The sequence below is a fragment of the Pseudoalteromonas sp. JC28 genome (assembly GCF_013319255.1).
In the GTDB taxonomy this organism is placed as follows: Bacteria; Pseudomonadota; Gammaproteobacteria; order Enterobacterales; family Alteromonadaceae; genus Pseudoalteromonas.
This window is the reverse complement of the sequence record NZ_QOKX01000001.1, coordinates 864,719-980,061: the sequence shown is the minus strand read 5'-3', so window position 1 is coordinate 980,061 and position 115,343 is coordinate 864,719. Positions and strand designations below refer to the sequence as shown.

Below are 115,343 nucleotides of genomic sequence, written 5' to 3'. Positions count from 1 at the left end.
ACACGGTGCAAACCGTCTAGGTGGTAACTCACTGCTTGACCTTGTCGTATTCGGTCGTGCGGCGGGTAACTTCCTTGGTACTTACTTGAAAGATGCTGAAATCGCCAAAGAAGCAAGCAACGATAACGTAGACGCAGCACTTGCGCGTACTAACCGTTGGGAAACTTCTGCGAAAGGTCAGGGTGAAGATCCTGTACAAATCAAGAAAGATCTACAACGTTGTATGCAGCTTAACTTCTCGGTATTCCGTGAAGGTGATGCAATGGCTGAAGGTCTTAAAGAACTTAAAGAGATTCGTGAGCGTCTACAGTACGCACGTCTTGACGATAAGTCTGCTGAATTCAACACGCAACGTATCGAGTGTCTAGAGTTAGATAACTTGATGGAAACAGCGTATTCGACAGCGGTTGCTGCGAACTTCCGTACGGAAAGTCGTGGTGCACACTCTCGCTTCGATTACCCAGAGCGTGATGATGAAAACTGGTTGTGTCACTCGATTTACAACCCAGAGTCTGAGTCTATGAGTAAGCGTGAAGTTAACTACGCGCCTAAGACTCGTGAAGCATTCCCACCGAAAGCACGTACATACTAGGAGCTAAGCGATGGCAACTTTAGAATTATCTGTTTATCGTTATAATCCTGATGAAGATGCGGCGCCACGCATGCAAGACTATTCTCTAGAAGTAGAGGAAGGTCGTGACATGATGGTGTTAGATGCTCTTATGCAGTTAAAAGAGCAAGACCCATCTTTATCTTTCCGTCGTTCATGCCGTGAAGGGGTATGTGGTTCTGACGGTATTAATATGAATGGTAAAAATGGTCTTGCATGTATTACTCCAATTTCTGCTTTGCAGAGCGGTGGTAAAGGCAAGGTCGTCATTCGTCCATTACCAGGTCTTCCGGTGATCCGTGACTTAGTAATCGACATGAGCCAGTTCTATACGCAATACGAGAAGGTTAAGCCATTCTTGATCAACGACAAGCCAACTGGTGGTGAAGAACGTCTTCAGTCTATTGAAGAACGTGAAAAGCTAGATGGCCTGTACGAATGTATTCTTTGTGCATGTTGTTCAACGTCTTGTCCTTCTTTCTGGTGGAACCCAGACAAGTTCATCGGTCCTGCGGGTCTTCTACATGCTTATCGTTTCTTGGCTGATAGCCGTGATACAGCGACAGAAGAACGTCTTGCTGGTCTTGATGACGCGTTCAGCGTATTCCGCTGTCACAGTATTATGAACTGTGTTAGCGTATGTCCAAAAGGCCTTAATCCAACTAAGGCAATTGGACAAATTAAATCAATGTTGTTAAACCGTTCGGTATAACACATACTACTAGCTAAGATGGCAAGCAAAAGCTTGCCATCTTGTTTTCGTTTGAGTTTCTGCGCTAGATAAAAGGGCTAATAGATGCACGAAGGTGTGATGAAGGCATGGCTAGAATCTTCGCATTTGTACGGCGGTAACGTTGCGTACGTAGAAGATCTATATGAGGCGTATCTAGATGATGCAGCTTCAGTGCCAGAAGAGTGGCGAGAGGTGTTTGATCAACTACCTAAAGTTGATGGAGTGGATGTTGACACTAAACATTCAGAAGTAAGAGCGCAATTTGCGGAGCTTGCTAAAAACAAACACAGAGAAGTCGTGGTTTCCGCAGAGGGTTCTGCTGATGCCAAGCAAGTTAAAGTTCTGCAGTTAATTAATGCATTCCGTTTCAGAGGTCATCAGAACGCAAACCTAGATCCTTTAGGGATTTGGGATAGAGAACGTGTTCGCGATCTTGACCCTGCTTTTCATGATTTAACTGATGCAGACTTAGATAAAGAATTTAACGTTGGCTCTTTTGCTTGTGGCAAAGAGACAATGAAACTCAAAGACTTGTACGCTGCGCTTAAAGCGACATACTGTGGCTCTATCGGTGCAGAGTACATGCACATCACCTCTACCGAAGAAAAACGTTGGTTACAACAGCGTTTGGAATCGTCCTTCTCGAAGCCACAATTCGACAAAGAAACCAAACTAAGAATCTACAAAGGTCTAACTGCTGCAGACGGCTTAGAAAAGTACTTGGGCGCAAAATTCCCAGGCGCTAAGCGTTTCTCTCTAGAAGGCGGTGACTCACTTGTGCCTATGCTGAAAGAGCTTATTCACCGTGCTGGTGAAAGCGGTCAGCAAGAAGTCGTAATTGGCATGGCCCACCGAGGTCGTCTAAATGTACTAGTGAATGTATTGGGTAAAAACCCTCAAGAACTATTTGACGAGTTCGCAGGTAAATATGGCGAGCACGCAGGTTCTGGTGATGTTAAATACCACATGGGTTTCTCTTCTGACTTCGGTACGAAGGGCGGCAATGTTCATATGGCATTGGCATTTAACCCATCTCACCTTGAAATCGTAAACCCAGTAGTAATGGGTTCGGTACGTGCTCGTCTTGACCGTTTGAATTGCCAAAGTGGTTCTAAAGCATTACCAATCACAATTCACGGTGACTCTGCAATCGCAGGTCAAGGTGTCGTTCAAGAAACGTTTAACTTATCGCAAACACGTGCATACGGAGTTGGCGGTTCGATCCGTATCGTAGTTAATAACCAAGTTGGTTTCACTACGTCAAAACGCGAAGATACTCGTTCGACTGAATACTGTACTGATATCGCTAAAATGGTTCAGGCACCTATCTTCCACGTGAACGCAGACGATCCTGAAGCTGTTGCTTTTGTTACACAAGTTGCACTTGATTTCCGTAACAAGTTTAAACGCGATGTGGTAATTGACTTAGTATGTTACCGTCGCCACGGCCACAACGAAGCGGATGAGCCAAATGCGACGCAACCGCTGATGTATCAGAAGATCAAAAAGCACCCAGTACCTCGCCAATTGTATGCTGATCAACTTGTACGCGAAGGTGTGATTTCTGAAGACGATGCGAAACAAATTGCTGACGAGTACCGAAATGGTCTTGATAAAGGCGTTTGTGTCGTTGAAGAAATTCAAAAAGAAACCAAACACTCATCAGATTGGTCTAAGTATGTTGGTCACGATTGGGATACGCCGTATGAGCCAAAGGTTGCGCTAGATAAACTCAAAGCGCTTGGCGAAAAGATTGCGAGCTACCCAGAGGCTCATAAAGCACAATCACGCGTTAAAAAGATTTACGATGATCGTAAACTTATGGCGCAAGGCGAGAAAATGCTTGATTGGGGTATGGCTGAGACATTGGCTTACGCGACCTTGGTTGATGAGGGCACTGATATTCGTCTTACTGGTCAGGATTCTGGTCGTGGTACATTCTTCCACCGTCATGCCGTAGTTCATAACCAAAAAGACGCGTCGACTTATCTTCCGCTGCAAAACATTCGTGAAGGTCAAGGCCTGTTCGAAGTGTACGATTCAGTACTATCGGAAGAAGCGGTACTTGCGTTCGAATATGGTTACGCGACAGCAGAGCCAACGTCATTGGTACTATGGGAAGCGCAATTTGGTGACTTCGCCAACGGTGCTCAAGTCGTATTCGACCAATTCCTAAGTTCAGGTGAGCAGAAGTGGGGTCGTTTATGTGGTCTAACACTACTACTTCCTCATGGCTATGAAGGTCAAGGTCCAGAGCACAGTTCTTCGCGTTTAGAGCGTTATTTACAGCTTTGTGCTGACCACAATATGCAAGTATGTGTGCCGTCAACACCAGCGCAAGTTTATGCAATGCTACGTCGTCAATCGGTTCGTCCACTACGTCGTCCTCTGATTGTAATGACGCCTAAGTCGCTATTACGCCACCCATTAGCTGTTTCTAGCCTAGAAGAGCTATCCGAAGGCGTATTCAATAACATGATCGATGAGATTGATGATATCAATCCTGAAAACGTTGAGCGTGTTGTGTTCTGTAGCGGTAAGGTTTATTACGAACTACTGCAAGAACGTCGTAAGCAAGAGCTTAACAACGTGGCAATCGTTCGTGTTGAACAGCTATATCCATTCCCTCACAAAGAGATGGATGAGATCATGGCTCGCTACCAGCACGTAAAAGATTTTGTTTGGTGTCAAGAAGAGCCACAAAACCAAGGTGCTTGGTACTGTTCACAGCATCATTTCTGGGAAGCTATCCCAGCTGGCGCAAATCTGACTTATGCAGGCCGTAAGGCTTCAGCTGCACCAGCATGTGGATACATGTCTACACATACTAAAGAACAAAACGCGTTAATTGCTGACGCTTTAACAATTAAGAAATAAGGAATAAGAGATGACAACCGAAATTAAGGTTCCTGTTCTTCCTGAGTCTGTTGCCGATGCAACGGTTGCTACATGGCATGTAAGCGTTGGCGATAAAGTGACTCGTGATCAAAACTTAGTTGACATCGAAACGGATAAGGTCGTTTTAGAAGTTGTAGCGCCAGAAGATGGTGTTATCGTTACAATTTCTGAAGAGGAAGGCGCAACCGTTCTTGGCGAACAAGTTATTGCACAACTAGGTGCTGCTGATGAAGCAGCAGCGCCTGCTCAATCAAATGAAAAACCAGCAGCGTCAGAATCGGCGCCAGCAGCAGAAGGTAAAGAAGTGGACATTAAAGTACCTGTACTTCCTGAGTCAGTAGCAGACGCTACTATCGCAACTTGGCACGTTCAACCAGGTGAAGCGGTTAGCCGCGACCAGAATCTAGTTGATATTGAAACAGATAAAGTGGTTCTTGAAGTTGTTGCACCTGAAGACGGTGTGATGGGTGAGCACATCCACGCTGAAGGTGAGACAGTACTAGGTGATCAAGTTATCGGTAAAATCGTTGCCGGTGGCGCACCAGCTGCATCATCAAGTGCGAAGAAAGAAGAAGCACCAGCTGCTGCTTCTGACGAAAACTCAGATGTACTAACACCATCTGTTCGTCGTCTTATCGCAGAGAAAGGCCTTGATGCTGCTAAGATCAAAGGGTCTGGTAAAGGTGGTCGCATTACTAAAGAAGACGTGGACGCTTTCCTTAAAGCACCAGCAAAATCAGAGTCTAAGCCTGCAGCTTCAGCACCAGCTGCCCCGGTAGGTGAGCGTACTCAGAAACGTGTACCAATGACTCGTCTACGTAAGACAATCGCTAACCGCTTATTAGAAGCGAAGAACTCAACAGCAATGCTGACAACGTTCAACGAAGTAAACATGAAGCCAATCATGGATCTTCGTAAGCAGTACCAAGAGGTATTTGAGAAGCGCCACGGTATTCGTTTAGGTTTCATGTCTTTCTACGTGAAAGCGGTAACTGAAGCACTTAAGCGTTTCCCTGAAGTTAACGCGTCAATCGACGGTGACGATATCGTTTACCACAACTACTTTGACATCAGCATCGCGGTATCAACACCTCGTGGTCTAGTGACTCCAGTACTACGTGATTGCGATAAGCTTTCTGTTGCTGAAATCGAGAAGAATATTCGCGAATTGGCTATCAAAGGTCGTGATGGCAAACTAACTGTTGACGATATGACTGGCGGTAACTTCACTATTACCAACGGTGGTGTATTCGGCTCACTACTATCTACGCCTATCATCAACTTGCCACAGTCTTCAATCTTGGGCATGCACAAAATCCAAGAGCGCCCTATGGCAGTAAACGGTAAAGTTGAAATTTTACCTATGATGTACCTAGCACTATCTTATGACCACCGTCAAATCGATGGTAAAGAGTCAGTTGGTTTCCTAGTAACAATTAAAGAGTTACTTGAAGATCCAACACGTCTACTACTAGACGTATAATATTTGTTTAAAGAATAAGCTGTATGCTCGCATACAGCTTTTTTTTTGCGCCTTTGGTCTAAGTGGGGTTTTCATCAGAAGCCTTGGGATCTATACTATGTGCGCAATTTGGGATAGCTGACTATTTGCATAAATATTCAGCTTTTTTAGTATAAAAAATTGGATAAAGCATCATGAATTTGCATGAGTATCAGGCAAAACAACTTTTTGCCGAATATGGTTTACCTGTATCAGAAGGCTTTGCTTGTGATACACCTCAAGAAGCAGTTGAAGCTGCTGGTAAAATCGGTGGAGACAAGTGGGTTGTTAAGTGTCAAGTACACGCTGGCGGCCGTGGTAAAGCTGGCGGTGTTAAACTTGCAGACAGCAAAGACGAAATCCGCGCATTCGCTGAAAACTGGTTAGGTAAAAACCTAGTTACTTACCAAACAGACGAGAAAGGTCAGCCTGTTGCTAAAATCTTAGTAGAAAGCTGCACTGATATTGCAAATGAACTATACCTAGGTGCTGTTGTTGACCGTGGTTCACGTAAAATCGTGTTCATGGCATCAACTGAAGGTGGTGTAGAAATTGAACAAGTTGCAGAAGAAACGCCTGAACTAATTCATAAAGCTGAGATCGACCCACTAGTAGGTCCTCAAGCTTACCAAGGTCGTGAGCTAGCGTTCAAACTAGGTTTGAACCCAACTCAAGTTAAGCAATTCACTAAGATCTTCATGGGTCTAGCGCAAATGTTTATCAACCACGACTTTGCTCTACTAGAAATCAACCCTCTAGTGATCACAGACGCTGGTAACCTACACTGCCTAGACGGCAAAATCGGTGTAGACGGCAACGCATTGTTCCGCCAGCCTAAGATCCGCGAATTCCACGATCCTTCACAAGAAGACGCACGTGAAGCACACGCAGCAAGCTTTGAGCTTAACTACGTAGCACTAGACGGTAACGTTGGTTGTATGGTTAACGGTGCAGGCCTTGCGATGGGTACTATGGACATCGTAAACCTACACGGCGGCAAGCCAGCTAACTTCCTAGACGTTGGTGGCGGCGCGACTAAAGAGCGTGTATCTGAAGCATTCAAGATCATCCTTTCTGACGACAATGTTAAAGCAGTACTAGTTAACATTTTCGGTGGTATCGTACGTTGTGACATGATCGCTGAAGGTATTATCGGTGCGGTTAAAGAAGTTGGCGTAAACGTACCAGTAGTTGTACGTCTTGAAGGTACTAACGCTGAAGCTGGTCGTGAAGTACTAGCTAACTCTGGCCTTGACATCATTGCAGCTGAGTCACTAACTGACGCTGCTGAGAAAGTAGTTGCTGCTGCGGAGGGCAAATAATGTCTGTACTAATTAACAAAGATACTAAAGTAATCTGTCAAGGTTTCACTGGTGGTCAGGGTACTTTCCACTCTGAGCAAGCTATCCAGTACGGTACGCAAATGGTTGGCGGTGTTTCTCCTGGTAAAGGCGGCACAACTCACTTAGGTCTACCTGTATTTAACACAGTACGTGAAGCGGTAGAGTCAACTGGTGCAACTGCATCTGTTATCTACGTACCAGCTGCGTTCTGTAAAGACGCTATCCTTGAAGCGATCAGCGCAGGTATCGAACTAATCGTATGTATCACTGAAGGCATCCCTACACTAGATATGGTTGATGTTAAAGTGAAGCTAGAAGAAACTGGCGTTCGCATGATTGGTCCTAACTGCCCAGGTGTTATCACACCAGGTGAAACTAAGATCGGTATCATGCCAGGTCACATCCACTTACCTGGTAAAGTAGGTATCGTGTCACGTTCTGGTACTTTGACTTACGAAGCAGTTAAGCAAACAACAGACGCTGGCTTCGGTCAATCTACTTGTGTTGGTATCGGTGGTGATCCAATCCCAGGCACTAACTTCATCGACGTACTAGAGATGTTCCAAAACGATCCGCAAACTGAAGCTATCGTCATGATCGGTGAGATCGGCGGTACAGCTGAAGAAGAAGCGGCTGAGTACATCAAGCACAACGTAACTAAGCCTGTTGTTTCTTACATCGCAGGTGTTACAGCTCCTCCAGGTAAGCGTATGGGTCACGCTGGTGCAATTATCGCAGGCGGTAAAGGTACAGCTGACGAGAAATTCGCAGCACTTGAAGCAGCGGGTGTTAAAACAGTTCGCTCTCTTGCAGAAATCGGTTCTGCACTAAAAGAGAAAGCGGGTTGGTAAGTTAATACCACACGTTAAAAAGGCTCCTCAAGGAGCCTTTTTTGATCTCGCTATACCAATTGCATGAGGGGATTATGCCTTTTCATAAACTCGGTCAGCTTTGTGAAGCCACAAAAAATGAATTATTAACACTTACTCAGCAAAACCCAACGTTCGACACTAAGCGCTGCAGCCGCAATGAAATATTATTGCAACAAGGGCAAGTGCAACGTCATGGCTTTTTTATCCGCTCTGGTAAGCTTGTATCATCGGTTGTAAATGAAACAGGGGAGCTAAGACATAAGGAGTTCTATTTTGCTGGTGAACTTTGTATTTTATTTGCTGAATGGATCCAAAAATCTCCTAGCTTCTATCAAATCTCTGCGCTGGATGATGTGGAGTTGGTACTCGTTCCGCTAGCCGAATTAGAACAAGATAATCTTCGCGCACTTAAATTAAAATTATTAGAACAGCAGTTGCTATTTAAAGAAGCAAAAGAAGCTTTTCTACTACTAAATACGCTGGAGCAAAGATATTGTTTTTTGCGTGACAAACGTCCGCATTGGGTTAATGGTTTAGCAAATTATGATCTGGCTAATTATTTGAGCGTAACGCCTCAAGGGCTATCACGGTTAAAGTCGCGAGTGAACAAAGCGCAAGCGACAACAACTAAGCGTTAGCTCAAAGACTATATTCACGCTCTACCTTGGCGATACGAGTTGTATAGCTTTGATACCATTTTTTATTGCCGTTTTTTTGCGCCTCAATATGCTCAGCATTGGCTTTCCATGCTTTGATTGACTCAAGGTCTCGCCAATAAGAAACGGTGATCCCAACCTCCTCACGCGCAGATTCTAATCCTAAAAAACCGGGTTGAAGCTGTGCAAGCTCGACCATTCTCGACGCGGTTTGGGCGTAACCCTCGTCGTCTTCATTTTTTATATTGGTAAGAATTACGGCGTAATAGGGTGGTGGTGGAGTAGTTGCAATCATAAGTTGTAGCGCAGTAAATTGTAGATGCTATGTTTATACCAATTAAGCTGTGCTCTAATCAATCACGATAAATGATGAGTTCCTCATCAGAGCAACTCATCATTTATTTCTAATATCACTTAACCCCAAAAGGATTGTCTATGCTGTGCGCAGGCTCAGTAAACCAACGTGGACCATCGTCGGTCATATAGAAATGGTCTTCCAAGCGAATGCCAAATTCATCAGGAATAACCAGCATCGGTTCATTTGAAAAACACATTCCAGCTGCAAGCGGTTCTGGGTTGTCTTTGACTAAATAAGGCCATTCGTGGATATCTAAGCCGATACCGTGCCCAGTGCGATGTGGGCAACCTGGTAGTTGATAATCAGGACCGAGCCCATTGCTGGCAATATACTCTCTCGCGGCTTTATCAACAGCGCCACAGGGCGCACCAATTTTGGCTACATTAAATGCTGCAATTTGCGCTTGCTTCTCGATTTGCCAAACGGACTTTTGCTTTTCACTGGGGTCGCCAAAAACATAAGTACGGGTGATATCGCTGAGATAGCCGTGTAACTTACAACCAGTGTCGACGAGAACCACATCGCCTTTTTTCAGCGTTTGTGGATTTTTTACACCATGTGGGAATGACGACGCCACACCAAATAGCACAATACAAAAATAATTGCCCGGTGCCCCCACTTTTTTGTGCGCTTCATTAATAAAGGCTTCAACTTCGGTTGTGGTGATCCCTTCATACAGCATAGATGCCGTTGCTTTATGTACGGCAAGTGTCATGTCCATTGCACGTTGAATAAGGGCAATTTCATTGGCCGATTTATGCATTCTACAATGCGCGGTTACTGCCTTTGCATTGATAAGCGAAAGCTCAGGTGCCGCGAGTCTGATCCCATCAGCAACAAAAAACGCAGTGCTTTCGTCAATGGCGAGTGTGCCTGTGCTATCAATATTGAGTGTGTTAAGTACGTTTGCAACGAGCTCGTAAGGAGATTCTTCTTCTTGCCAAGCATGAATAGGGCCTTCAATCAGCCAATAATCCTTAATAGAGCCAATTTCAAAAAACGGGACGATAAACTGAACTTGTCCATTGGCGGGTAAAATAGCACCGACCAAACGCTCACTGGCGTACCATTGCAAACCAGTAAAGTATTTTAAATTTGTACCAGCATTTAAATAGAGTGCATCAATGTTGTTTTGCTGCATATATTGTTGAGCTTTTTCTATTCTTGCTAAATACTCGCTTTCGGCAATTGGCGCTACACCTTTGGTCATATTTTCTAAGTTATCTAGCGCTTGCTGCACGCTCTGGTATGCAATACCTTTCATTTATTGTGATCCTTAGCTAATTAAATCGAGCAATACTAAAGGGAGTAAGATCGATGTCGTTGGGCTTATTGTCAATAAGATCTGCGATACATTCACTTGAAATTGCGGCTTGGGTCAGTCCTAAGTGCTGATGACCCAGTGCAAAATATAGGTTGTGATGATTTGGCGCTTGTCCGATGACAGGTAAATAATCTGGGAGTGAGGGGCGGCAGCCAACCCAAAGCGCCTCACTGTGTTGTGGCAGAGTTTGCCTTAATAGAATGCTTGCGTGATGTAATAATGCACGAGCACGGCTGTAGTTGGGTTTACTATCCAGTGTGGCAAATTCTACCGTGCCGGCCAGTCGTAAACCTTGTGACATGGGCGTCATGATAAACCCTCGCTCATTTGATGCAACAGGTCGTGTAAGCGTATTCTTCACTGCCAACATGTTGTGATAACCACGCTCGGCAATCATGGGCAGTGAGTAACCTAAAGACGCACAGAGTGTTTTACTTGCCGCTCCTGTTGCTACAACTACTTTGTTAAAGGTCATCTTGTGGCTTTTGGAGTGAAGTGTATAGCCATGCTCTGTGTGGATAATATTGTCGATTGAGGCTTGTTTGAATGCTCCCCCTAGCTGCATAAACTGCTCATATAAAGTCAAACAAAGGGCGTAGGGATCTGTGCTATGCGCGACTTTATCAAAATACAGTGCTGAGGTAATGGTACTTGATAGGCTCGACTCCATTTCTCGGGCTTGATCACCTGTAAGTAAGCTCACTGAGATGTCTTGTTCGGTGTATTTGTTATAACTTTTACGGGCAGAGCTTTCGTCACCTTCAAATACCAGTAAACTGCCGTTGCTAGATATAAGTGTATGATACTTATCACCAAGTAAACGCTGATATGCGGGTAGTGCGCGTTCATTTAAACTTCTAAGTGCGATTGTACCTTTGTGGAAACAGCTACTTTTCATTTGCTTTAAGAATCGTACAAACCAAGGAATATTTTTGAGCAAAGAGGTGGTCTCAATTCGCAAAGGCCCCACCGGATTGACTAACATGCCAGGCACTTTTGTTAGTAAAGCTGCATCTGCCATAGGGAATACCTGCTCTGTGGCAAAATGCCCCGCATTACCCTTAGAGCATCCCTCTGCGGGCTGATTTTTATCGAGCAAGGTAACAGCGTGGCCTCGTCGAGCTAATTGCAGCGCGGTGGTGATCCCAATGATCCCTGCGCCTATCACTGCAATTTTATTATTACTTTCCACAATTTACCTCACCATCCTAAATTGTATTTCCACATAGACATCAATCAGGCCTCGTTTAAATACCAAAAAGAAAAAATTTACCACTTATAAATCATAATATTACAGACATTTAGGCTAGTCATTTTAGTTGATGGCTAAAAAATCTGCTTTTTGAATATTGATTATTGTATACAATATACCTATGATGGCAAGCACAATAACTAAACAACCAAATGAAAGGCGAGAACCATGAACGTAAATTGGCAGGGTGTATATCCAGCAGTAACCACTCAATTCCATGATGATGAAAGCATCAACTTTGATACTACCAAAGAGATGATAGATAACCTGATTAACGAAGGGGTTCATGGCATCATAGTATTAGGCACCGTCGGTGAAAATTGCTCACTCACGGCTGACGAGAAACGCCAAGTGTTAAAAGCGGCAACAGAAGTGGTAGGTGAAAGAGTACCACTACTTAGTGGTGTGGCTGAAACCACAACTGCGCTTGCTGTCGAGTTTGCCAAGGATGCAGAAGCACTTGGCATAGATGGACTAATGGTATTGCCAGGGATGGTCTACCGCTCAACCGAGCGCGAAGCTATTCATCATTACCAACAGGTAGCGCGAAGCACAGCATTACCTATTATGATTTACAACAATCCGGTGACCTACGGTGTCGACGTGTCAATCGAAGGCATGAAAACCTTAGCTGAAGAGTCCAATATTGTTTCTGTAAAAGAAGCAACGGAAGATACCCGCCGTATTAGCGAGCTGTTTAGCGCATTTGGCGATCGTTACGTGGTATTTGGTGGTGTTGATGATATCGCACTGGAAAGTCTGATGCTTGGTGCGACGGGTTGGATCTCGGGATTGACCAATGTATTCCCACGCGAGTCAGTGGCTATTTATAAACTTGCTGAACAAGGTCGCTATGAGGAAGCGCGCGCGCTGTGGCGTTGGTTTTTACCTTTGCTACGCTTAGATACTATTCCCACACTAGTGCAGTGCATCAAATATGCAGAACATTTGGCTGGACGTGGTAGTGAGGTAACTCGTTCTCCAAGATTGCCACTCACCCAAGAGCAAAAAGCTTACGTGAGTCGTTTGTACGATGAAGCGATGGCAAATCGAATTGACTTAAGCCAATATAACTTGGACTAAGCGTATGATTTTAGGCACCTACTATTGTATAGATGGCCACACCTGTGGCAATCCCGTGCGCTTGGTCACGAGTGGTCATCCACCGCTTTTGGGCGAGAGCATGAGTGAAAAGCGCCAACATTTTTTACGCGACTACGATTGGATAAGGCGCGCACTGATGTTTGAGCCCAGGGGCCATGACATGATGTCGGGTGCCTTTTTATATCCACCGACCACTGCTGATGGGGATGTGGCAATCCTATTTATCGAAACTTCTGGGTGCTTGCCGATGTGTGGGCACGGCACTATCGGGACAGTCACTTTTGGCCTTGAAAGCGGCCTTATAACTCCAAAGGAACATGGTGTACTCAAGCTTGACACCCCTGCGGGGCGCGTGAATGCCTATTATGAGATGAAAGCAGGTAAAGTGACTTGGGTAAGGCTCTACAATGTGCCGGCATTTTTGGCTTACAAAGCGGTGCCTGTCCATGTTGATGGGCTAGGGGAGCTCATCGTTGATATTGCCTATGGCGGTAACTTTTACATTATTGTTGAGCCTCAAAGTCTATTTGCTGGTGTGGATCAAAGTTGCGCCGCCGAATTACTGGCGTGGAGCCCCAAAGTGCGCGCGGCAGTTAATGCGCAAATAAATCCAATTCATCCTGAAGACTCTACCGTGTGTGGTGCCTCCCACGTGTTGTGGACAGGCGCGCCACAACATCCAGATAGTCATGCGGCCAACGCGGTATTTTATGGCGATAAAGCGATTGATAGGTCGCCTTGTGGTACCGGCACAAGTGCACGCATGGCACAGCTGTTTGCAAAAGGACTGCTAAAAGATGGCGACACTTTTGTTCACGAGAGCATCATAGGCAGCCAATTTATCGGTAAGGTCGAAGGCACAACTGAAGTTGCGGGAAAAGCCGCAATTCTGCCAAGTATTCAAGGTTGGGCACGTCAAACGGGGAGTAATTGTATCACTGTAGATGACGAAGATCCGTATGTATTTGGTTTTCAGGTGCTCTAGGGCCTGTTGACCTTTGCTGCAAAAACAAACTAGAAAGATCAACAGGCCCTAGCCATTAAGATTGAAAGAAAACAGGAGCTAACAATGAATTTATCAGGAAAGAGCTACATTAACGGTGCGTGGCAAGCCGCACAAACGGTAACAACGTTTTACGCGTTTTGCCCAGCAACCAATGAGCCGCTGACGCAAGCATTTTTTAACGCTAGTGAAGTACAAGTAGAGGAAGCTGTTAATGCGGCAGAGCAGGCTTTTAAGGCTTATCGTAAAACGTCGATGACTGCTCGAGCAGAGTTTTTAGAAACCATAGCCCAAGAAATTCTTGCCTTAGGTGATGGGCTAATAACCACAACAATGGCAGAAACTAACCTGCCAAGGGCAAGACTCGAGGGCGAGCGTGGCCGCACGGTAAACCAATTAAACGCATTTGCTGCAGCGCTGAGAGATAACCTAGCTGAGCTTTGCCTTGCTAAGGAAGAGCAAGCGGACCCAAATCGCACGCCGCTGCCTAAGCCAAAAACACAGCTTAAGCATATTCCTATTGGCGTTGTTGCGGTGTTTGGTGCATCAAACTTCCCTTACGCTTTCTCAACGCTTGGAGGCGATACCGCAGCTGCGTTAGCCGCTGGTTGCCCCGTGGTGTATAAAGGTCACCCAGCACATCCGGCAACGTGTGAGCTAATGACCAAGGCCATTGCTGCAGCAATAAGCAAATGTGATATGCCAAGCGGGGTGTTTTCAATGTTGCAAGCGAAAGCGTACGATGTCGCGCATTGGCTGGTTAAAGCTGAGCCTATCAAAGCGGTTGGATTTACGGGCTCCTTTGGCGTCGCAAAAGCATTGCAGGGCACTATAGCGAAGCGCCATGAACCTATCCCGCTTTACGGTGAGCTTGGCAGCGTAAACCCGCAAATTGTCTTACCTGAAAAAATACAGTCGCAAGGCGCAGAGCTTGGTACACAATTTGTCCAGTCTTTACTTATGGGCAATGGTCAATTTTGTACTAGCCCCGGTATTTGGTTGGTGCCAAGCAATCATTCACAAACATTTATCGAGACAGCTAAGCAAAACATTAGCGCAGCACCTTCCGATACCCTATTAACCCCTGGCATTTTAAAAGCTTATCAAAACAGCACTGCTGCGCTAAAAGCACACCCTCAAGTAACGTTGTTGAGCGCTGGTGAGCAAGCACAGCCGTTTCACGCCAACGCGCACTTGTTTTCAACGGATAGCAAAAGTTTAGTATCTGACGAGAGGCTTAAAGAAGAAGTCTTTGGGCCAAGTGCTTTAGTGGTGAGCTATGACGACTTAGCGCAGCTTGAGGACTTAATCGCAGACTTAGATGGGCAGCTCACCGCCAGTATTCATGGCACTGATTCTGACTTACATCAAGCCGAAGACATCATAGAGGCGTTACAATACCGCGTAGGTCGATTGATTTATGGGCAAATGCCAACGGGCGTAGAAGTGTGTGCCACCATGAACCATGGCGGGCCGTTCCCGTCATCAACTGATGTACGTTCAACGTCGGTAGGGTTAGAAGCGCTAAAACGATTCGTAAGACCAATTTGTATACAAAGTTAAGCAAACCAAGCCCATAGCATTGCTATGGGCTTTTCTAATGTATTGAACTTAAGGTGGTTTTAGTGCTTATGGCGAGGTTGCATCGTAGGTAGATACTTAGGAGGTTTTCGCTTGAGCAGATATGTGTAGAGTGATAAGTTACCGCTTTTCATAACAATAATCGGAAAAGTGATAGCATTCATGGTTTATAAAAACACAGATAAAAAGCCTAATTCACTAATTAACTCAAACAAGCACAAGTTCAAACTAGCGCTGGCTTTAGGAGTCATAGCGCTAGTCGGTATGGTTATATTTTTTGCCCTGACCAGTAATTTTATGGCGGTTGACAATTGTTTAGATGCTGGGGGAAGCTTCGATTACGCACTAGAGACTTGTGTTCATTCATAAAGTCACCGTTATATGTGTCGCTCCTCATACAATGTTAACCGGTGCGATTTAATAACGAGGAACAAATATGTCTCTTCATCTACGAGTAAACTATAAAACGAAACTCAGTACAATAAACATAAATCTAGGTTTGCTCAGCTGTTGGTAACTCAACACTTGACTCTGTAATTAATTAAGACAAACATGCAATTTGAACTCAGATGCGTTTATAATGAGTTCATAAAACAATAATTACTAAATACTATGGCGATTGTACATAAAACTCGAACTCAATTAGTTGCTGAAGCAATTCGTGAAAAAATCCTCACAGGCGAAATCAAAGCGGGCGAGCCGCTGAGGCAAGCCGCGCTGGCAGATGAGTTAAATGTAAGTCGTATTCCCGTTAGAGAAGCACTGCTGCAACTAGAAGCCGAAGGCTTAGTTAACTTTGAAGCGCACAAAGGCGCGACGGTCACACGTTTAAGCGCTGAGCAAATCGACGAAATTTTTGACCTACGCGCATTGTTGGAAGCCGAGCTTTTATGCCATTCAATCGATAGGTTAACGGCGCGCGACTTGCTAGAAGCTGAAGCCATCTTAGCCGAGCTTGAAGAAGCAATGGCTGCTGGCGATACACAACTGGCAACTGGCAAGCTTAACGCCGAATTTCACAGCAAACTCTACAGCAAAGCACAGCGCCCACAGACTCGTGAGCTGGTGGATGTGTACAGTAAAAATTCCGAGCGTTATGTGCGCATGCATATCCTACTTGCAGGTGGCATTAAAACCGCACCAGATGAACACCGCCAGCTATTGGAACTGTGCCGCGATAAAAATACCAAAGGGGCATGTGACTTTTTGAAAAAACATATTACTGGCGCAAAAGATGATATCAAAGCGCTGCTGCTAAAGCTTGAAAGCGAGCAGTAGGTAAACTTGGTGGGGTAGGCTTCGGCGGATCTCTGAACAATCGTCACGTATATTTCAATGGCGGCTCGATTGTTCAGGGTGCTGTGATTATATTTGCTTGCAAGAGCAAGTGCTCATTTAAGGTTATCTTTTAACTTATGCTAACTCTTTTGAGTAAAGGCGGCACATACTGCAACTCCAAGGCTACACCCAAAAGCCGCACCTATTGCCACACTAAAAGCTAGTATGTTAAACGCTACGCCAACCATAACACCTATTGTAGTTCCAATAACTGCGCCAACTGCAATACTTTTTCCAAGAAACTGATTGTTTAGCTTTTTAGGGGGAGACATAGAAATAATCCTTTATTTTTTAAATAACTTTGAGCGTGCAGAGCAAACTAACAGTAAACAGTAACACCTGCAATCGCCTCATTCTGCTTCGTATTAGTACCAGATTAATCAAACATCCACCAACTTTCTTTGTTAAAAAGTAGGGCAATTTATTCGTAGCGAGTAGATGACTCCCAAAGGCACTTTCTTAACTCTAAAAGAAAGTAAGCTTAACTTTGGAAATGTACATTAGCTAAGCTATTGTATCCCCCATACAAACCATAATCGTATCTAACGCCCCCAACCTTGATCTATATCATCCTCGCAAGACTAAAGTCTCATCAAAACTTGGCGATTTTTTATCTATCTTTACTAAGTTCCAGCGAAACTGAGTAACTTAATATGACAACAACAACAAGCTATCAACAGGCATACCACACATTTTCCCAAGACCCAGAGGCGTTTTGGCTTAAAGAAGCGACACGGCTTGATTGGCACACGCCACCAAAAATCGGACATAGCCAAGACCAAGAGGGGTTGAGTCATTGGTTTAGCGATGGTTTGATGAATACCAGTTATGTGGCACTCGACCATCATGTACACCAAGGGAGAGGAGAGCAAACAGCATTAATTTATGACTCGCCGGTGACGAATACCAAACGCAAAATTAGCTATCGCGAGTTGCTCTCTCAAGTGAGCCATTTTGCGGCAGGCTTAAATCAGCTTGATGTGAGCGTAGGGGATAGGGTCGTAATTTATATGCCCATGGTGCCTGAGGCGGTCGTTGCTATGCTTGCTTGCGCGCGCGTGGGTGCTATTCATTCAGTGGTGTTTGGCGGTTTTGCGCCCCATGAGCTTGCGGTGAGAATAGATGATGCTAAACCAAAGCTAGTGATCAGTGCTTCTTGCGGAATTGAAATAGGCCGCACTATTGAATACAAGCCTATTCTGGATGAGGCTTTGTCGCTGGCAAAGCATCAAGTTGAACATTGCATTGTGTTACAGCGTGAAGCATACCAAGCGCAGATGTCATCGCCAAGAGACTTAGACTGGGCGGTGGTGGCAAACACGCCAGAATCCTTTGATGCCGTGCCGTTACCAAGCACGCATCCGCTTTATATTTTGTATACCTCTGGCACCACAGGTACACCCAAAGGTGTAGTGCGAGAGCAGGGCGGTCATGCTGTGGCATTAAACTACAGTATGAAAACCGTTTACGGCATGGCGCCCGGCGAAGTATTTTGGGCAGCATCTGACATTGGTTGGGTTGTGGGACATTCTTATATTGTTTATGGCCCACTGATTTATGGTTGCACTAGCGTATTATACGAAGGTAAACCGATTAAAACCCCAGATCCAGGTGCGTTTTGGCGAGTGGTAGAAGAATACCAAGTGGCTGCACTTTTTAGTGCACCTACGGCATTTCGTGCCATTAAAAAAGAAGATCCGAGCGCTGCGCTCTTGGCTAACTACAACACCAGCAGTCTAAAAGCGCTATTTTTAGCTGGTGAACGACTTGACCCTGCTACCTACGACTGGCTACAGTCCACCACAAAGCTGCCGGTAATTGACCACTGGTGGCAAACCGAAACGGGTTGGGCAATTGCATCTAACCCAGTTGGAATTGAATTGATGCCAACAAAGGCGGGCAGTGCCACTGTTCCCACACCGGGCTATCAAGTCGAGATCCTTGATGTGGACGGCAGTCCTTGCGAGGCCAATCAACAAGGTGTTGTTGCGGTGAAATTACCACTCCCTCCCGGTTGTTTAACCACTATTTGGAATAACACGGCGCGCTTTAAAGGCAGTTACTTATCACAATACCCCGGCTATTACCTCTCTGGCGATGGCGGGTATTTTGATGAAGACGGCTACCTGTTTATTATGGGCCGCACCGATGACGTAATAAACGTAGCCGGGCATAGACTGTCAACCGGTGAAATGGAAGAGATCGTCGCAGGCCACAATGCAATTGCAGAATGCGCTGTGTTTGCCGGTAAAGACGAGCTAAAAGGCCAAGTGCCTATTGCCATGGTGGTACTGAAAGATAGCGTAAACACCACAGAAACGGCCATTGCAGAGGAAATAAGAAGCCTGATCCGCGAAAAAATCGGTGCGATTGCCTGTCTTAAAACCATTAAAGTGGTTGAGCGTTTACCCAAAACCCGTTCAGGTAAAATACTCAGAAAGAACTTACGCCAGCTGGTGGACGGTGAAGACATCATCGTGCCATCTACCATTGACGACCCCACCATTATTGAAGAGTTACAGCTAATGTGGAATACATGCCAACACCATAATAGATGAGAGAATTATACCAATTGGCCTTAATACTTGCTCAATTTGAAGAAGCAAACCTGACGCTAACGGTGTTAAAGCTTTCTTATTTAGAACACTAAATAACCTGAGCTTCGGATAATTAATGCCTTTCTAGCAGCCTGTTTTAGCGCTAACTGCGTTAAATTCACTTCCAATAGCCCAGCTATTGGGCCGTAAATTTGCCTTGCCTACAAGGATGTAGGTACCAGTGCGGTAGCAGGACGCGAGATCGGAGTTATCCCCCAAAACTCTCTGGCTAGGTAAGAAGATAGTTTAAGGTGATTAAAAAAACAGTGAGTCAGTTCATTCCTTATCCAAACCTCAGGTTAAATAGGATTTTTTCCTGATTATCGACAAGATTTTTTCGCCTCAAAATAGGTAGCTTAATTAAGCGAATTGGTATTAATGCAATATAAACTCTTCATTGCTTAGAGGGGTTATTTCAACACAAGCAGAACGAATATTTTGCCAATGCAAATTATATTAGTAAGCCGCACTGCTGTTTATCGACGAAGTCAGCATTTCATATTAGCGCCAAGCGGTGCGGGCTATTACGGCATTAACTACAAACTTTGAGCGTAATGATAAAGCGCTTTTAAGATCTGCATATTGTGCTCATTACCTTCATTCTCTGCGACTAAATTTTCAAGCTCTAGCATAAAATCTTCGGCTGAAATTGAAGGGTTATCTTCATTATGCATCAACTTGTTTTGGCAGTATTTACGCCATTTATCAAGCTCTACAGGTGAGAGCGTCTGCGGCCAGTTTCTTGCTCGATAGCGAAACAGCAACGTGTTAAATTTACTGTCTTCAAAATCCAGTTTAATGGTTGCCAACTCTTCAGGCGATGCATTGCGAATGATTGCAAATTTGGCTTTATCAGCCTTACTGGTGAAACCGTCGTAGAGTTGATAATCTGGATTACTTGGTTTCTCGAATCCCTTTTCATCGCTAAAGACTTCCGCAACCTTATCCCTTAGTTCTGGACGCGCTTTAAGATACTTTAAATTTTCAAGGCATTGCTCGCGGTCAATTCCAAGCCTCGCTGCGTTTTCGGGCAAGAGGGTTTTAGCGGGCGCAACCAACGGGCATTTATTGATATGTACTAGTTTTAATCCAACTGGTAACTCATCATCAGCCAATTCGCTGCGTTTTGTATAAAGCCGTTGTTTGAGCGCCTCAACGTCAAGGTCATTCAATACCTCTGGCGACTGTGTTAAGTCAAAGCAGATCACGGCATTGCTATTGACCGGGTGAAAACTCATCGGCGCAATCCAAGTGGTGCAACCTTGTTGTGCCGGAAACATAGAAGAAACGTGTACCAAAGGCTGCATATTGAAAACGTCGATTAGGCTCGATACCGCTTTTTTATGTCTGTGATTAAAGTAGAACTCATACAGTTTTGGCTGTTTGGTTTTAATCAGTTTAGCCAGCGCGATCGTTGCGGTAACATCACTCAATGCATCGTGCGCGGCGCCGTGCTCAATGCCATTGGCGACGGTTAAGTGTTCCAGTTTAAAACTCGGATTGCCATCTTCTCTGGTCGGCCATTCTATTCCTTCTGGGCGAAGCGCATAACAGGCTCTTACCAGATCTATGATGTCCCAACGGCTATTGCCATTTTGCCATTCACGCTCATAGGGGTCATAAAAGTTACGATAAAGGCTATAACGGGTTAGCTCATCGTCAAACCGAATACTGTTATATCCAGCAACGCAGGTTTGTGGCTTTGCAAATTCAGTGTGGATCCTTGCCATAAACTCAGCCTCGGTCAGGCCTTTTTTTAGTGCTAACTGTGGTGTGATCCCAGTGACTAAACAGGCTTGAGGATGCGGGAGATAATCAGGCGCTGGTTGACAATACTCAATCAGTGGCTCACCAATAATATTGAGGTCCAGATCCGTTCTGATCCCAGCAAATTGGCTTGGCCTGTCTTTTTGCGGCGTCGCACCCCAGCTCTCGTAGTCGTGCCAGAAAATAGTTGGGATGTTCTGGGCATTATTCGGTGTATCTGATTGGTTTGTATTTGTCATAAAGTCAAAAAGTTATTCTACTGTTTTTGTTTGTTTTGGTTAATTATATTTGTCGTGATGGTATGACAACTGTGTATATCATCACGACAAATATGATTAACGATAGGCACGCATTATCGCATAGAGGCGCGCTTAGAGTAAGGCATAACCATGGCGGATTGTCTTATTAAAACAAATCAGAGCGGTAATTGGGGAAGTTACGTCACTTATTGACAATCAAACTGCCCAATTACCTATTGTTCAATCACTAAATCGCGATTAAAAGCGCTTTCTTTGAAAGTTTCTCCACATAGCAACTGTTATAACTATTAATAGAGCTGAAACTACAATCAAGACATTAAAATTAAGTGTGTGGTTTTCGCGGGGCGTGACTAGCAAACTTGCAATAGTGCCACCAGAGGCTATCGCAAAGTGCTGTATCGCATTTTGCAGACTGATAAAGGTACTGCGCTCTTCTGCGTGAAGTGAGGTTATAAGTTCTGTCACTAAGATCATAGAGCGGGTAGCGCTTGCAATCACAAACAGGGTAAAAAGTCCGGCTGCAAAAATAACTGAACTTATCGTAAAACCAAACAAGGCTGCCAATATCATCAAGCCACTAAGAAAGTATATTAAGTATGAGGTTGTGTGATTGTTTAGCTTACTTCGAGCGTATAGCTGAACTGCAACAAACGAACACACACCACTAAATAAGTAGCTCGCGCTTAGCATCGAGCTTGAGATGTTTAAGTTGGTAATTAGCATCACCGGAAATTGAGTTGAAACTGCAAATGTACTTAGCACCACAAAAAATGCGATGAATAGCGCGTATTTAAGAGTTTTGGTCGGGTTAAAGGCGTTGCTTGGCATTGGGTTGCTATCGATGCTTTGCGAAGCTTGCTTTATGTTTAAGAGAAATATAAATGTAAATAATAGCACTGTAATGGCTAAGCCACTTCCCAGTATCATGAACCCCAACTGCCAGCCTTGATTTGCTGTGATAAATAATAGCGCAGGGATCCCAATTGCCAAGGCGAGTGGAAAAGCACTCAACAGTATCGCGGTGTCCTTTTTCTTGTCGTTTTCATGGCTTAGCTGGATCACTAAGTTGAGATTGAGTACTACCAGTGCGCCGCCACCAATACCAGTCAATGCACGTACGAAAAGCAGGGTATAAAAACTCTCGAGTGCTGAAGTAAGCAAGGTTAACAATGTGGTTGCTGACAGAAAAATAAAGACTTTGTATTTCTCCTTTGAAAGGTTGCCTGTACCGCGCACACATAAACAAGTGAAAGCAGCGGCAATTGCATACGCTGAAACGAGTAGTCCCGAATTTGATGGGTTGGTACCTGAGCTTAGCGCCATATCCGCGCTAAAGGGTACAATGATTAATGCATCTAACGCGACTAAAAAGTGGATGACAAAACATAACCCAAATTTTGCTTTTGGGCTTGCTAAGGTGGTCATTGAAGCTGAAAACATAGACATCCTTAATTGATATAAACAAAGAAGCCTTGATTGTATTAGCCTTAATTAGGTAATAAAGTGTCTATTATTGAATTGATAAACCCATATGTTGGGCTAATAAAATGATTGATCAGATTGACCCTCAGTGGCTTAACAGTTTCCACTGTGTTTATGAATGCTTAAGCTTCAAACAAGCGGCAGAGTTTCTGGATATACCAACCTCCAACGTAAGTCGTCATATTGCACTACTTGAAGAAAAGCTTGATGCAAGATTGTTGGAACGAACGACAAGGCGGATCTCAGTGACAGAAGCGGGTGAGCAGCTTTATGTGAGTACAAAGCCGTTAATCGATTCGCTGTCGGATGCGTTGCAAGAAGTAAATAAACATGCCTCTACGCCAATGGGGCATTTGCGTATAGTGATGCCCGACATCCCCATTCTTGGTCAAGCAGTGGTAACCTTTTGCGCTGCACATCCATTAATTTCAATAAGTTGTGATACCAGCCTGAGTCCAAGAGAAAATCTCTTAGATGGCTTTGATGTCGTGCTTTACTTTCATCGTGGCAAGCTTGAGGATAGCAATTGGGTGGTTAAAGAGCTGGCTCGATTACCAAGCGTCGTAGTGGCAGCTCCCAGCTTGCTAGAAAAGCATACTTCGCCGTATAGATTAGCAGATTTACAATCTCTACCTTGTATTTCAACCCTTACCGCAGTAAACGGTACACCTTGGATATTTACTAACAATGAAAGAAGATTAACGACGGTGAATGTTAAATCAAACTTTAGGGTAAACAGTGGGTTTATAGCTAAGTCTGCCGCGCTTTCAGGGGTTGGATTTGCTATCTTGCCACTGAACTCCTGTAAAGCAGAAATTGAGTCAGGCGCGCTGGTACCACTTAAATTAGAGCAGCAGCCGGAAGACCTTATACTTTATGCGTTCTATGCTGGCCGTAAACATCTGGCCAAAAAAATATCAGCGTTTTTGGCACATTTAGAACGCGCGCTACAATGACTATCTTTTGATTTCTACTTTAGGTCAAATCACCATTGATCGAATCTAGTAACTCAATAAGTGCTCGTGCTTTTTGCTCGTCGATACTTGGAAATTTACAGCGGATCTGCTCAGGAATTGTGGCAGCTTGATGTTGCAGATCTTGACCCCTACTTTGTAGTTTTACCACTCGTTTGCGCTTATCTTTTTCGTCTTTAACGATTGAAAGCAGGGCTTTGTCAGTCATTTTCTTTAATATTTGTGTCATAGCACCGCCATCGATGGCGGTTTTCTCTAGTAACTCAGCAATGCTGATTTCATCTTTCTCCCAAAGTGCCATCATCACCACATATTGAGGGTAGGTTAAGTCGAGTTTTTGTAAAGATGCTCGGTAAGCACGGGCAATACCATTGGAAGCCATGTAGAGGCGGTGGCAGATTTGAGCGTCTAGTTTTAATTGTGGGTAGTTCATCACATATTCCTACAAAGTAGCTAAGCTACATTTTAATTTGCACACAAAGTATTTGCAATTCTAAAAAATTGAATCTATTATTTTGCATGCAAAATAAATGTTTAATTGATTTTACTTCATCTAGAGTAAAGCCTCGCTGCGTTAGGGTGTAGGTGAGTACTCTACAAGCACAAACTTAGGAGAACGAAATGAAAGAACTACAAAGTATTGCATATACGGCGAAAGCCACTGCCACAGGTGGCCGAGAAGGTGTGGCAAAGTCTGACGATGGTCGTCTTGATGTTGCGCTTTCGACACCAAAAGGCTTAGGTGGGGATGACGGCCAAGGGACTAATCCGGAGCAATTGTTTGCAGCAGGTTATGCGGCGTGTTTTATTGGCGCATTAAAATTGGTGGCAGGCAAAGCAAAAGTCAAGTTGCCAGAAGACACACATATTAACTCTGAAGTGTCTATAGGGCCAATTGAAGGTGGCTTCGGGATAGCGGTGAAATTGGCGGTATCAGTTGGTGACTTAGACAAAGACACGGCGCAGTCACTCGTTGAAAAAGCTCACGAAGTTTGCCCATATTCAAATGCTACTCGTGGCAACATTGCGGTTGAGCTTTCAGTTATTTAACTAACCTGAGGTTTGGGTAAGGAATGAACTAACTAACTGTTTTTTAATCACCTTAAACTATCTTCTTACCTAGCCAGAAAGTTTTGAGGATAACACCGCTTCCGCGTCCTGCTCTCGCTAAGGTACCTACTTCCTGTAGGCAAGGCGAATTTACGTACCAATAGCTAGCTATTGGAAGTGAATTCAACGCAGTTAGCGTTAAAACTGGCTGCTAGAAAGGCATTAATTATCCGAAGCTCAGGTTAACTCACTTAAGTGAGTTAGAGCCAGCGTATTTTGACGCTGGCTTATATGTTTTCTAAGGAGTCGGTAATTTTAAAGCAATGAATATCGCCACCTGTTCTAAAATCAATTCGTTTAACTTGCTCAACGATTTCCACCGTATTATAGCCATTGAGTAAACCAAACATTGCCGCTTGTTGGCCTGAGCCGATGGCATAAGATTGCGCTAAGGGTTCAGATTTACAGGTGCCCCTTTTTACACAACCATACCATACGCCTTTTTTGGGGTGGTATTTAATGAATTCCAAACTCTCAATCGTATCAAATTGATTATTTGAAAAATTGTGCTGCAAATTGTGTATATCGCATGTCTGGCCGGTGCAAAACACTCTCCAACCATGATAATCAAACCACTTTTGGGCGTTATCGGTAACGATGATCTTATCGGTAGTGGTTCTACTATCACAGGCTATTTCTGATGTTTTAGCGTTATAGACGATGGTTGTCATTCCTTTTGACTCCTATGAAATTACATTCGATGAAACCATGCAACTAGTGCAGGTAAAAATGCTGATGGTATAAAGACTTGAATGCTAATTGAATGTTGCACGAGAAGAAGTTTACCGGAGGTGAATGTCTGCTTTCAGGCTAAGATTATAAGAATTTCACTATGTTACTCAATTGTAACTTAAATGAACTTTATTCAATTATCTGGTCATATAAAATGGGGCGAAATTGACCGTTAACTCAAAATAGTATTTATCACTTCATAAAGCTTTTTCATATCTATCGGTTTTGCTACGCAATTATCAAATCCAAGTTGCTGATAGTTTTCTAAATCTCCCGACATCACGTTGGCTGTAACGGCAATAAGTGGGGTTGTCTTATCTTGTTCTCTGACTTCTGAACATACTTTTAGGCCATCTTTTTTTGGCATCTGAATATCTACAAAAAAGATATCAGGTTTCAATTCGTGATAAAGCTCAATCGCCTCTTCACCATCCTGAGCTATGACAAGATTCGCTTCAGTTGGTTTAATCATGGCGCTAAATATTTTTTGATTAAGTGGATTATCTTCAGCAAGTAGCAGGTTTTTATCCCTCAAAGCGGGTATAGCTTGCAAATCTTGCATGACAGATTGTTCTGGTGCATCGCAGATATCGAGTACGAGTTCAACTGTAAACTCACTGCCAATACCTTCTTTACTTGTCACCGTAACACGGCCGTCCATTAACTCGGCAAGTTGTTTTACAATTGCAAGTCCAAGACCGGTTCCTCCATACTTTCTGGTGGTCGACGAGTCTGCCTGTTGAAATCGATTAAATAACTTCTTTAGCGCGACTTCGGAAATACCGGCGCCCGTATCTATTACACGGATGGAGAGATGTTTACCGCCATCTTGGAGTATAACGGTTACAGAGCCGTCACTGGTAAACTTAACGGCATTGGATATTAAATTCCTTAGTATCTGCTTCAAACGCAGCGAATCACCGAGTCGATAAGGATTTGCAAGCTCCTCAGTATGAATAATAAGGTCAATTTGTTTAGCATTGGCAGTATGGACAAACTCTTGTTTTACTTCACTGACAATACTTCTGACATCCACCGTCGCTGATTCCATTTTAAGTTCACCAGCTTCAATTTTAGAGAAATCAAGTAAGTCATTGAGTAAGCTAAGTAATGTTTCTGTGGACGTCATGCCCTGTGCAATAAGCTCTTTGGAATCTGCTGCATTTCTATGGTGCTTCATTAATTGGAATACACCATAAATACCGTTAAGTGGCGTCCTTAATTCATGGCTCATATTTGCCAAAAAGTGACTTTTTGCCCGCTCTGAACTTTGTGCCTTCACTTTTTCACTTTCAAGAGAACCTATCTGCTCCTTAATTTGTTTCGCAAGTTGGTTGAGGGTCACTTGGAGCGTTCTTAGCTCTCTAAATTCAAAATCGCTTGTTGCAGAAACATAATGTCCCTGTTTAAGTCGTTCGCAATGACGCTCAAGTGCGCGCATCGGATTGGTCAAGCGTTTTGCTAATCGGCGTAAATACCAGGTGAGTAATACCACTAGCATCAAGCCGATAAGTACAATGTATAACACCGCGCTTAAAATATCGTTACTGTATACTTCCGCTTCTCGTTGTAGCTGTAAATCAAGTTCAACAAAATCGTCTTTTTGTGAATAAATAGGACTGTGATATACACCTTCAGTGGCATCTGAGGGATGTGTTCCCGCAAGCACAAGGTCTTGACTGGTGATCCAGATAGAGCCTTTTTCCTGATTGGAACCTAAAAATGGTTCAAGATCGACTTCGAGGAATAGTACACCCGTATATTTATAAGGACGCATTAACGACGATAATTTTTGTCTAAGGGGAATGGCGAGAAACAATTTGGCCTGATCAGACGGTTTTTTTTCAATGCTTTCAACTGGGACAACTAGTTTGTCGATTTTTAATGTGCGTCGCTGTTGCGCGAGGACCTTGTGAGCATGCTCGCTAAATACAGAATTGTTCCAACGTAGGGTATTAAAAGGATATCCCTCTACGGTAAACACGGAGCCATCGTTGATAAACGCAGATTTTACCATGTCGGTATTGTCGACTAAGTTAGTTAGCGCCTTAACCGCGTATTGAGTAAACAGTAGATCGCTCGGTAAGGTAGATAAAATATGGTCTTCACTTAATGGTGCAACTTGATAGATAAGCTCATTGATTTGCGCTTTAAAATCGCTGATAAGACTTGCGCCAGTGCGTTTAACGTCTTCTTGCTCTAGGGTTGCTTTTTGTTGCATTAAGGAAAAGCCAACCATCGCAACCAGTACAACCAGGAAGAGAGAGAATAATGCCGTAATTTTTCTTTTTATTTCATCAACGATGCTGCGATTTGCTTTCATTCTGTCCCGACTTTGTGACGATAAATTGCATATATTGCGTCGTTTCTTCGACACTATACACACCACCTAAATAGCGTGTTAGCCCCTTTAACATGGCTTCCCAAATATAGGCCATAATAGGTTCATTCGGTTGTGGATAGGTTTCATGCAGAGATGCGATCAGTTGAGACAGTGCTTTGTCGTCGCGTTTTATAAGTTCAGCTAAGCTGTCACCGTTTGCAGGCAGCGCATTGAGCTCATCCCATAGTTTATCTTGTACCTTCTGGCTTTGCATAAAGTCAACAAGCTGCTTTAGATGCGGACTTTTTTTAGATTCTATGCCATTGGCAGGAAAAGCCAGTACATGAGACGATGCGAGAGACATCAGCTGATAATTACCCCATCTCGGTAAAGGTGCGATGGCTAGGTCGTCTTTAAGCTTGTCTTTAAGTTGACGATATGCCCAAATTCCATTCACAAAATAATCGAGCTTGCCGGTCTTAAAACGATTCATTAAGCATTGGTAAACACAATCAGCGTCTATGATGCCGCTGTTGAGAAGTGATTGATAATTGGAAATTGCGAGGCGCATCGCTTTGGTGTCAAGCTGTGGCACGCCTGCCTGAATGAGATTAGGCTGAAGGGCGTTCGCAAACGTCACAAACCAATACATTTCATAAAAATTCCAGCCGAGTGTAGGTTTGTCTGCAACAGTTTGTTGTGCGTAGGTTTGTAAGTCGGTAATAGGGTGTGGCACAAGTGCACGGTTGTAATAGAGTACAAGATGGTTGCCATACATAATTGGTACGCCCTTAAGCTCACCATTGACCTTACTATTCTCAATGACTTTTTGTGTGAGCTTTTTGCTTAACCAAGACTCTGGCACCTGAGAAAATTGCAGTTCTGACAACCCCATATAATCGCTGGGAATAATCACGGCATCCGGTAACTGTAGGGCATCTGCATACAACAATAACTCGCTTTTCAACTGATTGTTGTTAAAAGCAAGAATATTAACTTTAATACCCGTTTTTGCACTAAACTCTTCAAATAATGGCTGAAAATCAAAGTTTTCAAGTCCTACCGCGACATCTATCTCTGGCGGTTCACTTGCACGGGCATTTACTGGGTTATAAACCAAAAGAAGTAACATGAACACCAAATAGAGCATTTTACGCGGCATATCAATACGCTTCCTTTACGGGCCTAAAAGGCATGTTAATGTTGCTCAGCATTGGGCGTTTCTTATATAAAATTAATCGGATGTGCTTGTTATTGTAGACCAAATTTTTATGTTTTAAATTATTTTCAGAATGACAAATTCAATTTATTAGACAATTCAATTCTATTTCAGTCGTGAATAATTCACTAAAACACGATAAAATAACAGCCAAATAAGAATGATGAGTACGTCCTTGCTATGAAAAAAGGGTTTATGCTGGTCTGCGATGGCAGCAATGGCGCTGGAAAAACAACGGTTATTACCGGATTGGAAGCGCATTTAAAACAACGCGGTATTGAAGTTGTGATGACTCGTGAACCCGGTGGAACAGAGATCTCAGAGAAGATAAGAGAAATCATTCTAGATCCCTCAACCCCCGAAATGGCAGACATGACGGAGCTTATGTTGTTTGGGGCTGCGCGTGCTCAGCACGTTCGTGAAAAAATTATGCCAGCACTTGAGCAAGGCAAAGTCGTTATTTCTGATCGATTTGACGCTGCAACATTTAGTTTTCAACATTATGCAAGAGGGCTAGATCTTGCCACCATCACAACCATTAATCAGCTTGCGCTCGGCGGCTTTCGTCCAGACATGAATTTGATTTTGGACTTGGATCCTGAAGAGGGCTTAAAGCGAGTCAAATCGCGAGGTGAGGGGCTAGATAGACTCGAGGATGAAAAGCAACAATTTTTGCAGCGCGCACGTGAGGGTTATCTCGTTCAAGCGAAAAATGACCCTGAACGATTTACTGTGATTGATGCCAGTCAAAGTAAAGCACAAGTACTTGAGCAAAGTATTGAACTGCTTGATAGCTTGATAGCCACACACCTTACAGTGGATGGCAATGAATAATTTGCTTCCAAGTTGGCACAGCAGCGCTCTAAGTTATCTTGCTCGAGCACAGCAAAACGGTCGTTTGCACCATGCTCAGCTGTTATCGGGTAAAAAAGGCGTGGGAAAGTCTCTGCTTGCGGCGCACTTGGCAGATGCACTGTTATGCTTACACCCACAAAATCTCACTGCCTGTGGGCAATGTAAGCCGTGTAACTTGAACTTAGCTGGTAATCACCCAGATAGACTGAGTGTCGTGCCTGAGGGAAAATCAATCGGGGTGGATGAAATTCGAGAGATCACGCATTTCTTGAACCATTCAGCGCAGCAAGGTGGCAATAAAGTCGCGTTGATTGAGCACGCGCATTTGATGACCCATTCAGCCGCAAATGCGCTGTTAAAAACACTTGAGGAGCCAAATGCTAATCGTTATTTGGTCGTAACCAGCGATGATGACAGTAAGTTACCTGCCACCATTTTGAGCCGTTGTAATAAAGTGGCGATCCACTCGCCCAATCAAGCAGAGGCCGCGCAGTGGCTGGCTGCTAAAAATGTCGCTTGTGATTTCCCTTGGTTTGATGAATTTTCTCTACAGCCATTTATAATCGAAGCGTGGCAACAAGAAGGTGCACTTGACGATGTGACTGCGCTTTATCACGCGGCGAATCAATTAACAGTAGAGAGTGCACAAACGGTTGAAAAAATTCTGTTAAAGCACAGCGCAATGAGTGATGTATTTGCCCGTTTTTTGCTCAACCGTTTAAAAGGGGCGATGACACAAGGGAATGGTTTGAGTTTTAACCAGTATCAAGACTTAGTGAGCTTAGTACATCGGTTTATGTACGAACAGAAAAATGTGTTAGGGTTAAATCAAAACCTTAGCATTTCTAATTTACTTTTTGCCTTACAAAAACAGCTATAAAGAGGTGGCGCATGCAAGAGTTACTTGCGGATTTTGAAGATTTAGATGAGCTATATCGTTGTTATATGCCATTTCTGAAATCCGGTGGCATATTTATCAAGTCCAATGCCCATTTTGATATGGGGCAAGAATTAAAGCTCAGAGTCACCTTGCCTGACGCTCTAGAGGCGGACGAAGTCAACGCTGTGGTTGCTTGGTTAACACCGCAAGGTGCACAAAATTCTAATCCTTCGGGTGTTGGTGTTGCGTTTGTAGACGCACCAGCTCTGAACGATAAAATAAATAAGCTTTTGGGTGCGACTTTGCATTCAGATAAACCAACTTACACCATGTAGAGCCAGTATGATTGTAGACTCTCACTGTCATTTAGATAGACTCGATTTTGAAAAGTTAGGCCTAAGCCTTGAAGAAGTACTCAGCAACGCGAGACAAAAACAAGTAGAACACTTTTTATGCGTTAGCGTGACGCTAGACCAATTTCCATCCATGTTAGAAAAAATAGCTCATTTTGATGATGTTTCTGCATCTTGTGGGGTACATCCACTAGATCAAAAAGATAAATTGGATGTTGAAAGGCTAATACAACTGGCGAGTAATGATAAAGTCGTTGCTATTGGTGAAACTGGATTAGATTATTATTATTCAAAAGATACGCATCAGGTACAGCAAGAAAGCTTTGCTGGACACATAGATGTGGCTAATCAGCTACAAAAACCACTGATCATTCATACTCGCGATGCAAAAGCGGACACGATAGACATCATGCGTGCCCACAATGCGCAAAATTGCGGTGGCGTGTTGCACTGTTTCACTGAAGATTGGCCGATGGCAAAACAGGCACTAGACCTTGGTTTTTACATTTCAATCTCAGGTATTGTGACGTTTAAAAATGCGACGGCGCTTCAGGAAGTCGTTAAGCAAATCCCTATGGACCGATTGCTGATTGAAACCGACTCACCTTATCTTGCACCGGTACCGCATCGTGGTAAAACTAACCAGCCTGCTTATGTACAAGACGTTGCATATTATATTGCTGACTTAAAAGGAGTGAGCTACAAAACGCTTGCAGAGCAAACCACGAATAACTTTTACTCTTTATTTAATTTGGTGAAACGCCAAGATGGTAGCACAACTTAATCAGCTACCTCAGGTGTTGATGGGCCCGCTGGTTCGCCGAGCTGAGCAGAATAAAATTTGTATTCAGGTTGTTACTTGTGAAGCCGTGGACATTTCGGCTTCGCTGTTGGCCCATCAAAGTCGATGTGAGGTTGAGACGTTTCAGCTCGGTGCAGCCTGCTTTTTGCATTTTTTGATGATATGCAGCGAGAAGGCTCTGCCAACAGCGCAGCTGCTCGAGTATCAAGTGCTTATTAACGGTGCCGCGTATAAGCCAGATTATCTGCGTTATGGAGAAGAGCTTAGCTTTGCGATACCTGCTTTGCTCAAGCAAATATTACATGGCTCATGCCGTAACCCGCATCACCACGCAAAAGACAGTCTACATACTGCAGATCAGTGGCAAGAGCAGCAACGCGAACTCGGTGAGCTAGGCGCTGACTTGTGTATTTTTTCTGGCGATCAGATCTATGCAGATGATGTTGCCGGCGCCATGTTGTTGGCTATTCACCAACTTATAGCGCGATTGGGTTTGTTTAAAGAAACGAAATTGCCAATGCACCTACCAGCTGATCAACAAGCTCAGCTTTACCATCGTCACTTATATTTACCAAAGACGCCATGGCAGGAGCGCTCAAAGTTTTCACCCGGCTATTGGTTTCGAAAGGATGAACCGCACTTTTCTAGTGTTAAGGCCTTTAATCACCTAATTTTCTTCGAAGAGTTTGTCGCCTGTTACCTGTTAAACTTCTCTCATCTTGCTTGGCAGTTAGTTAACTTTGATGCGCTTCATTATGATGGTGGTAACGACAAAGTTAGGCGAATATTTGAGTCCGAACTTGACGCCTTAAAAGGCTTTGTTGAAACGTTGCCTAGCGCTGAGCGGTTGTGTGCGAACGTGCCTGTACTAATGATGTTTGACGACCATGATGTGACCGATGATTGGAACTTGACGGCTAAATGGGAACAGGCAATTGCGAACCATAAAGTGAGTCGACGCATTATCAGTAATGGCATCATTAGCTATTGGCTGTTTCAAGGCATTGGTAATGATGCGTTTGAGTATAGCGGGGCGCTGACATCAGCTTTTAATTCAAGCCTGATTGACAGCGAATGGCACTTTTCGGCGTTTGACAAACAAGTTCGTCGATTCACACACTGGCATTATTGTTTAGATACGTTTCCAAAAGTGGTGGTGCTAGATACTCGTACACATCGGTGGCGTAATGAACAGGATTTCAATGAACCAAGTGGTTTACTCGACTGGGAAATGTTGATGGAGCTGCAAGACACGCTTATTGACCACAGTGCAGTATTGATGGTCAGTCCTGCGCCAGTATTTGGGGTAAAGGCAATCGAAACCATACAAGCCATATTTAACACCTGTGGTGAACCGTTGGTGGTGGATGTGGAAAATTGGATGGCACATGAAGGGGCTGCGAAAAAGCTAATTGAAATTTTTAAGCGTCCAGATACACCTAAAGAAACCATTATACTCTCCGGCGATGTACATTATTCGTTTTGCTTTTCGGTTCAGGCTCGTTTTGGTCGTCATGATAACCGCATTTGGCAGCTAACCGCATCAGGGATAAAAAACGAATTTCCAAAGCCGCTTATCAATATTTTAGATAAGATGGACACGATTTTGTATGCCAAATATAGTCCTCTGAATCTCTTTACGAAACGCTGGCAGCTATCGGTAAGTAAGCATCCTTCATCGCTAAAAAAACATGGCTATTTGGTGTCAGACTCTGCGATTAGTTTAGTAACGCTTGAAAACGGCTTGCTAGAGAAGTATGAGCTACTGCACGGCACGGGGATCCACAGTCATTTTGAGTTATAAGCCTTGGTAATAGATTTTAGAATTGAATAAACCTATTTTAGCTATTTGTAGCTTAGCTTGGCTGTACGAGTGAGCTTGCGTGATGCGCTAAACCCATCAAAAAATACATGCTCTTTTTCGCTTTTGCTATAGTTAATATAACGCGGGCTAACATCTCGACTATATGACTCTACTCAAGCGCATGTCTCTGTTCGTTGTACCATACAGCACACTGAAATGGTTTTGTGTGTTGCTGCTGTTGTTATTACCGAGTTTTCCTTGTGCCGCCAGTTTTCCCGAATTTAGCGATACGGCGCAGGTTATGCGACGCTATGACTATAATTCAGGCCTCAGTCAGGTCACTATCACGGCCATTACGCAAGATCAACTCGGGTACATTTGGGTTGGCACACAGTCCGGTCTAAATCGTTTTGATGGTCATGATTTTGTTCAATTTGAAGTAAAGCAGAACTCCAAACATCATCTCTCCGGTGGCTTTATTACCTCACTATGCCACAGTGGCAAATATATCTGGGTTGGAACAAGTACTGGGCTTAGCATTTACGATACTGAAGCGGGGACCTTTCGCTCTATTTTAGCGGCGCAGAATGAGGCGGTTAGCTCAGATAGAGTGAAAAAAGTGGCCTGTTATGGTGAATCAGTGACAGTATCAACAGAAGAGGGCGATGCTTACCGAGTTAACTACCAAACCTTAATGCCTGAAAAACTTTATTTAACTGGTAAATTTGTTCGTGAAGTCCAAGAAACAAGGGATGCATTTGTTTACCTCAATGCAGATGGCCTAGTCAGTCAGCCAAAAGACAAAGTAGGTGCGAACGTTCTGTTGGAAGGTGAGTTTAAAACACTGTCGCTTTCCCACGGAAGGATATTCGTGGTTGACGCGGATGATAAAATCATTAGTTTCGACACTCAGTTCAATAAAGTGCAATGGCAAAAGTCGGTCAGTGCGAAAGTAAACCTCAGCATTCACCAAATTAAAGTAAGGGCGAATGAGATACTCGTTGCTTCCAATACAGGAGTGTTTATTTTAGATCTGCAAGGTAGTATCAAGCGGCATTGGTATCGCCGTGCAGAACAATATGATGGTCTACAAGATAACAATGTACTTAGTGTTCAACGAGATAGAAACGGCGATTTATGGATAGGGACGGAGTCACAGGGGCTGCACTTTTTTAGTCAGCTGAGCGAATCGTTTGGTCACGTTGGTGAACAAAACTTTCCGCATGCTCCTTTGGGGCATCCTGATGTTAGAAATTTCGCACTAGACAGTAGCGAGCGTTTTTGGATAGGTACGTCATCGGGTTTATATATTTATCAAAAATCGAGCTTTATCGAAGCACATCGAATTTTCCCGAGTTTGTCTGCAATCAAAGGAAGCTTTATCACGCAAGTAAAGATCTATGATGATACCTTGTGGGTAACAACAAGAGGTGATGGCGTTGTTAGGTATGCTTTAACCCAAGGGGAATACAGTCATTTGATGCCTAACTCGAATAATGGTCCTGAGCTTAGCTTTAATGATGTTATCGAATACCAATCACAGATTTTGGTAAGTTCCAGGACGCTAGGCCTAATGAGATACGACGTGGAGTCTAAAACCCTAGTGCAGTTTTTCGAAAATCGTTCAGATGCACCTTCACATGTATCTTCATTTAAAGTTGTTGGGCAAGATTTATGGTTTGGCACTATAGGTGAGGGGTTGTTCAAGTTTAGTAAAGGCCAGCTCCATAATCTGACTACGCAGGATGGCTTAAAGTCGAATTTAGTTTTTATGATAGATGAAGACCCGTGGCAACGTATCTGGGTTGCAAGTGAAGCGGGCATTAGTTTAGTTGATAAGCAAATGAAAGTTGTCCGAACCATAGGAGAGCAAGAAGGACTAGGAAACCAAGCCGTGTGGGGGCTGGTTTATGATGACTATGAATATATGTGGCTTGGCACCAGTGGTGGACTGTCGCGCATTAATGTAATGGATTTTGCCATTGATAATTTTCTTCCAATTGACGGCGTACAAGCGCACGAATTCAACTACAATGCCGCATGGAAAGCCCCTGACGGCCGAATTTTTATGGGTGGAGCCAAAGGATTTAATCAGTTCTTCCCCCAGAATGTATCAATTTCAAATACCGCGCGGCCTATTTTAGTTTCCACAATCGAATTACTGGGCGAGCCTTTACAGCCAAGTCTTGATGGGATCCTCTCTGTTGCGCCAGAGCTTGCGGGCTCATTACGATTACGCTATGACCAAAATATCATATCGTTGCAATATTCAAGTCTAGACTTTGGCTCTGAGAAGCTGAGCTTTTATTACCGTATTAAAGGACTAAGCGACAAGTGGCTGAAACTTGCAAATGGAGCAAGGCAAATAAATTTACTCCAGCTTGAGCCTGGCACCTATCGAGTAGAAACCTATACCGTTAATCGCTTTAATATGCAGTCGCCCGTTCACGAGTTTAGCATTTATATCGCTGCACCAATTTGGTGGAACGCTTACTCGAAGACCCTTTATACCCTAGTCATTGTGCTTATCATTGCAGCATTTGTTCGAGCGAGACAACGGCGTTATCAGCGAGTGCTGCGGGATAATCAGAAAATGTCAGCGTTACAAGAGCGGTTAGAGTTGTCATTGTGGGCAAGTGGTGATGAACTTTGGGATTGGCATGTTGAGTCGGGTAAAATTTATCGTTACAGCGTAAATCCAAGGATCGATTTTAGTGATCTCCAAGATAAACTCATCCTCGATGAACTTGACCAGTTTGTACACCCTAAAGATTGTGTGTTACTTGAGGAGCGCCTGCAATCTTGTGTGGACGGCCGTGAAGACGTATATGAATTGTCTATTCGAGTTAAAGATCAACAGGGAGAGTGGATCTGGGTATTAGATAGAGGAAAGGTAGTTGCACGAGATGATAATGGTAGAGCAACGCGGATAGCGGGGGCACTGAAAGATATTGCTGATTTGAAAGCACATCAACAAGCCTTGCAGTCGTTAAACGAGCAACTTGAGATAAAAGTTGCGATGCGCACCGATGAGCTATATAAAAAGAATCAAAAACTTGAGCAAGCAATGTTTGAGTTAAAGCAAACGCAAGAAGACTTGATTGAAAGTGAAAAAATGGCTTCTTTAGGTGTTGTGGTTGCGGGGGTTGCGCATGAGATCAATACACCTTTGGGTATTGCTATCACAGCGCTTTCTCATAACGAAGATTGTTTATCTGAGTTGGTAGAAAAGCTTGAGAATAAAACCCTTAAGCAAAAAGATTTGGTTTCCTCCATCGATGCACAGCAAGAAGGCTATCTGCTGATCAGTCGCAATCTGCAAAGAGCAGAAAGCCTTATTAGTAACTTTAAGCAAGTTGCAGTAGATCAATCCAGTGAGACGGAGCGTGATATTAACCTGCTTGAATATATCAATGATGTATTCGATTCACTCAAACCATTGGCTAAAAATAAAGAAGTATATTTGTCTATAGATGGGAATGCTGATGTAAATCTCTCCACCTATCCAGGCGCGGTTTATCAAATAATGGCAAACCTATTTAACAATTCCGTTATCCATGGTTTTGAGGGGAGTGCCTCTGGCACAGTCAGCGTGTTAGTCGAGGCGACAGATAGCCACTGGACTATTGTATACCGCGATAATGGTGTCGGCATGGACGAAGCAATGCAAAAGACCTTGTTTGAGCCATTTGTAACCACAAAACGTAATCAAGGCGGATGCGGATTAGGCATGCATATTGTTTATAATTTGGTTACGCAACTTTTAAAAGGCGAGATCCGCTGTAAAACGGCGAAATTACAAGGTGTCGAAATTACGATAAAAGTACCGTTTAGGAAAATAGCGGTCGAAAATTAACTTAGGTGAATTACAGCAAGCTAACTGCCTGTGACAATGCTTCTTTTAGGAGTTTGTCATGTTCTTATTATCTCAAGTTTTGGTTACCCTTGCTGTTTTACTCGATCTCGCCTCATTTCAATTTATGAAACGCCAGCAGGTGTTATTGGCACTAAGCTTGTCGACTGCACTCACTGCAATTCACTTCTATCTACTTGATGCTATGGCTGGTGCTTTGCTTATGGCGGTTGCTAGCCTCAGATATCTGGTGTTTATCAAGTCGCAGTCAAAGCGCTTGCTTATCGGGTTTCTACTACTCAATACAGTGCCACCTTTAGTACAATTAAATGCAAATTACGAACTTTATGCTGTTATTGGTAGTATTTTATTGACATTTGGTGCATTTATTCGCAAGCAAGTGGTATTTCGGTGTGTGATGATGTTAGGTACGGTGTGTTGGCTGATACATAATTGTTATATCGGCTCTCCCATGGCGATTGTGTTAGAAAGTACTTTTTTGGTGAGTAATTTGATTGGGTTATGGCGAATTTATATGAAGCGTAAAGCGAGTAAGTTAAAGGCTGGGTTGAAGTAGATTCAATTTTACTGGAATGGGCACTAATAAAATAGGTTGAGTTTTAAATGTGTTATATTTCAGTTGGTTAAGTTATTTTCTATCTACTTTTTCAGATAATAACGCTGAGTACAAGTGGTATAGGAAACAGACTGAAATAAAAGTTATATAAATAATCTTTATCTAAATCATAGTGTTATCACTTTTATCAATATTAATTGCATAATTAATATTGTATACAATATATCAATTGTGTATTGTTTGTTCGTTACCAAAAAACACTCAAATCAATGGGAACAAAAGGACAACAATATGCGTAATAACAAAAAAACAGCGCAAACACTGTGTAAATCACTCACTGCATCAGCACTTGCTCTAGCATTGGGGACTTCTACTGCATTTGCTGCAGATGGCAATAGTACTGTGAAAGGGAGCATCGTAAATGGTCAAGGTACTGAGTTATCTCAGGCTCAATTGACCTTTACACACAAATCCAAGGGGCTGAAGTTTGCTGTACAAACTAATGGCAAGGGCGAATACATTTTGCGTAATCTGCCTGTTGGCCGTTACAGCGTGTCAATTAATAAAGCTGGATTCGAATCCGTTATTGAAGAGGATGTCGAGCTTAATATTGGACAGGCGCTAATCTTAGACGCTCAATTATTACAACAAGGGCAGGACATAGAACGGATAGCGGTGACTGGCACGGCGATTCGACGTGTGGATATGGCCTCTTCAACTGCCGGAGTAACGTTTACAGACGCCGAGCTTAAAGTCATGCCAGTAAATACCGGCTTTGAAAGTATAGCGTTATTGGCACCGGGTACAGCTGAGCCTGGTGGTGATTCATTTAATAGAGCCTCAAGTTTCGGTGGGTCCTCATCGGCTGAGAATGGCTACTATTTTAATGGTCTAAATGTCACGAGTATTCAAACTGGTTTAGGCTCAATTCGTTTGCCTTGGGAAGCTATCTCACAAACTCAAATCAAAACGGGGGGAATTAGTCCTGAATTTGGTGGCGCACTAGGTGGCATCGTTAACGCAATTTCTAAATCTGGGGATAACGAATTTAACTTAGGGGCAGAAGTGAGAATAGACCCTGCTTCAACCCATAGTTATCACGACTCAAACTACCTAGATAATGGCACAGTGAATCTTAATACTGAGCAAGAATACGACTCTTTTAAAGAGCTACAAGTTTGGGCAAGTGGTGCACTAATAGAGGACAGCTTATTTTACTATGGTTTGTATGCACCTCGACGGGAGGTTAATCGTTGGGCTGGGCAAACGACCTTCAATGACAGAAAACGAGATGAAGATCGCTGGTTTGCAAAAGTTGATTGGTTCATCAATGAAGACCATTCCATCGGTTTTTCCGCCATGAATAACAAAAGAGAATGGACACGGCAAACCTATGCCTATGACTGGGAAAGCGATGTGATTGGTGATAAACAAGGGGTTGCGGCTCCTGGTGAAGATGGCGGCAAGGTTTACAGTGTCAATTATAGTGGTTACTTTTCTGACTTTTTCTCGGTGTCGGCTGTGGTGGGCCGAGTGACCGAAAACGTTGAAAATATTGTCGCATCAACAGTGCCGGGTGTTTGGGATGAAAGAGAGGGATTCGTTACTTTATCAAGTCATACAGCCAGCAGTGTTTCTGAGCAAGAGTTTATCCGTGATCAAGCGAGAGTCGACTTTAATATCGATTTGGATTACCACTCCATTTTGTTCGGTGTTGATTATACTAAAGTTACGGTAGATCACTTTGAAGGTCAAAATGGCCTTGGAGACGCAGAAGGCTGGTGGACAATCAAAACCGCTGGTGAAGGGAGCATTTCTGGTGCTGCGCTCGGTCAGGATTATATCGAACGTCGAATAAGAACAAGGACGGTTGATTCTGAGGTTAACTCGCTTGCTTTCTACGTCAATGATTCTTGGCAAGTCACCGACCAACTCGTGTTAAATCTGGGCCTGCGTTATAGTCAGTTTGAAAATACCGTTACTGACGGTAGAGCGTTTGTAGATATGGATAACCAACTTGCGCCTAGATTTCAAGCGATTTATGACCTAAACGGTGATGGCGAATCCAAAGTTTTCTTTACTTACGGGCGGTACTTTCAACCTGTTTCTGCCAACATGAACATCACTCAAGGCTCGGCTTCAGTAGAGTGGTTTGAGTATTTCGACCTCGATCAAGTAGACAGTGATGGCTATCCTGTTTTATTAAGTGATGGCTCGCCAAGTCGAGGGGAAATGCTTCGAGATAGACGCTGGCGTCAACGCGGAATTACAGAGCCCGGTTTGATTGCTTCGTCCACCCTTAAGCCGATGTATTCTGATGAATTGACTTTAGGATATCAGACCACCGTTTTTGACGATATGGCATTTGGGGTTAGAGCGATTTATCGAGACCTTGGACGCAGTGTTGAAGATACGGATGTTGGTCCTGTGCTTGCGAAGAAATTGGCCGAACTCGGTATCCAAGACAATGTCGGTCAGGGTTCTTACTATGTGCTAAATAACCCGGGTGAAGCGATCACCATGAGTTATGACTTCGATGGCGATGGCCAAGTCGATGAAGTGACACTCAGTGCGCAAGAGCTTGCCCTGCAACAAGCAGTACGTAAATATCTTGCACTTGAATTTACCTTAGAAGGAAATATTACCGACAAGTTACGGATTAATTCTTCTTATACTTGGTCACACAGCTATGGTAATACAGAAGGTTTAGTGAAAACCGATAACGATCAGGCAGATCCAGGTTGGACAACTTCTTATGATTACGCGGATCTGATGGATCACGGCTATGGTAATTTACCGAATGACCATCGCCATTCAATAAAAGTATCAGGTTCTTACGATATCACAGATGAGTTAACTTTGGGTCTGGTTGCAAGAACGTCGTCAGGTCGCCCGACTAACTATTTCTCTAAGCACCCAGTCGGTATAGATAGCTGTACCGCAGGAAGCCCTTGGGATGCATGCGTAAGTAAAGATTATGGCCATGTTTCGCATTACGACGAAAATGGCAACCCAGCCCCTCGCGGTAGTGTAGGTAATCTTCCTTGGGCAACCACGATAGACTTATCACTCAGTTACTCTACAGATATTATGGGACATGACTTGTTACTCAAGGGCACCGTTTATAACCTACTAAACAGTGATAAAGCGCTTGGGATCAATGAACAGCGATCTTTAGATGGTGCAAATGGCTTAATCGTTAACCCTGACTACGGCATTACAACGTTACGACAAACTGAGCGTTACGCGTCGTTAGTTGCAAGGTTTACGTTTTAATTTCCCTGGTGATAGCCAAGACTGGGTGCTATGCACCTAGTTCTTGGTTTAAGCCAAAAAAACGTTTGGCTTATTTCATGTCACGGAGAGTATGATGACGTTAACAATAGATTTTGAGCAAATACTGAGCCACGCGGAAGTAATAGAGACGGTTGACATGCATACCGCCGGAGAGCCTTTGCGGGTAATTGTCGATGGTTTCCCTGAACCTCAAGGCAACACTATTTTAGATAAACGGCAATACTGCGTAGAAAATCTTGATCACTATCGCACCGCGCTGATGTATGAGCCTAGGGGTCATGCTGATATGTATGGTGCGCTTATCGTTGAAAAGCAGTTACCAGAAAGCGATTTTGGCGTGTTATTTCTTCATAATGAAGGATACTCAACAATGTGTGGTCATGCGATTATTGCTTTAGCTACACTATTTTTACAGCACAATCCCGCAAAGAAACAGTTGTTGATAGATACGCCTGCAGGGCTAATTACCGCATGGCTAAGAGACGGCCAAGCTGAATTTGCTAATGTACCAGCAGAGGTAGTGACACTTGATAAGCAAGTCAAGACATCTGAATTTGGTTTAATCTCAGTGGATATTGCATTTGGTGGTGCGTTTTATGCCTATATTGACGCTGATACAATCGATTTAGCTCTTACGTCAGAAAATGCAGCTTACATTCAGCAGTTAGGTTTAACGCTTAAACAAGAAATTGCAACACAGATTAGCTTAGTGCATGACGATGCGCGCCTCGCATTTTTATATGGTGTGATTTTTTATTCCAATTCTCAAAAATCGGACTCTGCTCACAGTAAGCATGTGTGCATTTTTGCCGATGGCGAATTAGATCGCAGTCCAACAGGGACTGGGGTCAGTGGTAGGGCTGCAATTCTTGCCGCCAGAGATGAGCTTGCCGCAAACCAACGTATCTTTATTGAAGGTATATTAGGCTTGGGTTTAGATGTTTGTTATCAACTTAGTGATGACAGTAAATCGTTGATCCCAATAGTTTCGGGCGTGGCCTATATTACAGGCCGACACCAATTTATTTTAGACGACCACGATCCATTAGTAAGAGGATTTTTACTACGATGAATGTAGATTACGCAGCCAGACAGCAACGCTTAGTCAATAAATTACAACAACACCAAAGTGACGCTATCATTATTTATGGCTACGAGAATATTGTATATTTAACCGGCTTTACCGGTCATGCAGCAACATTGTTGATGTCTTCAAATGGGCAACACCGACTCATTACCGATTATCGTTACTTTGAGCGTGCTAGCGATGAAGCGGTGGGAGTCGAAGTTATTTTAAGAAATCGTGATAAAGAAACGCTACCTGATTGTATTTTTAGATTATTGGATGGGCCGCGACAGCTTGCATTTGAAGCGCATCAAATCAGTCACGCAGATTATGTTTCATTAAACATCAGCGCAAAAAATACCACGCTTATTGCCGCGCCGCTTTGGGTGGAATCGCTAAGACAAGTTAAAGATGGTTATGAAATTAACTGTATTAAACGCGCCGCCGAGATAGCTGACTCGGCGCTTGCCCATACACTGCCTTTGTTAAAAGTAGGGATCACTGAGCGAGACGCGGCAATTGAGCTTGAGTATCAGATGCAAAAGCTAGGCTCAGAAGGACTCTCTTTTGACACAATCCTATTATTTGGTGCGCGTTCTTCCTTACCGCACGGAAACCCAGGACAGACAAAACTTAACCTAGGCGATTTAGTACTTATCGACTTTGGTGCGGTAATAGGCGGCTATCGCTCTGATATGACGCGAAGTTACGTGTTAGGGGAGCCGACGAAGCAACAACAATCCATTTATGACACGGTCCAACATGCGCAGCGAGCTGCGTTGGCGCTAATAAAAGCGGGCGTTAACTGCATAGATTTAAATAACGCATCACACGATGTGTTAAGTCATAGTGACTTTTCACAATACGCAGGTGAGGGACTTGGTCACGGTGTGGGGCTATTTCTACACGAGCAGCCGTTTATTAAACCTGGGGTCGATCACCAATTAGAAGCTGGCAATATCATTACCATAGAGCCGGGTATTTACATTCCAAATTATGGTGGTGTGCGCTTGGAAGAAGATATATTGGTGACTGAAAATGGTTTTGAATGCTTAACCCACGCGCCACAAGTATTTCAGCTAACGAACTAAGGAGTTAGGATGCAAATTATTACTCGCCAAGAGGTCGCGGATAACCTCAACTACCCAAGCTTAATTCAAGCGCTTAAACAGGGTTTTACGCAACCAGCAGGTACACCAACACGGCAAGTTTTTGAGCTAGATAATAGTCACAGCAATCATGACGCTTTTGCTGTTTTACCTGCTTGGAATGCCGATGTGATTGGCGTAAAGGCGTTTACCTATTTCCCAGATAACAACCAGTACGATAAAGTCAGCCTTTACTCAAAAATCATGCTGTTTTCTAGGCAGTTCGGTGAGCCGCTCGCGCTTGTGGACGGCACCGAAGTAACATTGTGGAGAACCTCTGCTGTGTCAGCATTAGCCGCGGAGTATTTAGCACCTAAACATGCCAAACATTTGGTTTTCTTTGGCTCAGGCAATTTAGCTAGTTACATGATTAATGCTCATTTAAGTGTTAGAAATTATAGTAAAATTTCAATAATTGCACGTAATTCTGAAAAAGGACGCCTGTTGCTGGAGCTATTGTCCTCGCAGCATCAGGGAGTGGAATTTTCATTGTATCAGCAGGCAACCGCATCTGTTATTGCTTCGGCAGATGTGATCAGCTGTGCAACAGGCAGTCATACGCCTTTGTTCAATGGAGAGTGGTTGAGCGATGGCACGCATATAGACTGCATTGGCAATCACCATAAAGATTGTCGAGAAATTGATACCACAACGGTAACTAAGAGCCGCGTTTTTGTAGATAGTCGCGCAAATGTATTGAACGAGGCGGGCGAATTGTTGTTACCGATCAGTGAAGGTAAGTTTAGCCCCGATAAGGTGGTTGCAGAGCTTAGCGAAATGACTAAAAATAACCTAGGTCGAAGTAACGAGAATGAAATTACTTTGTTTAAGTCTGTAGGAACAGCGCTGAGTGATTTAATTGGAGCGAAATTAGTGTATGACTTGGTTCAAAAATAAAGAGCACGGTAAAGTGTATGAAGTAACCGCAGTAGTCAAAGCTGCTGATAAGCGCTTGGTGAATCCGCTTATTTGTCACGAATGTCACATGTTGGTTAGTTATCAAGGAGTTGGCGGCGAAACGAAAAGCGAAAAGCTGCTTTATGACGAGGTGTTTTACAAAGCGTTTCAAAACCACGATAGCTGTTACGTCATGGTGGATGACAATGGTATTCGCCATTATCATCCAAGTGAGTAAAGTGACTTATTCAATTAAGTGAACACAATTAAGTGAACACAATTAAGTGAATAAGCGCTAATTTTTGACCTGACAGAGTACAAATATAGAACGCTATGAATACTGACATTTAAGTTATTGGTCTGGTGCGGACTGCGGCACTAACATGTTTCTGCCCCGAAATGAGTTAACGTAAATGCTCTAAGGGTGGCTTTGAGCGAAAAGCTGACGTTCATCCTTTCACCTAAATAACTGTATATACATCCATTGTAATTGAGTTTCTTCCATAGTCAGGAAAACGACCCTGTGGGTCGTTTTTGTCGTGTTCACATTTAGATCAATGTAACGTAACTTTAATGCTGGTAAGTACTTCCTAAATTTGCTATCAATAGTCATGGGACAAAAACGAGACAGATTGCTGTAGAAAAACGACCCAATCGCTCGATATTAAATTGTTGAACTAAGCCGCTACGCGGAGATCCTACTCTCACCAACTGAGCCACACTTACCTTGGGGTTATCCCATAACTTGGAGGTAAGCATGAACCCACTCATAGAACAAGTCAAAACAGAAATAGCCTACCGAGGGTATTCGCAATGTACATGCAAAAGTTACTGTGAGCATCTACTTAAACTGAGTCACTATTTCAATAAACCACTCGATTCAATTACCGATGATGAACTGAATACCTTTTTTAATGATCCGGCTATTCGTAAACTCTCTAGAGCAAGCCAAAAAGTACAAATAAATAGTATTTGGTTTTTGTTTAAACATATTTTACACCGACCGCTGAACCTAGATATCGCATTACCAAAAGCGAAGACTCGCGCACCAACCTATTTATCTCGAGACGATATTCGGCGGTTGATAGAAAACTGTACGGATATGCGATTAAAAACGTTAATTGTGGTTTGCTATGGTTGTGGCTTACGCATTGGTGAGCTTTTACATATTAAAGTGCAAGATATTGATGGAAAGCGAAAAACCATTTTGATTGAACAAGGTAAAGGAGATAAGTCACGCTATGTGGTGGCCTCCGATAGCGTACTTAACCTATTACGTAGTTACTGGAAAATGTATCACCCAACGGGTTGGATGTTTTATTCACGATGGTTAATGGATAAACCCATGTCAGCATCAAGCTTCAGGAGACCATTACGTGAACATGCACGACATTGCGGCTTAACTCACTGTAATCCACATGCACTACGCCATGCTTATGCAACACATCAACTTGAATCAGGCATGCCATTGCACCAACTTCAACATCAGCTTGGACACAGTGATATTAAAACCACGCAAAGCTACTTACATTGGTTACCCGAATTGGGGCATGGCGGTGTTGATTTACTCGCAAGTTGGGTTAAACCATGAGCACTTTACATCTCGCGGATATTTTAAATTCGAGCCTTGGGCATTATCGGCAACATCATATAATGAGCTATCAGCAGCTACGCGTCTGTCAGCATCTTCAATCATGCAGAACGGGTCAGCTCGGTTATCAAACATGGCAGTGCGATAACTGCGGTGAGTCACAGCAGATTGGGTGCAGCTGCCGAGACCGCCATTGTCCACGGTGTCAAGGAATGGCAACGGCAAGGTGGATACAAAAGCAGCAAGAGAACTTATTGCCATGCCGCTATTTCCACCTTGTCTTTACGCTTCCTCATGAACTTAATGCCATTGCTCACTATAACCCAAGTGCCTTATACCAGTGTTTATTCAAAGCAGCATGGCAAACCTTGAGTAAATTTGCTAACCGAAAAGGGCATGGCCAATTAGGAATGACTAGCGTCTTGCATACTTGGGGGCAAAATTTAAGTCAGCATATTCATTTACACTGTTTAATCCCAGCAGGTACGCTCGATAAGACTCAATGGAATGAGATAGAAAAAGGCTATTTATATCCCGTTAAAGCGTTATCAACGGTCTTTAGAGGAAAAATGCTAGCGGCGCTTAGTGATTTTAATACGTCACTCGTGAAGATAAACACGCCAACAAAGTGGTGCGTGTATAGCAAAGCCTGCTTAGCTTACAGTGAAAAGCTAGTAAGTTACCTAGCACGGTATACCCGAAAAGGCGTGATGTCTGAATCACGTTTAGTGACAGCGAATGCACAGTCGGTGAGCTTCAAATACCGAGATTACGCAGATGATAATCGTGATAAAGTGATGACACTGAGTAATGACGAATTCTTACGGCGTTATTTGCAGCATGTACTACCGAAAGGATTTATGCGTATTCGGCATTACGGTTTTTTAGCCAATGCATGTCGCAAGCGAAAGTTAGCGCTGATAAGGTCGCAGGCGTCATGCACATGCAGAGCAAAGAGGCCAAAGGCAGGAGAAAACGTGACATTGATACCGAATTGGCCTTGTCAGCATTGTAAGGTAGGTATCTTGCGGCTAATTGGCGTATTCAAGTTAGATGCAACACCGACCAAAGTAGACCGAACGAGTTAGCAGCTCGATAGCTGCTCAAAATCAATTAGTTAACCTGCTTAATTGCTCAGGCTAGCGGCCTCTGTACGCTAAAAAATATAATTGCTTATTAAGGAAAATTTAGGTGTAATGAATACATAATAAGCGCTGAGCAATGCAGGGAAAGCTTACATAACACTAGCTAAACTGATTACACTAGCTAGGAAAGTGAGAGCCTCTAAAAAGCAAATTCCTATAGCATAAACAACACCAACTCTGTCACACCGAGCAGGTAGCAGCTCAGTCCAACAAGCGATTATGCAACACAAACTGCGTGTCGCATAAATACTAAAATGTTAGCTATACAAGGAAAACTTTGCACTCAAATGGACACCTTGCTTACAAATCTTGAACAGATCGCTGCTCAACAGAATTTGATTTCAAATGCGATTGCAGGAGCGAAATTGTGGGTCTCTTCTGAGGACTTTGGTATTGATAACTCAATAACCGATAAATTTAAATTCGAATTTCATTCTCACAAACTTTGTTTTAAACATGAATACATCGAAGTTTCGTATATTGAAACCAATTTAACTATTCTACTCGAAGAGGAAGAAGTTGGTTATTATTCTTGGCACACGCTATTAGATGGTGAAGTTATTGATGACATGTTAGTTATTACAGATAACGAGTTAAAGTATAGCTAACAAGTTAATTAAACAGTGGACGCAAAACAGCAGGCTTGCGCTCATTCTTCGCTTAGTTTAGCCTGCTATTTTTCGCCGTTTATTAAGGCGTTATGTAACACAGGAAAAATCGTGCGAGAGGAAGTGAGAGAAGAACCAATATCAGAGCTGAAGTCAGATGCAAGGAAAGCTGTTTGGGTGTTTCTTATCATCAACATTTGTGTTGTTCTTCTAGCGCTAATCGGCAATAAAGAGTTCGTTTTTGCAGCCATCTTTATTCAGTTTGGTCTTATTTTACTTTGGCTGCTTCCGGTCTTCTTATATCAGGTGCTCATCAAAAAGCAGACAGTAGTGCTATCCACACTGAAAGCATTAGCATCTTACAAGAATTTAATGGGGCAGGTTCAGTGGCCATAGTGTTACATAACAATCGCTTAAATAAGGACGCAAAACAGCAGGCTTGCGCTCCTTCGTCGCTAATTTTAGCCTGCTATTTTGCGCCTATTAAGGCGGGCGTTATATTTTAAAAGGAGTTTTGGTGATAATTAACAACGACATAATGAAAACAGTTCTATTTTATACCTTTTGGCTAATATATTTACTATCTTCATTAGCTACATTGGCAATGGTTTTTCTAGATTTTGGAACAGTTCAAGCAGATGAAAGAGAATTACTCATCAATGCTTTTTTAGTCGAAACAGCGGTCGCCATATTTGCTTTGTTTTATTCATTATTTAACCTTAAAAATAAAAAACAACAAGACTCTAATCATGGTGTAGAAAAGCTACAAACTCGTGAAAACTATATTCAAGCGCAAGTAACTGCAATTGAAAAAGCAACAAAGACTATATACTTCTATATAAGCAAATTGAATATTGATTCATTATCTGAAGATGCTAAGCAGATTAACTCAGCTCTAAGGCATGCTGCGTCAAAGAATATAAAAATACAAATATTAGTCGGTGCTACTGCAGAACGTTTACAGGGTGCAATTTCTTTATCAAATTCAGCAAATATTGAAGTAGGTTTTGATCCAGCTTTAGTCCTTTCAGATGTAACATACCTTTGTATTGATAGTAATGTTGTCATAATAGGCGTAAAAAACAACAAGAATAAAAATGTTAAATCTAATGAGTGGTATACAATATTAAGCTCAACTATGGTTAGGTCATTAGTCAGTATTTTTGAACAAAATTGGAATTCACCGGCAACCTTAACTTTAGAGCAAATGTTACGTACACATTTACCATCTTCAATAAGAGCTTCTGGAGAAGAAGCTATAGCTGAAAAAATAGGTATTTCAGTTTCACAAATAGCTAAATATAAAGACTCCAAGCCTTTTATTATCCTTATGCTAGGTAGACCTGGTAGCGGAAAAACAACAGTTTCAACGGCTATGGTTAGTTTACTTTCTTCGGCAAATATTCAAGCTCAACACCTTACAGATATTGATTTCTTTTATAATATATTTAATGGTGAGCCTTCTGATTTATATGAAAAAACAGCTGATGGTGGTTATTTAGTTAAAAATCAAGAGTTATACACTGAGGCAACAAAAGAAGTTGCCAAAAACGTTATCAAAGATAAACAAAATTACTCATTTATTATTGTCGAGTTGGCAAGGTCTGATTATAAAAACACAACAAAAACACTGATTGAGGAAGGTGTGACTCCTGATTTAATTGTGTACCTAGATGTGGAGTATAAAGAGGCCTTAGCAAGAAATTTGTGGCGAAAAGATATCGATGGCTTACATTTTTGCTCTGAAGATGAAATGAATGCCACCTACAAACACGATGACATAGATTCTTTCGAATCTAGCGCTGATCATAATATAGTCCGTATATATAACCCCCATATAAGTAAAGAAAGCGGTGATATCTTAGCTAAAAATATAATTAGTGTATTTAGGCAATCGGTATAAATCGTAATTAAAATATAACAAGGCGCTTAAACGGAAAAACCACAGTTGGCTTGCGCTCCGCGCAGTTTAGCCTAACTGTATTTTCCGCTTAGCTTAGCGTTAGCTATACAAGGAGGGGTTAGTGTTTGAACGAATCAAAGATTTAATGTCAAAAGGCATTTGGCATTCACTAGCAATAATTATTGTTTTCTTAATGGCTGGCCCTGAAATCATGATGGGCATGGAGTTAATGGCTTTAATCGAGGTGCTGGGTGCTTCTACCTTTGTATTATTGTATTTTACAGGCGTAAAGTTGTTTCTTTTAAAAGTATGGAAGCAATATCAAAAATTTGAATGTCATTCTGTATTGTTTGTTCCGCCTTTAGTCATTTTTAAACAAATGCCGTCTTTAATTGTGCATGCGATACCAGAGCGAACCGTCGTTATTTTCTTTTTCGGTTTTATCGTAGTTGGTATGTCTGGTGTTTTAATCAACTCTTATATTGGTGCATAGTATAGCTAACAAGGCAATTATAAATGGGACGTCTAACGCTTGGTTGGCGCTTATTCTTCGCTAATTTTAGCCAAGCATTTATACGCCCCATATTGCGGCGTTAAGTTACTAGGATAGTGCGTGCGTAAATTTATAAATTTAAGCAAATATAGGCAAAAAGAGCTTAACTCCAATTTCCCAGAACTATTTGAGATTTACGGTGCCGAAGATTCATCTCACTATAAAAGAGTAGCCGTATCGGTTTTTGCTCATTGGTTAACTCGTGAAGAGTTTCAAAATGATTACCCTTCAAGAGAAGTGCATTTGCAGAGAAATGAAGCGTTGTACAATTTTGCTAAAATAATGGCAGCAAATACTGAAGTGCTTAATTTCAAGTTCAAAGGCAAATGGGATAAGTGTTACCCATGCTTTAGAAAATTGAGCTCTCAAGAAGCTATGTTAGATTACTTACAACCAGCGGGTGATAACGATTCGTCAGATAAATTCTGCAAATTAGTTCTACCCGAATTTAATGCAGTGTATTTTGAAAGTTGGGATTACACGAATGTTTTTTACATTCAAAACGATAGTGTCATATCTGAAATTAAAAAATGGGCTAGTGAAGCAGGCGTATATTGCTTAGAGTTTTAGTAACTTAACAAAGTGCTTAAAGGGCGGACACAAAAAGCTTGGCTGTGCTCGTTCCTCGCAAATTTTAGCCAAGCATTTTGTGCCGTTTAACAGGGCGTTGAGGCTGTAGAATTACTCTTTTCAGGTACTGGATTGTTGGTTTTGGATTGACAGTTTCTTAACCTTGAATCGAGTTGGTTACTGTGATCTAATAGATATTATTCACCCACGGTAAACTGTTATGGCCAACTACAAGCCTGACTTATCCTGCCTAAATAAATTCATTTCTATCAATTTCGCTGAGCAAATTTTGCCTGGTACATTAGAATATGCCCTTTGTTATATTGTCGAAAATAAACTCGACTTGTCGAGCTTTGACGCGTGGTATAACAATGATAAATCGGGCGCTGCGGCGTATCCGCCCACGGTGATGTTAAAGATAATTTTACTTGGTTATGCTCATGGATTAATTAGTAGCCGCCGAATAGCCAAGGCTTGTGAGAACAATATTCTGTTCATGAGTGTCAGGGGATCTTCAGCCGCATTACACATCAATAGCAAGTTTCGTGGCCAAAATGCACGAGCAGATTGAACCGCTATTTACGCAAGTGCTGATGATATGTGATGAAGAAGGCTTGATAGGACGCAACATGTTTGCCATTGATGGGTGCAAATTGAAGTCGAATGCGAGCAAGGAGTGGAGCGGTACATTCGATGATCTAGGCCGTAAAAAAGCCAAATTAGAACGCGCAAGCAAACGCATCATTGAGCGCCATCAAGCGCAAGATGGCTTAAGTGAAGAGCTGGTCACTCAAGACTTAAAGCAAAAAGAAAAGCTAGATAAAAGTGCAGATAAAATCACCGCGTTCTTAGCTACTCACGAAGGGAAAACAGGCAGTAAAGGTAAGCCGGTTAAAAGTAATATTACCGACCCAGACAGCGCGAAAATGACCACGTCAAAAGGCACAATTCAAGGCTATAACGGGATAGCGATAAACGATGATAAACATCAAATTATACTACAAGCACAGGCATGGGGCTCGGTGGGCGAGCAACAAACACTGCAGCCAGCCGTTGAGCAATTAAAACGACAACTTGAAAAACTGAACAGTGATAAATTCTCTAACAAACAGGCCATTAAATTTACCGCAGACAGTGGATTTAATAGTGAAGCAAACCTTGAATTCATGGCGCAAAGTGGCTTTGATACTTACATAGCTGATAACCAATTTAGAAAACGCAACCCACTGTTTAAAGAGAGCGAAACCTACGAAACAGAGCAAGAAAAGCGCCGATTAAAACGCAGTAAAGGCAAGCTACGCTTATTTACCTCAGACGACTTCCATTATGATGAAGCAGCACAAACCTGCCGCTGCCCCGCAGGCAATGAGAAGTGGCGAAGTGGTATCAATGTAAACAGCAATCATCAACAAAACACACGATTCTGCGGTTACTTAAAAGACCGTAAAGTCTGCTCCCTGCAACAGCAATGTATGCGAAAACCACCGATACAAACGTGGCGGCAAGTACAGTTTAAGAGTGATGAATCACGCAAAAAAAATCAGTTGCATCGACAAAATGAAAGTAAAAAAAGACAGCCCAATAGGACGACGACAATACAGCAAACGACTTGGATGTATCGAACCTGTATTCGGCAACATCACGGTGAATAAAGGGATGAATAAGCTCACATTACGCGGCCAAGTAAAAGTCAATGCTCAATGGCAGCTATATTGCCTTGTTCACAATATCGAAAAGTTACGAGAAAGGGTGTCGTAAGCCAAGAGCAACCTGACTTAACAGCTCCGAAGCGCTTCTCAAACCACAACAAACCAGCTTAAAAAAACGCCCTAAAATAACAACTCACACCCAACTAAACGATTGAATCAAAATAGGAACTCAGTTATCGTTTGTTGATTACAAAAACAAATTTGAAACGAGTTATTCTACAGGCTCGTTATATGCCCATCAGGTTTTGGAGTGTTGAATGGATATAGATGAAAATAAAATAGATGAAGCAGCTTTAGCTTTATTACATCTCACCTTGCATGATTATGGCCGAGCTTGGAAACAAATTGACTGGGAAGTTATGAATAGGCTTTATGAAAAAGGTCTAATTTGTGATCCGGTTGGTAAGGCAAAGTCAGTGCAATTGACCGATGAAGGCATTAAGCAATCAGAAGAGTTATTCAAAAAGCTTTTTTCAAAATAGAAGCTATTGGTCATATAACAAAGCAACTTAAAAGCTCGGACAAAAACCAGTTGGCTTTGCTCGTTCCTCACAAATTATAGCCAACTAATTTTTGCCGTTTATTTGCGGCGTTATGTACTTTCTTGTCCTCCCAACTTGTGCACATCTCTTTTGTGCGATAGTATTTCACTATTGATGCACAGTAAAACAGTGCGAGGATATGTCAGTAAATTTTAAAGATGATTGGCTTGAAGCATTTTATGAGGAAGATAAGCGTCATCGCTTGATTCCTAAAACTATAGAGAATGCGCTGTATCGAAAGCTTGAAATCCTAGATGCAGCAAAAGCTGAATCAGATCTAAGAGTTCCACCGGGTAATCGGTTTGAACATCTTGAAGGCAATCTGAAAGGTTGGTGTTCGATACGGGTGAATAAACAGTATCGTTTGATTTTTAAGTGGGTTGACGGTGTAGCAGAAGACACCTATTTAGACCCTCATAAGTACTGAGGTTAGGATAATGCGCAGAACTAAACGTCGTCCAGTTGGTGTAGGAGAAATGCTCAAAGTTGAATTCTTGGAGCCAATGGAGATTACATCAAAAACATTAGCAGAAGCTATGGGTGTACATAGGAACACCATCAGTAACTTAATTAATGGTGGTACTCTGACTGCTCCACTTGCAATCAAGTTAGCGGCTGCACTTGGGAATACACCTGAGTTTTGGCTTAACATTCAACATGCTGTGGACTTGTGGGATACACGAAATCGTTATCAAGATGAAGCCAAGCAAGTAAAACCTTTGTTTTCAACGCAAGATATCAAACTACGTACATAACAAAGCGTTTAAGAGCGATTCCATAACGTGTGCCGATTTCGCTTCGCTCAAGCGTAGCAAACGTTATTCCACGCCTTTACGCGGCGTTAGGGCTTATCGAAATAGGTAGCTTTTTATGGATGAAATAACATATTTAGAAGTTCCATTTGAGGATAAAGAGAAAGTAAAGTCGTTGGGCGCTCGTTGGCACTCAGAGAGAAAGAAGTGGTTTGTTCCAAAAGGTTTAGATACGGGACCATTCGAAAATTGGCTACCGATTTATGATGATCGTGCATCGCAAAAAGCTATCTCTCCATTTTATCTGCTTCAATCGACAGAGCTTGCTGGATGTGCGGCAAACCATCTGAAGTCATTACCTTTGCTAGTCATGGCACAATCGACACTGAAAGTGATGAGCGCTCTGAAGGAATAACCAAGTATTTATACGTCAGCTTTCTCCCAGAGAGACTGAAAGTATACTTGGATCTACACTTCAAAAGTTATTACTTGGATTATTCTGCAACGTCCGATTCATTTTACTACATGAATCATTGTCAACATTGCAAAGCCCCAATAGGTGACTTTTTTATGCATTCTGAACCGGAGGGGAGGGGGCTTTTCCCCTATCAGTGCAGAGATGTCAGCCGATATTGCTATTACTAAACTGAAAGAAAGTGGATTTGTAAAAATCTCAGCATCTGAATCATATGGGGTTATTGAGCATATATTGGAAAATGGGCAAATGAAAGAGTTTCAGCTCTAACAGTCTGTATAAGAGTGATTCGCAACGCGTGGCATTTTCGCAACGCGTGGCATTTTCGCTATGCGTTGATTTTAGTGATTAAGGTGGCATGCTGAGGCTCTTGTATTGCGTTTCTCACTACTTAAAGCGGCGTTAGCCCATAGAAACTTTTATGCGAAATTTGCCTAATACAGCTGAAGTTCTGAAACGTTTTTTGTCCAAAAATAGGTTTATTTGACCGCCCGCTATTCGCTCTTTTCGGCAATTAATCAGTTACGAACGGTCATATTTGGTTGAACTCATAACCCTAAACTGCCAGATCGTGTATGAGCCAGCGTCAGATCACTTCGTCGACATACTCAAGTATTAAGCCAAATTAATGTAGTAGAGGCCGTAGCCCACGATAAATGCAGGCACTGCAGAGTAGATAGTGGCAAATAACGCCGCCCTTGGTGCCAGTGCTATCGCTGGAAATAACGCATCGCCATCGTTAGCAACGGCATTGGCCGCCAGGGCACTAAATGGCAGGACGCCTTGCAGGTACAGCGTTGTAACAACAATTTGGGGTCCACAGCCTGGTAATAATCCGACAAGAATGGCCACCAGTGGTGCATACAGCGCATAGTCTTTAAACCAAACCGCGAGATCAAGCCCTAAATACGCAGTAGATAGCTCGTAAAGCAAAAAGCTTGCAACGACCCAAGCGGTCACAAAATGCGTATCCTGTAGCACTCTAGTGAGTTTTGACGGTGGGTCGCATTCACCTTCCTCACAGGTGATATCTTTATAGCTTACGCCTTTTGAATTAAGTGCCCACACACAAACAGCAAAAAGGCATAATGCTGCACCAAGCCAAGCAATTTCTGCATCAAAAGGTGCTAAATCGACGTTAAAAGCAATCGCGAGTGCAATTGCAAGACTAGGTAGTAAGCACAGCTTCCACACCTTACGGCTTAGACTAAACGCACGGCTCGCGTGTAAGGTTTCTTCTTCGACCTCATTGATGGTCTGCGGGACACAAAAGTCGGGTTGATGAATTAAGTGCACACATAGCCCACTCACGATACCTACACCAACCCCCATCGCAATGATAGTAAGGCCTGTCAGGGGCTCTTTGGCGAGTAGCAAAAACGCAGCATCTCCCATCGTCGCAGTAAGTACTGCGACAACAGAAGCAAAGCTCGCTTGTTTTTTGGTAAATTGGGTGACTACAATAATCGCACCACCACAGCCGGGTAGTGCGCCCAATATTGAGGCCATGGCGATTTCGAGAATAGGGGATTTGGTACTCAGATAACTGAGATTAAGCTGTGGAATTCTGTCAACAAGAAAGTAGTACACGAGCAGGGTAGCGGCAACAAAAACGCTGACTTGAAAGAATGCATCGCTCAGCGCGCTGACCACAATTGGCCTCGCCGTTTCAAATGCCATTAGTACAATAATAACGAGGGGTAAAATCAACCGCTTGTTGAACAACAAACTCACCTTAGCGCCATGTGCTGGTTGAGAGTATCGAAGTAGAGATGAAAACATAAAGTGCAACCCGTGTATTGTCTAAGTTGCACTTTAATTTCATTTTAAATGAAAATCAATATCATTTGCATTATTTTCTTTGGAACTCTGCGGTTGCTTTCCATTTTGGCCAAGCGTCTTGCTCAGAGACATCATAGCCAACTTTAAAGAACAGCTGTAGATCCTGTATCGCCCCACTTAAATCCCACTCTTCACGGTAGCGGTCACACGGCTGATGATAACAACCGCGCAATACTAAACCCATACGTTTACGATAGGTTTCAGTCTCTTCGTCACGTGCTTCAGTTCCACCACCTGCGTACATGGCAGGCACACCCATGTTCGCAAATGCGAAGTGATCAGAGCGATAGTAACCACCAGCGGCAGGACGCGGATCTCCCGAAACGACACGGTCTTGCGCTTTTGCTGCGGTTTCTAGCATTTCATCAAGCTCGGATTTACCAATACCAACTACGCTGATGTCTTTTACTTTACCCAATAAATTTAGGCTATCCATATTGATGTTAGCAACGGTTTTCTCTGCTGGAATAACAGGGTTTGCGGCATAAAATTTTGAGCCTAACAGACCTTGCTCTTCAGCCGTCACAGCCAAAAATGTAATTGAACGGCTAGGGCTAGTAGGAAGTTTAGTAAAGGCTTCAGCTACCTCAATCATACCGCCTGTGCCGCTGGCATTATCATGCGCACCATTATAAATTTGGTCACCTTTACGGTTTGGATCGGTACCTAAATGATCCCAGTGTGCTGAGTAGATGATGTGCTCGTCTGACTTATTACTACCTGGCAGGGTGGCGATAAAGTTATACGAAGTTGATTTTTTGATGGTGTTTTTGACGGTAACTGACGCGCTTAGGTTGCCCATATCAACGTGGTATGCACCTGCTGCTGCCTTTTTCTTTGCGGTGTCAAAATCAAGTCCTGCCTTTTGAAATAGCTCTTTAGCAACGTCTACCGTTACCCAACCTTCAACCGCAACGCGGTCCATATTGTTATTTTCTTTTTGGAAGCCAAACTGTGGGCCACTCCAAGAATTTTCTACTACGCTCCAAGGATAAGAAGCCGGCGCTGTTTCGTGAACAATGATCGCACCTGCTGCGCCTTGGCGTGAAGCTTCTTCGTATTTGTACGTCCAACGACCATAATAGGTCATAGCTTCACCGGTAAATTTACCCGAATCAGGATTAGCAAAGCCTGGATCGTTTACTAGCATCACCACTGTCTTGCCTTTCACGTCTAGGCCTTCGTAGTCATTCCAGTCGTACTCTGGAGCATTTACGCCATAGCCAACAAAAACCAGCTCTGAATCTTTGATTGATTCGAGTTCGCTGATACGGGCTGAGCCCATCACCATGTCTTTTTTATATTCGTAGTTTTTGCCACCGATTGATAACGTCATATTAGGATCGGCTTCAAGCGAAACCAGTGGCACTTCTTGCAAGAAGCTGTTGCCATTGCCAGGCTGATAGCCAAGCGCTTTAAAATGTTTGGTTAAATAGGCAAGCGTTAGCTCTTCACCTTTTGTTGACGGAGCACGGCCGCCAAATTCGTCAGAGGCAAGGGTTTTAATATGGGCTCTGAGTTGAGAATCGTTAATACTATTGTATGCAGTATCGATGTCTTGGGGGCTATTGCTAGTGCTAACACAGCCCGCCAGCACCGCCATAGATAGAGCGCTGAGCGTCAGTTTAAGTTTCATAATTGCCTTTCTTTTACTTGTTAGGAACCCATAAGTAGTAACATAAAATGCGTAAAAGTTCGAGCGGGACAAGACGGCTAGAGGAGATAGAAATTAATGAAACAACCGTTGTGGAACAGATCATTGCATTGCTTTTAATCGCTATCCTCATTTTAGCGTGTGACGTAGCCTGTTACGCTCATTTACAATTGGCTTTTGCCAAGTATCAAGCGCTTCAGTAAAATAGTCGGCTAATTGCATGATAAGTATCTCAATCAAATGAAAAAGTTTACAGCGCCTGAGGCGTGGCAGGTTACATGTTTACATGCTGAGCCATTTTCCCATTTAAATCAGCTTTTTGACTTAAAAAGCCAGCTAGACTGGCCAAGCCCCCAGTGGCTGTCTTCTCACGTAAACAGCATTAGCTTGCAACAATATGATACCCGCTTTGTGGCCGATGAAACGATAGACTTTGGCGATAAATACTATGAAGAGATTATCTTTGAAACCCATCAGGTACCGACGCGTAGTCAAAACTGGCACGATTTATTTGGCGCGTTGATTTGGTGTTTATTCCCAAAAACAAAAGCTTTGTTAAATGCCCTACATATCGAAGAAATAGCACAGTTTGGTTTAAAGCAGCGGAGTAAAAAGCGTAACGCGTTAACACTCTTTGATGAGTGTGGTTTGGTGATGGCAATCGATGATGATAAATGGCGTGATGCCTTTAAATCACACCAATGGCAGAATGTATTTTACGATAATCGTTCAGAATGGCAGCAAAACCTAAAACCTTTCGTATTTGGCCACGCAAACTACGAGATGCTAACCAATCCCTTTATTGGGCTGACGGGAAAACTGGTGTGTATCAATGTTGATGCCGCATTTTGGCAACTTTCACTAAGCGAACAATATCGTTGGTTAGATGATAAATTGGTTGCACTGATCAATGATGGGCTGCTTGAAGACAATACCAAAATGTCACCCATTCCGCTGCTTGGGATCCCAAACTGGCATGAGCCACAAGATATAGAGTTTTATCAAAATACGGACTATTTCAGGCCGAAAAGAAGGAAATAGCATGATAGCTATCAATGGATTAAAAAAACGCTTCGCCCTGACTCGCGAGCACAAAAAGAAAAAGAGTCAGACGGATCCTCGCGAGCGTGATGGTTTTTTTCACAGTGTAGAAGAGGTTAACCTGCACTGTGGGCAAGGTGAAGTACTTGGATTGCTCGGCCCCAATGGGGCGGGAAAAACCACCACTTTGCGTATGCTCTCAACTGCACTGACGCCGGATGCCGGTACTATTTTAGTGGATGGTCAGGATATTGTGAAAAAGCCAGTTGTTGCACGCAAAGCCATCGGTTTTTTATCAGGGTCAACTGGTTTATATGGACGTCTTACCGCCAAAGAAAATGTTGAATATTTTGCACGACTTCATGGTTTAAAAGGAAAAGCATTAAAAGCGAAATGTGATGAGCTGTTTCAGCGCCTGGAAATGGAAACCTTTTTAGATAAAAGGGCTGAACACCTATCGACCGGTATGAAACAAAAGACCAATATTGCACGGGCGGTGGTACACAATCCTAAAGTCGTCGTATTAGACGAGCCAACGACGGGTCTTGATATTATGACCACACAAACGGTTATCTCTTTTATTCGCGACCTCAAAGCGCGTGGTACACCCGTTATATTTTCTACCCATCACTTAGATGAAGTTGCATTATTGTGCGATAGGGTGTCTGTTATCGATAAAGGGATCACCTGTTTTGATGGCAGTTTGGCTGAGTTTAAAGTGAAGGGGCAAAGTGAAGAGCTAAATCAAGCATTTTTAAATTTGTTAACGGGAGCACAGCATGTTTGAGGTATTTTTAAAAGAAATTAGAGAGCTGCTGCGCGACCGCAAAACACTGTTTTTTGTGATTGCACTGCCGATGTTGGTATTTCCCGTGATTATGGCTTTAGTCGGCTTTATGGCTTCACAAGCCGCCATGGAAGCGAAGCAAGAAGTTCATACGTATTACATCGCAAATGAAGCCTATGCTGAAAAGTTCTCTGAGCAGGTTTTTTATCATAAAAGTTTTAAGAAATATGCAGGTGAGCTCAAGCTTGATAGCGTCGAAGCATTGAGTGATGCGGTACGAAGTGGCGTGATCGATGTTGGGATTTTTATTCCATCCGATCCGGTTGAAAATCTAGAGTCTGGCGTAAAAAGTGAATGGAAAATCGTGTTTAACGATGCGCAATCTATCAACTTTATTTACGACCGCTTGTCTAAACTTGCTAAGAAGTTTTCTGATGAACTCAGAGCGGTGAAGTTAACCTCACTGGGATTGTCGCAAGCGGAGCAAGCGGCAGTGCTCCAACCCATATCGATTACTAAAGTGGATACTGCTGACAAACGCGAAAATTTAGGCGAGAAGTTAGGTGCGTTTATCCCTTACATGTTAATTCCGTTGGTATTGATGGGGGCGAGCTATCCAGCTATTGATTTAGGCGCTGGAGAGAAAGAGCGTGGCACTTTAGAGACGCTGTTATTAACACCAATCTCACGCACGGAGCTGGTGTTAGGTAAATTTTTAACCGTATTGAGCAGTTCAATATTCTGTGCGCTTATCACGGTCTCCAGCATGGCGCTGTGGATAGGAATTGCCAGTAGCTTTGTCGAGCTAGACGTAATTAAAAACGCCTTCTCGTCGGTTGCATTATTAGACTTTGTCTTGATTTTTGCACTGTTGCTTCCTGTTGCTGTGATGCTTTCGTCGCTAACACTTGCCATCTCAATTTACGCCAGAACCTTTAAAGAAGCACAAAACTACATGGGACCACTCAGCATGGGGATCTTCATTCCCATTGTGATGTCTTTAATGCCAAATATGGAGCTAACCGCTAAAACTGCATTGATCCCAATTACCAATGTCGCATTAGCGATTAAAGAAATCATCAAAGGCACGGTTGATTATGGTTACGTCGCATTAATTTTTGGCGCTTCTGCTGTTTTAGCAGCTGGGTTACTCGTGTGCTGCGTTAAATGGTTTAATAAAGAAACCGTTTTGTTTAGGTAAAGCTTCAGTTAGGTGTGAGTCATTGAGAATTATGGCGTTTTTCTGTACGATAAACGCCTTATTCAGCGCTTAACTTTTTGTAATTTAGTCTTCTACCTGTTTAGGTAGCTTGCGGAAGTCGTAGGTTTCAATTTTAGTCACTCAAGGAATGTAGGATGACATCAACCTCGGTACTTAAGTCAGTCAGTGAATCGGTTACTAACGGCATAGCCATTTTATTCTTGTTTTCGTCGGTGTTGCACTTAGGCGGATCAAGTTTTTTGGAAGCTCCGATCTACTTAGTGATTTCTTTGTTACTATTTTCATACCGTAATCGTTTAATGTTTGACTCTGCACAAAAGCAGTTTGTTATCACTAAACAATTATCGCTATTGAATGTAAATATTCGGCGAATAGACGAGTATGTGATACCACTTCCTACTGTGACTGACGTATCTTTGGATTGTAACAAGCAACTCAATTATATCGGTATAAGTTATCTTTCAGAAAGTGAGGAGCCTGCGGTCTATTCATTTTCGTGTTTGCGGCAAACTGATGAACTCAACGCGCTTTTGTCTGCATCAGGTTTTGACCGTAACGTTCAACGAACAGCTGATACAGATAGGAGATCAACTACGCGCTCAACTCCAACTAGCCTTGCAAGATTATTTCCTTTGTTTATGAATAGCAATCGCGATATTGAAGAGCGATTCTCCGTGTTACGATGTGCACTACCGACGCCTAAGCATAAGCGGCATATTGTTTGGATGGTGGTAGGGGCTTTTGCTCTAATGACCTGCTTTATTCTTTACTCGTCACAAAATTACATAGCGGGTTTGGTATTTTTGGTGCTCACATACTTGAGCTATTGGTTGACGTCTTTATTTATCAGTAATAAACACTATTTTGTCTATCACTCACCCTGTAACCAAATTAAGGTTGAGGAAAATAGTTTGCTGCTACCTGCGTTACTGTTTACAGATAAACAAGCACGAGAGGTAAAAAAGGATGAAGTTAACAATATTAAGGTACACTGGAATACGTTTACAGTCAGCGATTTAGATAGGTTAACCTCTTCGACTCGTCGTAACCATATTGTTGATTTGGTCTTTGATACTGAGTATGGTGCGACGGTTTCACTCTCTGGCATGAGCGTAGAAGCCGAGCCACTCTTACTTGCGTTAACGCATTGGCAATATCCTTTGTCTATCGAACGAACGGATAAAGCGGTGTTCCCAATGGTGAGGCACTTTCAATATGGTATTCTAGTATTTATTATCGGTATTATTGTCTGGGCAATGACCACATTTGTGATATAACACACCTGACAAAAGCGGCGATTCTACCAGAATATCGGTATGCTAGTGGTAATAGTATTTTTAATCTATCGCTATCCTGAAGTTATTTAACAACCCGTTTTATACCAGTTGTATTAAGTAAATGATCTATCTTGAAGCGGGGAAATAGCTTTAGTAGCAAGGCAAAAATTTTGCTATTTAGTTGTTCTAAATGAGAAATTTTTAACGAAGCTAATATGCTATTTCACCCTTCAAATTGATTAGAGAATTAATTCAATTGGTATTATACATCTTTTTGATTTTAATGATGGGCTTAAGCGCAGAGGCATACGTGCAAAACAAGCGTATCAATAAGCGTACTGACTTACTGCATAAGCTATTAAAAGAAGAGTGACTGGAAGAACTGAAGCCGCTATTAAGCGGCTTCAATATTATCGGTTTTAACATTGTCAATTTCAACTACGTTGAGGACAGATTGTACATCTGACCAATGCAGCAATTCGATACGACCTTCTTGGTTTTCAACCAATGCCGTGCAGTTTTCTATCCAATCACCATCGTTGCAGTACACAATACCATCTACGACACGGATCTCTGGTTGGTGGATATGCCCGCAGATAATACCGTCGACACCTTGTTTCTTCGCTTCATGAATTGCTGCGTTCTCGAATGCGGCAATGGCCTCTCTGGCTTTATGCACGCGCTTTTTCAGCCAAGATGCAAGCGACCAATAATGACCACCATATAAACGTCGTACGCGATTGGTCCAGCGATTTAAGAAGAGTAGAAAATCATAAGCGGCATCCCCAATGATACTGATCAGTTTGTTGTATCTTGTTGCCGAGTCAAAATCATCACCGTGTAGTAATAAAAACCGCTTACCTGCGGAAGTGGTATGAATAAAGGTTTTATGCACTTCGACTTTAAAAAGCGTTTGGCCAACATAGTTTCTGAAGGTTTCGTCGTGATTACCCGGTATGTAGATAACGCGTGTACCAGATCCCGCTTTTTTTTGTATGCATTCTAATACCTGATAGTGGGATGGATCCCAAAAAAACTGGCGTTTCATTGACCATAGATCAACGATATCACCAACCAGATAGAGTACATCACATTCGGTTTTGTTGAGAAAATCTAGCAAGAACTTTGCTTTACAGTCCTTGTAGCCCAAGTGTACGTCTGAGATCCAAATACTCGGATAGTATGTTGTTTTCATGGCTTGGCTCTTTAGCGTAATAATGACAATGCTAAGAGGCAAAGATGACAGTGGCGGGGCAGTTAGGAGAAGCTAATATGACAAAAGAGCATACATCTGTATGCTCTTTTGTCATGCAATTTACGTAGGTTTATTTACTTCTAATTGCATTAACGATTGTTTCAACCGCAGATCCAATATCCAGCATCAGTTTTTCGCCAGTTTGACGATTTTTCAGCTCAACCTTATTTTCATCAAGATTACGTTCACCAATCACTAGGGTATAAGGAACACCGATAAGTTCCATATCGTTAAACATAACCCCCGGACGCTCTTTACGGTCGTCGAATAACACATCAATCCCCGCATTTTGTAGATCTGCATAGAACTTTTCTGCGATCTCTGGGATACGGTGAGACTTATGCATATTCATTGGCACGATTGCCAACTCAAATGGCGCAATAGCAACAGGCCATTTGATACCGTAATCATCGTTATTTTGCTCGATTGCTGCGGCAACGATACGAGAAACACCAATACCATAACAACCCATGGTTAATGTTTGGTTTTTCCCTTCTTCGCCAAGTACACCAGCTTTCATCGTTTCAGAGTACTTAGTACCAAGTTGGAACACGTGACCTACTTCGATACCACGTTTGATAAGGATTTTACCTTTACCACAAGGGCTTGGATCGCCTTCAACCACGTTACGGATATCTTCAACAGTATAAGCGCTTACGTCTCTGTCCCAGTTGATCCCACTATAGTGAACACCATCTTTGTTTGCACCGGCAACAAAATCAGCCATGATAGCTGCGCTACGGTCGACAATGATAGGCATTGAAAGACCGACAGGTCCCAAAGAGCCTGGTTTTGCACCAATAGCGTTAACAATGTCTTCTTCGCTTGCCATCTCGAGCGGTGAATCCACTAGTGCTAATTTCTCAGCTTTAAGCTCATTTAAGTCATGATCGCCACGAACGATAAGCGCGACAAGCCCACGTTTACCGTCTTCGTCTGGTGCGCCATACACGATGAGTGTTTTCACACCACGGTGTGGTTTAACGCCGTGTTTTGCTTTTAGTTCAGCGATGGTGAAAGCTTCTGGCGTGTCAAACGTATTAAGTTCTTTACTTGGCGCTGGGCGAGTTTCAGTTGGTGCAAGTGCTTCTGCCTTTTCAATGTTTGCAGCGTAGTCACTTTCATCACTGAATGCGATTGCATCTTCACCAGACTCTGCAAGTACATGGAACTCATGCGATAGGTTGCCGCCAATTGAACCACTGTCAGCAATAACAGGACGGTAGTCAACGCCTAAACGATCAAAAATGTTGCAGTAAGCTTGGAACATCTTGTGATACGTTTTTTCAAGGCACTCATCAGTCATGTGGAATGAATAGGCATCCTTCATGGTGAATTCACGCGCGCGCATCACACCAAAACGTGGACGAACTTCGTCACGTACTTTCGTACTGACTTGATAAAGTGTGATCGGCAGTTGCTTATAGCTGTTGATTTCGCGACGTACAAGATCAGTGATCACTTCTTCATGCGTTGGACCAAGTGCAAATGGACGGCCATGACGGTCATTAATACGAAGTAGTTCGGGACCAAACTGTTCCCAACGGCCTGACTCTTCCCATAGCTCTGCAGGCTGGATCACTGGCATTAGCAGCTCAATCGCTCCCGCTTTGTCCATTTCTTCACGGACAATTCTCTCTACTTTGCGGAAAACTTTTAGGCCTGATGGTAGCCAAGTATAAAGACCTGAAGCCAATTTACGGATCATACCCGCTCTAAGCATTAGCTGGTGGCTTACCACCTCTGCATCAGACGGCGTCTCTTTTAGAGTCGCTAATATATATTCACTCGTACGCATTCTTATTCCAGTATAAGTTACTTATTGTTCTCTTATTGGCGGCTATTCTAGCAGTGCAGTAGCCGCTTAAAAAGCTTTAATACCTAAACATCTTCATAATTTATAAGTTTATTGGCAAGCCGCTGAATTTGCTATTTTGCTAACGATATTTCAGTGACATGGTTATGCTCACCATCCACAGTCCAGCGAATATTAAAATCATACAAACTCATACCATAGTCCTGCTGTGATGTGCGTTTCTTTTTATAAGCCGGACGAGGGTCCTGCTTCAGTACATTGGTAATGAACTGTCGAAGTTCAGGATAGTTTTTCTGTTTTTCGATAAAAATGTTGGCCTCGTCTGAGAAACTAACAGACATTTGCGTTTCTGGCCGAGTATCAGCAAAGCCAGCCGTGGCATCCACCAAGGCATCTGAATAGGGAAGGTACGGCTTAATATCAATGATTGGTGTACCGTCCAATAAATCTACGCCGGAGAGCAATAGATCCAGCTGACCATTTTTATACTCTACGCCCTCGAGCTTTACTGCACTCATGCCAATCCCATTGGGTCGAAAAGTCGCTCTAGTCGCAAACACGCCTTTACGTTCATTGCCACCGAGTCTCGGAGGGCGTACAAGCGCAGAGTAGCCTTTATCAGCGGTTTCATGAAAACGAAACAACAACCAAATATGCGTGAACGCTTCAATACCACGAACAAATTCTTCGCGATTGAATTCACCAACAAATCTAAGCTTGGCTTTTGCCTCTGGGACAAGTCTTGGTTGTCTCGGTATAGCGAATTTCTGTTTATAAGGAGATTGGATAAAGCCGATGGGCTCGATAGTGATTTGTTCCACTATGGTCTCTGTTTTAATTAAGATGAGCGAAGTTTACTATTGATCCTGATTTTCACAAAATCTTGCTTGTAATTAGCCCTGTAATGTCATGTAATTCATTTATTCAGATTTTTCGCATAGCCTTGTAAGTAATGAAATTTCGGTGGAAGTCGTAATATGATTCGGTATACTTTTTCGCCCCAAAACGGTTTACGTTCGAGTTTGCGCACAAATAACGAACAAATTATTGGTACTCGAGCGTACGAGTACAAGCAATTGGTAGAAGATATAAAGCCAATTCAAGGTTTACGAGAAAAATTACAAGCATTTAATCGCCTGAAACGAGATGAGTGTAAATAATGGAGTTTCATAGAAAGGTTGACCAAAGCTGCCAAGAAGTGCTCTGTAAATCATCCCCTTTAAAACCTATTTTGATCCGCGCTATATCGGAGCGTAGAGCTGTGTTGCAAGCAATAATTAATGATTTAACAGAAGGAATGGTAAGTCCAACTAAAATGGATGTGCTTCTCAGTCAAGAAGCTGAAAAAGTAAGCTTACAATTATTAAAAGAAGGCAGCTTAAGCAAACGCGACGCGTTAGCGGCAAGTGAAAAAGTTATTTTTTCTCTTGCAAGAAATCTTTTGTGAAATTGCTATTTAACTTAAAATTTGAATAAGTAATGCTCTTTGTTGGATAAGCTTTTAAATGTAAAATTGGATTAAATCGCTAGTTCAATGGTACTTAGTTTCAGCAGCTTTAGTATCTCAGCACAGAGCGAATCCAATTTGCACTTGTCAACATTGTTAATGCTGGTCCACTTGCAAGAAACCCGTCCAAATGCCCCGAAGTTCGTCATTATAACCATTTTTCACAATTTAAATTTGCGGAAAATATGCAGTGGAATATACCGAAAAGTTGGGGTGAGTGTAATGTCGTGGTTTTTGGTGAGCCGAATAGCGCCTTTAAACTGATAGAAGTTCAATCGTAGCTGAACTTCTACACTTTAATTTTTATTATCAAACGTTCATGTTATTTACTATCGGACAAGGTTTCTTCTAATAGCGATTCGGTTTGGATCGCTATTTCTTTCATCTTCACCGCATAGGCTTCTAATTTTTTCTCCTCTTCGGTTTTCGCTTTAAACTGAGGAATTTGGATTGGATACCCAGCTTGGTCCATGGCGATAAAGCTGATAATACAGTGATTGGTTTCGACAAGTCGTTGCGTTTTTGGATCACCACAGCGCACCTGAATAAAAATCTGCATACTGGTGTTCCCGGTGTGGGCAATGCGCGCGGAAACTTCAACAATCTGACCCACAAGAATAGGACGGTGGAAACGCATACCCGCTACTGAAACGGTAACGCAATAGCTGCCGCTCCAACCCGCGGCGCAAGCATACCCAGCTTGATCAATCCATTTCATGACCATACCACCGTGTACTTTACCGCCAAAGTTGACGTCGGTGGGTTCTGCTAAAAATCGAAAGGTGACGGATTGTTGTGGCATAGGCTCAGCTCTATTTTTAAAAATATACGCTAAGTATAGGAAAGAAAGGGGCATTTCGCCCCCGCAATTTAGGATTTATTGGTATTACATGTTTGGATAGTTCGGACCACCAGCCCCTTCTGGGGTGACCCAGGTAATATTTTGGCTCGGATCTTTAATATCGCAGGTTTTGCAATGAATACAGTTTTGCGAATTGATAACAAACTGCTTCTCACCTTGCTCGTTTTCGTTTACTTCATACACGCCAGCGGGGCAGTAGCGTTGTGCAGGCTCATCAAACTTAGCTAAATTCACTTTGATTGGTATATCAGAATCTTTTAACTGTAAATGACATGGTTGCACTTCTTCATGATTGGTACTTGATAAAAATACGGAAGAAAGTTTGTCAAAACTTAATTTACCATCCGGCTTTGGGTAACTTATAGTTTGCGATTCAGATGCAAGCTTAAGCTGTGCGTGATCCTGATGTTCGTCCTTAATAGTAAATGGTAGCGAACCTGAGAAAATGTTTTGGTCGATCATATTGTAGGCGCCACCCATAATACGACCTAACTTATGCATTGCTGGGCCAAAGTTACGAGATTGATAAAGCTCATCATAAAGCCAACTTGCCTTAAATTTGTCGGCAAAGCTTACCAAGTCTGACGGAGCGCTCTCTTGGCCGAGTGCCTCAGTGATGGCATCGGCTGCAAGCATACCGGACTTCATTGCTGTATGGTTGCCTTTAATTTTAGCAAAGTTGAGGGTACCTGCGTCACAGCCAATCAGTAAACCACCTGGGAAATGCATTTTAGGTAGGCTGTGAAAGCCACCTTTGGCTATTGCGCGAGCACCATAGGCAATGCGCTCACCACCTTCAAGTACACTCGCAAAGGTGTGGTGATGCTTCATACGCTGAAACTCATCAAATGGGCTTAGGTGTGGATTAGTGTAATTTAAGTCGATGATTAACCCGACCACGACTTGATTGTTCTCAGCATGATACATAAATGAGCCGCCATGGGTATCATTGTCGAGTGGCCAACCTGTGCCGTGTACAACAAGACCTTCTTTATGCTTGCTTGGGTCTACTTGCCAAATTTCCTTAAAGCCGATCCCATAGTGTTGAGGGGAAGCGTCTTTATCCAGTTTAAATTCAGCTATAAGTTGTTTGCCTAAGTGGCCACGGCAACCTTCAGCAAATACGGTATATTTCGCTCTAAGCTCCATTCCAGGCATGTAGCTGTCTTTAGGCTGGCCATCTCTATCTAGGCCCATATCACCGGTAATAATACCTTTAACTTGTTGCTCTTCTATTATTAGAGAGTGGGCGCTAAAGCCTGGGAAAATTTCAATGCCAAGTTGTTCTGCTTGTTCAGCGAGCCAACGGCAAACATTACCCATAGAAACAATATAGTTGCCGTCATTTTTAAATGTTTTTGGTACCACTAGATGAGGCAGTTTGGTGGCATTGATTTCATTTTTGAATAAATAAATGTCGTCACCCGTCACTTTTGTTGTCACGGGAGCGCCTTTTGCAGCCCAATCAGGGATAAGTTCGTCTAGTGCTTTGGTTTCAAACACTGCACCTGACAAGACATGTGCACCTACTTCAGAGCCTTTTTCGACTACACAAATCATTAATTCTTGTTGTTTTTCTTGAGCCTGTTGAGCGAGTCGGATAGCGCAAGACAGGCCCGCAGGACCTGCACCAACTATCACAACATCAAACTCCATGGTTTCACGTTCGACCATTATTAACCTCACACTATTTGACGGTAGATTAACTAAAGAGAGGCTTTAGTTTGATTTTCGTTAAACTAAGGTTATTTGAGGTTGACGTTTACGTCAACAGGAAGTAGTCTGAAACCAATAAAATAATTTGTTGACGTAGACGTCAGCTTAGAGAATAACCAGATGATGGAGTAACCATGAAAGTACTTGTGCCAATCAAACGCGTGATTGATTACAACGTAAAGGCAAGAGTCAAATCTGACAACAGTGATGTTGATTTGAGCAATGTCAAAATGGCGATCAACCCATTTTGTGAAATCGCGGTAGAAGAGGCGGTTCGTTTAAAAGAAGCGGGCACCGCAACGGAAGTTATTGCCGTATCAATTGGCGATAAAGCTTGTCAAGAGCAGCTAAGAACGGCGCTTGCACTAGGTGCAGATAAAGCAGTTCACATTGAAACAGACGCAAAGCTTGAATCTCTGCACATTGCAAAACTACTGGCTAAGGTAGTGGAACAAGAAAGTCCAGAGCTGGTCATTCTAGGTAAACAGTCTATCGATTCTGATAATAACCAAACAGGACAAATGCTAGCGGCGTTAACTAAGCGTGCTCAGGGCACTTTTGCCTCTAAAGTTGTAGTTGAAGGCGATAAAGTACAAGTGACGCGTGAAGTTGATGGCGGTTTGCAAACGGTGTCGCTATCACTTCCAGCGATCGTGACAACAGACTTGCGTTTGAATGAGCCTCGTTATGCTTCACTGCCAAATATCATGAAAGCTAAGCGTAAACCACTAGACGTAATCGCAGCGGATTCGTTAGGCGTTGATTTAGCTCCTCGTATTGAATTGGTGAAAGTTGAAGAGCCAGCTAAGCGCTCTGGTGGCGTGATGGTTGAGAGCGTTGAAGAGTTAGTAAACAAGTTAAAAACAGAAGCAAAGGTGATCTCATGAGCGTATTAGTTATTGCTGAGCACGAAAATGGTGTATTGAAACCTGAAACCGCTAAGGTGGTTGCTGCTGCAACAAAAATCGCAAGCGATGTTACCGTATTAGTTGCAGGTCACAACATTGCTGAGGCTGCCAATCACTCTGCACAGATCGCTGGCGTACAGAAGGTGGTTGCCGTTGATGATGCTTCATTCGAACATCAGTTGGCAGAAAACACATCTGAGCTAGTTGTTGAATTAGCAAGTGACTTTTCACACATGTTGTTTTCAGCGTCTACCACAGGTAAAAATATCGCGCCACGTGTCGCGGCGTTACTCGACAAATCACAGATCTCAGAAATTATCGATGTGATTGATGCAGACACCTTTAAGCGTCCAATTTATGCGGGTAATGCAATTGCGACTGTAAAATCATTAGACTCACAAAAAGTTATCACTGTGCGTGCATCAGCATTTGATGCCGTAGAGACTCAAGCAGCATGTGACATTGAGGAGCGCTCGCAAAGTATTGCCTCTCAAGTGAGTGAGTTTGTGAGCATTGAACAAACTGAATCTGAGCGCCCTGAATTAACTGCCGCACCGGTTGTTATTTCAGGTGGCCGTGGTATGCAAAACGGTGAAAACTTTGCCTTGCTAAATGGTATTGCTGACAAACTAGGGGCCGCAATTGGTGCATCGCGTGCTGCTGTTGACGCGGGCTTTGTGCCTAATGATATGCAGGTGGGCCAAACCGGTAAGATTGTGGCGCCTAACTTATATATTGCAGTTGGGATCAGCGGCGCAATTCAACACCTTGCGGGTATGAAGGATTCTAAGGTCATTGTCGCTATCAACAAAGACCCAGAGGCTCCGATTTTCCAAGTGGCTGATTATGGCCTTGTTGCGGATCTATTTGATGCGTTACCAGAGCTTGAACAGGCACTGTAACGCTTCTTTTTGTAGCTAGCCTACATCAAGAAAAATAATTCTGGTTGTTAAAGCCGTTGTACCTTTGGTCGCGGCTTTTTTCGTGTTTGGGATAAAAAACGTTAGGAATAAATATGTTATCAGGCTTAAATCACATCACAATAGCGGTATCTAACCTAAATACATCACTGGATTTTTACTGCGGTTTGCTAGGGTTTGAGCTTTGGGTAACTTGGGACAAAGGCGCGTATTTAGCGCTTGGTGAAGTATGGCTTTGTTTATCTTTAGGAGAGCCATCTCCGAGCTCAGATTACAGTCATATAGCGTTCAATATTGCTGCCGAAGACTTTACGACTTTTTCTAAAACATTATTGGATAACGGAGTTGGCTTATGGCAGCAAAATAGCAGTGAAGGAGACTCGCTCTACATTTATGACCCCGATCATCACAAACTCGAGATCCATAGTGGTAGTTTGCAAAGTCGGTTAAAAAGTTTGCTGCAGCAACCGTATTCAGGCCTCACTTGGTATAAAAAATTATAATTTTAATTACCAGTATTAATTATCTCGTCGTTTAAATTGATGCTTATATTATTCTGGTAAACAAGTAGGGCGCAATGACTTGCTCGGAAGCGCCCAAACCTTATTTAATGGCTAGTAGTCGTAACTAATATGTTGGAAGAAGCGTACGTTGATATCTTGCTTTTCAACATTAACAGGAAGTTGCGCAACAAAGCGTTTAATAGCCGTTTCTACGTGATTCATAAAACGACCATAGCCCATGTCTTTTTTGTCTTTGTCATTGGCAACGATGACAAAGCGAATGGTGTCCACTAGGTTTGCTTCGTTAAACAGCGAGTAAATTTGATTGTCACCGGAGCCTGTATCAAAACTCAGCTTTTGTAGCTCTCGGTTAGTATCGGACTTATCGATTTTGGCGCTTCTGACGATAGGCAAACGGCCATCGGCTACCATTGCTACCATATTAAGCTGTTTATCGGCGCAAGAAGAAAGAAATGCATCTTCTAGTGTACGATAGAATTGTCCGTAATCACTAGGGCGCATTTGGCTTTGGAATTCTGTTTTTATTGCACGTGACACTGGAATGTTAAAGGTCGCGTAGGTCATTTCACTATATTCTTCTGGTAACGTGCAGTTTCTGGCTTGATAGCGTGGGTAAAGTGCACGCAATTTATAACCATACGACTCTTTGTCGCCTTTCGCTTTAGCAAAGAGATCATAGGTTAAATGTTGGTGGTCTCGCACTCTAAACTGAGGTTCTATTGGAGAAAAGCCTTCTTTAAGTGCATCAAGCACCTTTTTCACTTTGCTGTGGAAGGTCGCAGCATTGGCGCGTAATTCATTTCCCGTGGCTAAAAATAATAAGCGGATTTTACGCGCTTGGTATCCGTCATTGAGATAAGTTTGGTGCGCTTCGTGGAACTTAGGGTTGTAGAAAAACAAAATCTGCTTTTCTGTTTGCATGGTATAGGCTTCGTCGTGGTAACGCACCACCGGCAATTTATCGTTCGCAATTACATGTACATTATGCAGCTCATATTCGTCACACAGTGCGAATAGCTGGCGAGACAAACGCTCGTAACACGCGCTGCTGGAGTCAAAACATGCATAGAATGCATCATCCGGTTTAAACTCAGCAAGAATATAGTGGTTGTTCCTAGCCTTAGTTGATATATAAACACGATTCAAATTCATTGAAGCCATTACTTTTGTCCTTTCCTCGGTAACGTGACTTAAGCAGTGTTTGTGGTATAAACACTGAGATGGCGCAACTATAGGATGAAGTTGTGACGGAAATATTGCGCTAGAACAAAATTTGTCACAAAAATCTGATGAACATTTAACCAAATGAATAAATCCTGATACAGCGCAGATAATTGCTGTAAGTTCGGCTGAGTTTTTGTAATAATGCCGAGGTTAACTAAGAGCATAATTCAGAGGAAAGATTTCCTATGGCGGAAACTGAAAATCGCCCATCAAACTTTATTCGCAACATTATTGATGCGGATCTTGCCAGTGGCAAACATGCGTCTACGCACACACGTTTTCCACCTGAGCCAAATGGCTTTTTACACATTGGCCATGCTAAATCAATTTGCTTAAATTTTGGTATTGCCCAAGATTATCAAGGTAAGTGCAACTTACGCTTTGACGATACCAACCCAGAAAAAGAAGACATCAACTACGTTAAATCTATCCAAGAAGATGTCCAGTGGCTTGGCTTTGAGTGGGATGGTGAAATTTGTTATTCATCAAACTACTTCGACAAGTTGTATAGCTACGCCGTAGAGCTAATTGAAAACGGTAAAGCGTATGTTTGCTTCCTGTCGCCTGAGCAGGCGCGTGAATATCGTGGCACGCTGACTGAGCCTGGCAAAAATAGCCCTTATCGTGACACTTCACCTGAAGAGAACTTAGCCTTATTCGAAAAAATGAGAAATGGCGAGTTTAAAGAAGGGGAATGTGTTCTTCGTGCTAAGATTGACATGGCAAGCTCATTTATGGTGCTTCGCGACCCTATCATCTATCGTGTACGTTTTGCACACCATCATCAAACTGGTGATAAGTGGTGCATCTATCCGATGTATGACTTTACGCACTGTATTTCCGATGCGCTTGAAGGGATCACGCATTCACTTTGTACATTAGAGTTCCAAGATAACCGCCGTTTGTACGACTGGGTGCTAGATAACATCAGCATCGAGTGTCATCCACAGCAAATCGAGTTTTCTCGTTTAAATCTTGAATACACGGTGATGTCGAAGCGTAAGCTCAATGACTTGGTTGTTAATAACCATGTTGAAGGATGGGATGACCCGCGCATGCCGACAATTGCAGGGCTTCGTCGTCGTGGTTATACACCAGCTGCAATTCGCGAATTTTGTAAGCGCATTGGCGTAACCAAAATGGACAACATGGTTGAAATGGGCATGCTAGAAGCGTGTATCCGTGACGATTTAAACGAAAATGCACCACGCGCAATGGCGGTACTTGACCCTGTTAAGCTAGTCATTGAAAACTTTGATGCAGATAAAGTTGAAATGCTACAAGCGCCTAATCACCCAACATTAGACATGGGCGAGCGTGAGCTACCGTTTACGCGCGAAGTCTACATTGAACAAGAAGATTTCCGCGTAGAAGCGAACAAAAAGTTCAAGCGTTTGGTGCTAGGTAAAGAAGTGCGCCTTCGTAATGCTTATGTGATTAAAGCTGAGCGCATTGAAGAAGACGAAAACGGTAATATTACGACAATCTACTGTAGCTACGACCCTGATACTTTGGGTAAAAACCCAGAAGATGGTCGCAAGGTGAAAGGCGTAATTCACTGGGTATCTGCTTCACATTGTATTGAAGCGCCAGTGCGTCAGTATGACCGCCTATTTACTGTGCCAAACCCAGCGGCTGCTGAAGATTTCACGGAAGTGTTAAACCCAGACTCTTTGGTAACCATTGCAAATGCCAAACTTGAGCCAGCACTTGCAAACGCTAAGCCTGAGCAAGGTTATCAGTTTGAGCGTTTAGGTTACTTCTGTCGTGATAACAAGTCAGAAGCGCTAATGTTTAACCAAACTGTTGGTCTACGTGATTCGTGGGCTAAGATAGAACAGCAAGGTTAATACTGAATGAGGTCGGCTAATGTCGACCTTTTTTATTGCTTTTCCTACGTACAATTATGTCTGAAAAATCCATCCAACACTTCTATATCAACGAACAGCAGTCCATCTACTTACTGTCTCATCATGATGCAAAAAAGCATCGTCAATGGCTGAATATCTGTAAAAAACAATTGAGCCAACTTGGCTATAAACATGTTGAGGTAATTGGCTCTGGTGCATTTGGCTTCGTATTTGCTGGTACAAGTGATATGGGGAAAGACTGGGTGTTTAAATTTTCTCGGATCACGCTTGCCCAAAGTGTGCGTGATAGGCTTGAAGATGAAGGCTATATGTTGTCGCAAATTGACAACCCTATGGTGCCAAACTTCTATGCCTTCGAGCGAGTAAAAAAGCAAGGCATTTTAATGATGGAGCGTGCCCCTGGTGAAGACTTAGAAAAGATTTCACTCAAAAAGGGCCGTTTTAAAGCGCATGAGTTGGTGAGCCTCGCGCTAAAACTCAGGAATGTGTTGGTTGATTTGCGTGAGCGTCGCAATGGCATGTCTCCTCAGCCTATCGTTCATGGAGATATTAAGCCATCCAATATCGTTTGGGATGAAGCTTCCGATGGTTTCTCTTTGGTTGATTGGGGAAGCTCAGTCTATGCTCAGGTGGACGTGCATGGCGAACCCATTGCCAGCAATATCATGGATTTGATGTCATCTGATGTAAGTACGACTAACGCTCGGATGGGAGATGTGTACTTTATTGGCGATGAGCAAATGTCGGGTGCACAATCTTCTCCTCGTTTTGATGAACAAGGCGTTGCATCGACGATTTATGCACTGGCTAGTGCACAATCATGTCGCTTTGGTGCTCAGGTCATTCCTGCTAGCGCTTTGGGGCTGCCAAAAGTATTTGCGCAAGTGCTGGATGGCATGCTTAGCAAAGACAAAGCAACGAGGGATAGCGCAGGGGATTACTTTGTTCGTAATATGCCAGCAATGGCAAAAATGTATTTACCTGATTTAACACTGTCAGAGAAAAAATCCCGCATTCCTTTTTGGACCTACGAAACCGCAGTTAAACCTGAAACGGTCGTCTATAGCTCACGCAAGCAGTTTTTACGTCGTGCTGACGATAAACACAATCTAAGAGACGTAAACGACGCGCAATTAGATAGATATTATAAAGAGTTTTTGTTTGATACCGGCGATACCGAGAAAGCCTTTTTGGCCTCAATCAGCAGGCTGGCAAAATATCCGGTCGTTGGTGGTCTCAGTTTTCACTGGAAAGACGCGCAAGTATTTGTTGAGTCGAGTCTTATTTTACACGATGAAACATTGAGTCTTGCATTTAAAGACGCGTTGAACGCCACCGTAATGATTGCGCAGGGGATCAAACAAAAAGGTTTATTTAAATGTTGTTTATTCGACGCGCGGCAAACTATTCAATTGACTCGTGACGGCACCGGTGCGTTCCAATTTGACCATCTGCCAGAACTAGAGTTTAGCGTTAGCGATATTTCGAGCAATGAAATTACACGCCCGCATTCATACTTTGAAGACGGTAAAGATCCAGACGAGCAACTGCAGCTGCCAAGACAGATAATTCAATGCGTGTTCGAGTTAAATCAGATCCACCATACAGGTTGCATCATTTTTGAATCGTTGCAAGATAGGATGAAAATTCATTATTACTACCGGCTACTTGATGCTAATAAAGCAGCGCAATTTAAGGCGCTACTGACTCGGATCATGCAATACGCGGTTAGTATTCAAGATTATGGCGTAGCAGGGTTTATGAAGCTGCCCTATAAAAATACACGTGAGTTTACTTTATGCGACCGCCAGCCTGACTTTTTCTTTCCCAAAAACCCCAAAACATTTGTCGTTAACACTTAGGTGTTAGTACCGCTTCTGGCCAGTTATTGAGGCTCTTGCTGATTTATGAAATAGTGACTACACCAATTCTAATTGCTATAACCTAGCTGACGAAGGAAAGTGATGAGCAATCAACTTGCTTGCGATAGCAATGCTATTCGTAAGTCTATAGAAGTGCTGTACAAGCAAGAAAGCCGGAAAATTTACGCCACACTGATCCGCCTTCTAGGTGACTTTGAGTTAGCGGAAGAAGCATTGCAAGACGCGTTTAATGTGGCGTTAAAACATTGGCCAACTCAAGGCATGCCAGAAAACCCAGTCCCTTGGTTAATTTCTACTGGTCGCTTTAAAGCCATTGATGCAATACGTAAACAGCAACGTCAAAGAGAAAAGCTAGAAGTTGCTGCTACTGACTTGGATGGGGTTTCTGACATCGCAGGCCAAGCTCATGAGCAAAACGCCAATGCAATTGAAGATGACCAATTGCGGTTAATTTTTACTTGCTGCCATCCGGCTATTGATCCAAAAGTACAAGTTGCGCTTACTCTGCGGGAGGTCTGTGGACTAACAACAGAGGAAATTGCCAGTGCATTTTTGGTGTCAAACACAACAATGGCACAACGAATTGTGCGCGGTAAAGCGAAGATCCGTGATGCCCGTATTCCGTTCGAGCTGCCAGACGACACTGACTTTAACAACCGACTTGATGCGGTGCTTACGGTTATCTATCTGGTCTTTAATGAAGGGTATTCAGCAACACAAGGCGAACTTGCAATACGCAGTGAACTGACGTCCGAGGCAATCCGCTTAACTCGTTTACTTTATTCTCTAACACCAGATCCAGAAGTGGCGGGGTTACTCGCCTTGATGCTCTTGAATGATGCAAGAAAGGCGGCGCGCACCAATGCTAGCGGTGACATCATTTTACTGGAAGATCAAGACCGAAACCTTTGGAGTAAAGGTATGATCGCCGAAGGTACGCAGTTGGTCGCTGAAATAATGCGCGCCGGTGAATATGGCTTTTACACCATTCAGGCCGCTATCTCTGCGACTCATGCAGTTGCGACAACTGCAGCGGCGACAGATTGGTCACAGATTGTTGAATTATATGCTCAGCTACACCAAGTAAGCCCGTCTCCTGTTATTGAGCTCAACCAAGCGGTTGCAATCGCTATGAAAGAGGGGCCGGATGCGGGTATTACCATTATAGAGCGGCTATTTGAGCACAAAGAAATGCAAAGATATCACTTGGCTCATGCGGCTTATGGCGAACTATTATCTCGTGCTGGCAGAACGGCTAGTGCGATTAATGCATTTAAAACGGCTCTCAACTTAACAACGCAATTACCAGAGCAAAGGGTTCTCAAACAAAAGCTTCTCAAGCTCGGTGAAAATTAATTAAGAAAATTTTCCTTACTTTGTCGATCTCTAAAGAATGCATTCGACTAGAGTGTATAGAGCACTTTATTTATTAACACCGCAGGTAACCTTTGGTTATTCAGCTCTATTTATAAAAGACAACAGGAGAATTGACGATGAAAGTAATGGTGATTGTAAAAGCAAGTGAAGGGTCTGAAGCAGGGGAGCTACCAACCGCGGAATTAATGGCTGCGATGGGAGAATTCAATAATGCTTTAGTTGATGCTGGAATAATGACTTCTGGTGACGGTTTAAAGCCGAGTAAAGAGGGAGTTCGCGTTCGTTTTAAAGGCGAAGAGCGCATTGTAACTAAAGGGCCTTTTGCAGAGACTAATGAGTTAATCGCGGGTTATTGGGTATGGGAAGTAACATCAATGGAAGAGGCGTTAGAATGGGTTAAGCGCTGCCCTAATCCCATGAATGAGGAATCTGATATTGAAGTTCGACCGTTTTATGAAATGGCTGACTTTGCTGATATCGATCCCAGCGGCGAAATCCTCGCAGACGAAGAACAATTAAGACAAAAGATTGCGATGCAAACTGCACATGTTTGCAATTATTTGTTTTTTGCAGGGCGTACCGAAGAGGCACTTGAATACTATCAACAGCATCTATATGCCAAAGTCGGTCTGCTTATGCGTTTTAACGAAAGTCCAGATCCTATTCCTGATGGTGCGATACCAGAAAACTTCTCAGATAAAGTAATGCACTGTGAGTTTAGCATTGGCGATATGAAGATTTTTGCATCTGACGGCTGTGGTGATGATGCTTCGTTTGCAGGATTTAGTCTGTCTATAACCATTGATTCTGAACAAGAAGCTCACCGTGCATTTAATGCGCTAGCCGATGGTGGTACGGTCAGAATGCCATTACAAGAAACATTTTGGTCCCCCCTTTATGGTCAAGTCGTTGATAAATTCGGTGTTGCGTGGATGGTGATGTTACCTAGTAATACTAATTAACCTTGAGCACGGAATAGCTAAGTCAGATCGAGCAGCAAAAGACGTTCGCTATTCAGATACTAGTTAATAAGGAGCTGGACACACTATGAAATATGTCGCTTTAGTTTATTACGATGAACAAGCAATGGAAAAGCTCTCACAAGATGAATGGGACGCACTTAACCGTGAATGTATCGCGTGTGGGGAATCATTAAAAGAGCGCGAGCAGATGATAGGGGGCAACGCGTTGCTCTCAACTCAAAGTGCGACAACCTTGCGGGTACGAGCGGGTAAAGTCGATATTACCGATGGCCCATTTGCAGAGACTAAAGAGCAGCTTGCGGGGTTTTATTTACTTGATGTCAAAGACTTAAATGAGGCCATCCAAGCGGCTAGCAAAATTCCGCCAGCGCGCTATGGCAGCATTGAAATTCGGCCTGTTCGCGAGTTACAAGACGAGAACAATGTCAGCTATGAAGCACAAAGACGAGAATAATAGAGGGGTCAAAGATGAGTTATATAGATGGTTTTGTATGCGCTGTACCCACCAGTAAGCGTGAAGAATATCAAGCACACGCCAGCAAAGCGGCAAAAGTGTTTAAAAAATTTGGAGCAGAACACGTTGTCGAGGCCTGGGGGGATGATGTTCCTGATGGTACGCTTACCTCTTTTCCAATGGCTGTAAAATGTAAGCCTGATGAAACAGTGGTGTTTTCCTGGATCACTTGGCCTTCAAAAGAAGTGCGTGATGCTGGAATGGCAGAAGTATTTAAAGATCCTATTTGCGATCAAGAAGCTAATCCAATGCCGTTTGATGGTAAAAGGCTTATCTATGGTGGCTTTATGACAATAGTAGAGTGTTAATCTTAGTTATTAAATTGGGCTGAGTTATCAGTCCAATTGACATGGAGCAGATATATGCCGAACTTTACCATTACCACGTTTGATTGGGTGCCTGAGCTGCCAAGAGGATATGTCAGAGATATTCGCTTGCGCTGGGCGCTAGAAGAGGCGGGCATACCCTATGATATAGAACTTACCGCTTTCAAAGAACGAGAAAATGCGCATTATTTACATCAACCATTTGGTCAAGTTCCTTGGCTTAGCCATGAAGATAAGGAGATATTTGAAAGTGGTGCTGGTCTGTTATACATCGCTGAACATAACGATGAGTTAATATCGACAGAAAATAGGTCATCGGTAATACAGTGGTTATTCGCCGCGCTCAACTCTGTAGAAATGGCAACTCTTCCATGGACAATTTTGAAATTTTCTGAAGATACTTTTGAGAGTGATGGCAGCAAAGCGATAGAGCGATTTTTACATAGCCGTTTGAAACACGTGAATGAATATCTTCGGGGAAAAACTTGGTTGGCTGAGCAATTTTCTGTTGCAGACATCGCGATGGCTGACGTGTTTCGTTTGGTCGATAGGTTTGATGGGCTAAAACAATATAGCTATTGCCGAAAGTATCTAGAGCAATGTGTTTCTAGAGCTGCTTTTAAAAAAGCATACAAAGATCAGCTGGAATTGTACTCTAGAATATAGTGACTATATAAATGGAAGGTGGTGTTTATGCAACAAATTAAAAAAGCCAGCAATTTGCTGGCTTAATGCTTAAATTGGCGAAAAGGTAGGTTAGTTACCATTTTCCTCAGCGTACTTTTTGCACGCTTCTTTATCTTCACACTCACCGTATAAATATAGTGAGTGATTCGTGAGTTTGATGCCATTGCTGTTCGCGATTTCTTCTTGGCGTGTTTCAATAACGTCATCTTCAAATTCGACAACTTTGCCACATTTTAAACATACCAAGTGATCATGGTGCGTGCTGCCAGACAGCTCGAAAACAGATTTACCGCCTTCAAAGTGGTGACGTGTTACAATACCAGCATCATCAAATTGGTTTAGCACGCGATATACTGTAGCTAGGCCAATTTCTTCACCTTTGTCCAATAAGATCTTGTACACATCTTCTGCGCTGATGTGTTGATTATCAGGAGACTGAAGGATCTCTAAAATTTTGATGCGTGGAAGCGTTACTTTTAAACCAGCCTTTTTAAGCTCTAAGTTGTGATCAGTCATTAAATCTGTCTCAATCTGTTAGTTATAATTTGTCTTAGGTCAATATTCACGACGCTATAACCTAAGAATAACTTGCTCGGGCAGCAAGTGCAAAGCAAATGGAATTAATCTTCCAGCTCGCTTAAGCACATTTCGTCATATACTTGTGCACACCACTGTTTAACGCGTTGCTCTGTTAGCTCAGGCTGGCGATCTTCATCAATACCAAGGCCAACAAACTTACCGTCTTCAACTACAGCTTTTGATGCTTCAAAGTCATAACCGTCGGTAGACCAGTGACCAACTACAATCGCACCGCGTTCGGTAACGATGTCATTAACCATGCCCATCGCGTCAAGGAAATATTCAGCATAATCTTCTTGGTCGCCACAGCCGAAAATAGCAACTAACTTACCTTCGAAATCGACTTCTTCAAGTTCAGGGAAAAAATCATCCCAATCACACTGAGCTTCGCCGTAGTACCATGTTGGAATACCGAAAAGTAGTAAATCGAATTCGGCAATCTCTTCTTTACTGCTTTTAGCAATGTCCTTTACGTCTACGAGCTTTTTACCTAGCTCTTTTTGAATCATTTTAGCAACGTGTTCTGTGTTACCAGTATCACTGCCGAAAAAAATACCTACGCTTGCCATTAATTTCTTACCTTCTATCTATTAACCGCTAACTTTTCTTGTAAGATGGTCTCGATGAGTGCACTTCGACTAATGTTTTGCGACTCCGCCATATCACTTAGCGCTTGATACAACTCTGATGAAACCTTAAATTCTACTCTTTTTAGGCCACGCGCGCGATCCCTCTTAATTTGATTGCGCTTGTTAACCTTTAACTGCACTTCTCGTGGCAGTGGATTCGTCTTAGGACGTCCTGGACGTTTTTCATTTTCAAATAGGTCGATAGTTGTTCTATCAGTTTCAGCCTTGGCCATTATCCAACACCTGCGCCTTGCCAAAATACTTGGATCAAGCCTTTTGCTATAAATCCAGAACAGCCGAGAAACAGCACTAGCCAAACGATGTAGCGTCCGAACTTTGGCACATCACCTTTTTTCAGTACGTCCTGAATCGCCATACCGATGAAAAAGAATATACCAGCTAGCGCAAACCACAGCCCTAGCGTTTCAAATTCATTTATAAATTGACTGACCATCTGAGCTCTACTCAATACTTAAACGGCGGCTACTATACCATAACCTACATGCATAAATTAAGTTTATAACGGTAAATTCAATTCGTTTTATTGAAGAAAATCAATAATTGAGCGATTTACAGCTTCAGGCTTTTCAGCATGTAGCCAATGGCCCGCACCTTGTATTATTTTTGCTCGCGCATTTGGGAAAAAACGAGCGATGGGCTCCCTATGCTCAGGCAGGATATAGTCAGAGTTATTCCCTTTAATGAACAAAGTATCGCATAAACAGGAATGCGTTTCATTAATATTAGATGTAATTGCGTCGTATTTTTCAGTAATTACATCTAAATTAAAACGCCAAGTAAGCTTACCTTCTTCATTTTTTGCCAAACTTTTAAGCAAAAACTGACGCACGCCGACTGTTTCAATATATTGGGACATTATGGTATCTGCTTCACTACGACTTGATACATCACTTTTCTGCACTTCGTTAAGCGCGGCAATTATTGCGTCATGCCTTGAGTGATAATCAACAGGCGCAATATCTAATACGACAAGTTTGTTGATGCTTTCTGGGAATAATTGGGCGAATTGCATTGCCACTTTACCACCCATTGAGTGGCCAACTAGGCTGACTTTATCCAGTTTTAACTCATCCATTAGAGCTTTGACGTCATTTGCCATTATTGGATAGGACATTTGTTCATCATGAAAAGAGCGACCGTGATTTCTCAAATCGACGTTAACTACATTGAAATGTTCGGCAAGTGCTTTTGCCACCACATTTACATTTTCCAAAGAGCCAAAGAGTCCGTGCATAACAAATACACTAGGTTTGGCTTGGTCGCCAATTTGTTGATAGTTTAACTGCATAAATCCTCCAAAATTGGCGCTAATTGTGACATTGAAGAGTAAAAATGCAAAGCCATAGAGTAATAAGTTAAATTTGGATATACTAAGTGACAATTGAAATGAGTTGCTCCTAATTAGCATAGATGACAGGAAACGCATGAAAAAGATAGAAATAGATGACGAGCTATATCAATACATTGCAAGTAACACACAAAGTATTGGAGAAAGTGCTTCTGAGATTTTACGTCGTTTATTAAAACTTACTTCTGGGACAGAATCTAAAGCCGTCGCACAGCAGGAAGAAAAACAAGTACAAGAAATTACAGCTGAGTCACAAACAAAAACACCAAGCCAACCTGTAAAACCCGTTGCGAATGTCTTTAATATTCTAAATAAAGAAGAGCTTGCCATGCAAAAGGGCGTGGTCGGGCGATTTTTGTTTATCCTATCCGCGCTTCATCGTACACATAAATCCGAATTTAATTGTGTGCTCGAAATTAAAGGCCGCGATAGGATTTACTTCGCCACGAGTAAAAATGCACTACTCGAAAGTGGTAGCAGTATGAACCCGAAAAATATAGCAGACAGCGAATATTGGGTAATGACAAATTCAAATACGACTAGAAAGAAAATGATGCTTCATGAAGTAGCTAAGGTGTTAGGTTACACAGATGAAGCTGCCGAGAAAATTAGAGACTACCTATAAGTAAGGAAATCTTATGGCGATCCATCCGCAAGCTGGCAAAAAGGTATCGAAAGAATTATTGGTAAATGTACCTAAGCTGGTTTCATCGTACTATTTAAATGAGCCTGACTTAGAAGCGCATCCAGAGCATTGTGTCGCCTTTGGCACAAGTGGCCACCGAGGTTGCTCACTTAATTTTAAGTTTAATGAGTCGCATATTCTGGCCATCACTCAAGCGATCTGCGATTACCGTAAAAACAACAATATTTACGGTCCGCTTTTTCTTGGTAAAGACACTCATGCGTTGTCGGAAGCCGCTTTTAACTCGGCTATTGAGGTCTTGGTTGCCAACGAAGTACAAGTCATCACACAACAAAATGATGACTACACACCAACCCCTGTGATCAGCCATGCGATTGTCTCGCACAATTTAGTCAATCCTCATGAGCTTGCAGATGGAATTGTCGTTACGCCATCACATAACCCGCCAGAAGATGGCGGGTTTAAATATAATCCTCCGAATGGTGGACCTGCCGATACCTATGTCACCAAATGGATTGAAGATAGGGCGAATCAGTTACTACTCGAAGATTTGGTTGAAGTTGAACTATTTCCGTTTGCTAAAGCGAGAAGATCTGGATTTATCAAGTACGAAGATCTGATCACTCCATATGTTGAAGACTTGGGTAACATAATTGATATGGAAGCCATTGCTCGAGCCGGAGTTAATATTGGTGTGGATCCTCTTGGTGGTTCAGGTGTTAATTTCTGGCTAGTGATCGCCAAACACTACGACTTGAAGCTGACGGTTGTAAATGACGTGGTCGACCCGAGTTTTGCCTTCATGCCACTTGATAAAGACGGCAAGGTGCGCATGGACTGTTCGTCACCTTATGCAATGGCTAATTTGATAGCACTGAAAGATGACTACGATATCGGTATTGGTAATGATCCAGACTTCGACAGACATGGCATTGTTACCCCTGATGGCCTGATGAATCCTAATCACTTTTTAGCGGTTGCAATTGACTACCTCATTAAACACCGAAGCTGGAAGAGCTCAGTAAAAATCGGTAAAACACTGGTATCTAGTGCCATGATTGACAAAGTGTGTGGCGCAAACGGCCGAGAAGTTTACGAAGTGCCAGTTGGCTTTAAATGGTTTGTAGACGGGTTAGCGGCTGGAGAGCTCGCGTTTGGCGGTGAAGAGAGTGCTGGCGCTGCGTTTTTAAGAAAAGATGGCACCACATGGTGTACTGACAAAGACGGTTTTATCATGGGATTACTTGCCGCCGAAATCCTAGCTGTCACAGGTAAATCGCCATCTCAACATTATCACGCTTTTGAACAAGCATTTGGCGCACCTGTATACAAACGTATTGATGCACCCGCAAATACTGAGCAAAAAGCAAAGCTTAAGGCATTAAGCGCGGACAATATCAAGGCGGACACCCTGGCAGGTGATAAAATCACTCAGATATTAACCAATGCCCCTGGTAACGGCGCGGCTATTGGTGGCCTTAAAGTCGTTACCGAAAATGGTTGGTTTGCGGCGCGTCCATCGGGTACTGAAGATATCTACAAAATTTATCTTGAATCATTTAAAGGTGACGCGCATTTAGCTGAACTTGAACATGAGGCAAAGACATTGGTTGACTCAGTGATTAGTTAACAAAAAGCTTCTAAAAGCCATACTCCTCGTATGGCTTTTTTGTATCCCAATGCGGGTTATACCAATTAGTCGTAATACTTGCTCAATTTGAAGGAGTAAATCTGACGCTAACCGCGTTAAAAATTTCTTATTTAGAATAACTAAATAGCAAAATTTTAGCCTTGTTATCGACAAGATTTTCTCGCCTCAAAATAGATCACTTAATTAAGATAATTGGTATTACTCAACAACATCAATTTGGAATTATGACGTACTTAGCAGAATTAAAACAAAGCGGTGACTTTCTTACTATCACAAGAAATAACGAATTTACACTGGAACCCGTGAACTTCACTTTAGACAACGGTACTTTGGTGGAAGTCCATGATACTGGTGTGATCCAGTTTACGCCTGTAGGTGAAACAACGAAAGATATTGTGCTATCGAGCGCTGTGCACGGCAATGAAACCGCGCCAATTGAGATATGTGATGAGCTTATCCAACATATTATTACTGGCAGACTAGCGTTGGCACAACGGGTGTTATTTATTTTTGGCAACCCGAAATCCATTAATATTGGCCAGCGTTTTGTCGATGAAAATCTAAACCGCCTATTTAACGGCGCACATAATCAAGAAACAGATAATCCAGAAAAGGTCAGAGCTCAAAAACTAGAAGGTTATGTTAGGGCTTTCTTTGAACAGGGAAGCGGTGAGCGCTATCGATGTCATTACGACCTTCACACTGCTATTCGAGGATCTAAAAACGAAAAGTTTGCAGTCTATCCATTTTTACATGGTAAGCCGTGGAAGAAATCGCAGCTGCAATTTTTATTGTCATGCGGTGTCAACACTGTATTAATGATGCGATCGGCTGCTACGACATTTAGTTATTTTTCTTCTTATCAGTTTGGGGCCGACGCTTTTACTATCGAACTTGGACAGGTTAAGCCATTTGGTGAGAATAACATGGCAAGCTTTGCAAAAACCAAAGAAACGCTAAAAGCATTAATTAGCCAAGAAAAATTAGAATATAAAGAATTTAATGCAGATGAGTTCGAGCTGTTTACGGTTCATCGTACAATCAATCGTACTCAAGCCGAATTTTCTTTTCCATTCGCTGATTCTGCTGAGAATTTTACAGGCTTTTCGAAAGGTGAATTACTAGCGACGGACGGAGATAAGCAATATTTCGCTGAAGTTGAGGGGGAAGCTATTATCTTCCCAAATGCCAATGTTGCTTTGGGGCAACGTGCATTACTAACGGTTATCCCGTTAGAGGTTGATGAAAACTTTATATAAATCATAGATGTAAAATTCTACTTGCCTTCGTATCAAAATCTTTCCAAAAACATTGATGCATTTTCACGGTTATTCATCTAGGATTAGTTGAATAACCGTTTACGTTAACGTAAAGTTGAAACGCTTTAATTTAATTTACTTACTTAAATCGCAAATATTATTCAGTCTTTGATAAGTTGTTAGACCAGTTATTCATACTAACCACGAATGTGATCAAGACCAATTAACACAATCATAAATGCGAGGTGAGTTAAGACTCTTTTCGTCTTACGCAATCTGAAGCCAGATCTCGTATGAGAAAGTCGGGTTTGAACTCCGTAAGTTTGTTATGACAACAAGAGAAGGTAGGTTATGACTAACCCCAATAATATATCCTTAAATATCAGCCACGCGCTGGAATTTATAGATGGTCATGCACTCAATATCCCTACATTAAAGATTTTAAGTGACCAAGGCGATGTTTTAGACGGTGCAACAGCACCAGATATTGATAAAGAAACGGCATTAAGAATTTACTCAACAATGCGGTTTATCCGTTTACTTGACGAGCGTATGCAAGGGGCTCAGCGTCAAGGACGTATTAGCTTCTACATGCAATGTCTTGGCGAAGAAGCCGCTGTTACGGCAAGTGCTGCAGCGCTTAAAGAAGATGACATGATCATGGCTCAGTACCGAGAGCAAGCCGCAATTCACTATCGTGGTTTTTCGCTTGAGCAGTTCATGAATCAGTTATTCTCGAATGAGAAGGACTTAGGCAAAGGCCGCCAAATGCCTGTGCATTATGGTTCTAAAGAATTACATTACCTGACTATTTCGTCCCCGCTAGGAACGCAAATTCCTCAAGCAACGGGCTATGCATACGGCCAAAAGCTAAAACACATTGATAAAGAAACTGGCGAGCTAACGTCTGAAATTGACAACGTCACGATTTGCTATTTTGGCGAAGGTGCTGCGTCAGAAGGTGACTTCCACGCTGGTCTAAACATGGCCGCGGTGCATGGTTCACCGGTCATCTTTTATGCACGTAATAACGGTTATGCGATTTCAACACCTGCGGATGAACAGTTCAAAGGTGATGGTATTGCCGCTCGCGGTGTGGGCTATGGTATTAAGACCATCCGTGTGGATGGTGCTGATGCGCTTGCCGTTTACGCCGCAACACAAGCCGCGCGTAAAATCGCAGTTGAAAACGGTGAGCCTGTGATGATTGAGTCTATCGCATATCGTTTGGGTGCACATTCAACATCTGATGATCCGTCTGGTTACCGTACTAAAGACGAAGAAGCTGAATTTAAAAATAGTTGCCCAGTAAATCGATTTAAGCAATGGCTTCTAAAACAAGGTTGGCTGGATGAAGCCCAAGATGATGCGGAAAAAGAGAAAATCCGTGAAGATATCTTGGCTGCATTGAAGGTTGCAGAAAAAGTACAGAAGCCTGCATTAGAAGATCTGGTCTCAGATGTTTATGACACGCCAATTCCATCGCTGCAGAAACAATATGATGAATTGAAAGCGCATATTAAAGCTTATCCAGACGCATACCCAGTCACAGCAGGGAGAATTAAATAATGGCTAAAATGAACATGCTACACGCCATTAATTCGGCGCTAGATATCACGATGGCGGAGCATCCACAGGCCTGTATTTTTGGTGAAGACGTCGGCTACTTTGGAGGTGTATTCCGAGCAACTTCAGGCCTTCAAGAAAAATATGGTAAACACCGTGTTTTTAATACGCCATTGACCGAGCAAGGTATTTTGGGTTTTGCCAATGGTCTTGCAGCGTTTGGTGCTCCTGCGCTTGCTGAAATTCAATTTGCGGATTATATCTTCCCGGCATTTGACCAAATCGTGAACGAGTCGGCCAAGTTCCGTTATCGCTCAGGTAATGAGTTTGATGTGGGTAACTTAACAATTCGTACGCCATACGGTGGCGGTATTGCAGGTGGTCTATATCATTCACAATCACCAGAAGCTTACTTTGCACATACACCTGGTCTTAAAATTGTAGTACCGCGTAACCCGTATCAAGCAAAAGGCCTACTGCGTGCTGCCATTAAAGATGATAACCCGGTTATTTTCTTTGAACCTAAGCGCTTATATCGCGCCTCTGTTGGTGAAGTGCCAGAAGAAGATTACAGCATTGAGCTTGGTAAAGCTGAAGTAATTAAAGAAGGTACCGACATAACGCTATTGGCTTGGGGCGCGCAGATGGAAATCATCGAACAAGCGGCGCAAAAAGCTGAAGAAGCGGGTATTAGCTGTGAAATAATCGACTTAAGAAGCATTCTTCCTTGGGATATGGACACGGTAGCCAAGTCAGTGGTTAAAACGGGTCGTTTGGTCGTGAGCCACGAAGCGCCAATCACAAATGGTTTTGGTGCTGAGATTGCAGCAACCATACAAAAAGAGTGTTTCCTGCATTTAGAATCTCCAATTGAGCGAGTTTGTGGATTAGATACGCCATACCCTCTAGCACTTGAAAAAGAGTATGTGCCAGATGCACTGAAAGTGTTCGCCGCTATCAAACGTTCTATGGAATTTTAAGGATAAGTTATGGCTAAAGAATTTATCTTACCAGATATTGGTGAAGGCATCGTAGAGTGCGAAATCGTCGAGTGGTTGGTGGCTGTTGGTGACGAAGTAAAAGAAGATCAACCTATTTGTGACGTAATGACGGATAAGGCACTAGTGCAGATCCCAGCGGTACATGACGGTGTGATCACCAAGCTGCATTACGAAAAAGGTGAAATTGCAAAGGTGCATGAGCCTTTGTTTGCAATGGATGTTGCCGGCGAGCAAGCTGCTCAGCCTGAGCAATCGGCACCTCAGTCCTCGCCAACTACTTCAACCAGTGCTGTACTTGAAGACTTTATCTTACCTGATATTGGTGAAGGCATTGTTGAGTGCGAAATCGTTGAATGGCTTGTTGCTGAAGGCGATGAAATCAAAGAAGATCAGGCCGTTTGTGATGTAATGACTGACAAGGCGCTAGTGCAAATTCCAGCCAAGTACGATGGTATTGTTGAAAAACTCTATTATCAAAAAGGTGAAATAGCACAGGTGCATAGTCCGCTATTTCAAATGAAGTTGGCGTCATCTCACGCCGGAAAATCAGACGATCCAATCGCTGATGTTCACAAGCCTAAAGAAAGTACAGTACAAGCTGCTACTGCAAACGATGAGGCTACGCGTAGTTTACCGAAAAATGGTAAAGCGATTGCCTCTCCGGCAGTACGCCGCAAGGCGCGCGAAGTTGGTGTTGACCTCTCTGAAGTACCAGGCTCTGGTAAAAATGGTCGCGTGTATAAAGAGGATATCGAACATTTCCTTGAGCACGGTGTAAGTGGTGCTTCGACCACGAATGAAGCTAACACAACGATACAGTCTCAAACACAAAAGCCGACTCCTACCTCAGAAGGTGGTAAAAGAGTTGAGCCTCTACGTGGTATGAAAGCGGCGATGGCCAAACAGATGGTGGCCTCTGTTTCGACGATCCCACATTTCACTTACTGTGACGAGATTGACTTAACCGATTTAATAGCGCTTCGTGGTGCTTTGAAAGAGCAATATGCCAAACAAGGCGTGAAGCTTACTATGATGCCATTTTTTATCAAGGCGTTGTCACTTGCAATCAACGAATTCCCAATTTTGAATGCAAAAGTAAATGATGACTGTACGGAAATCACTTATTTTGATGACCACAATATTGGTATGGCGGTGGACAGCAAGCTCGGTCTTCTTGTACCAAATATTAAATCATGCCAAAGCAAATCGATTGTAGAAGTTGCCCAGTCTGTTACTGAACTGACAGAAGCCGCTAGGGAAGGGCGTGTATCTCCTGATTCTCTGAAAGGCGGTACTATCTCAATCTCAAACATAGGGGCGATTGGCGGTACGGTTGCGACGCCGATTATCAATAAACCGGAAGTTGCTATCGTTGCACTTGGCAAAGTTCAGCAGTTACCACGCTTTGATGCACAAGGTAATGTGGTTGCGCGCTCTATCATGCAAGTAAGTTGGTCTGGCGACCATCGTATTATTGATGGTGGCACGATCGCACGCTTCAATAATTTATGGAAAACCTTCCTAGAGGAGCCGGCTAAAATGATGATGGCAATGCGCTAATCCTTGTTTTTGCTAGTTTCTACTTGTTGTAAAGGGCCTTTACGGCCCTTTTTTATGTCCCGCCATATATATGTAAACCACCGTGAAAACAAACTTGTAATACCTGTTTGCTTAATTTAGAGAGCTATTCTGAAGCTAGAAAGCCTTTTCGATAATACTGCTACGTCACCAGCTATCGTCAAAGTATCTACATTCATGTAGGCAAAAACTCTATTCTAAGTAGGAAGTTCTTAACGGAGTTAGCGTCAGATTCGTTCCTTCAAATTGAGCGAAAGTTTATTAGATATTATCTGCATTTCTACATTCTAACTCTTTGTATATAAAAGATAATTGGAATAGAGCTTAAGAAGCAACTGCTAATTATTTTGCAAAAAAATATTAAAAAGATCCCATTACAATAATTGTACTTCGTATTTATTTCTTTACAATTACTAGAGTGGGTGGGATGACTAAAATGGTATTTTTTCAACTAATTAACAATGGATGCGGGTTAGCTCTGTGTAGTAAAAGTGTAAAAATAATTTTGTACACTTTTTGGGGATAATGGAAATTGCGTTTAGTTGTATTTGCTTTTTTTTAAATTAAGTTAATCTGATCGCGAGACTAATTTTGTCTCAAAGAAAAAGTATAATTAGGGAAAGTCTATATGAAAAAAAGCAAACTGAGTAATGCTATTCACTCTGCATTAGCCATCTCATTGACAGGTATCATTGCATCAACAGCGATTGCAGAAGAAGTTGCTTCAGATGAATCACTTGATAAAGTTGAAAAGATTCAGATTACAGGTTCACGTATTGCCCGTTTTGAGTTGAGTCAACCAGCGCCCATTATTTCAATAACTGGTGAGGAAATTGAACAAGCGGGTATTCCAGACCTAGCTTCTGTACTTGCAGAATTACCTGCGATTGGTGCGACCGGAACAATTCGAGCCAACTCAAATAGTAACAGTTCTGCAGGTATGAGTACTGTAGATTTGAGAAGGCTTGGAGTAGCCAGAACCCTTGTGCTCGTTAATGGTAAGAGACATGTTTCGGGTGAAGCCGGTTCTTCTACAGTTGACCTATCGACTATACCTTCCGCATTGATTAAAACAGTTGAAGTGACGACTGGTGGTGCATCAGCAGTTTATGGTTCTGATGCGGTATCAGGTGTTGTTAACATTATCTTGAAGAAAGATTTTGAAGGTCTAGAGCTAAGCGCTAGTTACAGCGACTCAACAGAGGGCGTGGGCAGTAAAAATAGCGCATATAGCTTAGTTGGGGGTGTGAATTCAGTGGACGGCAAAGGGAATGTAACCTTTTTCGTAACAAAAGACACCATAGAAGAAGTTATGACAAAAGATATGCCAAACTTCAATCTTGGTGCTCATATGCCAAATCCTGAAAATACTGGTGAAGATGACGGGATCTTTGATGAGCTTTGGGTTCCAAACGTTGTGTCGGAGTATGTTAGCCCTAATGGTGTATTGAGAGGTGGCGGTATTAACTACACATTCTCGAATGACGGCATTGGTGAGTTCATGCCAACTCGAGGCTTATTCGCCAATAGTGCGTTTGCAAGCTTCCCTGATGGTTGTAAATATTGTTTCTCTCCTGAAGACTATGTGAACTATCTTCCTCAGCGTGACAAAGTTTCAACAGGGGCGTTGTTTAACTATGCCTTTAACGATAATGTAGAGCTTTATGGTGATTTCAAGTACGTTCGCTCTGATATCGCTCAACAATTCCAGCCAAGTTTTCGATTTGGCCAAAATAGAATCAAAGTGGCAGATAACCCTTATTTATCTGCTGCAGATAAGAAAGTATTTGCAGATCGTGGACTAGAAGAAGTTCAAATTAATAAATTTCTAGACGAAATTGGTAACCGTTCGGCTAAAAACAAACGAGAAACGTTTACGCTTATGTCTGGGTTACGTGGTGCCTTTACTCTGAGTGACACAATATTTGATTACGATGTGTATTATTCATACGGCCGCACTGAAAATGACCGAATTACTGAAAATGATTTAATTTTGGGGAATTGGGCGGCAGCAATCGATGCGGTGATCGATCCGAATACGGGTAAAGCAGACTGCCGTAGCAATGTTTCTGAAGCTCAGCCGGAAGGTTACCAGAGTCCAGAGACAGTAAATATTGGCGGATGTGTACCTTACAATCCATTTGGATTTGGCCAAGCCTCAGCTGAAGCTATGGATTGGATCACAGCCGATGTTACCAGAAGCGATGCTGTGAAACAGCGTTTCGTGGGTGGTTCTGCATCGTTTGATACCGCTGAGTTCTTTGAATTACAAGGTGGTGCAGTTGGATTTGCGTTTGGTTATGAAAAGCGTTGGGAGTCGTCAGAGACTATCACCGATGAATTAACTCGTTCAAATGTATTATCAAATTCTGCTACACCAAATGTATATGGCGAGTATGATGTATCAGAATGGTTCGTCGAGACACGCCTACCAATTTTGGCTGATGTATTTTTAGCCCATGAACTTTCTGTTGATGCAGCGTTCAGAAGAGCAGATTACTCACATACCGGTGAGGCTGATGCTTGGAAAGTTGGTTTTATGTGGTCTCCATTAGAAGGCTATAGCTTACGTGGTACTTTCGGCGAAGCGGTTAGAGCACCAAACATTGCAGAGTCGTTCTCTCCACGATCACCAGGTTTTGGTCGAGTTACCGATCCATGTGACGTCGATAATATTTCCGATAACCCAAACCGTATCAAGAACTGCGCGGCATTAGGGATCCCGGCTAATTTCCAAGCTGAAGATAATGTATCAAAAGAGACGCTTACAGGCGGTAACCCAAATCTTAACCCAGAAGAAGCTGAGTCGTTAACTTTAGGCTTTGTATTCACGCCAATTGAGGGGCTGTCGGCGAGTATTGATTACTTTGATATCGAGATCACAGACGCAATTCAATCGCTAACAATACAAACCGTAGCGGATAACTGTGTAGATGGTCCTGATCTAGATTCTGTCTTCTGCGGACAAGTAACTCGCGATCCGGCTACTATGTCAATTACGCGTGTTGAGTCTGGCTATTTAAATACAGCTAAACTAAAAGTTAAAGGTGTTGAAGCTGATATTCATTATAATACAGATCTGACATCTATTGGACTTCCTGGTGATCTGAAATTAAAGTGGTTTGTTAGCCATTTGATCGAAAGAAATACATTCCAATTCCAAAACCGCCCTGAGCTTGTAAAACGCGAACATGGCGAGCTTGGTGATCCAGAATGGCAAAGCACGTTCAGAGCAACTTATGCTCAAGATAACTGGTCTGCAACATGGTATGCAAGATTTATTGATCGCTCAGCTTTGATTGATTTAGAAGATACACTGACTGAATCAGGAGAAGAAAGAGGCGAGTCGAAAGAAGACCAAGAGCATTCATATACTGGTAGCTTTATAACGCATGACATTTCTGCTAAGTATCGCTTCGACAAAGCTTCAGTAGAGGTTGGGTTTAGAAACGTATTCGACAAAATTCTACCAGATTACGTAGATGGCCGAGGTGCAAACTCTTCACTCTATGATCCTTGGGGTCGTAAAGTGTTTGTGAATTTGAAATATAATTTCTAATCTAAATACGAGAAAAGAGTACTCAAAGTAGTACTCTTTTTTCATAAACTTTCACTTATACCAATTTGCTTAATTAAGTGATATTTGCCGATAATACTACTGATACATCCAGCTACTCTCCAAGGTACCTAAATCCATCTAGGGAAGCCAAAAGCTTTTCTATTTAGTTGTTCTAAATAAGCAGTTCTTAACGCAGTTAGCGTCAGATTCGCTCCTACAGATTGAGTAAGTATTAAGACAAATCGTTATTAAACTTGCCTACATGTGTGCTCTTTATTCCACTTTACTCTGGTGGTTTTGTTGCGAAGCGAATTTGAAGGAATACCTTTCGCTTTTCCTAAATTGTGATTTTGATTAGTACTATATGAAATTTACACGATTTTTTAGGTTTAGCTTAAGTTGTTTCTCGGAACTCAACACTAGAGTGCTCTATCACATAAACGATAAAGCACTGAGTTGTGGTTAGTTTAACCCTTTCTTTGAATAAAGGGTGACTTTGTCAGAAAGTAGCGTTACTTTAATATGCTTGTCTTCGCTTCCCCAAATACAATTGGTATGTAGTGTTTTCTCTTCACAGTTATCAGCAGAGCCAAGAATACTCTCAACTTCAGCTTTGTCCATGCCCACTTCTATTTTGTTGTAGTTTTCTAAACTTACTTTAGAACAGCCGACTAGGGTAAGTAGCGCAGCAGCAGTTAGTAATTTTTTCATAGGGTTGCCCGTCTAATGTTTGTATTTTCTTATTTGAAAGATGACCCCAAGTTTAGGGTGATCTAAGTAATGTATGTCGCCGCTATACACGCGCGTATATTGAGACATACGAGCAGTACGAATATCGTTACCGTCTTCGTACTTTAAATCTAAATCTGTGGTTACGTAAAGGTAATGTCTCACGTGAATTTTAATCAAGCCTTCAAGCTGCCAATGCACATGCTCTTTCGATTCTTCGATATTAAAACGCTTCGATAGTGACGAAAACTGATCGTCATTTTCTATTACGCTATAACTGGATGGCGATGCAAACTGTTTGCCAGCAATAATCTCGATATTAGGAGCACGCTTATTACTTTGTTCTGGGAATCGCCAACCAGTGTGCAACAGTGGCTTGAGCCCTTTACGTTTTAGCTCTGCAATCTTGTTGGAAAAATTAAGCTGGGACTCATCCAACAAGTAGATAGAGTCCATGTGTTCTTGTGGATCAACTTTTGGTGAAAGAGGCAAAGTGTCGAATTTTTCAACATAGTTTGCATCTGGATCGCAAGAACTAGAGTGCGCGCCCGACGTTAATCCTCGAATAAAATCTTGCTCAGCAAACTGCTCACTGCCTTCCAAGCATAGTTTATAGCCGGTGGTATTAAAACCGTCGAATAATAGTGACTTGATGGTTTTTTGATAGAGCGGTTCAGGTTCAATACTAAAGTCTTCTCGCAAAGAGAAACTAGGCTCTTGCTCAAATGCTATCATTTCTACTTCAAACCAACGGGTGGCATGTGCAGACGCGCTACTGACCAAAGCCGCTAGGATGGCCAGACTTTTTATTGTTTTCATGCTACAGCCTTTTTCTCAAAGTCATCAATCATCGCATTAACCAGTTTTAATCTCTCTTGGCCATTTTTTTCTTCGATCAGGAACTTCAGTTTATTCGCGCCTTCCATTCTATAGGTTGACGGGCTACTTTGTATCAATCCTATGATGAATGTTGGGTTAACTTTTGTATGACTACTGAACTCAAAGAAGCCACCTTTGGGGTTTGCTTCGACCTTGTTAATGCCCAATTGAGTTGCCTTTAGCTTAACAGACTGCACCGCAAAAAGGTTTTTCGCCGCATCTGGAAGCAGTCCAAAACGGTCGATTAATTCGATTTGCAGCTCATCAAGTTCCGCCAGCGACTTAGTGCTTGCGATGCGTTTATACATGCTAAGACGAATATTTACATCATGAATGTAATCGTCCGGTAGCAGTGCTGGGAACTTAAGATCAACCTCACTTTGCTGCTGAAGTAGGTTATCGAGTGTTGGCTCTTTGCCATTTTTTAAGGCTTCAACTGCTTGTTCTAGCATTTCCATATACAGCGTGAAGCCAACGGTTTGAATTTGACCGCTTTGGTCATCTCCCAGTAGCTCACCCGCACCACGGATCTCTAAATCGTGGGTGGCAAGGGCAAAGCCTGCGCCTAAGTCTTCGAGTTGTTCTATGGCTTGTAAGCGCTTGACCGCGTCTTTAGTTAAGGCTTGGCTATTCTTCGTGAGTAGGTATGCGTATGCTTGGTGATGGCTTCGTCCTACACGGCCGCGAAGCTGATGTAATTGTGCCAATCCGAGTTTATCAGCCCTATCCATAATGATGGTATTAGCAGAGGGTATATCGATACCGGTTTCAATAATGGTTGTACATACAAGCACGTTATACTTTTGGTGATAGAATTCACCCATCAAGTGCTCAAGTTCTTTTTCACGCATTTGCCCGTGGGCAGTAGTAACGTTAGCTTCTGGCACGAGTGCCGAGATATCAGCGGTGACCTTATCTATCGTCTCGACGTTATTGTGGAGGAAGTAAACCTGTCCACCGCGCTTTATTTCACGCAGAATTGCTTCGCGAATAAGCTCGTCGTTGCGCTCTCGTACAAAGGTCTTTACCGCTAATCGTTTGGCTGGAGGTGTTGCAATAATAGAGAGATCACGCATACCACTCATCGCCATATTCAGCGTACGCGGGATTGGGGTTGCGGTCAGGGTAAGAATGTCGACATCTGCTCTTAGCTGCTTAATCTTTTCTTTTTGTCTCACACCGAAGCGGTGTTCTTCGTCGACAATCAGCAGACCCAAATCGGCGAACTTGATGTTTTCTTGAATAAGCTTATGGGTGCCTATCACAATATCAATTTTGCCTTCTTCAAGTTTTTGTAACGTCTCTTTTTGTTCTTTCGCTGAGTTAAAGCGCGAAAGCACACCGACTTCAACTGGCAGATCGGCAAAACGGTCTTTAAAGTTCTCAAAGTGTTGTTGGGCAAGTAGCGTAGTTGGCACTAAGACGGCCACTTGTTTGCTATCGTTGACGGCAACAAACGCAGCACGCATGGCCACTTCGGTTTTACCAAAGCCAACATCGCCACAAACAAGTCTGTCCATCGCTAGGCTTGATTGCATGTCCGCAAGTACGGCTGTAATTGCATTGCGTTGATCGTCTGTCTCTTCAAATGGGAAGCTATCGGAAAAGTCTCGATAGGCACTCGCATCTAGCTTAAATGCATAACCCGGTTTACTTTGACGTTTTGCGTATATGTCTAGGAGTTCAGCAGCAACATCTCTGACTTTTTCAGCCGCTTTGCGTTTTGCTTTTTCCCACGCGTCATTACCCAGTTTATGAAGTGGTGCAGAAGCTTCTTCACCTCCTGAGTAACGACTGAGCATATGGAGTGAAGAGACAGGCACATAAAGTTTAGCGTCATTGGCATAGATGATAGTCACAAACTCGGTAGCAATACCCGCTGCATCTATGGTTTCTAGCCCTAAATAGCGACCTACACCATGATCTAAATGAACAATAGGTTGACCTTCTTTTAACTCAGCGAGGTTTCGGATCAGCGCATCTTGCCCTTGCTCGTATTTATGTTTGCGGCGGCGTTTTTGGGAGATTTTAACACCTAACAGTTCTTGCTCGGTGATGATAGACAGCGATTTTTTATCCAGTAGTTTCACACTGGTAGCGAGTGGAGTGACGACCACACCAACATCTGAGTCGCTAGATACAAATTCTGCAATGCGCTTATAAGGCTTAAGCTTTAGCCCTGTTGGTTTTAATAAGGTAAGCAGTGACTCTCGTCGGCCCTCTGATTCAACACTGAATAACACGCGAGACTTTTGCTTTTTCTCAGCAGCGATGTAATCGAGGATTTTTTGATATGGATTAGCTTGTTTATGCTCAATGCGAACATCGTCGATTAATTCAGCTGCGACATTGCTATTGCCCGCTTTGGTCCCCAGCATCGCTTGACTAAGCTTTATTCGAGAGAAGCCGTTAAGGCCTTCAAACAAGGTCTCTATTGGCTGATATAGCTTGGCTGGTGAAAGTAGCGGACGAAGTGGGTCAACCCAGCGACTTTCGTAGCGTTTAGATACGTCTTGCCAAAAGGTTTGCGCCGCAGATTCAATGTCGCCAAAAGGCATAAATATGGTATCTTCAGGCAAATAGTCAAACACCGTCGCTAACGAATCGAAAAAGAGCGGCAAATAATACTCTATACCCGCAGGCCAGTTTCCTTTACTAACCTGCATATAGATGCTGTCTTTTTCACTACTTGCGCCGAACGCTTCGCGGTAATTAATTCTAAAGCGTTCAATGTCTTCTGCATTGGTTGGGAATTCGTGCGCCGGTAATAAATCGATAGCATCAATCTCATCATTTGAGCGTTGGCTTTCGATATCAAAATGACGAATTGAGTCTAACTCATCATCAAAGAAATCTAGTCTAAAGGGGAGTGGGCTACCCATGGGGTATAAATCGATAATGGAGCCTCGAACAGCAAACTCACCATGTTCCATTACCTGCTGAACATGACGATAACCCGCTTGAGTTAAGGTATCACGCAAGCTTTGTGCGTCTACTGTGTCACCTTTTTTTACCTGAAGACTCATGCCGTGGATAAAGCTAGGTGGTGCGGTACGTAGCATAAGGGTTGAAACAGGAATGATGAGTACGGATTGCTTTTCCTGTTTGAGTGTATTTAGCGTCGCAAGACGCTGAGAAATAATATCTTGATGTGGTGAAAAGTGATCATAGGGTAATGTTTCCCAGTCAGGAAACATCATGACTGGCGTATCTTTTAAAAGATACGCTAGTTCATGCTCAAGGCGAAGTGCAGAGGGGGTGTCGGGGGTGACGAGTACAACTAAGTTGTCATGTTGTTGGATGTGCTCACTCAAACACAGTGATAAGCTACTGCCAACCAAATTACCCCACGAAATTTTATCCTTGTTTGATTTTACCCAAGGTAAATTGTTCCATTGCACATTCGCCATTGACTACTCCTATTTATTAATCGCGATAAATTTTGCAAAGATCCTGATAGTGATCGATTCGTCTGTCTCTTAAATACGGCCAGATGCGACGAACAGATTCACTGCGTGCAAGATCAACATCAACAACCGAGATTTCCTCAGCTGCTTCAGATGCATGCAATAACATTTCACCTTGTGGACCGGTAACGAAAGAATTGCCCCAGAATTGAATACCTTCACTTTGACCTGAAGGGTCTGATTCATGGCCAACACGGTTAACGCTGATCACAGGTACTCCGTTCGACACTGCATGTGCACGCTGTGCAATTATCCAAGCATCTCGTTGACGAATTTGCTCTGCTTTGTCATCGCGAGGATCCCAGCCGATTGCCGTTGGGTAGATTAAAAACTCAGCGCCCGCCATTGCCATCAGACGCGCACCTTCTGGGAACCATTGATCCCAACATACCAGTACGCCTAATTTGCCTACAGAAGTCTGAATCGGAGTAAAGCCCATGTCGCCAGGAGTGAAGTAAAACTTTTCATAAAAACCTGGGTCATCAGGAATATGCATTTTACGGTATTTGCCAGCAATCGTACCGTCAGACTCAAGTACAACTGCAGTGTTGTGATAAAGCCCTGTTGCACGCTTTTCAAATAACGACGCAACGATGACAACATTAAGCTCTTTTGCAAGTGCGCCTAGTGAGTCTGTGCTTGGGCCTGGAATGGTTTCCGCTAAGTCGAAGAGATCGGTGTCTTCAGTCTGGCAAAAATACAAGCTGCGGTGCAATTCTTGTAACACGATAAGCTTAGCACCCTGACTTGCCGCTTTTCGGATACCGTCACAGGTTTTCGCAAAGTTGTTTACGAGATCTGTAGAGTTGCTATGTTGAACAATACCAACTTTGATGTTTTTTTCAGTCATGGTACTTACCTTAAAAAACCTTTTGGTAACTGCATCGTAATACAGTGCAGGCTACCGAATTGATGGATGATTGGTAGGCAGTTAACGCCAATTACCGTTCTTTCTGGGTGGGCAAGAGAGACTTTGTCCAGTGCTTCTTGATCTTTGTCATCGCCATAGATAGGTACTAACACCGTTTTATTCAAGATCAGATAGTTTGCATAGGTTGCAGGTAATCTCTCACCCTCGTTATCAAACTTAGCACTAGGCCAAGGTAAACTAATTAAACGGTATGGATCGCCATTTGGGGTGCGGAATGTGCGTAGCTGCTGTTCCATTTTATTGAGGGCATCATAGTGCTCGTCTGATTTGTCGTCGCACTTAACATATACCAAGGTGTTATCTGGTGCAAAACGCACTAAAGTGTCGATGTGACTATCCGTATCATCACCGGCTAAGTATCCGTGATCTACCCACAGGAATGACTCAGCACCCAACTCTTTTTGCAACAATAGTTCTAATTCGGTTTTACTTAGATGTGGATTGCGATTTGGGTTCAACAGACACTCTGAAGTGGTCAATAAGACATTGGACTCGTTAATCTCAATACCGCCGCCTTCAAGTACCACGTTGACCTGTTCAAAGGTACAGTTTGGGTTGAGGACCTGTTTGGCAAGCTGCTGATTGATCTTATTGTCTAAATCCGCAGCAAACTTGTTACCCCAACCTGTAAAGGTGAAATCTTTGATACATAGATTTCCTGTACTTGTTTGCGTCGTAAGTGGACCGTGGTCACGGGCCCATGTGTCATTACAAGGCGTAACAACAAAGTGACACTTAGCTAAGCTAACCTCAGCTGTGCTGAGTAAGTTTTCGATATGCTGTTTTAGCGCTTCATTATGCGCCACGATAACGACTTCTTGAACTTGGGTAATATGTTGGCAAAGTGCAACGTACACAGGTTCAACGTCACTGAGAATGTCGCTCCAATCGGTATCAGAATGCGGCCAAGTAAGCATGATTGCGTCTTGTAGTGCCCATTCTGGGAGTAAAGTAAAACTCATTAAATCATCACCATATAATAATAAGCCTATAGTTTATCATTAACCTCAGGTGTGTCAGTAAGTTTTATGAAGATAATTGAGCATTTAAAGAAGGCACCTAATGCGTTAAATGCCTTATTGGTCTTTTTGCTGCTTTAGCTTAAGTTGTCTGGTCTGGGCGTGTAAGCTCGCCCGTACGAGCAACTCTTGATCCGCTTCTCTAATAGCGGTAAAGGCGAGAGTGAATTTACCATCTTGCTTGGCAATGACTTCTGAGTAGCAAAAGATAGCACTGGCTTCATTGCGCAAAAATATTTTAGTTCGCAATGATTGTCCGACCTCATAATCTGCTTCTAACGTTGCGGTCAGGCCGCCACCGCCGTAGCTGTCACAAAATAGATGACTGTCGTCAGGTTCTTCAGTTGCGAGAATGTGGCTGATAATTAAATCAATCTTACGTGATTGCGCCTGCAAATAAGCTGCTAACTCATTGGCAATATCACCCAGATTACGAAGTGGTCGCAGGGCATTAAGATCTAACTCATTAATTTCGTTCGCGAGCTTAAATAGCGGCGGAATTGCAGCTTCTAATTGATATTCGTTCTCTGGAACCATATTGTCATCAACCGGATAGAGGTTGATCTGAACCTGTTCAGCTATCTGAAAATACTGTTCAAATAATTCCTGCAAATTCGCTTTCATGTTTTATCTCTTGGCATCGCGCCGCTTTACAACTGTCTCTATAGTAACGGTTTAGTTTACCGATAATCAAACCTTGAATTGCTCTAGTAGTTGTTCTTGGGTTGTTATCTTTTCTACTTGAGACTGCATGGTGGCATCAACGCTCTTAGCTTCGCTATACACCGACTCGGAAATACCACGAATTGATGAGCTACTACTATTCACGTTATTTACAATGTCATTTTGCTCATTCAGCATATCAGCAATACGAGAGTTCAAATCGACAATGTGGCGAATGGCGCTGCGCATATCTTCAAGCGCGGCTTTGGTTTGGTCTGCCTTTTCAACCGTTTTATCGACATAATGTTGGCTTTGCTTCATTACAGTGACCGCGCTTTCTGAACCCGACTGCAGTTGACTTATCATTCCACGGATTTCAGTTGTGGCTTCTTGTGTTCTTTGTGCAAGCGATCTTACTTCGTCTGCAACGACGGCAAAGCCGCGACCAGACTCACCAGCCCTTGCGGCTTCAATGGCTGCATTGAGCGCTAGGAGGTTAGTTTGCTCGGCGATACTGTTGATAACAGATAGTATTTGTTCAATAGCCGTAGACGAGCTTTCTAACTCAGTAACTACGGTCATTGCCGAACTGATTTGATTAGATAGCTCTTGAATTGTTTCCGTTGTTTCTGCAACGATTGTTTCTCCTTGGCGAGCAACTTGATCGGTGGTTTTAATTGCTTCAGCGGCTTCATGGGCAGATTGTGTTACTTGATGCTCAGTTGCAGACATGTGTGTTGTTGCTTCATCAAGGACTTTGATACTCGCTAATTGCTCTTGAATGGAAAGTTTGGCTTTATTTGCGACCTTAGATGTTTGTTGAGCATCGTTTAATACCTCATGGCCTAAACCTTGAATATTCGCTATCAAAGACTGTAAGCTGCTGGTAAAGGCATTAAAATTTTGTGCCAGTGCTGCAAATTCGGGTTCATGCTCGGTATTTAATCGTACGGTTAAGTCTGCATTACCACGTGCGATAGCAGCCATGGCAGTGTTGATTTCATCGAGTGGCTTTAATAATAAACTAATCACAAAAGAAAGTAGCACAGTCGCGAGTGCCACAGAAATAAAGGCAAATATGGCTGCATCTCTTTGCAGTCGTGAAAGTGCAGCAAAAACGGTGTCTTCATCCAGCATCACCCCTAAATACCAATCTAAGCCTTCGACCTCTTTAAACTGCACTAATTTGTCTTCGCCGTTAACTTCAACGTATTGGATATTTTCTGAGATACTTATGTCACCGAGAAATGCACGAGAAGACTTACCATTTAGTTTTACATCGGGGTGTGAGATAGTCGACCCGTCTTTACTCACCATAAAGGCAAAACCTGCGTCTAGCAGGTTAAACGAGTTAATCATTTCGCCGAGTTTTGCCAAACTAACGTCGTAAAAAATTGCGCCGTTAAATTGGCCTTGTTTAAACACAGGTGTACCAATTGATACCACGATTTCGTTACTTACCGCATCAGCGTAAGGTGCTGTGATAATGAGCTTTCGTGCAGTTTTTGCGTCGGTATACCAAGGCCGCTTTCTCGGATCCCAGTTTGCACCTGGGTTCCATTTTGGATCGCTAGCGACATACTTTCCTGTTTGCTCTTCGCCATAACCTATTAGTAGGAAAGAGGTTGTGAGCTGTGGCTGAGAGAGAATAGGGAAGGCCGCGTCTAAGGTGTCAGTGGAAGCTACGAGGTTGGTAGCAAGAGCGGCGAGATCGGTTGCTCCTTTCATTTGCGCAGTGACAGTATTACCGATTCCCTGAATTATTTCATTCACACTTTGTTCGGCTTGCGCTTTGATTGCTGATTGCACCGAAATATATTGAATAACAGATAAGATCAGTAATGCTGCAAGCAGCACAAGCGCAGAGACGGATACGACTTTGTGTTTAAACTTCACGGCCACACTCCAATAAGTTTGATACATTAAACTTATGACATTTAATAAGAAAATGCCAAACCTTCTGCACTGCATTTGAAGGTATTTCAAATTATTGCGTTTATATTAATTATTTATTCATGGCGCAATTCCTATTCTTTAAGACTTAGAAGAGGAGAAAACATCATGTACAAACCAGTTTTAACAGCGATTGCCTCGGCAATGATACTCGCTGCATGCGGTGGCGGTTCAGGTTCTGACTCAAACGACAACAACACCTCACAACCAACTCAAAAAACCACCGTAAGTGTTGGTGTTTCAGATGCTGCTGTGAATAATCTTGCAGAAGTCAACCTTGTTATTCAACGGCTGACATTTAGAGCATCTGGAAAAGAAGATGTGACATTTGATACCTTGGATGCGCAGGGTAATCCAATGAAGATCAATCTGCTTGAGTATACGGGTGATGATATCTATTTGGTTGTAAACGACCAAGAGATCGATGCCGGTGATTATGAGTGGATCAGAGCCGATGTTGTAAACGGTGGTGCGGGGTCTAATTTTGATTTAACCTCTAGCGTGCGTTTTTTAGATGGTAGCCAAGCACCGCTAGCCGTAACCCGTAAAGGTAATGATGGTGTGGGTGAAATCCAACTCAATAACTTCTCGTTAAATGAAGGTGAAAACCAAATCGTATTGGAGTTTGACTTAAATAAGGCGCTATTGAAGCGCACAAATGATGACACCGTTTATCTAAAACCAACAGCTGTCCGTTTGGAAAATCTGTTAACCAGTTTCGAGATTGAGGGTATGGTTAGCGAGTCTGTGAAAAATGCATGTATAGCAGATAACGCAGACCTAGCCCCTCTTGTCGGAGAGTACAAACATGTTGTTTATCTTTATAAAGCCGATGTTGCAGTGCCAAGCGACATTAGTGATGAAGACTCAGCGCCAGTAGCAACTGCAAACTTAGATGCTGAGAGTGAATATGAGATAGCATTTATTGGTTCTGGAGATTACAAAGTAGGGTATTCGTGCTTAGGTCATTTAGATGATGCCGAAACGATAGATGCAGATTTTAGTTTGTATCAAACAAAAGACGTTACGTTGACGCAAGATACCGAAGTGAATTTTGAGACAAACTAACAGCAAACAAAAAGGGCTTCAAGTGAAGCCCTTTTTACTACTTAAAATTCAAAATTAAGCATTTTCTAGTGCAGCGCGTGGGTCAACATATTCCATGTTGAAGCCTTCTGCCACTTCTTTACACGTTACCTGACCTTTCAGAACGTTTAGGCCGTCCATAAAGTGTTTGTCATTAAGTAGCGCTTGTTTGTAGCCTAAGTTTGCAAGCTTGATGATGTACGGAAGCGTTGCATTGTTAAGTGCAAACGTTGAAGTACGAGGTACGGCACCAGGCATGTTCGCTACACAGTAGTGAACTACGTCGTCAACAATGTATGTTGGATCTGCGTGTGTAGTCGCTTTAGAAGTAGCAATACAGCCGCCTTGGTCGATTGCAACGTCAACAATAGCAGCACCTGGCTTCATCGCTTTGATGTGCTCTGCAGTTACAAGCTTAGGAGCCGCTGCACCTGGAATTAGTACGCCACCGATCACAAGATCTGCTTCTAGTACGTGTTTTTCAAGTGCATCAGCAGTTGAGTAGATAACTTTAGCTTGGCTACCAAACTGTGCATTTAAAGAACGTAGAACATCGATGTTACGGTCAAGAATAGTAACGTCTGCGCCTAGACCTACAGCCATTTGCGCTGCGTTACGACCAACCATACCACCGCCGATCACAACGACTTTAGCTGGTTCAACACCAGGCACGCCACCTAGCAGCATACCACGGCCTTCACGCGACTTTTCAAGCGCTTGAGCACCAGCTTGAATTGACATACGACCAGCAACTTCTGACATTGGCGCTAGCAATGGAAGACCACCACGCGTATCAGTTACCGTTTCGTATGCAATACAGATAGCACCGCTCTTGATTAGATCTTCTGTTTGTGGAAGATCTGGTGCTAGGTGAAGGTAAGTAAATAGGATTTGGTCTTCACGTAACATGGCGCGCTCAACAGCTTGAGGCTCTTTTACTTTAACAATCATATCAGCAGTAGCAAAAACGGCTGCTGCAGTGTCTAAAACTTTAGCACCAACTTGAACATAATCTTCGTCAGTAAAACCAATGCCGATACCAGCATTTGTTTCAACAACGACTTCGTGACCGTGATTGATTAGTTCACGAACGCTCGCAGGAACCATACCTACGCGGTATTCGTGGTTTTTTATCTCTTTAGGTACACCAATAATCATAATATTCGCCTCAAAATAAGAACGGGGTAAAATTTTTGACTATTATATTTACCTATAGCCAGTGTGTCTCACTGTTTTAATATTTTAATGTAGTGATATAATCTGAATTAATGAGTCATTCAGGATAAAAAACTACACTATGTATCAACAACTAGACAGAATCGACAGAAAGATTTTAGTCGAACTTCAAAAAGATGGCAGAATTTCAAACGTAGAATTAGCCAAACGCATAGGATTGAGCGCTACGCCTTGCTTGGAGCGCGTTAAAAAGCTGGAACGAGAAGGATTTATTCGGGGTTATAAAGCCGTAGTCGATCCTGCTAAGCTTGGACAGGGACTTTTGGTGTTTGTTGAAGTTACAGTGAATAAAAACTCGCCTGATGTATTCGATAGATTTAATCAAGCAGTAAAGCAGCATGACGAAATTATTGAATGTCATCTTGTGTCCGGTAGTTTCGACTATCTATTGAAAACACGAGTGACCGACATGTCAGAATATCGAGGAGTATTAGGAGAAATTTTACTTAAGCTGCCAAGTATCAGTGAAAGTCGCACTTTTGTGGTCATGGAAGAAGTAAAAGGAGAAGAAGGAGAAGTAATAAAACCTTGTGCACCTTGAGGTATTTCTTGGTAAGGTGTAAGTATATACAGCAATACTAACGCAAATCACTAATTTGCTGACGTTTTGGGCTTACATAGTCCAGAAAAGAAACAGAAAAAAGGTTTAATTACAATGCGCTTAAATGGTGTGCAACGCCTCTTAGAGACAGGTTTGATTGTAAGCACGGCTGCAGCAATATTTATGTTGTGTGCGTTGATAAGTTTCGACCCAGCAGACCCTGCTTGGACTCAATCCGGTGAGTACGTAAAAGTAAACAATATAACGGGTGCTGCCGGAGCTTGGCTGGCAGACATTATGCTGCTGAGTTTCGGGTGGCTGGCGTTTTTGATCCCAGCGGCGCTGCAGTTTCTTGGTTATCTGCTATTTAAAAAGCCGCATAAGCTACTGCAACTCGATTACACCACGCTAGGTTTACGCCTTATTGGCGCAACATTGTTTATCACCTCTGCGAGTGCAATCAGCAGTATCAACTTTGATGATATCTATAATTTCTCATCTGGTGGGGTAGTAGGGGATGTGGTTGCAGGAGCCATGATGCCCGCCTTTAACTTTACCGGTACTTCTATACTGTTACTATGCTTTTTCTTTGCAGGAATGACGCTACTTACCGGTGTGTCTTGGGTTGAATTTGTTGATTATTTGGGTGAAAAGGTACTCGCCAGCTTTAGATGGTTACGCGATAGACTGACAGCAGAGCGCAATATAGAGCAAACGCAGTCAGTTTCACAGAAACCTGAGGCCGCTAGCACCAAAGCGGATAGAGTAGACAGTGAGACACCAATAATAGCTACCGAGAAAATAAATGATTATGAGCAGGCTCTCCAGCAGCAAACCGATACTGAAACTGATATTGACTTCGATGCTGAAGAAGAACCTAGTGGACTTGGTAAATTAAAAGATAAATTGTTCCGCAAAACGAACACTGAATCTACACCTCAAACTTCGTCTGCACCGCACTCTGATCTACAAGAGAAGAAAGAACCGTCGGTGTTCGATGAGCTAGATGATATCCTTGAGCAAGAAATCAACTTTTCAGCGATAGAGGATGAGCCACTGGATACTGTCGCGGCATTAAATGCCTTGGATGAAGCACCTGTGCACGAAACCAAAGTGGTTTCTCCGGCAAGGCCTCTTAAGCCTAAAGCACCTGAAAAGGCGGCCAATGGTTATCAGCCTCCACCAAGCGCAAAAGAGCAATTTGAAGCGCTTCTAGAGGCTCAGCCACCTGCAGAACCATTGCCTTCATTAGATTTGTTGGATAGGCCGGACAAGGCTAAGAATCCAATTTCGCAAGAAGAGTTAGATCAGGTTTCGCGGTTAGTTGAAACTAAACTATTAGACTTCAATGTCCAAGCACAGGTAGTTGGTGTGTATCCAGGCCCTGTCGTTACGCGCTTTGAGTTAGATCTCGCGCCGGGCATTAAAGTTGCTAAGATCACCGGCTTAGCGAAAGACTTAGCGCGTTCATTATCTGCAGTCTCAGTGCGCGTAGTTGAGGTTATCCCTGGCAAGACGTATGTGGGTTTAGAGTTGCCTAACAAACACCGCGAAATCGTACGTTTGTCCGAAGTGATAGATGCCCCTAAGTTTGAACAAAATCCATCTCCTTTGACTATGGTGCTTGGTAAAGATATCGCAGGCCAGCCGGTCGTCGCTGATTTAGCCAAAATGCCGCACCTGCTGGTGGCCGGTACAACCGGCTCTGGTAAGTCAGTGGGCGTTAATGTCATGATCCTTAGCTTGTTATATAAGTCGCCGCCAGAAGATGTGCGAATGATCATGATAGACCCGAAAATGCTTGAGCTTTCAGTCTACGAAGGTATCCCACATTTATTATGTGAGGTGGTTACTGATATGAAAGAGGCTGCAAACGCGCTACGCTGGTGTGTGGGGGAAATGGAACGCCGTTACAAGCTGATGTCGGCACTCGGTGTCCGTAACCTTAAAGGTTACAATCAAAAGATTAAAGACGCCAAAGAAGCGGGTCATCCAATCTTAGATCCACTCTTTAAAGATACAGACGGTATGGCGGATGAACCACAAGAGCTAGATAAATTACCGAGTATCGTGGTCGTTATAGACGAATTTGCCGACATGATGATGATTGTTGGTAAAAAAGTAGAAGAGTTAATAGCACGTATTGCACAAAAAGCGCGAGCGGCAGGCATACATTTAGTGCTGGCAACACAGCGTCCATCAGTGGATGTCATTACAGGTTTGATCAAAGCGAATATACCAACGCGAATGGCGTTCCAAGTATCAAGTAAGATTGATTCACGTACAATCTTAGACCAGCAAGGTGCAGAAAACCTGTTGGGTATGGGTGACATGCTCTATTTGCCGCCAGGAACGAGTGTTCCGGTTCGTGTACATGGTGCGTTTGTTGACGATCATGAAGTACATGCCGTAGTAAGTGACTGGAAAGCAAGAGGCAAACCAAACTACGTAGAAGAAATTCTATGCGGTGAAGCAACCGAGGATATTTTACTACCAGGCGAAGCACCGGAAGGTGGGGATGAAGAGTCTGACCCACTTTATGATGAAGCCGTTGGGTTTGTTATTGAAACAGGCAAAGTGTCTGTTTCGAGTGTACAACGTAAGTTAAGAGTTGGTTATAACCGTGCCGCTCGATTAGTTGAGCAAATGGAAATGTCGGGAGTGGTAAGTGCTCCTGGTCATAATGGTGCACGAGATGTATTGGTAAAAGGTGGAGCCAATTAATGAAAAAATTTAAGCAAATTGCATTGCTAACGGTACTATCAAACCTCCTTATTCAGCCTGTGTGGGCTGATGAGGCTGCGATGCAAAGTCTAAAAGGAAGACTGGCTGAATTAACCAGCTTTCAAGGTAAGTTTGAGCAAATAGTTAAAGATCAAGAAGGCAATGAGTTGCAAACCGGTGAAGGGGCGATAATCTTAGCGCAGCCACTAAAAATCCGCTGGCAACAAGAGATGCCGGATGACACTTTATTTGTATCAAGCGGAGCAACAACCTATTACTACGATACGTTTGCTGAGCAAGTGACCATCCTAGATACGACTAAACTTATTGATACTACGCCATTTGTGCTACTTACGACACAAGAGGACAGTCAATGGCTGAAGTACAACGTAGCACTTAACGGTCAAGAATATCTGATCACGCCAAAAAATAAAGTAGACTCGCAGGTAGAGCAATTAACACTGCGTTTTGATGACAAAAACGATGGTTTAGCACTATTGAAAGTGAACGATATTTCAGGTCAAGTCTCTACGTTTAGCTTTAAGGAAAGCAAAGTCAATGCGCCAGTAAAAGAGAGTTTGTTTGAGTTTACAATTCCACAAGGAGTGGTCGTAGACGACCAAAGAGGCAGTGACTAGTTTAGGGTTTGATTTTACACCAGATGTACGACCGTTGGCCGCAAGAATGCGGCCAACCTCGTTAGAGCATTATGTTGGGCAGAGTCATATTTTGTCCAAAGGCTCTGTACTTTATCGTGCGATTGAATCTGGACGCTGTCATAGCCTGATCCTTTGGGGGCCACCCGGAGTGGGTAAAACCACCCTTGCTGAGATCATTGCCAACTATGCGGATGCAGAGCTTATCAAGCTTTCCGCTGTCAGTGCAGGAATTAAAGAGGTTCGTGAAGCGGTCGTCGATGCTAAAAACCGATTAGCTCAATTTGGTAGACGTACGCTGTTATTTGTTGATGAAGTACATCGCTTTAACAAGTCCCAGCAAGACGGATTTTTACCTCACATTGAAGATGGCACCTTTATTTTTATTGGCGCGACCACCGAAAACCCCTCTTTTGCACTGAATAACGCGATCTTGTCCCGCGCGCGTGTTTATACCTTACAATCGCTTGTAGAGGAAGAACTAGGTCAAGTACTTAAAGACGCGTTGTCACGAGATGAACAGCTGTCGAAATTAGCCATCACCATTGATGACAGTGCACTTGAACTCATTGCCAAAGCCGCTTCGGGAGATGCGAGAAAGGCGCTTAATCTACTGGAGCAGGCGGTTGACTTAAGTTTTGAGCCAAATTCAAACACTCATTTGGTGAATGAACTTGTACTAAAACAAGTGTTGCCCAGCCAATTATCAAGTTATGATAATAAGGGCGACCTATATTATGACCTAATCTCAGCGTTTCATAAGTCAGTTCGTGGCAGCGCACCAGATGCGGCACTTTATTGGTATTGCAAAATACTAGCAGGCGGAGGCGATCCGCTCTATGTAGCAAGGCGATTGCTGGCGATCGCCACGGAAGATATCGGCAATGCAGACCCAAGAGCGATGCAAGTTGCGTTAAATGCTTGGGATATATTTCATCGTGTTGGGCCAAGTGAAGGAGAGCGTGCGATAGCACAGGCAACGCTTTATCTCGCGAGTGCGCCAAAAAGTAATGCGGTCTACATGGCGTTCAATCAAGCTAAACGTGATGCTGCAAGTGATCCGAATTACCCCGTACCTGAACATCTCAGAAATGCACCGACAAAACTAATGAAAGAGCTCGGTTTTGGCGAAGAATACCGTTATGCACATAATGAACCTGGCGCCTTTGCCGCCGGAGAAAATTACTTTCCAGAAGCCATTCAAGAGCGACAATACTATCATCCGACAGATCGGGGACTTGAGAAACAAATAGCCGACAAGCTCAACTATCTACAGACGCAAAATGCGCAAAGTAGCACCAAGAGGTACAAGTAGCGATGCTAATAAATTATCTCACAATTGCGCTAGGTGGAGCGTTTGGTGCAATGTTACGCTTTTTTATCAGCGATATGTCGATAAAACTCTTAGGTAAGGGATTCCCTTTTGGGACGTTGATCGTTAATATTCTTGGTTCATTATTGATGGGTGTGCTTTACGGTTTAATTGAAAAAGAAGTTATTTCAGTTTCTCCATCTAAAACGTTGATAGGTATTGGCTTTTTAGGTGCGCTGACTACTTTTTCTACATTCTCAATGGATTCCTTGTTGTTACTTCAACAAGGGCAATATGTGAAAATGGCGTTTAACGTCACATTAAACGTGGTGGCGTGTATCTTTATGGCCTGGGTTGGTCTTTGCCTCATCATGCAAAAAGGTTAAAAAAACAATGTTAGATTCTAAATACTTTCGTCAAGACATCGAGGAAGCCGCTGCGCGTTTGAAAAAGCGTGGTTTTGAACTCGATGTTGCTAAGATCACCGAATTAGAAGAAAAGCGCAAAGCGCTACAAACCAAAACTCAGGAATTACAGAGTGAGCGTAACAGTTCCTCCAAAGCGATTGGTCAAGCTAAAGCGAAAGGGGAAGACGTTCAACCTTTACTAGATGCTGTTGCAAACTTGGGCGACCAATTAAGTGCAGCGAAAGAAGAGCAGGATAAAATTCTTGCTGAACTTAATGACTACGCAATGTCGTTGCCAAATCTCCCTGCTGAAGAGGTACCTGCAGGTGCTGATGAGTCTGAGAATGTTGAAATAAGCACTTGGGGTGAGCCAAAGCAATTTGACTTTGAAGTTAAAGATCATGTTGACCTTGGTGAAGCGCTTGATAAGGGTCTCGATTTCGAAACTGGTGTTAAGCTAAGTGGTTCCCGCTTTACAGTGATGCGCGGTGGCGTAGCACGTATGCATAGAGCACTTGTACAACTGATGCTAAATACGCACACTGAGCAAAATGGTTATACAGAAATGTATGTACCATATCTTGTGAACAAAGCGAGCTTGTTCGGCACGGGTCAACTTCCTAAGTTTGCAGAAGATTTGTTCCATACAGAAGCATTATCTGAAGACCAAGATGGCTTTAGCCTAATTCCGACGGCAGAAGTACCGTTAACTAACTGCGCTCGTGATGTTATTTACGACGAAAAAGAGCTGCCGATTAAGATGACGGCGCACACGCCTTGTTTTAGAAGCGAAGCAGGTAGCTATGGCCGTGATACGCGCGGACTTATTCGTCAACACCAGTTTGATAAGGTTGAACTTGTCCAGCTTGTAAAACCTGAAGATTCTATGGCAGCGCTTGAAGAGTTAACAGGTCATGCTGAGCAAATTTTACAAGCACTTGGTTTACCTTACAGAAAAGTGGTGCTTTGTACTGGAGACATGGGTTTCGGTGCGACGAAAACGTACGATTTGGAAGTTTGGTTACCAGCACAAAATACCTACAGAGAAATCTCTTCTTGTTCAAACATGTGGGATTTCCAAGCGCGCCGTATGCAAGCGCGTTTCCGCCGTAGTGGTGAGAAGAAGCCAGAACTACTTCATACTCTTAATGGTTCTGGTTTAGCGGTAGGTCGTACTCTAGTTGCGATTTTAGAAAACTACCAGCAGGCAGATGGATCAATTATTGTGCCTGATGCACTAAAACCATATATGGGTGGTGTAGAGGTTATTAAAGCAAGCTAAGACAGTACTGCTTAATTGAGCTTTGCTCGATTTAAAAACTCAAGTTATTGAAAAGAGGTTGGATTCGTCCAGCCTCTTTTTATTACTATATTATGAATGTTTTTTTACAGGGAAATATAGAAAAATAAGATCATCAACCAATAATTTACGTCTTGAGTATCTAGGTATCTATATAAAATTAAAATAATTATGCTTTTTGTGGTCAGCTGTACAAGAATTACATTTCTGATCATTGCATGACTCGCTGAGATGTGATTTATTGAAGGTATGGGTTTGGCCAAATCTCATCGGTAAGTAGCACATCTGTATGAAATATGATGTCGCTCGTGTTTAACTTTTCTCAATAAAATCTTTAATTTAAATTGTTAGTACGAATTGTCATTATATCGCAAGTCACTATCTTCGTTTTGAATGACGTTCGCTTAAGTTTGAACTACACAGTATTAGAAACGCTAATGCTGATCGAGAAAAAGGTGAGGATATTACCTATGAAGAGACAGAAAAGAGACCGTTTAGAAAGAGCACATTCACAAGGATTTAAGGCAGGATTAGCCGGTCGGTCGAAAGAAAATTGTCCCTATCAACAAGTAGAACACAGATCAGAATGGTTAGGCGGATGGCGAGAAGCGATGGATAATCGCAACATCTTTAAAACCTGATACCGAATTTTAGGAGAGCAAAGCCCCAGATGGGGCTTTGTGTGTTTTTAAAGCTATAAAACGATAACAGCGAAAAAGTTAAAATGCGCTGGTATCTTGGAAAAGACCTACTTTCAAATCTTTTGCTTCATAGATCACGCGGCCATCAACTTCGACGATGCCATCTGCTAGACCCATAAATAGCTTACGTTTGATAACGCGCTTCATTTCAATGCGATAAGTCACTTTTTTAGCAGTCGGTAAGATTTGACCCGTAAACTTCACTTCGCCCACACCGAGTGCACGACCAAGACCAGGACCACCAGACCAACCAAGGAAGAAGCCTACCAATTGCCACATCGCATCCAAACCTAAACAACCAGGCATTACTGGATCACCTTTAAAGTGGCAGTCGAAGAACCACAGATCAGGGTTGATGTCGAGTTCAGCAATAATTTGACCTTTACCATGCTCACCACCGTCATCATTAATTTGAACGATGCGATCCATCATCAGCATGTTGTCGCTAGGTAGGCGGCAGTTGCCTTCACCAAACATTTCTCCACGACCACATAAAATAAGTTCTTCTTTTGTATAGCTGTTCTTCGATTCCATAAATCTTCTTCTTAACTTGCAAATTGACGCTACTTTAGCGTACAGATGTACGCTAAACAACTCCGAACAGTTAAAAAGCGTACGGAGACTTGTAAATTTTGCGCTAAAGATATGTCTATTTGATTAAATTTCAAAAAATTGAAGAGATTAAATGCAAATCAGTTCCAATTAGGGGCGATTTATAATGTGAAAATCATTATAATCGGTGATGATTTTTTAGCAGGCTATTTTAGGTGATCTATGATCCTTTTTGTTGACTCTTTGACCGTAATTGATTTTTCGTACCTTTGCCCACGTCGTGGTGCGGTAGGTGAAAGCTGGATCACCGATATTGTGTTGCATGGTGAGCTAAACGAAGAGTCTATGGTGTTAGACTTTGCAAAAGTTAAAAAGCAAATCAAACGTATTATCGACGAAAAGCTGGACCACAAATTAGCGGTACCCAGCGCGCTTGCGTGTAATGCAAAACACAGTGAAGGCCGATTCGAATTTGATATGCAATTTGATGGAAATCACTTAGCCATGAATGCACCGGAAGAAGCGGTGTGTGTAGTGGAAGGAGATGAAATCAATGAAGCCAATGCAATCGCTTACCTTAAGTCTGTTATTATGCCGCATATGCCTGAAAACGTGAAAGATTTAGATATAACACTACGTCCAGAGGCCGCAACTGGCTTCTATTATCACTATAGCCATGGCTTAAAGAAACACGATGGCAACTGTCAGCGTATTATTCATGGTCATCGTTCATTGAT

103 protein-coding genes (2 of these 103 running past the window's edge) are annotated in these 115,343 nt (G+C 42.8%); 72 read left to right on the top strand and 31 right to left on the bottom strand.

Annotated elements, in window-relative coordinates:
* From sdhA to DS891_RS04195, 7 genes are all read left to right on the top strand, one after another.
* Positions 1 to 592: the 3' end of a succinate dehydrogenase flavoprotein subunit gene (sdhA, locus tag DS891_RS04225; RefSeq protein WP_010371464.1), read on the top strand. 1,181 nt of this gene lie to the left of the window's left edge; only the last 592 of its 1,773 coding nucleotides appear in the window; its start codon lies off the left edge, out of view; it ends in the stop codon at positions 590 to 592.
* A gap of 10 nt (positions 593 to 602) precedes the next feature.
* The gene (locus DS891_RS04220) at positions 603 to 1,322 is read left to right on the top strand and encodes a succinate dehydrogenase iron-sulfur subunit (RefSeq protein WP_174168947.1); all 720 of its coding nucleotides are present in this window, start codon (positions 603 to 605) and stop codon (positions 1,320 to 1,322) included.
* Positions 1,323 to 1,406: 84 nt separating this feature from the next.
* The gene (gene sucA, locus DS891_RS04215) at positions 1,407 to 4,220 is read left to right on the top strand and encodes a 2-oxoglutarate dehydrogenase E1 component (protein WP_174168946.1); all 2,814 of its coding nucleotides are present in this window, start codon (positions 1,407 to 1,409) and stop codon (positions 4,218 to 4,220) included.
* 10 nt (positions 4,221 to 4,230) lie between these two features.
* Positions 4,231 to 5,724 carry a 2-oxoglutarate dehydrogenase complex dihydrolipoyllysine-residue succinyltransferase gene (gene odhB / locus DS891_RS04210; RefSeq protein WP_174168945.1) on the top strand — a complete coding sequence of 498 codons (1,494 nt, stop codon included), beginning with the start codon at positions 4,231 to 4,233 and terminating at the stop codon, positions 5,722 to 5,724.
* 173 nt (positions 5,725 to 5,897) lie between these two features.
* Positions 5,898 to 7,064 (top strand): ADP-forming succinate--CoA ligase subunit beta, encoded by a 1,167-nt coding sequence (gene sucC / locus DS891_RS04205; protein WP_010371452.1) that lies wholly within the window; start codon positions 5,898 to 5,900, stop codon positions 7,062 to 7,064.
* Positions 7,064 to 7,936, top strand: a complete 873-nt coding sequence (gene sucD, locus DS891_RS04200) for a succinate--CoA ligase subunit alpha (RefSeq protein ID WP_010371451.1) — start codon at positions 7,064 to 7,066, stop codon at positions 7,934 to 7,936. Before sucC ends, sucD begins: the two co-directional genes overlap by 1 nt.
* Before the next feature lie 41 nt (positions 7,937 to 7,977).
* Positions 7,978 to 8,595 (top strand): Crp/Fnr family transcriptional regulator, encoded by a 618-nt coding sequence (locus DS891_RS04195; RefSeq protein ID WP_227387163.1) that lies wholly within the window; start codon positions 7,978 to 7,980, stop codon positions 8,593 to 8,595.
* Between the two features lies 1 nt (position 8,596).
* Here DS891_RS04195 and DS891_RS04190 read toward each other — a convergent pair whose 3' ends face one another.
* The 3 genes from DS891_RS04190 to DS891_RS04180 all read right to left on the bottom strand — a co-directional run bounded on the left by DS891_RS04190 (position 8,597) and on the right by DS891_RS04180 (position 11,487).
* Complete coding sequence (locus DS891_RS04190; protein WP_174168944.1) at positions 8,597 to 8,908, bottom strand: antibiotic biosynthesis monooxygenase; 312 nt, start codon at positions 8,906 to 8,908, stop codon at positions 8,597 to 8,599.
* A gap of 115 nt (positions 8,909 to 9,023) precedes the next feature.
* Complete coding sequence (locus DS891_RS04185) at positions 9,024 to 10,235, bottom strand: Xaa-Pro peptidase family protein (protein ID WP_174168943.1); 1,212 nt, start codon at positions 10,233 to 10,235, stop codon at positions 9,024 to 9,026.
* A gap of 16 nt (positions 10,236 to 10,251) precedes the next feature.
* A complete protein-coding gene (locus DS891_RS04180; RefSeq protein ID WP_174168942.1) occupies positions 10,252 to 11,487 on the bottom strand; it encodes an FAD-binding oxidoreductase in 1,236 nt (411 codons plus the stop codon).
* Between the two features lie 228 nt (positions 11,488 to 11,715).
* On the opposite strand from DS891_RS04180, the gene DS891_RS04175 reads away from it, so the two are divergent.
* The 5 genes from DS891_RS04175 to DS891_RS04155 all read left to right on the top strand — a co-directional run bounded on the left by DS891_RS04175 (position 11,716) and on the right by DS891_RS04155 (position 19,131).
* The gene (locus DS891_RS04175) at positions 11,716 to 12,630 is read left to right on the top strand and encodes a dihydrodipicolinate synthase family protein (RefSeq protein ID WP_174168941.1); all 915 of its coding nucleotides are present in this window, start codon (positions 11,716 to 11,718) and stop codon (positions 12,628 to 12,630) included.
* Positions 12,631 to 12,634: 4 nt separating this feature from the next.
* Positions 12,635 to 13,636 carry a 4-hydroxyproline epimerase gene (locus DS891_RS04170; RefSeq protein ID WP_174168940.1) on the top strand — a complete coding sequence of 334 codons (1,002 nt, stop codon included), beginning with the start codon at positions 12,635 to 12,637 and terminating at the stop codon, positions 13,634 to 13,636.
* An 84-nt stretch (positions 13,637 to 13,720) separates the two neighbouring features.
* A complete protein-coding gene (locus DS891_RS04165) occupies positions 13,721 to 15,217 on the top strand; it encodes an aldehyde dehydrogenase (NADP(+)) (protein ID WP_174168939.1) in 1,497 nt (498 codons plus the stop codon).
* A 630-nt stretch (positions 15,218 to 15,847) separates the two neighbouring features.
* The gene (locus DS891_RS04160) at positions 15,848 to 16,513 is read left to right on the top strand and encodes a GntR family transcriptional regulator (protein WP_174168938.1); all 666 of its coding nucleotides are present in this window, start codon (positions 15,848 to 15,850) and stop codon (positions 16,511 to 16,513) included.
* 713 nt (positions 16,514 to 17,226) lie between these two features.
* Positions 17,227 to 19,131 carry a propionyl-CoA synthetase gene (locus DS891_RS04155; protein ID WP_174168937.1) on the top strand — a complete coding sequence of 635 codons (1,905 nt, stop codon included), beginning with the start codon at positions 17,227 to 17,229 and terminating at the stop codon, positions 19,129 to 19,131.
* Positions 19,132 to 19,706: 575 nt separating this feature from the next.
* On the opposite strand, the gene sbcB is transcribed toward DS891_RS04155, so the two are convergent.
* Positions 19,707 to 21,176: an exodeoxyribonuclease I gene (gene sbcB / locus DS891_RS04150; protein ID WP_174168936.1), complete on the bottom strand. Its 1,470-nt coding sequence runs from the start codon at positions 21,174 to 21,176 to the stop codon at positions 19,707 to 19,709.
* A 258-nt stretch (positions 21,177 to 21,434) separates the two neighbouring features.
* Complete coding sequence (locus tag DS891_RS04145) at positions 21,435 to 22,637, bottom strand: MFS transporter (RefSeq protein WP_174168935.1); 1,203 nt, start codon at positions 22,635 to 22,637, stop codon at positions 21,435 to 21,437.
* Between the two features lie 107 nt (positions 22,638 to 22,744).
* Here DS891_RS04145 and DS891_RS04140 point away from each other — a divergent pair, with 107 nt between their 5' ends.
* Complete coding sequence (locus tag DS891_RS04140; RefSeq protein ID WP_174168934.1) at positions 22,745 to 23,635, top strand: LysR family transcriptional regulator; 891 nt, start codon at positions 22,745 to 22,747, stop codon at positions 23,633 to 23,635.
* A 19-nt stretch (positions 23,636 to 23,654) separates the two neighbouring features.
* On the opposite strand, the gene DS891_RS04135 is transcribed toward DS891_RS04140, so the two are convergent.
* Positions 23,655 to 24,086 carry a MarR family winged helix-turn-helix transcriptional regulator gene (locus tag DS891_RS04135; protein WP_174168933.1) on the bottom strand — a complete coding sequence of 144 codons (432 nt, stop codon included), beginning with the start codon at positions 24,084 to 24,086 and terminating at the stop codon, positions 23,655 to 23,657.
* 188 nt (positions 24,087 to 24,274) lie between these two features.
* Between DS891_RS04135 and DS891_RS04130 the strand changes: the two genes are divergently transcribed.
* The gene (locus DS891_RS04130) at positions 24,275 to 24,703 is read left to right on the top strand and encodes an organic hydroperoxide resistance protein (protein ID WP_010604667.1); all 429 of its coding nucleotides are present in this window, start codon (positions 24,275 to 24,277) and stop codon (positions 24,701 to 24,703) included.
* A gap of 287 nt (positions 24,704 to 24,990) precedes the next feature.
* Here DS891_RS04130 and DS891_RS04125 read toward each other — a convergent pair whose 3' ends face one another.
* The 3 genes from DS891_RS04125 to DS891_RS04115 all read right to left on the bottom strand — a co-directional run bounded on the left by DS891_RS04125 (position 24,991) and on the right by DS891_RS04115 (position 28,980).
* On the bottom strand, positions 24,991 to 25,434 hold the full coding sequence (locus tag DS891_RS04125; RefSeq protein ID WP_174168932.1) for a hypothetical protein: 444 nt from the start codon (positions 25,432 to 25,434) through the stop codon (positions 24,991 to 24,993).
* A 233-nt stretch (positions 25,435 to 25,667) separates the two neighbouring features.
* On the bottom strand, positions 25,668 to 27,818 hold the full coding sequence (locus DS891_RS04120; RefSeq protein WP_174168931.1) for an ATP-binding protein: 2,151 nt from the start codon (positions 27,816 to 27,818) through the stop codon (positions 25,668 to 25,670).
* Entirely contained in the window at positions 27,793 to 28,980 is a 1,188-nt protein-coding gene (locus tag DS891_RS04115; RefSeq protein WP_010604670.1) for an extracellular solute-binding protein, read from the bottom strand. The genes DS891_RS04120 and DS891_RS04115 overlap by 26 nt, the downstream gene beginning before the upstream one ends.
* 237 nt (positions 28,981 to 29,217) lie before the next feature.
* Between DS891_RS04115 and tmk the strand changes: the two genes are divergently transcribed.
* From tmk to DS891_RS03995, 26 genes are all read left to right on the top strand, one after another.
* Positions 29,218 to 29,871 carry a dTMP kinase gene (tmk, locus tag DS891_RS04110; protein WP_039497867.1) on the top strand — a complete coding sequence of 218 codons (654 nt, stop codon included), beginning with the start codon at positions 29,218 to 29,220 and terminating at the stop codon, positions 29,869 to 29,871.
* The gene (gene holB, locus DS891_RS04105) at positions 29,864 to 30,772 is read left to right on the top strand and encodes a DNA polymerase III subunit delta' (RefSeq protein WP_174168930.1); all 909 of its coding nucleotides are present in this window, start codon (positions 29,864 to 29,866) and stop codon (positions 30,770 to 30,772) included. Before tmk ends, holB begins: the two co-directional genes overlap by 8 nt.
* A gap of 11 nt (positions 30,773 to 30,783) precedes the next feature.
* Positions 30,784 to 31,107: a PilZ domain-containing protein gene (locus DS891_RS04100; RefSeq protein WP_010604673.1), complete on the top strand. Its 324-nt coding sequence runs from the start codon at positions 30,784 to 30,786 to the stop codon at positions 31,105 to 31,107.
* Between the two features lie 7 nt (positions 31,108 to 31,114).
* The gene (locus tag DS891_RS04095; protein WP_174168929.1) at positions 31,115 to 31,909 is read left to right on the top strand and encodes a TatD family hydrolase; all 795 of its coding nucleotides are present in this window, start codon (positions 31,115 to 31,117) and stop codon (positions 31,907 to 31,909) included.
* Positions 31,893 to 33,731, top strand: a complete 1,839-nt coding sequence (locus tag DS891_RS04090; RefSeq protein WP_174168928.1) for an alkaline phosphatase D family protein — start codon at positions 31,893 to 31,895, stop codon at positions 33,729 to 33,731. The genes DS891_RS04095 and DS891_RS04090 overlap by 17 nt, the downstream gene beginning before the upstream one ends.
* A gap of 181 nt (positions 33,732 to 33,912) precedes the next feature.
* Positions 33,913 to 37,587: an ATP-binding protein gene (locus DS891_RS04085; RefSeq protein WP_217448572.1), complete on the top strand. Its 3,675-nt coding sequence runs from the start codon at positions 33,913 to 33,915 to the stop codon at positions 37,585 to 37,587.
* Positions 37,588 to 37,645: 58 nt separating this feature from the next.
* Positions 37,646 to 38,161: a YgjV family protein gene (locus DS891_RS04080; RefSeq protein WP_174168927.1), complete on the top strand. Its 516-nt coding sequence runs from the start codon at positions 37,646 to 37,648 to the stop codon at positions 38,159 to 38,161.
* 291 nt (positions 38,162 to 38,452) lie between these two features.
* Positions 38,453 to 41,437, top strand: a complete 2,985-nt coding sequence (locus DS891_RS04075; RefSeq protein WP_174168926.1) for a TonB-dependent receptor — start codon at positions 38,453 to 38,455, stop codon at positions 41,435 to 41,437.
* A 94-nt stretch (positions 41,438 to 41,531) separates the two neighbouring features.
* On the top strand, positions 41,532 to 42,530 hold the full coding sequence (locus DS891_RS04070) for a proline racemase family protein (protein ID WP_095728979.1): 999 nt from the start codon (positions 41,532 to 41,534) through the stop codon (positions 42,528 to 42,530).
* Positions 42,527 to 43,615, top strand: coding sequence for a Xaa-Pro peptidase family protein (locus tag DS891_RS04065; protein ID WP_174168925.1), 1,089 nt, complete (start codon positions 42,527 to 42,529; stop codon positions 43,613 to 43,615). The genes DS891_RS04070 and DS891_RS04065 overlap by 4 nt, the downstream gene beginning before the upstream one ends.
* A gap of 9 nt (positions 43,616 to 43,624) precedes the next feature.
* Complete coding sequence (locus tag DS891_RS04060) at positions 43,625 to 44,569, top strand: ornithine cyclodeaminase family protein (RefSeq protein WP_174168924.1); 945 nt, start codon at positions 43,625 to 43,627, stop codon at positions 44,567 to 44,569.
* Positions 44,550 to 44,807: a hypothetical protein gene (locus tag DS891_RS04055; RefSeq protein WP_017217477.1), complete on the top strand. Its 258-nt coding sequence runs from the start codon at positions 44,550 to 44,552 to the stop codon at positions 44,805 to 44,807. The genes DS891_RS04060 and DS891_RS04055 overlap by 20 nt, the downstream gene beginning before the upstream one ends.
* 519 nt (positions 44,808 to 45,326) lie before the next feature.
* The gene (locus DS891_RS04050) at positions 45,327 to 46,160 is read left to right on the top strand and encodes a tyrosine-type recombinase/integrase (RefSeq protein ID WP_174168923.1); all 834 of its coding nucleotides are present in this window, start codon (positions 45,327 to 45,329) and stop codon (positions 46,158 to 46,160) included.
* Positions 46,157 to 47,248 carry an IS91 family transposase gene (locus DS891_RS04045; protein WP_174168922.1) on the top strand — a complete coding sequence of 364 codons (1,092 nt, stop codon included), beginning with the start codon at positions 46,157 to 46,159 and terminating at the stop codon, positions 47,246 to 47,248. Before DS891_RS04050 ends, DS891_RS04045 begins: the two co-directional genes overlap by 4 nt.
* Before the next feature lie 344 nt (positions 47,249 to 47,592).
* Positions 47,593 to 47,913, top strand: a complete 321-nt coding sequence (locus tag DS891_RS04040) for a hypothetical protein (RefSeq protein WP_174168921.1) — start codon at positions 47,593 to 47,595, stop codon at positions 47,911 to 47,913.
* A gap of 15 nt (positions 47,914 to 47,928) precedes the next feature.
* On the top strand, positions 47,929 to 48,309 hold the full coding sequence (locus DS891_RS04035) for a hypothetical protein (protein ID WP_174168920.1): 381 nt from the start codon (positions 47,929 to 47,931) through the stop codon (positions 48,307 to 48,309).
* Between the two features lie 121 nt (positions 48,310 to 48,430).
* The gene (locus DS891_RS24770) at positions 48,431 to 49,816 is read left to right on the top strand and encodes an AAA family ATPase (RefSeq protein WP_174168919.1); all 1,386 of its coding nucleotides are present in this window, start codon (positions 48,431 to 48,433) and stop codon (positions 49,814 to 49,816) included.
* Positions 49,817 to 49,937: 121 nt separating this feature from the next.
* On the top strand, positions 49,938 to 50,309 hold the full coding sequence (locus DS891_RS04025; protein WP_174168918.1) for a hypothetical protein: 372 nt from the start codon (positions 49,938 to 49,940) through the stop codon (positions 50,307 to 50,309).
* A 120-nt stretch (positions 50,310 to 50,429) separates the two neighbouring features.
* On the top strand, positions 50,430 to 50,939 hold the full coding sequence (locus DS891_RS04020; protein ID WP_174168917.1) for a hypothetical protein: 510 nt from the start codon (positions 50,430 to 50,432) through the stop codon (positions 50,937 to 50,939).
* Positions 50,940 to 51,159: 220 nt separating this feature from the next.
* Positions 51,160 to 51,510, top strand: coding sequence for a transposase (locus tag DS891_RS24445; protein WP_254605670.1), 351 nt, complete (start codon positions 51,160 to 51,162; stop codon positions 51,508 to 51,510).
* Complete coding sequence (locus DS891_RS04015; RefSeq protein ID WP_254605669.1) at positions 51,485 to 52,591, top strand: hypothetical protein; 1,107 nt, start codon at positions 51,485 to 51,487, stop codon at positions 52,589 to 52,591. The genes DS891_RS24445 and DS891_RS04015 overlap by 26 nt, the downstream gene beginning before the upstream one ends.
* Positions 52,497 to 52,697, top strand: a complete 201-nt coding sequence (locus DS891_RS24440) for a transposase (RefSeq protein WP_227387718.1) — start codon at positions 52,497 to 52,499, stop codon at positions 52,695 to 52,697. Before DS891_RS04015 ends, DS891_RS24440 begins: the two co-directional genes overlap by 95 nt.
* A 208-nt stretch (positions 52,698 to 52,905) precedes the next feature.
* Positions 52,906 to 53,130: a DUF6429 family protein gene (locus DS891_RS04010; RefSeq protein WP_099029137.1), complete on the top strand. Its 225-nt coding sequence runs from the start codon at positions 52,906 to 52,908 to the stop codon at positions 53,128 to 53,130.
* A gap of 199 nt (positions 53,131 to 53,329) precedes the next feature.
* Positions 53,330 to 53,617: a type II toxin-antitoxin system RelE/ParE family toxin gene (locus DS891_RS04005; protein ID WP_174168916.1), complete on the top strand. Its 288-nt coding sequence runs from the start codon at positions 53,330 to 53,332 to the stop codon at positions 53,615 to 53,617.
* A gap of 10 nt (positions 53,618 to 53,627) precedes the next feature.
* Positions 53,628 to 53,945 (top strand): HigA family addiction module antitoxin, encoded by a 318-nt coding sequence (locus DS891_RS04000; protein ID WP_099029135.1) that lies wholly within the window; start codon positions 53,628 to 53,630, stop codon positions 53,943 to 53,945.
* A gap of 115 nt (positions 53,946 to 54,060) precedes the next feature.
* Complete coding sequence (locus DS891_RS03995; RefSeq protein ID WP_174168455.1) at positions 54,061 to 54,357, top strand: DUF5710 domain-containing protein; 297 nt, start codon at positions 54,061 to 54,063, stop codon at positions 54,355 to 54,357.
* A 675-nt stretch (positions 54,358 to 55,032) separates the two neighbouring features.
* Here DS891_RS03995 and DS891_RS03990 read toward each other — a convergent pair.
* Both DS891_RS03990 and DS891_RS03985 read right to left on the bottom strand, forming a co-directional pair.
* A complete protein-coding gene (locus DS891_RS03990; RefSeq protein ID WP_174168915.1) occupies positions 55,033 to 56,199 on the bottom strand; it encodes a putative manganese transporter in 1,167 nt (388 codons plus the stop codon).
* Positions 56,200 to 56,269: 70 nt separating this feature from the next.
* A complete protein-coding gene (locus DS891_RS03985; RefSeq protein ID WP_174168914.1) occupies positions 56,270 to 57,895 on the bottom strand; it encodes a M28 family metallopeptidase in 1,626 nt (541 codons plus the stop codon).
* Positions 57,896 to 57,942: 47 nt separating this feature from the next.
* Here DS891_RS03985 and DS891_RS03980 point away from each other — a divergent pair, with 47 nt between their 5' ends.
* The 5 genes from DS891_RS03980 (at position 57,943) to DS891_RS03960 (ending at position 62,240) form a co-directional block, all read left to right on the top strand.
* Complete coding sequence (locus tag DS891_RS03980; protein WP_174168913.1) at positions 57,943 to 58,116, top strand: hypothetical protein; 174 nt, start codon at positions 57,943 to 57,945, stop codon at positions 58,114 to 58,116.
* Positions 58,117 to 58,153: 37 nt separating this feature from the next.
* Positions 58,154 to 58,954, top strand: a complete 801-nt coding sequence (locus DS891_RS03975) for a DUF3025 domain-containing protein (protein WP_174168912.1) — start codon at positions 58,154 to 58,156, stop codon at positions 58,952 to 58,954.
* 1 nt (position 58,955) lies between these two features.
* Positions 58,956 to 59,741: an ATP-binding cassette domain-containing protein gene (locus DS891_RS03970; RefSeq protein ID WP_174168911.1), complete on the top strand. Its 786-nt coding sequence runs from the start codon at positions 58,956 to 58,958 to the stop codon at positions 59,739 to 59,741.
* Positions 59,734 to 60,942: an ABC transporter permease gene (locus DS891_RS03965; protein WP_102056757.1), complete on the top strand. Its 1,209-nt coding sequence runs from the start codon at positions 59,734 to 59,736 to the stop codon at positions 60,940 to 60,942. The genes DS891_RS03970 and DS891_RS03965 overlap by 8 nt, the downstream gene beginning before the upstream one ends.
* 155 nt (positions 60,943 to 61,097) lie before the next feature.
* Positions 61,098 to 62,240, top strand: a complete 1,143-nt coding sequence (locus DS891_RS03960) for a hypothetical protein (RefSeq protein ID WP_174168910.1) — start codon at positions 61,098 to 61,100, stop codon at positions 62,238 to 62,240.
* A gap of 394 nt (positions 62,241 to 62,634) precedes the next feature.
* Here the strand turns inward: DS891_RS03960 and DS891_RS03955 are convergent, their stop codons facing one another.
* From DS891_RS03955 to tsaA, 3 genes are all read right to left on the bottom strand, one after another.
* Positions 62,635 to 63,435, bottom strand: a complete 801-nt coding sequence (locus DS891_RS03955) for a UDP-2,3-diacylglucosamine diphosphatase (RefSeq protein WP_174168909.1) — start codon at positions 63,433 to 63,435, stop codon at positions 62,635 to 62,637.
* 130 nt (positions 63,436 to 63,565) lie between these two features.
* Positions 63,566 to 65,293, bottom strand: a complete 1,728-nt coding sequence (locus DS891_RS03950) for a proline--tRNA ligase (RefSeq protein WP_010604699.1) — start codon at positions 65,291 to 65,293, stop codon at positions 63,566 to 63,568.
* 131 nt (positions 65,294 to 65,424) lie between these two features.
* Complete coding sequence (tsaA, locus tag DS891_RS03945; RefSeq protein ID WP_010604700.1) at positions 65,425 to 66,132, bottom strand: tRNA (N6-threonylcarbamoyladenosine(37)-N6)-methyltransferase TrmO; 708 nt, start codon at positions 66,130 to 66,132, stop codon at positions 65,425 to 65,427.
* A 338-nt stretch (positions 66,133 to 66,470) separates the two neighbouring features.
* Between tsaA and DS891_RS03940 the strand changes: the two genes are divergently transcribed.
* Positions 66,471 to 66,758, top strand: a complete 288-nt coding sequence (locus tag DS891_RS03940) for a hypothetical protein (RefSeq protein WP_174168908.1) — start codon at positions 66,471 to 66,473, stop codon at positions 66,756 to 66,758.
* A gap of 382 nt (positions 66,759 to 67,140) precedes the next feature.
* Here the strand turns inward: DS891_RS03940 and DS891_RS03935 are convergent, their stop codons facing one another.
* Both DS891_RS03935 and DS891_RS03930 read right to left on the bottom strand, forming a co-directional pair.
* Positions 67,141 to 67,620, bottom strand: a complete 480-nt coding sequence (locus DS891_RS03935; RefSeq protein ID WP_010372647.1) for an acyl-CoA thioesterase — start codon at positions 67,618 to 67,620, stop codon at positions 67,141 to 67,143.
* A gap of 84 nt (positions 67,621 to 67,704) precedes the next feature.
* Positions 67,705 to 69,354 carry an electron transfer flavoprotein-ubiquinone oxidoreductase gene (locus DS891_RS03930; RefSeq protein ID WP_174168907.1) on the bottom strand — a complete coding sequence of 550 codons (1,650 nt, stop codon included), beginning with the start codon at positions 69,352 to 69,354 and terminating at the stop codon, positions 67,705 to 67,707.
* Positions 69,355 to 69,530: 176 nt separating this feature from the next.
* Here DS891_RS03930 and DS891_RS03925 point away from each other — a divergent pair, with 176 nt between their 5' ends.
* The 3 genes from DS891_RS03925 (at position 69,531) to DS891_RS03915 (ending at position 71,727) form a co-directional block, all read left to right on the top strand.
* The gene (locus DS891_RS03925) at positions 69,531 to 70,283 is read left to right on the top strand and encodes an electron transfer flavoprotein subunit beta/FixA family protein (protein ID WP_174168906.1); all 753 of its coding nucleotides are present in this window, start codon (positions 69,531 to 69,533) and stop codon (positions 70,281 to 70,283) included.
* Positions 70,280 to 71,206, top strand: coding sequence for an electron transfer flavoprotein subunit alpha/FixB family protein (locus tag DS891_RS03920; protein ID WP_174168905.1), 927 nt, complete (start codon positions 70,280 to 70,282; stop codon positions 71,204 to 71,206). The genes DS891_RS03925 and DS891_RS03920 overlap by 4 nt, the downstream gene beginning before the upstream one ends.
* A 113-nt stretch (positions 71,207 to 71,319) precedes the next feature.
* Positions 71,320 to 71,727, top strand: coding sequence for a VOC family protein (locus tag DS891_RS03915; RefSeq protein ID WP_102056765.1), 408 nt, complete (start codon positions 71,320 to 71,322; stop codon positions 71,725 to 71,727).
* A 111-nt stretch (positions 71,728 to 71,838) separates the two neighbouring features.
* Here DS891_RS03915 and DS891_RS03910 read toward each other — a convergent pair whose 3' ends face one another.
* Positions 71,839 to 72,909 (bottom strand): DUF3083 family protein, encoded by a 1,071-nt coding sequence (locus DS891_RS03910; RefSeq protein WP_174168904.1) that lies wholly within the window; start codon positions 72,907 to 72,909, stop codon positions 71,839 to 71,841.
* A 248-nt stretch (positions 72,910 to 73,157) separates the two neighbouring features.
* Between DS891_RS03910 and glnS the strand changes: the two genes are divergently transcribed.
* The 7 genes from glnS (at position 73,158) to DS891_RS03875 (ending at position 80,592) form a co-directional block, all read left to right on the top strand.
* Positions 73,158 to 74,822, top strand: a complete 1,665-nt coding sequence (glnS, locus tag DS891_RS03905) for a glutamine--tRNA ligase (RefSeq protein WP_010604708.1) — start codon at positions 73,158 to 73,160, stop codon at positions 74,820 to 74,822.
* A gap of 56 nt (positions 74,823 to 74,878) precedes the next feature.
* Complete coding sequence (locus DS891_RS03900; RefSeq protein WP_174168903.1) at positions 74,879 to 76,705, top strand: serine/threonine protein kinase; 1,827 nt, start codon at positions 74,879 to 74,881, stop codon at positions 76,703 to 76,705.
* Between the two features lie 102 nt (positions 76,706 to 76,807).
* A complete protein-coding gene (locus DS891_RS03895) occupies positions 76,808 to 78,082 on the top strand; it encodes an RNA polymerase sigma factor (protein WP_174168902.1) in 1,275 nt (424 codons plus the stop codon).
* A gap of 137 nt (positions 78,083 to 78,219) precedes the next feature.
* Entirely contained in the window at positions 78,220 to 79,065 is an 846-nt protein-coding gene (locus DS891_RS03890) for a YciI family protein (protein ID WP_174168901.1), read from the top strand.
* Between the two features lie 85 nt (positions 79,066 to 79,150).
* Positions 79,151 to 79,540, top strand: a complete 390-nt coding sequence (locus DS891_RS03885; protein WP_010372682.1) for a YciI family protein — start codon at positions 79,151 to 79,153, stop codon at positions 79,538 to 79,540.
* A 14-nt stretch (positions 79,541 to 79,554) separates the two neighbouring features.
* Positions 79,555 to 79,908: a DUF1428 domain-containing protein gene (locus DS891_RS03880; RefSeq protein ID WP_174168900.1), complete on the top strand. Its 354-nt coding sequence runs from the start codon at positions 79,555 to 79,557 to the stop codon at positions 79,906 to 79,908.
* A gap of 54 nt (positions 79,909 to 79,962) precedes the next feature.
* On the top strand, positions 79,963 to 80,592 hold the full coding sequence (locus DS891_RS03875) for a glutathione S-transferase family protein (RefSeq protein ID WP_174168899.1): 630 nt from the start codon (positions 79,963 to 79,965) through the stop codon (positions 80,590 to 80,592).
* Between the two features lie 90 nt (positions 80,593 to 80,682).
* Here DS891_RS03875 and fur read toward each other — a convergent pair whose 3' ends face one another.
* The 5 genes from fur to DS891_RS03850 form a co-directional block, all read right to left on the bottom strand.
* A complete protein-coding gene (fur, locus tag DS891_RS03870) occupies positions 80,683 to 81,129 on the bottom strand; it encodes a ferric iron uptake transcriptional regulator (protein WP_010372691.1) in 447 nt (148 codons plus the stop codon).
* A 104-nt stretch (positions 81,130 to 81,233) separates the two neighbouring features.
* On the bottom strand, positions 81,234 to 81,761 hold the full coding sequence (fldA, locus tag DS891_RS03865) for a flavodoxin FldA (RefSeq protein WP_010604714.1): 528 nt from the start codon (positions 81,759 to 81,761) through the stop codon (positions 81,234 to 81,236).
* Positions 81,762 to 81,775: 14 nt separating this feature from the next.
* Positions 81,776 to 82,054 (bottom strand): LexA regulated protein, encoded by a 279-nt coding sequence (gene ybfE, locus DS891_RS03860; protein WP_010372698.1) that lies wholly within the window; start codon positions 82,052 to 82,054, stop codon positions 81,776 to 81,778.
* Positions 82,054 to 82,275 carry a DUF2788 domain-containing protein gene (locus DS891_RS03855; protein WP_010372701.1) on the bottom strand — a complete coding sequence of 74 codons (222 nt, stop codon included), beginning with the start codon at positions 82,273 to 82,275 and terminating at the stop codon, positions 82,054 to 82,056. Before DS891_RS03855 ends, ybfE begins: the two co-directional genes overlap by 1 nt.
* Before the next feature lie 87 nt (positions 82,276 to 82,362).
* The gene (locus DS891_RS03850) at positions 82,363 to 83,130 is read right to left on the bottom strand and encodes an alpha/beta fold hydrolase (protein WP_174168898.1); all 768 of its coding nucleotides are present in this window, start codon (positions 83,128 to 83,130) and stop codon (positions 82,363 to 82,365) included.
* Between the two features lie 136 nt (positions 83,131 to 83,266).
* On the opposite strand from DS891_RS03850, the gene seqA reads away from it, so the two are divergent.
* The 7 genes from seqA (at position 83,267) to DS891_RS03815 (ending at position 94,450) form a co-directional block, all read left to right on the top strand.
* A complete protein-coding gene (seqA, locus tag DS891_RS03845; protein ID WP_174168897.1) occupies positions 83,267 to 83,815 on the top strand; it encodes a replication initiation negative regulator SeqA in 549 nt (182 codons plus the stop codon).
* Positions 83,816 to 83,828: 13 nt separating this feature from the next.
* Complete coding sequence (pgm, locus tag DS891_RS03840; protein WP_174168896.1) at positions 83,829 to 85,466, top strand: phosphoglucomutase (alpha-D-glucose-1,6-bisphosphate-dependent); 1,638 nt, start codon at positions 83,829 to 83,831, stop codon at positions 85,464 to 85,466.
* Between the two features lie 245 nt (positions 85,467 to 85,711).
* Positions 85,712 to 86,746, top strand: a complete 1,035-nt coding sequence (gene astE, locus DS891_RS03835; RefSeq protein ID WP_174168895.1) for a succinylglutamate desuccinylase — start codon at positions 85,712 to 85,714, stop codon at positions 86,744 to 86,746.
* A 351-nt stretch (positions 86,747 to 87,097) separates the two neighbouring features.
* Positions 87,098 to 88,315, top strand: a complete 1,218-nt coding sequence (locus DS891_RS03830; RefSeq protein WP_010372716.1) for a thiamine pyrophosphate-dependent dehydrogenase E1 component subunit alpha — start codon at positions 87,098 to 87,100, stop codon at positions 88,313 to 88,315.
* On the top strand, positions 88,315 to 89,292 hold the full coding sequence (locus tag DS891_RS03825) for an alpha-ketoacid dehydrogenase subunit beta (protein WP_010604720.1): 978 nt from the start codon (positions 88,315 to 88,317) through the stop codon (positions 89,290 to 89,292). Before DS891_RS03830 ends, DS891_RS03825 begins: the two co-directional genes overlap by 1 nt.
* Before the next feature lie 9 nt (positions 89,293 to 89,301).
* Positions 89,302 to 90,873 (top strand): dihydrolipoyllysine-residue acetyltransferase, encoded by a 1,572-nt coding sequence (locus DS891_RS03820; protein ID WP_174168894.1) that lies wholly within the window; start codon positions 89,302 to 89,304, stop codon positions 90,871 to 90,873.
* A 646-nt stretch (positions 90,874 to 91,519) separates the two neighbouring features.
* Complete coding sequence (locus DS891_RS03815) at positions 91,520 to 94,450, top strand: TonB-dependent receptor (protein ID WP_174168893.1); 2,931 nt, start codon at positions 91,520 to 91,522, stop codon at positions 94,448 to 94,450.
* A 462-nt stretch (positions 94,451 to 94,912) separates the two neighbouring features.
* Here DS891_RS03815 and DS891_RS03810 read toward each other — a convergent pair whose 3' ends face one another.
* From DS891_RS03810 to DS891_RS03780, 7 genes are all read right to left on the bottom strand, one after another.
* Entirely contained in the window at positions 94,913 to 95,161 is a 249-nt protein-coding gene (locus DS891_RS03810) for a hypothetical protein (RefSeq protein ID WP_010604723.1), read from the bottom strand.
* A gap of 12 nt (positions 95,162 to 95,173) precedes the next feature.
* Complete coding sequence (locus DS891_RS03805) at positions 95,174 to 95,998, bottom strand: CsiV family protein (RefSeq protein ID WP_174168892.1); 825 nt, start codon at positions 95,996 to 95,998, stop codon at positions 95,174 to 95,176.
* Positions 95,995 to 99,468 (bottom strand): transcription-repair coupling factor, encoded by a 3,474-nt coding sequence (gene mfd, locus DS891_RS03800; protein ID WP_174168891.1) that lies wholly within the window; start codon positions 99,466 to 99,468, stop codon positions 95,995 to 95,997. Before mfd ends, DS891_RS03805 begins: the two co-directional genes overlap by 4 nt.
* Positions 99,469 to 99,484: 16 nt before the next feature.
* A complete protein-coding gene (locus DS891_RS03795) occupies positions 99,485 to 100,375 on the bottom strand; it encodes a carbon-nitrogen hydrolase (protein ID WP_174168890.1) in 891 nt (296 codons plus the stop codon).
* A 5-nt stretch (positions 100,376 to 100,380) separates the two neighbouring features.
* On the bottom strand, positions 100,381 to 101,418 hold the full coding sequence (locus tag DS891_RS03790; protein WP_174168889.1) for an agmatine/peptidylarginine deiminase: 1,038 nt from the start codon (positions 101,416 to 101,418) through the stop codon (positions 100,381 to 100,383).
* A gap of 114 nt (positions 101,419 to 101,532) precedes the next feature.
* The gene (locus DS891_RS03785; protein WP_010372743.1) at positions 101,533 to 102,099 is read right to left on the bottom strand and encodes a hypothetical protein; all 567 of its coding nucleotides are present in this window, start codon (positions 102,097 to 102,099) and stop codon (positions 101,533 to 101,535) included.
* Between the two features lie 66 nt (positions 102,100 to 102,165).
* Positions 102,166 to 104,034: a methyl-accepting chemotaxis protein gene (locus DS891_RS03780; RefSeq protein WP_174168888.1), complete on the bottom strand. Its 1,869-nt coding sequence runs from the start codon at positions 104,032 to 104,034 to the stop codon at positions 102,166 to 102,168.
* Positions 104,035 to 104,199: 165 nt separating this feature from the next.
* Between DS891_RS03780 and DS891_RS03775 the strand changes: the two genes are divergently transcribed.
* Positions 104,200 to 105,159 carry a DUF4382 domain-containing protein gene (locus tag DS891_RS03775; RefSeq protein ID WP_174168887.1) on the top strand — a complete coding sequence of 320 codons (960 nt, stop codon included), beginning with the start codon at positions 104,200 to 104,202 and terminating at the stop codon, positions 105,157 to 105,159.
* Positions 105,160 to 105,213: 54 nt separating this feature from the next.
* Here DS891_RS03775 and ald read toward each other — a convergent pair whose 3' ends face one another.
* Positions 105,214 to 106,335, bottom strand: coding sequence for an alanine dehydrogenase (gene ald, locus DS891_RS03770; protein ID WP_174168886.1), 1,122 nt, complete (start codon positions 106,333 to 106,335; stop codon positions 105,214 to 105,216).
* Positions 106,336 to 106,474: 139 nt separating this feature from the next.
* Here ald and lrp point away from each other — a divergent pair, with 139 nt between their 5' ends.
* The 7 genes from lrp (at position 106,475) to rmf (ending at position 113,994) form a co-directional block, all read left to right on the top strand.
* Positions 106,475 to 106,954 (top strand): leucine-responsive transcriptional regulator Lrp, encoded by a 480-nt coding sequence (lrp, locus tag DS891_RS03765; RefSeq protein ID WP_095726862.1) that lies wholly within the window; start codon positions 106,475 to 106,477, stop codon positions 106,952 to 106,954.
* Between the two features lie 114 nt (positions 106,955 to 107,068).
* Positions 107,069 to 109,678 carry a DNA translocase FtsK gene (locus DS891_RS03760; protein ID WP_174168885.1) on the top strand — a complete coding sequence of 870 codons (2,610 nt, stop codon included), beginning with the start codon at positions 107,069 to 107,071 and terminating at the stop codon, positions 109,676 to 109,678.
* A complete protein-coding gene (gene lolA / locus DS891_RS03755; RefSeq protein ID WP_010604731.1) occupies positions 109,678 to 110,316 on the top strand; it encodes an outer membrane lipoprotein chaperone LolA in 639 nt (212 codons plus the stop codon). Before DS891_RS03760 ends, lolA begins: the two co-directional genes overlap by 1 nt.
* The gene (locus tag DS891_RS03750) at positions 110,309 to 111,649 is read left to right on the top strand and encodes a replication-associated recombination protein A (protein ID WP_174168884.1); all 1,341 of its coding nucleotides are present in this window, start codon (positions 110,309 to 110,311) and stop codon (positions 111,647 to 111,649) included. Before lolA ends, DS891_RS03750 begins: the two co-directional genes overlap by 8 nt.
* A gap of 2 nt (positions 111,650 to 111,651) precedes the next feature.
* Complete coding sequence (crcB, locus tag DS891_RS03745) at positions 111,652 to 112,032, top strand: fluoride efflux transporter CrcB (RefSeq protein ID WP_010604733.1); 381 nt, start codon at positions 111,652 to 111,654, stop codon at positions 112,030 to 112,032.
* Positions 112,033 to 112,039: 7 nt separating this feature from the next.
* Positions 112,040 to 113,335, top strand: a complete 1,296-nt coding sequence (gene serS, locus DS891_RS03740; RefSeq protein WP_045988497.1) for a serine--tRNA ligase — start codon at positions 112,040 to 112,042, stop codon at positions 113,333 to 113,335.
* 488 nt (positions 113,336 to 113,823) lie between these two features.
* Complete coding sequence (gene rmf / locus DS891_RS03735; protein ID WP_010372771.1) at positions 113,824 to 113,994, top strand: ribosome modulation factor; 171 nt, start codon at positions 113,824 to 113,826, stop codon at positions 113,992 to 113,994.
* A 78-nt stretch (positions 113,995 to 114,072) separates the two neighbouring features.
* Here the strand turns inward: rmf and fabA are convergent, their stop codons facing one another.
* A complete protein-coding gene (gene fabA, locus DS891_RS03730) occupies positions 114,073 to 114,588 on the bottom strand; it encodes a 3-hydroxyacyl-[acyl-carrier-protein] dehydratase FabA (RefSeq protein WP_174168883.1) in 516 nt (171 codons plus the stop codon).
* A 240-nt stretch (positions 114,589 to 114,828) separates the two neighbouring features.
* On the opposite strand from fabA, the gene DS891_RS03725 reads away from it, so the two are divergent.
* On the top strand, positions 114,829 to 115,343 hold the 5' portion of the coding sequence (locus tag DS891_RS03725) for a 6-carboxytetrahydropterin synthase (RefSeq protein ID WP_174168882.1). 340 nt of this gene lie beyond the right edge of the window; 515 of the gene's 855 nt are visible here — the first part of the coding sequence; its start codon is at positions 114,829 to 114,831; its stop codon lies off the right edge, out of view.

What these genes read in the sequence shown, in the direction of transcription:
- DS891_RS03795 (WP_174168890.1), bottom strand. Translation starts at nt 100,375, where the DNA reads ATGACTGAAAAAAACATCAAAGTTGGTATTGTTCAACATAGCAACTCT.
- DS891_RS03760 (WP_174168885.1), top strand. Translation starts at nt 107,069, where the DNA reads ATGCGCTTAAATGGTGTGCAACGCCTCTTAGAGACAGGTTTGATTGTA.
- tmk (WP_039497867.1), top strand. Translation starts at nt 29,218, where the DNA reads ATGAAAAAAGGGTTTATGCTGGTCTGCGATGGCAGCAATGGCGCTGGA.
- fur (WP_010372691.1), bottom strand. Translation starts at nt 81,129, where the DNA reads ATGACTGATCACAACTTAGAGCTTAAAAAGGCTGGTTTAAAAGTAACG.
- DS891_RS03805 (WP_174168892.1), bottom strand. Translation starts at nt 95,998, where the DNA reads ATGAAAACAATAAAAAGTCTGGCCATCCTAGCGGCTTTGGTCAGTAGC.
- DS891_RS03965 (WP_102056757.1), top strand. Translation starts at nt 59,734, where the DNA reads ATGTTTGAGGTATTTTTAAAAGAAATTAGAGAGCTGCTGCGCGACCGC.
- sbcB (WP_174168936.1), bottom strand. Translation starts at nt 21,176, where the DNA reads ATGACAAATACAAACCAATCAGATACACCGAATAATGCCCAGAACATC.
- DS891_RS03975 (WP_174168912.1), top strand. Translation starts at nt 58,154, where the DNA reads ATGAAAAAGTTTACAGCGCCTGAGGCGTGGCAGGTTACATGTTTACAT.
- DS891_RS04055 (WP_017217477.1), top strand. Translation starts at nt 44,550, where the DNA reads ATGACTTGGTTCAAAAATAAAGAGCACGGTAAAGTGTATGAAGTAACC.
- serS (WP_045988497.1), top strand. Translation starts at nt 112,040, where the DNA reads ATGTTAGATTCTAAATACTTTCGTCAAGACATCGAGGAAGCCGCTGCG.
- DS891_RS04040 (WP_174168921.1), top strand. Translation starts at nt 47,593, where the DNA reads ATGGACACCTTGCTTACAAATCTTGAACAGATCGCTGCTCAACAGAAT.
- DS891_RS04060 (WP_174168924.1), top strand. Translation starts at nt 43,625, where the DNA reads ATGCAAATTATTACTCGCCAAGAGGTCGCGGATAACCTCAACTACCCA.
- DS891_RS03900 (WP_174168903.1), top strand. Translation starts at nt 74,879, where the DNA reads ATGTCTGAAAAATCCATCCAACACTTCTATATCAACGAACAGCAGTCC.
- DS891_RS03915 (WP_102056765.1), top strand. Translation starts at nt 71,320, where the DNA reads ATGTTATCAGGCTTAAATCACATCACAATAGCGGTATCTAACCTAAAT.
- DS891_RS04165 (WP_174168939.1), top strand. Translation starts at nt 13,721, where the DNA reads ATGAATTTATCAGGAAAGAGCTACATTAACGGTGCGTGGCAAGCCGCA.
- DS891_RS03875 (WP_174168899.1), top strand. Translation starts at nt 79,963, where the DNA reads ATGCCGAACTTTACCATTACCACGTTTGATTGGGTGCCTGAGCTGCCA.
- glnS (WP_010604708.1), top strand. Translation starts at nt 73,158, where the DNA reads ATGGCGGAAACTGAAAATCGCCCATCAAACTTTATTCGCAACATTATT.
- DS891_RS04115 (WP_010604670.1), bottom strand. Translation starts at nt 28,980, where the DNA reads ATGCCGCGTAAAATGCTCTATTTGGTGTTCATGTTACTTCTTTTGGTT.
- DS891_RS03985 (WP_174168914.1), bottom strand. Translation starts at nt 57,895, where the DNA reads ATGAAACTTAAACTGACGCTCAGCGCTCTATCTATGGCGGTGCTGGCG.
- DS891_RS04160 (WP_174168938.1), top strand. Translation starts at nt 15,848, where the DNA reads ATGGCGATTGTACATAAAACTCGAACTCAATTAGTTGCTGAAGCAATT.
- ald (WP_174168886.1), bottom strand. Translation starts at nt 106,335, where the DNA reads ATGATTATTGGTGTACCTAAAGAGATAAAAAACCACGAATACCGCGTA.
- DS891_RS04185 (WP_174168943.1), bottom strand. Translation starts at nt 10,235, where the DNA reads ATGAAAGGTATTGCATACCAGAGCGTGCAGCAAGCGCTAGATAACTTA.
- DS891_RS03775 (WP_174168887.1), top strand. Translation starts at nt 104,200, where the DNA reads ATGTACAAACCAGTTTTAACAGCGATTGCCTCGGCAATGATACTCGCT.
- DS891_RS04000 (WP_099029135.1), top strand. Translation starts at nt 53,628, where the DNA reads ATGCGCAGAACTAAACGTCGTCCAGTTGGTGTAGGAGAAATGCTCAAA.
- DS891_RS03880 (WP_174168900.1), top strand. Translation starts at nt 79,555, where the DNA reads ATGAGTTATATAGATGGTTTTGTATGCGCTGTACCCACCAGTAAGCGT.
- DS891_RS04135 (WP_174168933.1), bottom strand. Translation starts at nt 24,086, where the DNA reads ATGAACTACCCACAATTAAAACTAGACGCTCAAATCTGCCACCGCCTC.
- DS891_RS04050 (WP_174168923.1), top strand. Translation starts at nt 45,327, where the DNA reads ATGAACCCACTCATAGAACAAGTCAAAACAGAAATAGCCTACCGAGGG.
- sucA (WP_174168946.1), top strand. Translation starts at nt 1,407, where the DNA reads ATGCACGAAGGTGTGATGAAGGCATGGCTAGAATCTTCGCATTTGTAC.
- DS891_RS04190 (WP_174168944.1), bottom strand. Translation starts at nt 8,908, where the DNA reads ATGATTGCAACTACTCCACCACCACCCTATTACGCCGTAATTCTTACC.
- lrp (WP_095726862.1), top strand. Translation starts at nt 106,475, where the DNA reads ATGTATCAACAACTAGACAGAATCGACAGAAAGATTTTAGTCGAACTT.
- DS891_RS03810 (WP_010604723.1), bottom strand. Translation starts at nt 95,161, where the DNA reads ATGAAAAAATTACTAACTGCTGCTGCGCTACTTACCCTAGTCGGCTGT.
- DS891_RS03930 (WP_174168907.1), bottom strand. Translation starts at nt 69,354, where the DNA reads ATGGTCGAACGTGAAACCATGGAGTTTGATGTTGTGATAGTTGGTGCA.
- DS891_RS03910 (WP_174168904.1), bottom strand. Translation starts at nt 72,909, where the DNA reads ATGGCTTCAATGAATTTGAATCGTGTTTATATATCAACTAAGGCTAGG.
- holB (WP_174168930.1), top strand. Translation starts at nt 29,864, where the DNA reads ATGAATAATTTGCTTCCAAGTTGGCACAGCAGCGCTCTAAGTTATCTT.
- DS891_RS04065 (WP_174168925.1), top strand. Translation starts at nt 42,527, where the DNA reads ATGAATGTAGATTACGCAGCCAGACAGCAACGCTTAGTCAATAAATTA.
- DS891_RS04070 (WP_095728979.1), top strand. Translation starts at nt 41,532, where the DNA reads ATGACGTTAACAATAGATTTTGAGCAAATACTGAGCCACGCGGAAGTA.
- DS891_RS03970 (WP_174168911.1), top strand. Translation starts at nt 58,956, where the DNA reads ATGATAGCTATCAATGGATTAAAAAAACGCTTCGCCCTGACTCGCGAG.
- DS891_RS03820 (WP_174168894.1), top strand. Translation starts at nt 89,302, where the DNA reads ATGGCTAAAGAATTTATCTTACCAGATATTGGTGAAGGCATCGTAGAG.
- DS891_RS04045 (WP_174168922.1), top strand. Translation starts at nt 46,157, where the DNA reads ATGAGCACTTTACATCTCGCGGATATTTTAAATTCGAGCCTTGGGCAT.
- DS891_RS03940 (WP_174168908.1), top strand. Translation starts at nt 66,471, where the DNA reads ATGGAGTTTCATAGAAAGGTTGACCAAAGCTGCCAAGAAGTGCTCTGT.
- DS891_RS03830 (WP_010372716.1), top strand. Translation starts at nt 87,098, where the DNA reads ATGACTAACCCCAATAATATATCCTTAAATATCAGCCACGCGCTGGAA.
- DS891_RS04085 (WP_217448572.1), top strand. Translation starts at nt 33,913, where the DNA reads ATGTCTCTGTTCGTTGTACCATACAGCACACTGAAATGGTTTTGTGTG.
- DS891_RS04125 (WP_174168932.1), bottom strand. Translation starts at nt 25,434, where the DNA reads ATGACAACCATCGTCTATAACGCTAAAACATCAGAAATAGCCTGTGAT.
- pgm (WP_174168896.1), top strand. Translation starts at nt 83,829, where the DNA reads ATGGCGATCCATCCGCAAGCTGGCAAAAAGGTATCGAAAGAATTATTG.
- crcB (WP_010604733.1), top strand. Translation starts at nt 111,652, where the DNA reads ATGCTAATAAATTATCTCACAATTGCGCTAGGTGGAGCGTTTGGTGCA.
- DS891_RS03895 (WP_174168902.1), top strand. Translation starts at nt 76,808, where the DNA reads ATGAGCAATCAACTTGCTTGCGATAGCAATGCTATTCGTAAGTCTATA.
- DS891_RS04120 (WP_174168931.1), bottom strand. Translation starts at nt 27,818, where the DNA reads ATGAAAGCAAATCGCAGCATCGTTGATGAAATAAAAAGAAAAATTACG.
- DS891_RS03950 (WP_010604699.1), bottom strand. Translation starts at nt 65,293, where the DNA reads ATGCGTACGAGTGAATATATATTAGCGACTCTAAAAGAGACGCCGTCT.
- DS891_RS03920 (WP_174168905.1), top strand. Translation starts at nt 70,280, where the DNA reads ATGAGCGTATTAGTTATTGCTGAGCACGAAAATGGTGTATTGAAACCT.
- DS891_RS03955 (WP_174168909.1), bottom strand. Translation starts at nt 63,435, where the DNA reads ATGAAAACAACATACTATCCGAGTATTTGGATCTCAGACGTACACTTG.
- DS891_RS04220 (WP_174168947.1), top strand. Translation starts at nt 603, where the DNA reads ATGGCAACTTTAGAATTATCTGTTTATCGTTATAATCCTGATGAAGAT.
- DS891_RS04100 (WP_010604673.1), top strand. Translation starts at nt 30,784, where the DNA reads ATGCAAGAGTTACTTGCGGATTTTGAAGATTTAGATGAGCTATATCGT.
- DS891_RS03815 (WP_174168893.1), top strand. Translation starts at nt 91,520, where the DNA reads ATGAAAAAAAGCAAACTGAGTAATGCTATTCACTCTGCATTAGCCATC.
- DS891_RS24440 (WP_227387718.1), top strand. Translation starts at nt 52,497, where the DNA reads ATGAAAGTAAAAAAAGACAGCCCAATAGGACGACGACAATACAGCAAA.
- DS891_RS03925 (WP_174168906.1), top strand. Translation starts at nt 69,531, where the DNA reads ATGAAAGTACTTGTGCCAATCAAACGCGTGATTGATTACAACGTAAAG.
- ybfE (WP_010372698.1), bottom strand. Translation starts at nt 82,054, where the DNA reads ATGGCCAAGGCTGAAACTGATAGAACAACTATCGACCTATTTGAAAAT.
- DS891_RS03855 (WP_010372701.1), bottom strand. Translation starts at nt 82,275, where the DNA reads ATGGTCAGTCAATTTATAAATGAATTTGAAACGCTAGGGCTGTGGTTT.
- DS891_RS03890 (WP_174168901.1), top strand. Translation starts at nt 78,220, where the DNA reads ATGAAAGTAATGGTGATTGTAAAAGCAAGTGAAGGGTCTGAAGCAGGG.
- DS891_RS04155 (WP_174168937.1), top strand. Translation starts at nt 17,227, where the DNA reads ATGACAACAACAACAAGCTATCAACAGGCATACCACACATTTTCCCAA.
- sucD (WP_010371451.1), top strand. Translation starts at nt 7,064, where the DNA reads ATGTCTGTACTAATTAACAAAGATACTAAAGTAATCTGTCAAGGTTTC.
- DS891_RS24445 (WP_254605670.1), top strand. Translation starts at nt 51,160, where the DNA reads ATGGCCAACTACAAGCCTGACTTATCCTGCCTAAATAAATTCATTTCT.
- fabA (WP_174168883.1), bottom strand. Translation starts at nt 114,588, where the DNA reads ATGGAATCGAAGAACAGCTATACAAAAGAAGAACTTATTTTATGTGGT.
- DS891_RS04170 (WP_174168940.1), top strand. Translation starts at nt 12,635, where the DNA reads ATGATTTTAGGCACCTACTATTGTATAGATGGCCACACCTGTGGCAAT.
- DS891_RS03935 (WP_010372647.1), bottom strand. Translation starts at nt 67,620, where the DNA reads ATGCCACAACAATCCGTCACCTTTCGATTTTTAGCAGAACCCACCGAC.
- DS891_RS04140 (WP_174168934.1), top strand. Translation starts at nt 22,745, where the DNA reads ATGATTGATCAGATTGACCCTCAGTGGCTTAACAGTTTCCACTGTGTT.
- fldA (WP_010604714.1), bottom strand. Translation starts at nt 81,761, where the DNA reads ATGGCAAGCGTAGGTATTTTTTTCGGCAGTGATACTGGTAACACAGAA.
- odhB (WP_174168945.1), top strand. Translation starts at nt 4,231, where the DNA reads ATGACAACCGAAATTAAGGTTCCTGTTCTTCCTGAGTCTGTTGCCGAT.
- sucC (WP_010371452.1), top strand. Translation starts at nt 5,898, where the DNA reads ATGAATTTGCATGAGTATCAGGCAAAACAACTTTTTGCCGAATATGGT.
- DS891_RS03825 (WP_010604720.1), top strand. Translation starts at nt 88,315, where the DNA reads ATGGCTAAAATGAACATGCTACACGCCATTAATTCGGCGCTAGATATC.
- DS891_RS04075 (WP_174168926.1), top strand. Translation starts at nt 38,453, where the DNA reads ATGCGTAATAACAAAAAAACAGCGCAAACACTGTGTAAATCACTCACT.
- DS891_RS04005 (WP_174168916.1), top strand. Translation starts at nt 53,330, where the DNA reads ATGTCAGTAAATTTTAAAGATGATTGGCTTGAAGCATTTTATGAGGAA.
- DS891_RS04080 (WP_174168927.1), top strand. Translation starts at nt 37,646, where the DNA reads ATGTTCTTATTATCTCAAGTTTTGGTTACCCTTGCTGTTTTACTCGAT.
- astE (WP_174168895.1), top strand. Translation starts at nt 85,712, where the DNA reads ATGACGTACTTAGCAGAATTAAAACAAAGCGGTGACTTTCTTACTATC.
- DS891_RS04090 (WP_174168928.1), top strand. Translation starts at nt 31,893, where the DNA reads ATGGTAGCACAACTTAATCAGCTACCTCAGGTGTTGATGGGCCCGCTG.
- DS891_RS03995 (WP_174168455.1), top strand. Translation starts at nt 54,061, where the DNA reads ATGGATGAAATAACATATTTAGAAGTTCCATTTGAGGATAAAGAGAAA.
- seqA (WP_174168897.1), top strand. Translation starts at nt 83,267, where the DNA reads ATGAAAAAGATAGAAATAGATGACGAGCTATATCAATACATTGCAAGT.
- DS891_RS04010 (WP_099029137.1), top strand. Translation starts at nt 52,906, where the DNA reads ATGGATATAGATGAAAATAAAATAGATGAAGCAGCTTTAGCTTTATTA.
- DS891_RS04175 (WP_174168941.1), top strand. Translation starts at nt 11,716, where the DNA reads ATGAACGTAAATTGGCAGGGTGTATATCCAGCAGTAACCACTCAATTC.
- DS891_RS04095 (WP_174168929.1), top strand. Translation starts at nt 31,115, where the DNA reads ATGATTGTAGACTCTCACTGTCATTTAGATAGACTCGATTTTGAAAAG.
- DS891_RS03990 (WP_174168915.1), bottom strand. Translation starts at nt 56,199, where the DNA reads ATGTTTTCATCTCTACTTCGATACTCTCAACCAGCACATGGCGCTAAG.
- DS891_RS04145 (WP_174168935.1), bottom strand. Translation starts at nt 22,637, where the DNA reads ATGTTTTCAGCTTCAATGACCACCTTAGCAAGCCCAAAAGCAAAATTT.
- DS891_RS03980 (WP_174168913.1), top strand. Translation starts at nt 57,943, where the DNA reads ATGCGTAAAAGTTCGAGCGGGACAAGACGGCTAGAGGAGATAGAAATT.
- DS891_RS03885 (WP_010372682.1), top strand. Translation starts at nt 79,151, where the DNA reads ATGAAATATGTCGCTTTAGTTTATTACGATGAACAAGCAATGGAAAAG.
- mfd (WP_174168891.1), bottom strand. Translation starts at nt 99,468, where the DNA reads ATGGCGAATGTGCAATGGAACAATTTACCTTGGGTAAAATCAAACAAG.
- DS891_RS03785 (WP_010372743.1), bottom strand. Translation starts at nt 102,099, where the DNA reads ATGAAAGCGAATTTGCAGGAATTATTTGAACAGTATTTTCAGATAGCT.
- lolA (WP_010604731.1), top strand. Translation starts at nt 109,678, where the DNA reads ATGAAAAAATTTAAGCAAATTGCATTGCTAACGGTACTATCAAACCTC.
- DS891_RS04130 (WP_010604667.1), top strand. Translation starts at nt 24,275, where the DNA reads ATGAAAGAACTACAAAGTATTGCATATACGGCGAAAGCCACTGCCACA.
- DS891_RS03850 (WP_174168898.1), bottom strand. Translation starts at nt 83,130, where the DNA reads ATGCAGTTAAACTATCAACAAATTGGCGACCAAGCCAAACCTAGTGTA.
- rmf (WP_010372771.1), top strand. Translation starts at nt 113,824, where the DNA reads ATGAAGAGACAGAAAAGAGACCGTTTAGAAAGAGCACATTCACAAGGA.
- DS891_RS03790 (WP_174168889.1), bottom strand. Translation starts at nt 101,418, where the DNA reads ATGAGTTTTACTTTACTCCCAGAATGGGCACTACAAGACGCAATCATG.
- DS891_RS03960 (WP_174168910.1), top strand. Translation starts at nt 61,098, where the DNA reads ATGACATCAACCTCGGTACTTAAGTCAGTCAGTGAATCGGTTACTAAC.